Consider the following 113,420-nt stretch of genomic DNA (forward strand, 5'->3'; position numbering starts at 1 on the left):
CCAAGCGCACATGGATGTGCTCGTAGCGTTTCCGGGGAGAGAATCCCCCACCGCCGATGCACCAAATTCCAAGGCCAGGGGACTAGTACTCCAGGCCAACAGTTCAAAGACGGGAGAACACCATATGAGCACTCCGGCAGAAAAACTGAAAAACTTCGATGACTACAAAGTTCGCGATATCTCACTCGCGGGCTGGGGCCGCAAGGAAATCAACATTGCTGAAGGCGAAATGCCCGCACTGATGGCTCTTCGTGAGAAGTACAAAACCGAGCAGCCGCTGAAAGGCGCCAACATCATGGGCTGCATTCACATGACCATCCAGACCGCCGTGCTGATTGAAACGCTGGTTGAGCTGGGCGCCACCGTGCGCTGGTCATCGTGCAACATCTTCTCCACCCAGGATCAGGCAGCCGCCGCCATTGCCGAGAGCGGCGTCCCCGTTTTTGCCTGGAAAGGTGAGACCGACGAAGAATACGACTGGTGCCTCGAGCGTACCGTTGGCGCCGACGTGGACGGCTGGGAACCCAACATGATTCTGGACGACGGCGGCGACCTGACGGCCCTGCTCCACGAAAAGTATCCGGAGATTCTGGCTAACTGCCACGGTGTCACCGAGGAAACCACCACCGGTGTACACCGCTTGCAGGAAATGCTGCGGGACGGCAAGCTGAAAGTGCCGGCCATCAACGTCAACGACGCAGTGACCAAGTCCAAGAACGACAACAAGTACGGCTGCCGCCACAGCTTGAACGATGCCATCAAGCGCGCCACCGACCACCTGCTGTCCGGCAAAAAAGCGCTGGTCATCGGCTACGGCGATGTGGGCAAGGGTTCTGCCGCTTCCCTGCGTCAGGAAGGCATGATCGTGAAGGTCACTGAAGCCGACCCGATCTGCGCCATGCAGGCCTGCATGGACGGTTTCGAAGTGGTGTCGCCGTACCTTGATGGCGTCAACACCGGCACCGAGGCGGGCGTGGACAAGGCTCTGCTGCAAAACACCGACCTGCTGGTGACCACCACCGGCAACATGAACGTGTGTGATGCCAACATGCTCAAAGCCATCAAGAGCGGCGCCGTGGTGTGCAACATCGGCCATTTCGACAACGAAATCGACACCGCCTACATGCGCAAGAACTGGGAGTGGGACGAGGTCAAACCGCAGGTGCACGTGGTGTATCGCGACAAGGTCGCCAACGACCACCTTATCCTGCTGTCCGAAGGCCGCCTGGTGAACCTGGGCAACGCCACCGGCCACCCATCACGGATCATGGACGGTTCCTTCGCCAATCAGGTGCTGGCGCAGATGTACCTGTTCGAGCGCAAGTTCGCCGACCTTCCCGAAGAAGCCCGCGAAAAGGGTATCTATGTTCAGGTTCTGCCGAAACATCTGGACGAGGAAGTGGCCCGCGCCATGGTGGAAGGTTTTGGTGGCGTGATCACCAAGATGACGCCGGAGCAGGCGAAGTATATTGGTGTACCGGTCGAAGGCCCGTACAAGCCGGAAAGTTACAAGTACTGATCAGGTAGCAGCATGGAAACCCAGAAACAGTTCAAACGCCGCTTCAGCTTTGAGTTTTTCCCACCCAAGACCGACAAGGGCTGGGAAAAGCTGCAAGGGGTTCGCAACACCCTGGCCGAGGTTGATCCGGATTTCTTCTCGGTTACCTTCGGTGCCGGCGGCTCCACCCGGGATCGCACCGTGCAGACGGTGCTGGACCTTCACAAACGGGGCGTTTCCACGGCACCGCACCTGTCCTGCGTGGGGGCCACCCGCGACAGCATTGCGGAGCTGCTGGATGTTTATCGCGAGAACGGCATCAACCGGATCGTCGCCCTGCGAGGCGACATGCCATCCGGCATGGGCGCTGCTGGTGAACTGCGCTACGCCAATGAGCTGGTGAGTTTTATCCGCGAGTACAGCGGCGATACCTTCAACATTGAAGTAGCGGCTTACCCGGAGTTCCATCCTCAGGCCCGCACTGCGGAAGACGACCTGAAGAACTTCGCCCGCAAGGTCGACGCTGGCGCCAACAGCGCCATCACTCAGTACTTCTTTAACGCAGACAGCTATTTCTACTTCATCGACCGTCTGGAGAAGATGGGCGTCACCATTCCTGTGGTGCCGGGCATCATGCCCATCGTCAACTTCTCCAACCTGACCCGCTTCTCGGACATGTGCGGCGCGGAAATCCCCCGCTGGATCCGCAAGCAACTGGAAGCCTACGGCGATGACAGCGACAGCATCCGCAAGTTTGGTGAGGAAGTGGTCACCGAAATGTGCGCGAAACTGCTTGCTGCAGGAGCGCCCGGGCTGCACTTCTATACCCTGAACCAAGCGGAACCGAGCCTGAGCATCTGGAAAAACCTGGGGATTGGTGAGCGGGAGAAGATTGCGTTTTAATGTATTTGCCGCTCTCCCGGCCCTCTCCTTCCATGGGAGAGGGCTCTCTCCTCCAACCGTTTGATTTCCTGAAATTCTCCGCCTGATGGTCTAAAGTGTATGGGTTGCAGTTCCACAAACCGCCCCCGGAAAGAACAGGCTTGATCAGCCCGCATTTCTGGAGCGCCCCACCGGGTGCACGGGCAACAAAAGTAAAAACAGGAGATTGTATGAGCACCAAATGGCTTAAGACGGTTGGCGCAACATTGGCACTTACCGTTGCCGCAGGCACTGCCAGCGCAGAGACCCTGCGCGTCGTCACCGACCCCAGCTTCGTGCCGTTCGAGATGATGGACCAGGAGACCGGCGAGATGATCGGTTTCGACATGGAGATCATTCGCGAAGTGGCAGACCGTGCCGGCTTTGAAATCGACCTGAACACCATGGACTTTAACGGCATCATCCCTGCCCTGCAGACCGGCAACGTGGACATCGCCATTGCCGGGATCACCATCACCGAAGAGCGTGAGGAAATCGTTGATTTCTCCGATCCGTATTACGATTCCGGCCTGAGAATTCTGGTACGCCAGGACAACGGCAAAGTTGGCGAGATCTCCGACCTCGAAGGCGTCAAGATCGGCACCAAGATCGGTAGCACCAGTTACGACTACCTGATGAAAACGCTGGACAAAAATGACGGCGTAACGCCCTATCCAGGCAGTTCAGACATGTACATGGCCCTGATGTCAGGCGCCGTTGATGCGGTGTTCTACGATGCACCCAACGTTGGCTACTTCGCCAGCACCCGCGGTGAAGGCAAGGTCAAAACCGTTGGCAAACTTTACGAAGGCCAGCAGTACGGCATCGCCCTGAAAAACGGCAGTGAGTGGGTGGACGACGTCAACGAAGCCCTGGCGTCCATCAAGGAAGACGGCACCTACAAGAAAATCTACGAGAAGTGGTTCGGCCCCATGCCGGAAGACATGTAAAACTGAAAACCACAGTCGGGGTGCACAACACCCCGGCTGGTAACTCCCCATCCAACGGAGACATCCACTGTGGAATTCCAGTTTCAGTTTGACTGGCAGGCAGCCATCAATGCTATTCCTTACCTTCTCAAAGGCGTTCCCTATACCCTGCTTATTTCCTTTGGCGGTCTCGCCATCGGTTTTGTGCTGGGTATTATTTTTGGCCTGTTGAGCATCAATAAAAAATGGTTCTTGCGCTGGCCCGCAACAGCGTATATCGAAATCTTTCGCGGCACCCCCATTCTCGTGCAGGTGCTGTTTATCTTTTACGGCCTTCCGGACCTGGTGGGCGGCCCCATTGACCCACTGACCGCCGGTATCGCCGCTATTGCACTGAACTCCGGCGCCTATATTTCCGAAGTGGTTCGGGGCGGTGTGCAATCCATCGACAAAGGTCAGACCGAGGCCGGCCTGTCGCTGGGCCTGTCCCGTTCCCAGACCTTCTGGTCGGTTGTCTGGCCCCAGGCCTTCCGCCGCATGATCCCGCCCCTGGGCAATCAGGCGATCGTGAGCATCAAGGACACGTCACTGTTCTCGGTCATCGGTGTGGGCGAGCTGGTTCGTCAGGGCCAGGTGTACATCGCCAACACCTTTACCGCCTTCGAGGTCTACTTCGTGGTGGCGATCATGTACCTCGCGATTACCCTCTCCCTCTCACTCGTGCTCCGCCTGATTGAGCGGCGCGGACTGGCTTCTGTCTGAAGGATAGGTACCCATGACACAGATCGTGCAAATGCAGGGCATGAACAAGTACTTCGGTACCCTGCATGTCCTCAAGGAAATTGACCTGACCGTTGAAGCCGGCGAAGTGGTGGTGGTTATCGGCGCCAGTGGCTCCGGCAAATCCACCCTGATCCGTTGCGTCAACGGCCTGGAAGAGTTCGAGTCCGGCAAGCTGGTGGTGGACGGGAACGAGCTTGCCCCGAAGAGTGGCAACCCGAAAGCCCTGGCTGAAATCCGCAAGGAAGTCGGCATGGTGTTCCAGCAGTTCAACCTGTTCCCTCACCTGACGGTGAAGAAAAACATCATGCTCGCGCCCCGAAAGGTCAAGGATGCCCCCGAAACCATCGCCAACGCCACGGCGGAACGCCTCTTGAATCGAGTAGGCATCGGCAGCCAGGCGGACAAGTTCCCCAGCCAGCTCTCCGGGGGTCAGCAGCAGCGCGTGGCCATTGCCCGCGCACTGGCCATGGAACCCCGGCTGATGCTGTTCGACGAACCCACCTCAGCGCTGGACCCGGAAATGATCGGTGAAGTGCTGGACGTGATGCGGGAATTGGCCAAGGAAGGGATGACCATGATGGTGGTGACCCACGAAATGGGCTTCGCCCGGGAAGTGGCCGACCGCGTGATCTACATCCACGAAGGCCAGATTGTCGAGGAAGGCAAACCAGCGGATGTGTTCGACAACCCGCAGAATGAGCGCACCCAGGCGTTCCTAAGCCGGGTGTTGGCGCACTGAGGCCACTCGCCTTTTGCTTCACAACAACTGGCGGGTGATCCTGTACTCCTTCTCAATCTTGGTATGGGAATCATCCGCCAGAAACCGCGCAATCTTCTTGCCCAGCAACGGCACTTCGCACCACACATTCAGCGTGACGTAATTGATGCAGGCCTGGTCCGTACCCTGCAGGCGCATGTTGCCCTTGATCTTGGCAGGCACGCCTTCAATTTTTACCCGGAATTCGCAATGCCATTCGCCATCGTCCTTGCGGAACCAGTGCTCTTCCTGGCGGACGCGATTCCATTCTTTGTGGAAGCTGGCCAGGATACCGGGCACCTCGTTGGACGCCATCACTTCTCGCTCCACCACCACTTTTGCGGACAAGTCGTCGCGGGTCAGCTCGGGTATACGCACATTGCGCGAACCCAGCCGCTGGTTTTTCTCCTGGATATGGGCCTCGTCGAAAAACGCACCCAGCACCCGGTCCAGGCCAGCATCGTATGAATGTCTCAATTCCAGTTCCATAAAGGCCTCCGTAAAAGAATGGCCTGATTGTGCGCGGTGAGATTCATTCACACATTGGCCCGCCGGTCACCGGCGGATGGCATAGTGGTCAGCAGGCGTTGTTAACTGTAATATTCGCACTGGTTAACAACCGACCTTTTGTTGGAACCTAACAGAACCCCACCGTCTGACGGAGATTTATCATGCGCAATGCTGACCTCGTTGCCCGCGGCCTCAAATCCGTATGGCATCCCTGCACCCAGATGAAAGACCACGAAGGCACCTTGCCTCTGGTGCCGATCAAACGGGGCGAAGGGGTCTGGCTGGAGGATTTCGAGAGCAACCGCTACATCGACGCCGTGAGCTCCTGGTGGGTCAACCTGTTCGGCCATGCGAACCCCAGAATCAACGCGGCTATTCAGGAGCAGATTGGTCAGTTGGAGCATGTGATCCTGGCGGGGTTTACCCACGAGCCGGTGGTCAGCCTGTCCGAGCGGCTGATTGAAGTGACTCCTGAAGGCCTCAACAAGTGCTTCTACGCTGACAACGGTTCGTCTGCGATTGAAGCAGCGCTCAAGATGAGTTTCCACTACTGGAAGAACCACGGTAAGCCGGGCAAGAAAAACTTCGTGAACCTGAGCAACAGCTACCATGGCGAAACCCTGGGGGCACTGGCACTGGGCGATGTTGCCCTCTACAAGGACACCTACCAACCGCTGCTGATGGAAGTCATGACGGCGCCCTCCCCGGATGCATTCAACAAGGAGCCCGGCGAAACCGACGAGGAATACGCGCTACGTCAGTTTGAGGCCATGGACGCACTTCTGGCCGAAAAGCACGAGGAAATCTGCGCCGTGGTGGTGGAGCCCCTGATACAGTGCGCCGGCGGCATGCGCATGCACCACCCGATTTACCACACCAAACTGCGCGAAGCCTGCGACAAATATGGCGTGCACCTGATCGCCGACGAAATCGCGGTTGGCTTCGGCCGCACCGGCACCCTGTTCGCTTGCGAGCAGTCCGGCATCACTCCGGACTTCATGTGCCTGTCGAAGGGCCTGACTGCCGGCTACCTGCCACTGTCGGTGGTGTTGACCACGGATACGGTCTACAACGCCTTCTACGACGATTACGAAACCCTGAAAGCCTTCCTGCACAGCCACAGCTATACCGGCAATCCCATCGGCTGCGCCGTTGCCCTGGCCACCCTGGACATCTTCCGCGATGACAACGTCATCGAAAACAACAAACGCCTGAGCACCTGTATGGCAGACTCCGTCGCGCATCTGGCGGACCACCCCAACGTCGGCGACATCCGCCAACACGGCATGACCCTGGCGGTGGAAATGGTGAAAAACAAAGCCACCAAAGAGCCCTTCCCCTGGCAGGAGCGCCGCGGCATTCGCGTATACCAGCATGCACTCACCCGCCAGTCGCTATTGCGGCCACTGGGTAACGTGGTCTACTTTATGCCCCCTTACGTAATCACCGAAGAACAGATCCGCCACCTGGCCCAAGTGGCCACAGAAGGCATCGAAATCGCCGTACGGGACTGACAATAGACCATGCGCATCCCCCGCATATACACCGACTCACCCCTGAGTGAAGGCGCCACGGCCGGCCTGGACGACAACGCAGCTCAACACGTCGGCCGTGTGCTGCGCATGCAGCCCGGCCAGGAGCTGCTGCTGTTCAACGGTGACGGCAACGACTACCCCGCCACCATCACCGAGGCCGGGAAAAAACACGTGTCGGTCGAGGTGGGAACGCCGTCCGCGAATGCCACCGAGTCCCACCTGGAGATCGTACTCGGCCAGACCCTCTCCAAAGGCGACCGCATGGATTATGCCGTCCAAAAAGCCGTGGAGATGGGTGTTACCCGCATCGTGCCGCTGACCACCGAACGCTGCGACGTCAAACTCAAAGGTGACCGCGAAGATAAACGCCTGCGCCACTGGCAATCCGTCGCCATCAGCGCCGCCGAGCAATGCGGCCGAGCCCGGGTGCCCGAGATAGTACCGGTGATGACACTGTCGGAATGGTTTGAAAACTCGGGTGACTGCGACTTGCGCCTGGTCCTCCACCACCGCACCGAGCAGTCCCTGAACACCCTCGCCAAACCCACCCGCGTTGCCTTGATGATCGGCCCCGAAGGTGGCCTCAGCCCGGACGAAATTACCGCTGCCGCAAACGCCGGCTTCCTGCCCGTTGCCCTTGGCCCCCGCGTTCTAAGGACAGAAACCGCGCCCGTCGCCGCCATGGCCTTGTGCCAATGGTTGTGGGGAGACATCGGAGACTGACAAGTTCCGACCGTGCCGCCGTCTCAGGCCGGCAGGTAAGTCATTGACAGACGCAGCGCCTGACAACATGATCCCTGTCGAGCATCAAAGCGAGAAGACTGTTGAAGGCGCCTCCGTGGTTTGGGCTGCCTTACGGGAAGGATTCTCTAATCTGTGCGGATCCATGGATGGCGGAGCCCAAGCGCCACATGGATGTGCCGCAGGAGCGTGTTTTGGAGAATGTTCCTTAACGGTATGGCACCAAATCACCAACAACCAAAGAACGCGAGCACCAGATGACAAGCCTGCTAAGTACCCCAGAATTCTGGCAATACCTCAGTATCCCCGTCATTGCCGCCCTGATCGGCTGGACCACGAACTGGCTGGCCATCAAAATGACCTTCTACCCACTGGAATTCGTCGGCAACCCCCCCCTGCTGGGCTGGCAGGGCATCATCCCCTCAAAGGCCCGCAAAATGGCCGCCATCAGCGTCGACGCCACCATCTCCAAAATTGGCACCGTGCAGGAAATCTTCCAGCAGATCGACCCCGAAGTGCTCGCTGCCCACATAATCTACACCGTCGAACCCCGCACCGAAGAATACGTCGACGAACTCATGCTCAAGGAATATCCCACCTTCTGGGAAAACCTGCCTTCCTCCGCCAGAAACATGGTCTACGACCGGGTACGCAAATCCACCCCGCAGCTGGTGGACAACCTCGTCGGCGACGTCTCCGACAACATCGAAGACCTGCTCGACATCAAAAGCATGGTCATCGAACGCCTGGCCAAGGACAAACGCCTGCTGAACCGGATCTTCATTGAGTGCGGAGAAGTGGAATTCCGCTTCATCATCAACTCCGGCTTCTACTTCGGTTTCCTGTTCGGCCTGGTTCAGATGACCGTCTGGTATTTCTACCAAAGCTGGTGGGTACTGCCTTTCTTTGGCCTGATGGTGGGCTGGGCGACCAACTGGATCGCGCTGAACGTGATCTTCCGGCCCTTGCACGAAAAGAAAGTCGGCCCTGTCCGGTTCCAGGGACTGTTCCTCAAACGCCAGCAGCAAGTCGCCGAATCCTTCTGCCACATCGTCACCCACGAAATCCTCACCGTTGGCAACATCATCAACGCCATACTGGAAGGCCCGAAAGGCGACCGGGCCCGAAACATGGTCAAAAAGCACATTAAACCCCTGGTGGACGAAACCGCCGGCATGGGTAAGGCCCTGACCCAGATGGCGTTTGGACCAACAGGCTTTGCCACGCTTAAGAACCAGGTGGGTCAGAAGGCCATCGAAATCTCACAAACCTCTTTCAACAATCCGGTTTTTGAAACCGACCGGGCGCGGGCCGTGGAAAGCATCATGGTGGAGCGCATGATTGCCCTCTCGTCTGAGGAATTCCAGGATCTTCTACGCCCCTGTTTTCAGGAGGATGAGATCAAATTGATTCTGGTGGGCGCCTTCCTGGGCTTCGCCGCCGGTATCTGCCAATTGGTGTTCGTCTTCGGAGGCTCTGTTTTCTGAGGCTCCAGCGCCATAAAGCCTGCTGTTATACTGTGCATAGCCGCCAGCTCATTCTATACTCGTGGTGTGCGGGTATGTATTTCCCGGCGACTATTCTTTTCCCGGAGGCATCGGATGCCAGGCTTTATTTCCTGGATTTCAGGACTTTTCTCGTCCGACAAACCAACAACCGCAACAGCACCCGAATCCCGCCTGCTCAACCCGGTGGTGTCAACAAGCGACAGCCCGGACATAGATCCGGCCCTGGTCGACCAATTGGAAGAGCGTCTGTTTTGCTGGTTGCTTGACTCCCCCCCTGCCACGCTACGCTCAGAAACCGGGCAATGGGATGAGGTTCTGGAACAACTGCGCTGGCGAATAGCCAACAATGAACTGGACGAGTTACCGCGCCAACCCATGACCCTGCCGATGCTGATGCGGGCTCTCTCCGATGCCAACACAGGCCGCAACCAACTGACGGAGATCATCCTCAATGACCCCGCGTTGACCGACCAGCTACTGCAAATTGCCAACAGCCCTTACTTCCGCAGCGGCGACCAGTCTATCGACTCGGTGGACCAGGCAGTCTTTGTTCTGGGTATGGACGGTATTCGCAATGTTATTTCCGCCGCCATCATGCGGCCGATGATGGCGGCAAGGAACAGTCGGGAAGCACTCTTTGCACAACGGGTATGGCGTTGGGGGCTCACCTGTGCCCGCAGCGCGGAGCTGATTGCGAAGATTCAGGGCCAGGATAGCAGCGTCTATTTCATGGCCGGCTTACTGCCGGCGTTGTCCTACATCACATTACGAAGGGAGTTGCAGCGCGTCTGCAGGACGGAATCAGGACTGACGGAACCACCACCCTCACTGATCCACATCGCCCTTTCCCGCTACCAGTGGGCCACATCGCAATTGCTGGCCAATGAGTGGGGGCTGCCGCCTAAGTACCACGCCCAGCTTCTGGCGGCGGAACGGCCGGCGCCGAGGCAGCAACACACCCCGCTGAACGACGGCATTATTATCGGTACCCGAGAGGTGTTACGTCATGCCCACCAACGCAATATGCCGGAAGAAGACGTATTGCGCATTACTCACATCTCGAGGGAGCAGTTTACACGGGTGCGCAAAGTGATCCTCGATACCCTGGAGGCCGGCGCAAAAACCCGCGCCTAGGTTTTTTCTCCGTAACCGCCTTCCTGCTTCAGCAGTTCTGCAAAGGACACCGATTCATGTTCCGGAGGGCGCTCCATCAGATAACTCGGCACGGCATAAGGTAAACGGTCAGCGACCCGATCCTCATCATGACGTATGGCCTCCAGCACGCTGCCAACGGTAATCCTCTCGAGGGACTGACCCGGGGCCAGACAATCGCCATTGCGCCCGGCCAATGTCAGCAGTCGGGCGCGGATCAGTTTGTCACTGATACCACGGGTCACCTCCCCCGGCACCCTGAGTTGCTGCTCAACCGCTTCCTGCTGCGGTGCCGGCCGACCTTCGCTGAAGGGTTTCGCCACCAGCCACATTAACGCCAGCCCGGTTTTTTCCAGAAGCTCCGGCGACAACCGTACCTGACTGCGTTTGGCCACCGAGCCCGGGTTCTGCAGATAGAAGGCAATGCTGGACCCCAGCAGCAGAATCATCCAATTGAGGTACACCCAGATCAACAGGATGATGCCGATGGCGAAACTGGAATAGATGGCAGCGTACTTGGCGGAACCGGCGACAAACGACGCAAACAACATACCTGCTGCCTGCCAGGATATACCTGCTACCAGTCCACCAATAAACGCATAGCGAAGCTTCACCCGGGTGTTGGGAATAAACACGTATACGAAGGTGAACGCCCCGACCACCAGCATGAATGGGGTAAAGCGGGTGGCGAAGACAATCATGGAGCCGAGCGGCTCAATTTCCATCAGCGCCTGCACGAACGCAGACGAGAAAATGGTGGCACTTATACCGATAGCCGACACCATCAACAACGGCCCCACCATAATAACGCTGAGATAATTGCTGAAGCGCTGGGCCATTGAACGCATGTCCGGCACCCGCCAGATCATATTGAAAGAGCGCTCGATTTTCTGCACCAGCGACACCACGGTATAAACCAGCAGTGCCAGGCCGACCGAGCCGAGCACACCCACCTTCATGTTATCCACAAAACCCAGAATCTGCTCGGCAATCTCGACGCCCTGAGGGCCCATGGGCCGAAAAAACTGAAACAGGAAGGGCTCCATACGCTGGTGTACGCCCAGCGCCTTGAGCACCGAAAAACTCAGCGCCAGCAACGGCACGATACTAAGCAGGGTGGTATACACCAGGCTCATGGCGTGGAGCGTCAGGTTGCCACTGATAACATCCCGCGCCAGCGCATAGGCGGTTCGCCCGGTTTTATAAAGCCAGGTCCATGGCCAGTGTTGCGGTGGATTGGGGTTGGCGAGAATCCAGGTTTCCGCAGACTGAAGCCGATCTTTGAATTGGAATGAAGCCACACAACGTCCTGTTTGCCAGTGTTTTGTACAGATTATCAGTCAGATACCAAATCACAACAAAGTATGGCGTATTGTGTGGCTTTTACTAGCGGTTTCGGCTCAGTATCGGAACTGGCTGATATTTCCTCTCAGCACTTCGCTCAGTGACGCGAGGGAATCGGTCATGCTTCCGGTATCGCGGGCATTGTCTGAAATGTCTTCAATCTGGCGCTTGAGGTTAATCAGGTTTTCGTCGATTTTGCTGACAGCCTCGCTCTGCTCAGCCGCAGCCTGGGCGACCTGTTGGTTGAGCAAACGCATTTCGCCCGCCTTCTCGTCGATCAGCCCCAGGCTCTCGCTGCACTGCCGGATACGCTGGACGGTTGTACGGCTCTCCTCCCGCCCGGCCTCCACCGCTTCGACGGCATCACGGGACTGTGCCTGCAACGATGACACGAGATCGTCTATCTGCCCGGTCGAGTTCGCCGTCTGGCTGGCCAGACCCCGGACTTCGTCGGCCACAATGGCAAACCCCCGGCCCATTTCACCGGCCCTGGCCGCCTCAATGGCAGCGTTCAATGCCAGCAGGTTGGTTTTCTCCGAGATGCCCCGGATTACATCCACGACCTGACCGATAGACTGGCTTTGGCTGGCCAGCCCGGCGATGGTATCGGCCACGGCTTCCACTCGTGTTTCCAGCCGAGCCATAGCAGCAACGGCTTCATCCGCCGATTGACCGCCACTGTGCGTCAATCCGCCAACCTCATCGGCAAGGCATGCCGCGTGGTTGGCACTCTTCCGGACTTCTTCCGCAGTGGCCGTAACTTCGTTTGCGGCTGTCGCCACCAGACCGGTTTCCTGTTGCTGGCGTCCAACCTGGTCGGCAAGACTCTGACTGCTTTCCCGTCCCTGAGCCGCCATATCCCCCAATTCATTGGTGGAGGCGGCGACATGACCGATCAGACCGCCAAATCGCGCCAGCATCTGGTCAAAGGCGCGGGTGATCACGCTTAATTCATCATTCTTGCGGTACTCAAGGCTGCCACGCAGATCATTGTCGGCCTGTATTTCACCAATGCGCTGCCCCAACCTGCGCACCGGGCGAAGCAGTGAACGCAGGAACAGCGTGCCCAGCAACAATGCCGAAATAACAAGCGCGCCAGCCATTATCAGGCTTACCGATCCAGCCCGATCAATTTCGTGTCGAATAGCACCGCCACTTATGGCGACCTGATCACTGGCACGCCTGACAGTCTCTCCGGCTCCCAACACGCCCTCGGTGAGTACGGCCTCCCGTTGCTGGTAGCCGCTTCGGATATCGTTGAGGCTAGCCGTGAGACTAACGGCCTGTTCCCGGGCGGCCTCCGCCATCGAACGCCCCATCAGCATCATGGATTTTTCAAAGAACTCGAACATTTTTTCGCCGAGCGTACGGTACTGCTCCACGGTTTCTGTCATTTCCGCGATCTCCGCCTGCAGGCTGCTATCGGCCGCCATCATGGTAGCCAGTTCGTCCACCAACTGTTCGGAGGCGGCCTGAGCCTTGTCCAGGGACTCCATATCCGCGTTCAGCGCGGCGTGGAAGTACCAATACTGCATCGCACCCATATGTTGCTGGGCGACCGTAACGCGTTCGGACAGCCTGCCCAACGCCCTTTGCTGGTCAATGAGTTCGGACTGCTCATCAATGGCAACCATTTGGCCGGCGATGCCGCGTGCCTGCTGATCGACACTGTCACCAATGCCGGCTATGCGCTGATAAACCAGGGCCGATGACGCAACGGACAGGCCTATCAACAGGGTAAACAACAGGATCACCCGGGAACGGATGGTCAATTCTAATCGGGGGAATGCCATAGCGAGCTCACTCAGTTCGTAACGTAATGCCGGCGTGTCCAGCCCCGCATGTCATCCAGCCTTTCAAGCCGCCCTGCAGCCTCCTTGAGCGTGGACGCTATTGGGTAATCATCGGCCAGCATGCCGCCAAAACGGATGGTCATCAGATCCCAGAAGCGTTTCATCTCAGGAATGTTGGGCATGATTTCCCCACGACTGGCGGAACGGAAGGTATGGTCAATAAAAGGGTCTTCGCTGAGGGTTTTCACCACATCGAGATGGGCCACGGCGCCCAGGGGCTTGTCGTCATTCACGGCGTGCAGGCCGGATTCGGTCAGCAGATAGTCCTCCATGAACTGACGTGCCAGTTCGTGGTTGGTGGATACCGCGCTGATCCCGGCGGCCAGCACGCCCACAAAGGGTTTTCCAGGTTCACCGCTGACAGTGGGCACGTCGGCTATGCCCACGTTGATACCGGCGTCCCGTATCTCACTCCAGGCCCAGGGACCGTTAATGATCATCGCAGTCTGACCGGCCTTGAAGCCGTCCATCATGGTGCCGTAATCCGCATCTGCCGACAGCACACCGGAATCCAGCAAGTCTTTTATGCCTGCCACGGCACCGACAGCGCCATCTGTGTCCACACCAACATCGGAGAGGTCGTAAACCTGGTTTTCCAGGCCGAAACTGTACCCACCGGATCCGGCGAACACTGGCCAGGAAAAATACACATTCTTGTAGTCCCAGGAGATGGCCTCAATACCCTGTGCGCTCAGTCGTTGATGCTCAGCTTTCACGCCTTTCAGAGTGGCGGGCGGTGTTGAGACCAAATCCTTGTTGTAGAGCAGACTGACCACTTCCATGGCGATTGGGTAGCCATACACCCGATCGCCCACGGAAACCGCCTGCCAGGCAAAGGGTGCAATAGCCTCACGCACCTGCTCGGACGGTTCGATGGGGCGCAGGTGGCCCTCATTGATCCAGCTTCCAAAACGATCGTGGGGCCAGATCACGAGATCGGGCGCCTTGGAGGAGTAGCCGTAATGATCGTACTCGGAGGTAAGATCGTCCGGCGTCTCCACGGTCACCGGAATACCCGTTTCCGCCTCGAAGCGCCGGCCAACGTCGGCCAGCCCTTCGTACCCTTTGTCGGAGTTGATCCAGATAAGCAGTTCACCGCGTTCAAAGGAAAACGCCGGTGCGGAAAAGAGAACGCAGGAAAGCACAAGAGCCAGGAGGGGTCTGATCATAGGTATCGCCCTGTTGTTATTGTTTGAGCGTTGGTGAAACGCATGCCACTATCGGGGCATTTCACAGGGAGTTTAGGCGGGGAAGAACCGCAGCCGCGTCATACGGCTGCGAACTTTTCAGGGGGGAGTGAGGGGGCGTACCCGGGAAAACCGTCAGAAAATCAGACCAGCGAAGATAGATTACGCGCCGTAATATCGACGATCCTCTGCCGCGCTTCCCGACTCGCCCAGGCCGAATGAGGCGTCACAATCAGGTTGGGAATATCATCCGCCAGCAGCGGATTGCCATTTCGGGGCGGCTCCTCCGTAAGCACATCAAAACCGGCACCGCCAATGGTCCCGGCCCGCAGGGCATCGGCCAGTGCCTGCTCATCCACCAGGCCGCCACGGCTGGTGTTGATCAACAGCGCCTCCTTTTTCATCATCTTCAGTTCACTGGCGCCTATCATATTCCGGGTGTCGTCCGTCAGCAGGCAGTGAAGCGACAGCACATCCACTTTTGGCAGCAGCTCATCCATGGGAATCCGGGGGTAACCGTCCACCTCGCCAGCCGTCTGGCCCGGTCTTGCACCAAGCAGAATATTCATCCCGAATGCCTTTGCGCGCTCAACAACACCCCGCCCAAGGTCGCCATAGCCAACAACCCCCAGCGTGCGCCCTTCCAGTTCCATGATGGGATAATCCATCAGGCAGAACATCGAACTTTGTCCCCAACGCCCGGCCCGCACGTCCTTGTCGTAATCCACCAAACGCGTGGCCAGCGCGAGAATCAACGCCATGGTGTGCTGCGCCACGGTGGAGCGGCCGTAGTTGGTCACGTTCATCACCGTTACGTTGTGGTCTTTCGCCGCTTCCTTATCAATGTTGTTCAGCCCCGTCGCCACCACCGCAACCGTCTTCAGCTCCGGGCAGGCCTCGAAGTGCTCCCGCGACAGCACAACCTTATTCACCAACACCGTGTCGAATCCCCGTATGCGCGCCTGCACTTGCTCAGGGGATGTCCGCGGATGTTTGACCATCTCCCCGGTCACGGCCTCAATCGGCGAAAGGTCCACATCGTTACCCAGTGTGTCTGCGTCCAGAAATACGGCTTTCATTCGTCGTTCCTTATTCGTGAAGTTTTTTGGCCGACCAACAGAGCCCCAGATTAAGTTAGACTGAGCTAAACCTCCAATTGGCGAAAAGGGGAACGCTCATGGAACATCAGTTCTGGCACGAACGCTGGGCCAAGAAAGAAATCGGCTTCCACGAAGGCACTGTCAATCAATACCTCCATGACCACTGGCCAGAGCTCGCCGGTAATGGCACCAATACCGTACTTGTTCCCTTGTGCGGCAAGGCCCATGACATGTGGTGGCTCCATGACCGCGGCCACGCTGTCATCGGCGTGGAACTGAGTGAGGTTGCCTGCAAGGACTTTTTCGAAGAGGGCCAGGAGAAAGCGAAGGTTCACCCGGGCGAGCCCTTCACCAAATTTGCCCACGACGATCTGCAGCTTTGGTGCGGCGATTTTTTCCAGTTGGTGCCAGAAGACCTGAAGCACGTCCGGCTGGTGTACGACCGTGCCGCCCTGATCGCGCTGCCACCCCACATGCGCCAGGATTATGTCGACCACCTGACCGCCGTGATTCCGGATGGCACCCGCATACTTCTGATCACTCTGGACTACGACGCCGACATCAAGGGCCCGCCGTTCAACGTCAGTGACGAAGAAGTACTAAAACTATACTCCGCTGATTACGAGATCGAACACATACTCACCAATACACTGGCAAAAGATCACCCTTTTACCAAGCGTAAAGGCCTTGCTGGCGCGACGGAGAGCGTGTTCCGTCTCAGAAAGCGCTGATACACAATTTAATGAACCTTAACGCTTTTACTCCTGTCCAAGTCCCGAAGCTTGAACTAAGCTCACAGTAACAAGACCGACATAAACGCGTCAGCGTAAATCGGTCTGTTACTCCCTATACTTCCACCCATAACCATAACGACCGCCTGGAGCGGCGGACCCAACAGCAACGGGGATATTGTGTGAACTAAAAGCTGTCTTTTCATGGCAAGAGAGCAAGCGAGGGGCCATCTATGAGCATAATGCAGCATTTCAAAGACCGGTATGAAGCAACTCAGGAAGAAGAATACACTCTTGAGGAATACCTGGAGATCTGCAAAAAGGACCCGGCGGCATACGCCACTGCCGCAGAAAGGATGTTACTGGCCATTGGCGAGCCGGAGCCTGTCGACACATCCCGTGACTCCCGGCTGTCACGTATCTTTTCCAACAAGGTGATCAAGCGTTACCCGGAATTCTCCGAGTTCTATGGCATGGAAGAGGCTGTGGAAAACATCGTCTCCTTCTTCCGCCATGCTGCCCAGGGCCTGGAAGAGAAGAAACAGATACTCTACCTGCTTGGCCCCGTCGGTGGCGGCAAGTCCTCGCTCGCTGAAAAACTCAAGTCACTGATGCAGAAAGTGCCCTTCTATGCGATCAAAGGCTCACCAGTCAACGAGTCGCCACTGGGCCTGTTCGATCCCGCCGAGGATGCGAGTATTCTTGAAGAGGAATACGGCATCCCGCCCCGCTACCTCAAGTCCATCATGTCGCCCTGGGCGGTAAAACGCCTGCACGAGTACGGCGGCGACATCAGTCAGTTCCGTGTGGTGAAGATGTACCCATCGGTACTGGACCAGGTGGGTGTATCCAAGACCGAGCCGGGCGATGACAATAATCAGGACATCTCCGCCCTCGTAGGCAAGGTGAATATCCGCATGCTGGAAGACTTCTCCCAGGATGACCCGGACGCCTACAGCTTCAGCGGCGGTCTGTGCAAGGCCAACCAGGGCCTGATGGAATTCGTGGAAATGTTCAAGGCGCCTATCAAGGTGCTGCATCCGTTGCTCACCGCCACCCAGGAAGGCAACTACAACACCACTGAAGGCATGGGCTCCGTGCCGTTCGACGGTATTATCCTGGCCCACTCCAACGAGTCCGAGTGGCAGACTTTCCGCAACAACAAGCATAACGAGGCCTTCCTTGATCGGGTATACATCGTCAAGGTGCCTTACTGCCTGCGCGTGACCGAAGAGATTGATATCTATCGCAAACTGCTGCGCGACAGTTCCCTCTCCGGCGCCCCCTGCGCACCGGATACCCTGGATATGCTGGCGCAGTTCTCCATCCTGTCGCGGGTCAAGGAGCCGGAAAACTCCAGTATCTTTTCCAAGATGCGGGTCTACGATGGCCAGAACATCAAGGACACCGACCCCAAAGCCAAATCCATCCAGGAATATCGCGATTCAGCCGGCGTGAATGAGGGCATGGACGGACTATCCACCCGTTTCGCGTTCAAGATTCTGTCCAAGGTGTTCAACTTTGACACCACGGAGGTGGCGGCTAACCCGGTGCATCTGCTCTATGTGCTGGAAAAACAGATCGAGCAGGAGCAATTCCAGGCCGAAACCCACGACCGCTACCTGCGGTTTATCAAGGAGTTCCTGGCGCCTCACTACGTTGAGTTTATTGGCAAGGAAATCCAGACGGCTTACCTCGAAAGCTACAGCGAATACGGCCAGAACCTGTTCGATCGCTACGTCACCTATGCCGACTTCTGGATTCAGGATCAGGAATACCGTGATCCGGAAACCGGGGAAATTCTCGACCGCTCGTCCATTAACGACGAGCTGGAGAAAATCGAGAAGCCTGCCGGCATTAGTAACCCGAAAGACTTCCGCAACGAGGTGGTCAATTTCGTGTTGCGGGCACGGGCGAACAACCAGGGTCGCAACCCGTCCTGGCTCAGCTACGAAAAACTGCGCAGCGTGATCGAGAAGAAAATGTTCTCCAATACCGAGGACCTGCTGCCGGTTATTTCCTTCAATCCGAAGGCCAGCCAGGAGGATCAGAACAAGCACAAGCAGTTCGTCGAACGTATGGTCGATCGAGGCTACACGGAGAAACAGGTCCGTCTCCTTGCGGAATGGTACCTGCGGGTTCGTAAGTCTCAATAAGTCAGCCTTCATACGCTGAACTGGAGTGAAACTATGGGTATGACCCACGTAGTCGACCGGCGACTGAACGGCAAAAACAAGAGCGCGGTAAACCGGGAACGTTTCCTGCGCCGTTACCGCCATCACATCAAAAAGGCAGTGGCGGACGCGGTTCACCGGCGCTCCATTACGGATATTGAGCGTGGCGAGAACGTCAGTATTCCCTCCCGGGATACTGACGAACCGATTTTCCACCATGGCCAGGGCGGCAAACGGGAGATGGTGCATCCGGGCAACAAGGAGTTTGTGACGGGTGACACGGTGCCCAAACCTCCGGGAGGTGGCGGCGGAGGCCAGGGACAAGGCCAGGCCAGCCCGGACGGCGAAGGCATGGATGAGTTTGCCTTCCAGATCACCCAGGAAGAATTCCTCGACTTTCTGTTTGATGATCTGGAGCTGCCCAATCTAGCCCGTAAAAAACTGAAAGACACCGAGGCGTTCAAATACGTTCGCTCCGGTTTTTCAACTCAGGGCATCCCCGCCAAGCTGGACGTGGTTCGTTCGTTACGAGGCGCCCATGCCCGCCGCCTTGGGCTCGGCGGTGCACGCCGCAAGAAAATACGCCGAATGGAGGAAGAGCTGGCCGCACTGAGAAGTGCACCGGAGGATCTGGACCCGGCGTTCAGCCACGAGGACCAGATCAAAGCCCTGGAGGATGAAATTGCCGATCTCAAGGCCAATGTTCGGCGCATTCCGTTCATTGACGAAATTGACTTGCGTTACCGCCAGCACATCAAGAAGCCACAACCAGCCACCAGCGCCGTGATGTTCTGCCTGATGGATGTGTCCGGGTCGATGACCCAGATGCACAAGGACATCGCCAAACGTTTCTTCATCCTGCTGTATTTGTTCCTGAAGAAGAACTACAAGAAGATCGAAGTGGTCTTCATCCGCCACCACACCAGCGCCAAGGAAGTGGACGAGGAAGAGTTCTTCTACTCACGGGAAACCGGCGGCACGATTGTCTCCAGCGCCCTCAAGCTGATGCACAAGATCATCGAGTCCCGGTATTCTCCTGCGGAATGGAACATCTATGCCGCCCAAGCTTCGGACGGCGACAACTGGAACGACGACTCTCCCATCTGCAGCAAGTTGCTGGCCGACAGCATCCTGCCATTGGTGCAGTATTACGCCTATGTGGAGATCACGCCCCAGGATCACCAGATGCTGTGGTACGAATACGAGAAGATCCAGGAGCGGTTCCCGCAGAGCTTCGCGCTGCAACAGATCGCCGATCCTGGTGAAATCTATCCGGTCTTCCGCCAGTTGTTCGAGAGGAAAGCCGCATGACCGACACCATCGACAGACCCAACGAGCCGAAAACCCGGGAACCCATATCCACCAGTTCTGAGTGGACCTTCCCGCTGATCGAGAAGTACGACGAGGAAATCGCCAAATGTGCGGCAGAGTTCGGCCTCGACACCTACCCCAACCAGGTAGAGGTGATCAGCGCCGAACAGATGATGGACGCCTACAGCTCCGTCGGCATGCCCGTGGGGTACCACCACTGGTCCTTCGGCAAGCAGTTCCTGTCTACCTCGAAAGGGTATCAGCGGGGGCAGATGGGCCTTGCCTACGAGATCGTGATCAACTCAGACCCCTGCATTGCCTACCTGATGGAGGAGAACACCCTGCCCATGCAGGCACTGGTCATTGCCCACGCTTCCTATGGCCACAACTCATTCTTCAAGGGCAACTACCTGTTCCGAACCTGGACCGACGCCAGCGCCATCATTGACTACCTGGTGTTTGCCCGCAACTACGTGGCGGAATGCGAGGAGCGCTATGGCCTCGACGCGGTTGAAGAAATCCTGGATTCCTGCCATGCCCTGATGAACTACGGTGTTGACCGCTACAAGCGCCCCGCGCCGATCTCCGCCGCCGAGGAACTGCGACGGCAAAAAGAGCGAGAGGAATACCAGCAGCGCCGGCTCAACGATCTTTGGCGCACCATCCCCAAACTGGGCGAGGACGACGACCCGGTGAGTCGCAAGAAGCGCTACCCGGAGGAACCCCAGGAAAACATCCTCTACTTCATCGAGAAGAACGCGCCACTGCTGGAGACCTGGCAACGGGAAATCATTCGTATCGTTCGCAAGCTGGGCCAGTACTTCTACCCTCAGCGCCAGACCCAGGTGATGAACGAGGGCTGGGCCACTTTCTGGCATTACACTCTGCTGCACCGGATGTACGACAAGGGTCTGGTGAACGACGGCTTTATGATGGAGTTCCTGCAAAGCCATACGGCTGTGGTTTACCAGCCACCGTTTGACAGCCCCTGGTATTCAGGCATCAACCCCTACACCCTGGGTTTTTCGATGTTCACCGATCTGCGTCGGATCTGTGAAAACCCCACCGACGAGGACCGGGAATGGTTTCCGGACTTTGCCGGTTCTGATTGGCTGGAAACCCTGCATTTTGCCATGAAGAATTTCAAGGATGAGAGCTTCATCCAGCAATTCCTGTCCCCAAAAGTAATGAGGGACCTGAAGCTTTTTGCCATTCAGAACGATGACGAGGAAGACGTCTACCGGATCACAGCCATCCACGATGACCCTGGCTACCGCAGCCTTCGGGAAAAGCTCGCACGGCAATACAACCTGAGCTATCGCGAACCCAACATCCAGGTCTGGAACGTGGATGTCAGGGGCGATCGCTCACTGACCCTGCGGCACATTCCCGTCGACCGGGTCCCACTTGGCGACGACACTAACGAGGTGCTTCGTCACGTGCATCGTTTGTGGGGCTTTGATGTCCATCTGGAAAGCGTCGAAAACGGCGTGGTCATGGAAGAATGCCACTGCCCGGAACGGGAGCCGGACGACGCGGATTGAATGTGGCCATTGATTGTCAGAATGCCCACTCCAGCCCGGCATAGAAGGTTCTGCCGGGCGCGGGTTCATAGTATCCGCGATCTTCGATGGGCCTGTCTGCGTTGGCGTTGATGCGGATGTTGCTGAAGTAATCCTCATCCAGCAGATTGCGGATACCGCCGTAGACGCTGAAGCTCTGGCTGCCCAGGCGAACGCTGTCACCGGCCCGAATCCCCAACAGCCAGTAGTCGTTGACCTTGGTCTGGTTGCTGTTCTCGGCGTACAGATCACCGACATACTGCCATTCCAGGGCAGCAAATTGTTGCCCGTCACCGCGCCACTCTACTTCCGTGACCCATTGTTCCTGCGGTAACCCCGGCAGGCGATTGCCATCGGCGTCATTGCCCTGCTCGTCGGTAAAGTCCTTGAGTGTGTAGTCCGCCAGGGTCACGGCGCTGGTTACGCGCCAGGCGTAAGAAATGTCCCACTTCAGGCCGAGTTCTAGCCCATTCCGTTCTGTGCGCCCGGCGTTTTCGTAGAAAGTTCGATTATTGATCTCGTAAGGCAGGATTTCGTCATCCACCCGGATGGAAAACAGCGCCAGGTCATAACGGATCCCCTGCCCCAAGGCGCCGCGGATACCCATTTCCCGGTTAAGCGCCTGCTGGGGCTCAATGTCTGGATTGAAGCCACCGCTGCCGTCGGGATTGGCAAACTCCGTGAAGGTGGGTGCTTCAAAGGCCGTGCCCACCGTGGCGTAGAACTGCTGGCGTGGCGCCAACCGATAGCTGACTCCCGCAAAGCCGCTGAATTCCCGATAGGTGCGGCTGCCGGAATCGTCGCCGTCGCTGGTCCTGTGATCGTCCACCGATAGCCGCAAGCGATCAAACCGGGTGCCCAGAGACACGTTCAGGCGCTCCGTCAATGCCAGATCACCCTGGGCAAACACCGCGGCGGTAGTGCCGTTCTGGGTTTCGTCCTGGGTTTGTCCGGTGACATCACCGTCAAACGACACCGAATAGCGCCGGCGTTCATCAACCTGGCGATGAAGATCCGCGCCCACCACCCAGGTCAGCGGAAGGCCCGCTACCTCGCTGCCCTGCTGGTAGTCCGTACTGACGCCATAAAACTGCCGGTCGTAGGCAATCCGGCTGGGGCCGGGAAACGGCAGTTGCTGGGCAAAGTCACGGTGCGTGAAAAAGGTACTAACGGTCAGATCCCCAGTACCCATCTCGGCGGTTTCATAAAGCAACCCCAGCGTCTGCTGGTCAACGTCCTGGCCGGCATCAAGCCGTTCGGCATTGGCCGTCGCCTGGCGGCGATTTTGTTCCACCTGGCTCGCTGTCAGACCGGCGGGATCTTCTGCTTTCGGCGTGTGCAAGGCATTGAAGGTGGCCGTTAAACGCTGGCCTGCTCCCCAACCATGAGACACCCGCCCATTGAAAAGACCTTTCTCGACTTGGCTCTGATCGCGGTAACCGTTGTAGTTGAGCCAGGACGCAGTTGCGATGCCACTCGTCGCTCCCTCATTTCCGTTGGCCTGAAACGTGGTTTTGTAATAGTCGTTGCTTCCCACATCCTGACGCAGGCGTGCGCCCGGCGGCCGTTCGTCTCCCCGGGCCGTGGTAATGTCGATCACTCCGCCCGAGGCGTTACCGTACTGAACCGACGACGGCCCGCGAATCACTTCAATGCGCTGTGCCGAGTCCAGGTCCACCGCATCAATCTGAGACTGCCCATCGGGCAAGGTGTAGGGGATGCCATCCACCTGGATACGAATGCCGCGAATACCGAATGGCGCTCTGGCGCCAAAACCGCGGGTGGACAGCCGCAGATTCTGGGCGAAGTTGTAGCGGTTCTGGAAGAACAGGCCAGGGACGGTATCCAGGGATTCGTCCAGTTGCAGCCTCTGCTGGCCCTCCTGGATATCCGGCGCATTGGTCACGGAAACCGCAGCGGGGGTTTCGTAGAGGTCTCTCTCAAGGCGGGGGGACGTCACCTTGATGACATTGTCTTGCGACTCCACGCTCTGCTGCGCGTTGGCGTTAGCCCATGTTCCAGCGGATATCAACGCTGGAAAGACCACGACTAACCTCCTGGGAACGACCACCTTACCTCCTGCTGCCGGGTTAAATTCCGAGTAAATCCACTAACCAGGGCACAATCAACGCCGTCGCAAACGCCGACAGCGCCATCGCCAGCCCCGAAAAAGCCCCCATCTGGGAGCTGACCTGAAACGCCCTTGCTGTGCCAATACCATGGGCCGCGACGCCCATGGCGATGCCTTTCACACTGTCGTCGGTGATACGCATCCATTCAAACAGTTTGGTACCGAGCACAGCGCCGACAATACCTGTGGCCACCACCAGAACGGCGGTCAAAGACGGAATGCCACCGATGGTTTCGGAAATCCCCATGGCAACCGGCGCCGTGGCGGATTTGGGCGCCAGGGACACCTGGATTTCCGTGGAGCCGCCAAGCATCCAGGCAAGCCCGATGGAACTGCCCGCTGCAATCACAACACCACACACCAGGGAAATGGATACCGGCAGCCAGAGCTGGCGCAGCCGGGAAAACTGCTGGTAAAGGGGAACCGCCAGAGCCACCGTGGCAGGCCCCAACAGGAAGTGAACGAACTGACCGCCTTCAAAGTATTCCTCGTAGGAGGTACCAGTGAGCATCAACAGGGCAATCAGCATTGCCACTGAGGTAACCACCGGATTGACCAGGGGGCTGGAGTTGGACTTGAGATAGAGCCGATAGGCAAGGCCATAGGCCACCAGCGTTATGGTCAGGCCAAGCAATGGCGATGTCGAAAGATAAACCCAGATATCACGAATGACCGGCTCATTCATCCCTCTGCCCTCCCGCATCTTCGGGGCTGCTAAACCATCGCGAGGTTACCTGCATAATGCCTGCGGTAGCGACCATGGTGATAATAGTGGAGAGAAACAGAGCCAGCGTGATCGGCAGCCACTCATCCGCAATCCGGCCAAAATGACTCATCATGCCAACACCCGCCGGCACGAACAGTAGCGACAGATGGCTAAGCAATGCGCTGGAAGCGTTCTCAAGTGGCTCTGGCGTGGCGCCCCGAATCATCAGCGTCAGGAACAACATCACCATACCCAGCACGGGCCCTGGAATCGGCAGTGACAGAAGACGAACAGTAACTTCCCCTACCAACTGATACACCAGCAGCAGGGTTATTCCGTTGAGAAAATTCATGATGGCAGCCCCCGACAGAAAAAACGGCCCAAGTCAGGAGCATAGCCACTAAGCAGCGCCCTGCCTACCCGGCCTTGGTCTCTGGGCCCGGTTGGGGGGTGGTAGTGATGGTAGTGGCGGGAATCACCTTCCGGCCGTAGGCCGCCAGCAGGAACCCGATCGGGAACATCAGCACGCCGTATACCGCCGCAGGAATCGACATGGTGCTGGACTCCAGTAACGTCAGCGTCACCAGCAGGGCGATGGTGCTGTTTTTGATGCCCAACTCCACGGCAACTGCAATGGATTCGCGCTGGGTCAGGCCCACGGCGCGGCCCGCCAGGAGCCCCAGGAATATACCGGCAATGTTCAGCAGAAGGGTGGCCGGGCCGGCCTGTCGCAGCAGGTCCCAAATCTGGTCTCGTACGCCCCAGATCAGCCCGACAACCAGCAACGCCAGTACCACACCCCCGAACACGCTGACCGCGCTTTCCGCGCGGCGTGAGAGTTCTGGCGCCCGGGTACGGAAAACCATCCCAATCGCCACAGGGAACAGGACAATACCCACCAGCATGCCTACCGTTCTTCCCACCGGTAGCGCGATGGACTCCTCCGTGCCGGCATAGAGTTGAAGCGCATAGTTGGTGAACAACGGCAGTGTCACGATGGTGATAAGACTGGCCGTGACCGTCAGCACGATCGACAGGGCGATGTTCCCCCGGGACAGCAGTACGAACAGATTTGAGGTGGTGCCACCCGGGCAGGCCGCAATGATCACCAGTCCCACGGCAATTGCCGATGACAGGTCGAGCATGGAGGCAATGGCAAAGGCCACCATGGGCATGAGCAGTATCTGGGCAACAGTACCCACCACCATCCCTTTTGGATACACCGCCACTTGGCGGAAGTCCCTGACCGTCAGGGTCATACCTATACCGATCATGATGATAAACAGGGCAATCGGCAGCCCCGCAGAGATCAGTGGACTCGATTCCACAAAGCCTCCAAGGATTGTTGTTGTGATTAGATTAGCCAGCTAGTGAAAATAGCATAAGCTGCCGAAAAAGAGTGAATATGGATTCGCAACAACATGTAATTGCGCAAAGGGTAGGAATGGGATTGCGCGCAAAAACCTGAACCTTTCAACCTGCTTGTTCGTGTGATTGTCCCGGTTGTTGCGTATACTTTCGAACAACAACTATACGAATCCAAACGCATCAGATTCAGTGCAGTTTGGCAGCTTCATAAAGCAAGAGGACGATCAATGAAACGCCTGGGCACACTGGACGCTTCCTGGTTGGCGGTGGAATCGGAAGACACCCCGATGCACGTCGGCAACCTGCAGATTTTTTCACTACCGGAAGATGCTCCGGAGACGTTTCTAAGAGACATGCTCGCCCGCATGAAAGCCGATGCCGATGTAGCGCCGCCCTGGTGCTACAAGCTCGCCTTTTCGGGGTTCCTGGGCCGCCTGGTCGCCCCGTCCTGGAAGGTCGACAAGAAGCTGGATCTCGACTACCACGTTCGACACTCGGCGTTGCCGCGCCCCGGCAGTGAACGGGAACTTGGCATCCTGGTATCCAGGCTGCATTCCAACCCGCTGGATTTTTCCCGCCCGCTTTGGGAATGCCACATTATCGAGGGCCTGGAGAACAACCGTTTTGCCCTCTACACCAAGATGCATCATTCCATGATTGATGGCATAAGCGGTGTTCGGCTGATGCAGCGGGTGCTCAGCGAGGACCCCGGTGAGATTAATATGCTGCCGCCATGGTCGGTACGCCCGGAGCGGACACGGGGCAGCAAGACAGATTCCGAAGCCAGCATTTCAGCCGCCCTGTCCCAGGCCATGGAAGCCCTGAGGATTCAGGCCGACATGGCGCCGAGGCTCTGGAATGCGATGAACCGCCTGATCCAGTCCGCACGGCACCCGGAAGAGGGGCTGACCGCGCCCTTTGCCGGCCCGGTTTCCGCCCTCAATCACCGGGTCACCGGTCAGCGGCGGTTTGCCACCCAGCACTACCAGCTCGAACGGATCAAACAGGTCGCCCAGGCGTCCAACGGCTCCCTGAACGACATTGTGCTCTACCTCTGTGGCACTGCCCTGCGCCGCTTTCTTGTTGAACAGGATGGTTTGCCGGATACGCCACTCACCGCCGGAATTCCGGTGAATATCCGCCCCTCCGATGACCAGGGCACGGGCACCCAGATCAGCTTCATGATTGCCTCACTGGCGACCGACGAAGCCGATCCCCTCAAGCGGCTGAAGAGCATCAAACACTCTACCCGCAGGGCCAAACAACACCTTCAGAAACTGCCGCGTAAAGCCCTGACCCAATACACCATGCTGCTGATGTCGCCCTACATCCTGCAGTTGATGTCAGGCCTGGGCGGGCGAATGCGCCCGGTGTTCAACGTGACCATCTCCAACGTGCCAGGGCCAGGGGAAACCCTTTACTATGAAGGAGCACGACTGGAGGCGATGTACCCGGTTTCGCTTATTGCCCACGGCGGTGCGCTCAACATTACTTGCCTGAGCTACGCCGGCTCGCTCAACTTCGGTTTCACGGGCTGCCGCGATACGTTGCCCAGTATGCAGAAGCTGGCGGTCTACACCGGTGAGGCTTTGGATGAACTGGAAAGCCTGGTTTCGCCACCACCAAATCAGACCAAAACCAACGCTCGAAAGGCGCCTCGCAAAAAGACTGCGGAAAAGAGCTAACAGGGCTCCGGTGCCCGTGGGGCTGAGTTACTCAATGGTCTCCAGGTGTCGCTGCAATGCGGTCGGATCCGGTAATACGATCCGGCCGTAAGCCAGCTCCAGCAGCCCTGAACGCTCAAAGTCTTTAATCCACTTATGCACGCCCTGGCGGGTCATGCCCATCATATTGGCAATGTGCTCGCGGGTGATCCAGATCGTGACCGGGTCAGTGCCGACGTCGCCATTGCCCTGGATTTCCGCCAGAAACAACAGTCGTCGCCCTATCCTGGCGGCAACACCTCGTAGTGCATCATCCTCAATAATGGACATAGCGGCCCATAGCCGTCGGCTGACCATATCAAGAATAACCGGGTAGCCTTCCGGGTATGTCGCCATGAGTTCGCGAAATGCCTCGCCCGGTATTTCTATCAGCGTTACGGCCTCGTGGGCAGTAGCGCCGTATACCCGTCGCATCCCGGGAGAAAACACTGAATCTCCGAACCAGGTACCCGCGCTGAACATGATCAGGGTGGCTTCCCGACCTGCAGGGTTCACAGAACTGATGCGAACCACCCCGCTGGCAATGATGTTGAGGGTCGATATTGCCGAACCTTTACTGTAGATGAGTTCGTTAGCCTCAAAACGGCGAATCCGTGCGATACCTTCCAGGTCATCAATCGCCGACTCTGAAAAGCCAGAGAATAAAGGGCAGCGGGCAAGGACAGTCTTGATATTCTTCATGGGAAGAAATTGTAAACGATTTGACAGTCTTCGCCGATCACTCGCACCTACACTCAATGAATGGCTAAACACTCACCACAACAAGAACACCCGATTTGAGAGGCCGCACCATGTCCGAACAACTTTCAATTCCGTCAAAAAGAGATCAGGTCAGCAAGGAAGAATGGCAGCTCCGAGTCGACCTCGCCGCGGCCTATCGTCTGGTCGCCCTATACGGCTGGGACGATCTGGTATTCACCCATATCTCCGCACGGATACCCGGTGACGAGCACCACTTTCTTATTAATCCATACGGTATGATGTTCGAGGAAATTACAGCCTCCAGCCTGGTGCGAGTGGATCAGGACGCCAACAAGATCAACCCCGACGACTTCGATATCAATCCCGCGGGTTTTACCATCCATAGCGCCATCCACCAGGTCAGGGACGATGCCGCCTGCGTCATGCATTTGCACACCACCGACGGTATTGCTGTATCCGCCCAACAGGAGGGCCTGCTGCCGCTATCCCAGCAGAGCCTGTTTGCACTGGCAAGCCTGTCGTATCACGACTATGAAGGTGTGGCGCTAAGGGAAGACGAGAAGGCCCGCCTGCAAAAGGATCTCGGTAATACCAATTTCATGATTCTTCGCAACCACGGCCTGCTGACCACCGGCTCCAGTATTCCCGATGCCTTCCTGGCCATGTACATACTGCAAACGTCCTGTCAGATTCAGATCAGGGCACTGTCGGGCGATCGCCCACTGACGCCAATTCCTGCCGGCATTGTGGATACCATCCGGCAACAGGCGGATCAGGTGACCAAAGGCCTGGGCGGCAAGCTGGCCTGGCCGGGCCTGCTACGCAAGCTCGACCGCATTGATGCCAGTTTCCGGGAATAAGGGGGAGAACAGTATGAACCAACCGACAAAGAACCAGGCCACGTTTACTCATATGAAAGACGGCAAGGCCGAAGACTGGCAGGTCATCGCATCGTCTTTCGGGGAATTCGCCAAAGGCCTGCCAGATCGAATTCTATCGCACCTCAAAATGCTGGAGGGCGACTTTGGTGGTTTTCCGGTTGACCGGCTGACGCACTGCCTGCAAACGGCTACCCTGGCACACCGGGACGGGAAGGACGACGAGTATGTGGTTTGCGCCCTGCTACACGACATCGGTGACACCCTGGGCACCTACAACCATGCGGATGTCGCCGCAGTGCTACTGGAACCGTTCGTCAGCGACGCTAATCACTGGATGGTAAAACACCACGCCATCTTTCAGGGCTACTTTTTCTTTCACTATCTCGGTATGAACCGGGATATGAGAGACCAGTACCGGGACCATCCACACTTCGAACGCACCATCGAGTTTGTTCACAAGTATGACTCACCCGCGTTCGACCCTGATGCGGAAACGTTACCGCTTTCCTACTTCGAGCCCATGGTGCAACGGGTGTTCGCTCAGCCTGTGCGATCCCTCTACAAGGATGCCGAAAGCGTCATGTGACCCGAAACACAACGTGGGCTCAGGACTGACTCTTCCAGTTGGCTGCGCCCACAAATATCAGCTGTAGAAAGCGTGCGGTTCGCTGCCGCACCTGTTCTTCCTGATAGTCGTCGTCGGGAGAGATCCCCAGGATGTCCGTCAGGCTGAAGGCCACACTGCGCACCACCAGGTCGCAGGTCATATCCAGGTCGGCATCGCTCAGGTGATCCGCCACTTTCAGACGCCGAAGATCATTGGCCAGTTCGCTGGCAAAATAACGCATTTCGCTGCGGATGCCTTCCTGTACCGCCCGGCTCTCCCCCGCCAGCCCCTGGGCCATAAACATGAAAAAACTGCGTTTATTGCGGGCATGGGAGATAAAAATACCAACTGATTCGTCGATCAGTTTGTCCGCCTGCAATACGTTCGCCCGCGCCTCGCGCATCATCCGTCGAAGCACCAGCCCCAATTCGTCCACCAACTGCAGCCCAAGGTCATCCATGTTGCGGAAGTGCCGGTAAAAAGACGTCGGCACCACGCCTGCCTGTCGGGTGACTTCGCGGATGCCCAGGCTGGCAAAGTGCCGCCCCTTTCCCACCAGGGCCAATGCGGCGTTCATCAGTTTCTCGCGGGTTTCACCCGGCTTACGTCGTTGTTTTTCTGCCATCGCCTGGAACTAGCTCATCGGTTGATCACAAGCCAACAAGTGTACACAGGCCCACACTAAAAATAACCCAAACTTGTCATTATAGGACAATGTTAGTGGCTTGATTGCCGCCTAACACTTCGCTGTGTACAGTCGTACACATTAGTGAACACTTGTACACATCAGTACAAAGGAGAGCAATCATGATATCTGTACTGGAAAAGTCACCGACCCTGCACTGGCTGGGCAGGCAGCTTTTTAACCGGGACGACCCGGCTGCCTTTTTTGATCCCCTGCTGGAGCGCATCAACCCCATGTGGGTACGGCAATACACGCCGGCCAGGGTGAAGGCCATCTACAACGAAACCGCCGACACCAAAACCTTTGTCCTGGCGCCGGCCGGGCGCTGGAAAGGCTTTGCCGCCGGCCAGCACGTCAATATTGGCATCGATGTTGACGGCGTGCGTCGCAACCGAACCTTCAGCCTGTCCAGTTCGCCCATTCAATGGCGCGCAGACGGCACCGTCACCCTGACCATCAAACGGCTTCCCGGTGGCCTGGTGACCAACTGGATGCACGACCACCTGGAGCCAGGCGCGGTCATCGGGCTGGGCGAGGCGTTCGGCGACTTCCGGATTCCCGATCCGCAGGAGCCAGCCCTATACATCGCCGGTGGCAGCGGCATCACCCCGGTGCTGAGCCAACTGGAAACCATGGCGGCATCAGACTATCGGGCGCCGGTGACCCTGCTGTATTTCGTGCGCACCCAGGCCGATGTGATTGCTGCGGAAAAGCTGCACGCGCTGGCCAGTCGCTGGCCGGCCTTCACCCTGAAGGTGTTTGCCACCAGCGACACCCACCCGCCCCAGTTCCTCAGCGAGCAACATCTGGATGAGGTTCCCGGCATTGCGGCCCGGCGGTGCTACCTCTGCGGGCCGAAAGGGCTCATGGATCTGGCCAACGATCTCCTGTATCGGCGGGGGATTGGCGAAGACCGCATTCACAGCACCTTCTTCTCCGCGCCGACCGCAAATCTCGACACCGAGTCCCTCGGAGGAGCGGTGCATTTCCAACGCAGCAACCTGGATGTCTCGTCCGAAGGCGATGCGGTGCTGCTGGACATTGCCGAGGCCGCGAAACTGTCGCCACGCTACGGCTGCCGCATGGGCATCTGTCACCAGTGCAGTTGCCGCAAGACCAGCGGCACTGTGATCAACCGCCTGACCGGGAAAGCATCCGGCCCGGGCGAGGAAACCATTCAGCTTTGTGTGTCTGTTCCGAGCGGGCCGGTGTCTGTTGAACTCTGACCGGCCCCACCACAACGCCTGAACCCATTATTCGCAGACCTGGTTCGACCATTCTGCAAGGAGTCACAGTCACCATGAAGACGATGAACGAAACACAACTGAAAGAGCTTGAAAAAGACCTGGACACCATTCGTGACCAGGTGATCTCCGATCTCGGCGAACGAGACGCCCGTTACATCCGCAAGATCGTTCGGCTTCACAGATCCCTCGAAATCGGTGGCCGGGTGCTGATGCCCTTTGGGTTTATCCCGCCAGTATTCCTGGCGGCCACCACGGCATTGGGCATCTCCAAGATTATCGAGAACATGGAAATCGGTCACAACGTCATGCACGGCCAGTATGACTGGATGAACGACCCGTCACTCCACTCCCAGACCTATGAGTGGGATACCGTGTGCACTGGCGATTCCTGGCGCCGCACCCATAACTACGAGCACCACACCTACACCAATATCATTGGCAAGGACCGGGATTACGGCTACGCCCTGCTCCGCCTGAGCGACGACGACAAATGGAAGCCGGCCCATACCCTGCAGTTCATCAACTACATTCTGCTGAGCGTGTTCTTCCAGTGGGGGGTGGGGCTGCATGAACTGGAGTCTGAACGAATCCACCGCCGGGAAATTTCGGTACGGGAAAAGATTCCGTTCCTGAAGGACTTCTTCCGCAAGGGCGGCCGTCAGGCCTTCAAGGACTATGTGTTCTTCCCGCTGATCACCTTTCCGGTGGCCCCCGTGGTGCTGGCGGGCAACATTGGCGCCAACCTGATTCGTAACCTGTGGTCGTCCACCGTCATTTTCTGTGGCCACTTTACCCAGGATGCGGAGACGTTCACCGAAGAAGAGTGCGAAGGAGAAAGCAAGGGCCACTGGTACCTGCGCCAGCTGACGGGCTCCAGCAACTTTACCGGCGGTAAGTGGGTGCACCTGTTGAGCGGTCACCTTAGCTACCAGGTCGAACATCACGTGTTCCCGGACTTGCCGGCCCACCGCTACCCCGAAATCTCTGAGAAGGTTCAGGCGGTGTGCAAGAAGCACGGTATTCCGTACAACACCGGCACCTTTGCCAAACAGTATTCGACCGTGCTGAAACGCATTTTCGGCTACTCACTACCAGACCGGATGCGCAACCGGCTGCTACCGGAATTCAGAAACCGGGCAGTGGGTTAAGCGATCTGCAAAAGTCGTAGCAACTGAGGGCGATGCTGGTCGTGAATAATATCGGCCAGCGTATATCGGTCCAGCACCTCCAGGAATGCCGCCAAGGCCTCGCCGAACATCGATTTCAATCCGCAGACCGGCGTGATGCGGCAGGCATCCCCGGAGGAAAAACATTCCACAACACTGAGGTCCTGTTCGGTTTCCCTGACCAGGATACCAACGTTAATGTCCTCCGGCGCCATGTGCAGGCGCATCCCACCTTTCTTGCCGCGGACGGTTTCGATGTAGCCTTTCTTGTTGAGTTGGTGAACGACTTTCATCAGGTGATTCCTGGAGATCTCATAGCTGTCGGCGATCTGCTGAATGGTCGCCAGCTCATCACCCTGCACCGCCAGGTAAACCAGAACACGCAGGGAGTAATCGGTGTAACGGGTGATATGCATTCATCAACTCCAATAAGTCATCGATCAGGTTCACACCGAAAGTGGCCAAACCGATACCTCTATACGCAACATTCATGAAACCGGTTCTTACGCCCGAATGGTTCTTTTGTCGATATTGGGTTGGGTTATTCGCCACACATTGGTTATGCTTGTTGTATACAAAGCCAGACGGGGAATTTACCCATGCCCAACGCCACGCTGACAGACCGCTTTGGTCGCACCGTCAACTATGTGCGTCTGTCCGTCACAGACCGCTGCGATTTCCGGTGCGTGTACTGCATGGCCGAGGAGATGACCTTTCTGCCACGGCAGCAGGTGCTGACGCTCGAAGAGATTGCCCAGGTGGCAAAGACCTTCGTATCCCTGGGTACCGAAAAGATTCGGTTGACCGGGGGAGAGCCGCTTGTAAGACGGGGCATTCTGGAACTGGTCAAGGAAATCGGCACACTTGGCCTGCGGGACTTTGCCATGACCACCAATGGCAGCCAGTTGCCCACCATGGCTGAGCCGCTGCGCAAGGCCGGGCTCAAACGGTTGAATATCAGCCTGGATTCCCTGGATGCCGAGAAGTTCAGCCGCATCACCCGCACTGGCCGACTTGCCCAGGTTCTCGATGGTATAGACGCCGCAAAAGAGGCAGGGTTCGAGGGCATCAAACTCAATACCGTTGTCATGAAAGGCGGCAACGATCAGGAAGTACCAGAACTGGTGGAGTTTGCCCGCAAAAAGAAAGTGGACATTACCTTCATCGAGGAAATGCCACTGGGTGAAATTTCCGATCATGATCGCGGTCAGGTGCTGTGCACCAGCGACGAAGTGCGCGATATCATCAGCCAGCGCCATGAGCTGGTGCCCACACCGGAGGATTCCGGCGGCCCCGCTCGCTACTACCGCATGCCGGACAGCGACGTTCGGGTCGGCTTCATCTCGCCCCATTCCCACAATTTCTGCTCCACCTGCAACCGCGTTCGGGTCACAGTAGAAGGCCGTCTGCTGCTTTGTCTGGGCAACGAGCATTCCGTTGATCTGCGTCGCGTGCTCCGCGGCCATCCGGAAACCGATGACAAACTCCGCGAGACCATCATCAACGCCATGGACCTGAAACCGGAACGCCATCACTTTTCCAGCGAGGGTGATGTTCAGATTCTCCGGTTTATGAATATGACCGGGGGCTAAGCTCCCATCTGAACCACTCTTGCACCATTGGCGTATTCTTCGTACCACATCATGGCGATCATTGGTTATTGCCACCCCAGGTACGGAGCACGCTTCCCGCTATGTCCAATCTGATTCTGATACTCGGCGACCAGCTGACCACCGCCATCAGCGCGCTCGAAAACGCTGACAAGGAACGAGACAGAATCGTGATGGCAGAGGTCCACGACGAGGCGAGCTACACCAATCACCACAAGAAAAAACTGGTTCTGCTGTTCAGCGCCATGCGCCATTTCGCCCGGCGGCTGGAGGCTGACGGCTGGCGGGTCCACTACCAGACCTACCACCCCGATAACGAATCCCAAAGCCTCGAGGCTGTCATCGCCAATCAACTCAAAGAGACAGGCGCTGACAGAGTGACCACCACAGAGTGCGGCGAGTGGCGATTGCACGAGCAGGTCAGCCAGTGGCATGGGCGCCTGGGTGCGCAGGTGGAGATCCGGCCGGATACGCGTTTTATCGCCAGCAAACAGGGGTTTTCGGACTGGGCAGAGGGGCGTAAACAGCTGCGAATGGAGTTTTTCTACCGGGAGATGCGTCGAAAAACAGGTTTACTGATGACGCCGGATGGTAAACCGGAAGGTGGAGAGTGGAATTTTGATGCGGACAACCGGCGCAAGTGGACGGGCAAACCGCCGGCGCCAGCGCCTTTCCGGGTCGAGCCCGATGAGGTGACGCGAGAAGTGATTGATCTGGTGGAGGCGCATTTTACGGATCACTTCGGGACCACGGAGGACTTTCACTTTGCCGTTACCCACGAGGACGCGGAGCAGGCGCTGGAGTACTTCATCGACTTCGCCCTGCCCTGTTTCGGCGATTTTCAGGACGCCATGTCCGACGATGAGGACTGGTTGTTCCACTCTATCCTTTCGCCCTACATAAACTGCGGCTTACTGGATCCACTGGCCGTCTGCGAGGCCGCCGCACAGGCCTGGTATTCGGGGCGTGCGCCGATTAATGCTGTGGAGGGTTTTATCCGCCAGATTCTGGGCTGGCGCGAGTTTGTGCGGGGTATCTACTGGCTGCACATGCCGGAATACGCGCAGGAAAACCGGCTTGGCAATACCCGTTCCCTGCCCTGGTTCTACTGGACGGGGGATACCAAGATGCGCTGCATGCATAAGGCCATCGATGCTACCCGCCGCAACGCCTATGCACACCATATCCAGCGGCTGATGGTGACTGGTAATTTTGCGTTGCTGGCCGGCGTCAAACCGGAGGAAATCTGCGACTGGTACCTGGCGGTGTACGCGGACGCCTACGACTGGGTGGAGCTGCCCAACGTGCTGGGCATGGTGATGCACGCAGACGGTGGCTACCTGGGCTCGAAACCCTATGCAGCCAGCGGCAAGTATATCCAGCGCATGTCGGACCATTGCAGTAACTGCCACTACAAGGTCAACAAGGCCACGGAAGAAGACGCCTGCCCGTTCAACGCACTCTATTGGCATTTCATCAACCGCCACCGGGACGACTTCGCCAATAATCCGCGTATGGGCATGATGTACCGCAACTGGGACAAGCAGAAACCAGAAAGGCGGGAGGCGCTGCTCCGGCGTGCCGACGACTTACTGGCACACCTGGAGCAGCTCTGAACAAAGAGAGGTGCTGGGGCGACTATGGGCGAATGCGCTTCTCGCTATCGGGATCGAAAAACACGACCTTTCTCATGTCGAACATCAGCTCTGCCTCTTCCCCCCAGTTCACCGGGTGTTCCGCGTCCAGTCGGCACTGCACATCCACATTGTTGAGGCGAATAACGGCGAGGATGTCCGGCCCGGTGGGTTCGGTCACCTCCACCGTAAACCGGCTCTCGGCCACCATCTGGCTATCCCTTTTCTGTTCGTCTGGCTGGCTTATGTGCTCCGGGCGGATGCCGAGCACCACCTGTTTGCCAGCCCACCCCTGCAGGTAATCCGGCACTGGCAGGGCAAGTTTCCGGCCATCGCTACCCTCAATGTTGACCACCAGGCCCGGTCCAGCCTGCTCTACCGTCACATTGATAAAACTCATGGACGGCGAGCCCATAAAGCCGGCGACAAACAGGTTTTCCGGGGTGTCGTAGACTTCCTTCGGTGTACCCAGTTGCTGCAGTTCGCCGTCTTTAAGCACCGCTATCCGGTCCGCCAGGGTCATGGCTTCGATCTGGTCGTGGGTGACGTACACGATGGTGGTTTTCAGGCGCTGATGCAGCTTTTTGATTTCGGTGCGCATTTCCACCCGCAGCTTGGCGTCCAGGTTGGACAGCGGCTCGTCGAACAGATAGATCTTCGGCCTGCGAGCCAGGGCGCGCCCCATGGCGACCCGCTGTTGCTGCCCGCCTGAAAGCCGGGCCGGTTTCTTGTCCAGCAACGCGGAAATCTGCAGCAGATCGGCGACCCGCTCCACTTCCTGCTGGATCTCGTCTTTCGGCATACCACGGATTTTCAGGCCGAAGGCAATGTTCTCGCGCACCGACATGGTGGGGTACAGCGCGTAGGACTGGAACACCATGGCGATATCACGGTCCTTCGGCTCCATGGTGGATATATCCTTGCCTTCCACCACAATCGACCCGCCGGTAATGGATTCCAGGCCGGCGATGCTGTTCATCAGTGTTGACTTGCCGCACCCCGAGGGCCCGACCAGGGTCAGGAACTCACCGGAGGCGATGTCAATGTTGATACCTTTGAGGGTCTCATCGAGAGCCCCGGGATAGGTCTTGCGGATGTCCCGCAGTTCAAGTTGTGACATGTTGTTTTACCCTTTAACCGAGCCGGCCGTCAGGCCGCGTATAAAGTACTTGCCGGCCACGATATAGACCACCAGCGTTGGCAGGGCGGCAATCATGGCGGCGGCCATATCCACGTTGTATTCCTTCACCCCGGTACTGGTGTTCACCAGGTTATTCAGGGCGACCGTTATCGGCTGACTGTCGCCACTGGCGAACACCACGCCAAACAGGAAATCGTTCCAGATCTGGGTGAACTGCCAGATCAGCGACACCATGAAGATGGGAGTGGACATGGGCAGAAGGATGCGGAAGAAGATGGTGAAAAAGCCGGCGCCGTCGAGCCGGGCTGCCTTTACCAAAGCGTCGGGAATGGCCACGTAATAGTTGCGGAAAAACAGCGTGGTGAAGGCCACCCCGTAGATCACGTGGACCAGTACCAGGCCAGCGGTGGTATTGGCCATACCCAGTTTGCCCAGGGTGGCTGCCATGGGCAGCAGCACCACCTGGAACGGCACAAAACAACCGAAGAGCAACATGCCGAACAACAGGTCTGAGCCCTTGAATTTCCACTTCGACAGCACGTAGCCGTTAAAGGCGCCCAGCAACGTGGAAATCATCACCGCCGGAACCGTCATCTTGAACGAGTTCCAGAAATAGCCTTTTACGCCTTCACACTGCACACCGGTACAGGCCTCGGACCAGGCCTTGGTCCAACCGATGGTTGTCCAGTCGGTGGGCATTGCCAGCAGGTTGCCGGAGCGGATATCCATGGGCGTCTTGAAACTGGTGATCAACATCACGATCAGCGGAATCAGATACACCAGGCAAGCCAGAAGCAGCACGCCGTAGATAGCAATGCGGCTGGGGCGAAAGCCGGTACGAACCATATCAGTCATGGCGTTTCTCCCTCAGTTCGGAATACAGGTAAGGCACCAGCAATGCCAGAATCGCACCCAGCATCAGCATGGCGCTGGCAGAGCCCAGCCCCATCTGTCCACGGGTAAAGGTATGGGCGTACATGAACACCGCCGGCAGGTCGGTGGAATAGCCCGGGCCACCCGCTGTCATGGCCATTACCAGGTCAAAACTCTTGATGGCGATGTGGGCCAGGACCATCACAGAGCTGAAGAACACCGGCCGCAACGAGGGCAGGATGATCTTCCAGTAGATCACCGGCAGGCTGGCGCCATCCACCCGAGCCGCACGTATAATCGACGAGTCGACGCCCCGCAGCCCGGCCAGAAACAGCGCCATAACAAAGCCGGAAGCCTGCCAGACTGCCGCCATCACGATGGTGTAAATGGCAAAGTCGGAGTTCACCAGCCAGTCGAAGCTGAAGGACGTCCAGCCCCAGTCGTGCATCAGTTTTTCCAGGCCCAGGCGCGGGTTAAGAATCCAGCGCCATACGGTGCCGGTGACAATCATGGACAGCGCCATGGGGTAGAGATAAATAGTCCGGATCGCGCCTTCCTGGCGGATACGCTGATCCAGAAATATCGCCAGCACCACACCGATCAACAGGCAGATGCCGATAAAGAGCCCACCAAAGATCGCCAGATTCCATGAAGCGACGATCCAGCGCTCGCTTTCCATCAGCTTGGCGTATTGCTCCAGGCCAACGAAATTGTAACTGGGCAGGAAGCTGGAATTGGTAAAAGACAGCACGCCCGTCCATAGCATGTAGCCATAGATCCCGATGCCAACCAGCAGGAAGGTCGGGGCCACCACCAATTTGGGCAACCAGCGCTGCAGGCCATCCATCAAGCCAGACGATGCCCTGGCCACCCCGGCGGGGCGACGTTGAGTGTGTTCCATGAGGAATCCCCTGAAGAAACCCGAGGGCCGCCCACCGGGCGGCCTGATACGGCATTACATGGCGGACTGGATGGCGGCTGCCAGCTGGTCCGTGGTTTTTGCCGGGTCCGGGTTGTTGGAGTTTACGAAGTTGGTGACCACATCAAAGATCTGGCCCTGGATGTAGCTGGTCGTCGCCAGCCCGTGGGAGAAGCTTGGCACCAGGCCACCATCGTCGGCACTGGACTTGAAGGTATTCATCGACGCCTGGGCACAGGTATCGAAATCACTCATGTCCATGTCGGTCCGAACCGGAATTGAGCCCTTGTTCTGGTTGAACAGGGTCTGGAACTCCGGTTCCAGGATGGTTCGGGCGAGGTCCTTCTGAGCCTTGATGTCCTCTTCCTCGGAGAGCGTGAACATCGCAAACGAGTCCACGTTGAAGGTAAATTGGCCGGTTGTGCCCGGAGCGGGCGCACACACGTAATCCTCGCCCGGTGTCAGGCCCGCGGCGGTGAATTCGCCCTTGGCCCAGTCGCCCATGATCTGCATGGCCGCCTCACCACGAATCACCATGCCAGTGGCGGTATTCCAGTCACGGCCCGCCGCATCATCATCGACATAACTCATAACTTTGGCGAATTGTGCGAAGACGTCTTCCATTTTGGCGCTGTTGATCACATCCATGTCGTGGTCGACAAACGCCTTGCGGTAATCATCGGGGCCAAGCTCGGCAAGTGCCACAGCATCAAAAACGGTCGCGTCCTGCCACGGCTGGCCACCATGCGCCAGGGGAATGTAACCCTCGGCCTTGAGCTTGTCGGCCACGTCGAAGAACTCGTCCAATGTGGTGGGCACCTCGACACCGACATCCTTCATGACCTCCGGGTTGACCCACAGCCAGTTTACCCGGTGTACGTTGACCGGCACGGCCACGTACTCGCCTTCATACTTCATAACGTCGGAAATCATCGGAGGTATAAGCTGATCCCAGTTCTCAGCGTCGGCGACGCTGTCCAGGCTGGTCAGAAACCCCAGTTCCGCCCATTCACGAATATCCAGACCCTTGATCTGAGCCGCGGCGGGCGGGTTGCCAGAGACGGCACGGGTTTTGAGGACGGTCATGGCGGCTTCACCACCCCCACCGGCCACCGCAAAGTCTTTCCAGGTGTGGCCCTGCTCTTCCATCATTTTCTTGAGGGCGGCCGCAGCGCGCGCTTCACCGCCAGCGGTCCACCAGTGCAGAACCTCGACTTCACCGGCCTGAACGGCCGCTGTTGGCATCAGGGCGGCAGAGACCGCCAGAGCTGTAAGATGACGCTTGAACGATTTCATATCATGACTCCTTATTCTTGTCGTGGAGACGTTTGTCAGGCTCAGAACCAGACTTCCATCTGGGTACCAAAGGTCCATTGGCTGCCGCCAAAGTCTTCCTGCCCCAGGGCATCGCCACCGTCGTAGCGGTTGAGCTCGTCATCCCAGGTGGAGTAGGTAGCAAAAACCCGAATTTCCGGGCGGTTCCAGAAGCCGCCTACCTGGGGCTTGAAGGTTGGCGCGATGGTGAATCGGGCGTAGTCGCCATCCACGTCACCACGGCCTTCGTAGCCTTCGGTTTGCAGGTCCATCACCTGCCAGGAGGCTTCGTACTGCATTTCGAAGTTGGCGCCCAATTCGTTGGCCAAACGGGTGTTGAAGGTCAACCATTGGTACTCGTCCCCTTCCACATAACGGTCTTTACTGGTTTCCGCCATGATTGCCGGGGCAATGCGCCAGCTATCACCCAGTCGAGTGGTGCCGTAGGCCGCGATTCGTGTGCTGGCGGCATCTTCATGCAGGTCGCCATCGGCACCGATGTTCTTGACCTCCGCGCCCAGGCCCTGGCCGTGTAGCAGGGCTACCTTGAAGCTGCCATCGGAGATTCCGAAGAAACTGTCTCCGTGGTAGGCCAGCATGGTATGCACACCGGAGTCGGCCGCTTCCAAAACACCATTGACGATACGTTCGTCGTTGTCCGCAGCGGACATGCCGCTGATCAACCACTCCACGTTACCGAAATAGTTATTGGCGGTGAGGATCAGGTTATCGGTGTCGGACGTGCCGTCGGTGGTGGTGGGGTCGGAGGGGAAATCCAGAAAGCTGCGGCCATAGAAGGAGAAGTTGGATTTCACCGACTCGCTAAACGTCACGTCGTAGAGTCCGGCGCCGGTGCCGCCCAGGAAGACGATATCGCTGTCGAGCCAATGGATGTCGAAATCCAGGTCTCGGTCAAAGCGCTTACCGGCCCAGATCGAGGCGTCCTCAAAGATACCGGTAAAGCTGGCCAGATTGCTGAACTGGACATAGGCCTGACGCACGTTCAGGGCGCCATCATCGGCGGTCCAGTCGTTACTGGAGGTTGTCGCATCGGCGATCATCAGGCGGTAATGAGCCTTGGTGCCGTTGTCCGCCACGGTTCTATAGTTGAGGATGGCCTCAAGGTAGGTATCCGGCTCGTTACCCAGCCGACCCACGGCACCGCCAACGGAACCGGCGGGGGTCAGGTAAGGGCCGCCGGGGGCACTTTTACCATCGCTGTTGAGCAGCAGTCCAGAACGGGCGTAGGTGTTGAAGGAGAAGCCCTGCTCACCCTTGGCATGGGGTTCGACCTCAGCCAATTGTTGCTCCAGGGCGGACAAGCGTTCTTCCACGCTCTCCTGGGCATGCGCCTGGCCGGCAAACAATCCCAACGACGCCACGCCTACGGCGGCTGTCAGTCGGTGAAGAGGCTTGGCGCCCGGGATCAGGGCAGAACGATACATTTTATGGGTATTCATAATGACTCCTTGTTTTTGTTGTATTAGCAATATCGGAGTCTATGGCAATACCTCGGGGAGGAACGTATCAAACTGAAAGGCCGATGTAACACGGTTGTTACATGCCACCTCAATGTCGGGGCAGCGTGAGGGTGACGTTCAGGCCACCGCCTGGCCAATTCGCGATTTCAAGGTCGCCACCATGGCTTTGGGCAATGTTACGGGCTATGCCGAGACCAAGCCCATGGCCCCGCCGGTGTTCCTGACCCAGGCGATAATAGGGCTCGAAAATCCGTCCAAGTTCGGCATCTGGAATACCCGGCCCGTAATCCCTGACGTGGATCGTTAACTGCTCAGGAGAATCCTCAACACTGATCGTCGCGGACTCTCCGTACTTGATCGCATTATCCACCAGATTGCCCAGGCAACGCTTCAGTGCCAGCGGCTTGCCGCGGTAGGCCGCGCAGGCGCCTTCCACGACCACCCGGGGATTCTCTCCTTCATAGGCTTCCGCCATTCGGCGTAACATGCCGTCAATATCAACCAGCTCCACGTTCTCGTGGATGTCGGTATCCTTCATGCCCTGCAAGGCACCTTTTACCAACAGCTCCAGTTCCTGTAGGTCACTCTCGAAGCGCTCGCGAATGTCGGCGTCGTCAATCAGGTCGGCGCGCAGGCGAAGCCGGGTTATCGGGGTTTTCAGGTCATGGGAGATTGCGCGAAATAGCTGATCCCTGTCGCTGATGTAACTTTGTAGCCGCCGATGCATGGTATTGAAGCCACGGGTTACCGCCACAATTTCCGCACTACCCTGCTCCCTCAATGGTGATCGGTGTTCATCCAGCGGCAAGTCCCGCGCTGCCCTGGCCAGCTTGTGCAATGGCCGGGTCTGGCGGCGCACCAACCAGGCCAGCACCGGGAACAAAACCCCTATCATCACCAGGATAAACACAATCTGTTGGCCGGGGATGCTTTCATCATCCAGCGAAACATAGGGCGCCGGCAGCAACGAAGCCAGGTACAACCACTCTCCTGTGGCGATCTCCACCTGGGTCACCAGAACAGGCGGTTTGATGGGTTCCAGCGTCAAAGCATAGTGAGCCCAGGATTTCGGCAACGCATCCAATGGCAACTGGGTATTCAGTATTCGCAGGTCATCGGGGTGAACAAATTCCACGTGCAGATTTATCGACTTGCCTAACCGGCTTTTCAACACCGCCACGACTTCGTCTGTCACCAGCCGCTTGCGTTCACTATCAGGCAACGCCCGCATATCGATGTGTTTGTCGTTGAGGGAGACAAAAAAGCGGGAGCCTCCCATATCCCGCAGCTGGTCCAGCACAATATGCCGGTATTCCAGTGGCAGAGACTTGAAGAACTGCGTCGTTGCCGCCGCTGATGACGCCAGGTTGCGGGTGGTGCTGACCAGGCCCTCCACCTGTTGTGCGCGGAATGTGCCTACCCAGATCACGCTGGAGGCGACCTGGGCAACGCCCATTGCCAGTAGAGTCAGCAGCAGAATGCGCCCGAGAAGCGACGACGGCACCAGGCGCCAGACCTTGCGGCTGGTTTCCAGGGCCCCCTCGTTATTCCGAGCCATGGGTCACCGTTGCCGCCAGCAGATACCCTGCCCCTCGCACCGTCTTGATCAGCCTGGGGCTGCGCCCCTGGTCTCCCAAGCGCTGGCGCAGGCGGCTGACCGCCACATCCACTACCCGGTCCAGCGGCATGGATTCCCGCCCCCGGGTGACGCCGGAAATGGTGTCACGGTCGAGGACTTCGTTTGGGTGCGTCAGAAACAGTTGCAACAACGAAAAATCCGCGCCGGACAACGGCGTGGTTTCTCCCTGGTCCGAGATAAGCTCATGGGCCTGGGTGTCCAGCCGCCAGCGATCAAAGCACACGAACCGGGGATTGTCCGCACGATTGAACCCGGAGCGTCGCAACAGCGCCTTGACCCTGGCCTGCAATTCCCGGGCGCTGAAGGGCTTGGCCAGGTAATCATCGGCACCGATTTCCAGGCCGACCACACGGTCGGTTTCATCCGAGCTCGCGGTCAGCATGATGATCGGCACCTGCGAGTGCTCGCGAATTTCCCGGCACAGCGTAAAACCATCATCGCCCGGCAACATGACGTCAAGAACAATGAGATCGACCCGCGCCTCTGACAGCGTGCGACGCATGCTGTCGCCTTCGGCTGCGGTCATGACATCGTAGCCAACTCGGGACAGGTGTTCATGCAACAATTCACGGATCGCCAGGTCGTCGTCGACAACCAGAATCGATGTTTTTACATCAGACATTCATAAGCCTTTATTGTTATTCGTACGAGCTAAAAAGCAGGGCAGCATGGTATCAAATACTTAACACTGCGCCTCTATCCTCCCGCCTCAGTAAACAGATCACGGCGGGCCGATTTCGCAGGCCAGCACCAGCGCCCAGAATTCCGAAAAGTCATTGACCACCACATCCGGCTTGTCCGGATGCTTGTGAGTGCCCGGAAAAATCCGGTTCAACCAGGGCAAATCCCACTGCGCGCCGTTGAAAAACACTGCCGTCATGCCGGCACGCTTGGCAGCAATGACGTCCGTGGTGCTATCACCGACGTACCAGACGCTCGGGTCTGGCGGGTAATCCAGCTTCTGCACGGCGAGATAAAGTTGATCGGGATGAGGCTTCCTCAGCGGCGTATCGTCTCCGCATACATCCACATCGAACAAATGCGTCCAGCCGGTATCTTCCACGGCAGCCAATTCATGCTCGAAGAACTCCCGGTCACGATTGGTAATAACACCCACCTGAATATTGATCCGCCGAAGTCCCTCGAGAACGGCCCGCACCTTCGGCTCAAAGGCTTTCACCGTGCCGTAGTGCTTGCGATAGTGACGATTAAAGGCCTTGTGGGCAATCTGCTTGGCCTCCTGATCGTCCCCGAACAATACCTCGAAAATATCGGTGCGTGAGATCTTGCGGTCGGCCCGAACCTTGGGGTGAAGCCTGGCAAACTCCCGTACATACGCCACCAGCCGTGCGTCTTCCGGTGTCTTACTATCTTCCGGTGCCAGCATACGGCTGACCAGGCCCAGTTCCTCGAATTGCGGGAACATATCGTCCACCGCGTGGTACATGGCGTCCAGGGTATCCACCAGCGTGGCGTGCCAGTCGAACAACACCACCGACGGCCGAATCAGGCTGACAACGGCAGGATGCCAGTCCGGCTCAATGCGGGGCTGTGGCGGTTCCGGCCGTGGATAAGGCCGTGGCCGAACTTCCGCCGGAGTGGCCCGGAAGGCCTCTGGCTGCTGGCGCTCCAGCAACGCCAGCAGGTCAATGAGGTCTTCGAAGCTGTCCAGTATGGCGGCGGGAGCGTCGCGATAACTGAACCAACTGTCAATGCGATCCGGTTCCCAGCAGGCGCCGTTGTAGAAAACACCCGATACCCCGGCACGATTGGCCGTGAGCATATCCACGTAGCTGTCGCCCACATACCAGGCCTGTTCGTCGAGCGGCAGGCCCAGTTTCTCCAGCACGCGGGTAATCACTTCCGGGTCGGGCTTGTACTCGGTGACATCATCGGCGCAGACCGTAGCGTCAAACAGGTTGCGCCAGCGACCCTCGTCCACCATGTTCAGTTCCTTGTCGAGGAACTCCCGGTTGCGGTTGGTGGACACCGCCAGCCGGATACCCATGTCTTTCATGGCGGCCAGGTACTCGTAAGCGCCCTGCTGGAACGGCCGCACCTTACCAAAGTATTTGCGGTAACAATCGTTGTAGGCTTTATGGGCGATCAGCTTGGCGTCTTTATCGTCGCCAAAGATGGCGTTGAAGATGTCGGTGCGTGATACCCGCCGTTCCGCCAGAATGCGCGGGTGCAGCCGCCTGAAGATCCGTATGTAACGGACCAGGCGAGCATCATCAGAGGTGCGACATTTGTCCTCGGGCAGCAGCCGGTCCACCAGCCCCAGGTCTTCCAACTGCGGCAGCATCTCCTCCATGGCACTGAACATGGCGTCGTGCGTATCCACCAGCGTGCCATGCCAGTCAAACATCAGCACCGATGGCGCGGGCAGTCCATCGCGGAATCGGGCCATAATCAGTTTCCCGTTGGTTTCTTGGCGGTCTCCACGTGAACCACCCGACCGTTGCGCAATTTCACAATACGGCGAAACTGGGTCTTTCCAGTTTCGTACAGCCATTCTTCCACAGGTATCAGTTGATCGGAACGGTAATGACCGGCGACCGTTGACCCGCGGCCAACGGGTTCCCAGGTGACCCGCCGGGAAAGCGGCTCGCCACAGTAGGCCACCATCTCAAATTCGCTGAGCCCGCTTTGCAGCCGCGCCGGAGAACAGTCACCGGCACTGTCGCCGGCAAAGCCATAGCCCAGACTGTGCTCATGCCGGAGTTTGCCATTCCTGAACTCAAGGCGGCGAATAAATCCCTGCGGGCCCGGGTTGTAATACCAATGCTCAACTTCGCCAACAACACCTATTCCGGGAACGGTGGCCGTGGGATAGGTCGCTACATAGTCTGGCGCACCGCAGCGCTCTTCAACCTCCACAGGCCAGTCGCCGACATCCACCAGTGACGAGCCACAGCGAAAGGCACCATTGGCGGCACCTGGCAAGGCAGCCAGCCCCGGAAGAACCATGAGCATCAGCACCCTTATTGATAACGAAAAACGCATACCCTTCCTCCCCTGAACACTCCTAACCTTCCATAGTAGAAGCATGAAAAGGTGATGGGCACCCGTAAATCGTAAAAAACACGTAAACACCCGTCGGTTAGTCCGCAATCGAGGTTTCAACGTAATTCTCGTGAAAGTCATCTCCATATCGATTGATCGACATGCACAAGAAGCTCAATCTTCCCGAGAAAGCCTGCCAAGCTTGTGAACGCCCTTTTACGTGGCGCAAGAAATGGGCCCGGGACTGGGACAATGTTCGTTACTGCAGTGAGCGTTGCCGTCGCTCTGGAAGGCGCACCCAATGACAACCGTCGTCTGGTTCAAACGGGACCTCAGAACGAGGGACCACGAGCCACTGATCGCAGCGGTAAACCTCGGCGAGCCGGTTATTCCGATCTACGTGGTTGAAGACGATTACTGGCAGTTGCCCGACACCAGCGAGCGGCAGTGGGCCTTCATCCGGGACTGCCTGCTGGATCTTGATCAACAGCTAAAATACGCGGGCAATCGGCTGGTCGTTTGCAACGGCGCCGTCACTGACGTGCTTAATCAACTCAAAGCAAACCATGACGTTCAGCGGGTCTTCTGCCATCAGGAAACCGGAGGTCAGTGGACATATGATCGTGACCGTTCGGTGATCCACTGGTGTACAGAGAACAACCTGGAATATCGGGAGTGGAACCAGTTTGGCGTAGTACGCCGCCTGAAGAACCGCGATGTCTGGGATAAGGCGTGGGCCGATCTGATGCGCAGGCCGGTCCTCGACAGCCCTGAAAACATCCCGTCCGCACACTCACAGGCAACGCCGCTTGAGGGCATATCACCCACATTCACCACCCGCGATTCCTGCGGCGACCGGCAGGCCGGCGGCAGCACCAAGGGCCACAAGCTCCTCGACTCGTTTCTAGAGCGGCGTTGTATTGGCTACCAATACAATATGTCCAGTCCGCTCAGCGCTGTGAAGGCCTGCTCACGCCTGAGCCCTCACATCGCCTATGGCTCAGTCAGCCTCCGGGAAATTTACCAACAGGCAAAAATCACGGGCAATCACCGCAACACCCTGCCACGCAAGCAGAAAAGTTTGACCAGTTTTCGCTCACGTTTGCACTGGCATTGCCACTTCATCCAGAAGCTGGAAGACGAACCTGAGTTGGAGTTCCGCGCCATGCATCGGGAACTGGAGCACCTGAAATCCGGCCCCAATGATTCCGAGCGGTTGCAGCGCTGGCAGGAAGGCCAGACGGGCTGGCCTCTGGTGGACGCCTGCATGCGCGCCCTGCAGCACACCGGCTGGATCAACTTCCGCATGCGGGCCATGTTGATGGCCGTGGCAAGCTATCAACTATGGCTCCACTGGCGCGATCCAGCCTTGCACCTGGCACGCCAATTCACCGATTTTGAGCCGGGCATACACTATCCACAGGCGCAGATGCAGTCCGGCCTAACCGGCATCAACGCCCTGCGAATCTACAACCCGGTGCTGCAGAGCCAGAAGCTGGATCCTCAGGGAGAATTCATTCGCCGCTGGATTCCCGAGTTGGCGGGCGTTCCTGCGGAAATGATTCACACACCCTGGTTGCTGACACCCGCCCAACAGCAACGTTTCGGTGGTAATACCTACATTGCCCCGGTTTGCGATCACGAGCAGGCAGCCCGCTCTGCCCGCAAGGCCGTAGGTGATTTCCGCAATACCCATGTCAGCCGTGCGGAAACTGACAGGGTGCTCAAACAGCATGGCAGTCGCAAAGGCCCGCCCCAGAAGCGCCCCTCAATGCCTACCAGGCGGGAAACAAAGGACAAAAACCAGTTGTCCCTCTTCGACTGACCAGACATCCAAGCTCGCAAGTGTCGACTGAACAGTATCAGGGTTGAAAACCTTCATTTCATCTATAGGTCTTGCGTTGCCTAGGCAATAGAGGAGGACACTTATGGCACGTCCACAAGACCTGTTTCCAACACGCCTTGAACGCAAACTGGGCATGTTTGAGCGACTGGATCCTGTGGTACACACCCCTTCGGAGCGCCTGTCGGACGGCCCACTATCCGCCAAACAGGTGCGAGAGTTCGATGAGAGGGGGTTTCTGTTTTTTGATTCCTTTTTCTCCAAGGACGAGATGGACGGATTTATCAAGGAGCTTAAAGACTATGAGGACGATGACGACCTCAAGCTCTCCGAGGGCACCATTCTTGAGCCCGGAAAGGAAGAAATCCGCTCCATCTTCGGCATTCATGACATATCGGAACGCTTTGACCGGCTGACACGAGACGCGCATTTGCTCAACATCGTACGCCAGCTGCTGGACAGCGACGTTTATATCCACCAATCACGGATCAACTATAAACCTGGCTTCAAAGGCAAGGGGTTCAACTGGCACTCCGACTTTGAAACCTGGCACAGCGAGGATGGCATGCCACGTATGCGCAGCCTCAGTTGCTCCATCGTGATGACCGACAACAACGAGTTCAATGGCCCGTTGATGCTGATCCCGGGTTCCCAGAAGTACTTCATTCCCTGTGTCGGTCGCACACCGGAGGACAACTACAAGGAGTCCCTCAAGAGCCAGGATCTCGGTGTTCCAGACGCCGCCAGTCTCACACGACTGATGGACGAGAACGCCATTGAGGCGCCCAAGGGACCACCCGGTTCACTGATCATCTTTGAGTGCAACACGCTGCATGGTTCCAACGTGAATATGTCGTGCTGGCCGCGAAGCAACCTGTTTTTCGTTTACAACAGCGTTCACAATACCTTGGAAGAACCTTATTGTGGCAATAAACCAAGGCCTGAATTCCTGGCCAACCGGAAAAATATGGAACCGTTGAAGCCGGTCAGGAACCCATAAAAGTCTTGGCGGACAAACGGCAGGCGAACAACCATGAAAATTGGCGAAATCTCGAAAACCACAGGCATTCCGGTAGAAACCATTCGCTACTACGAAAAAATCGGGCTGGTGCCGGCGCCTGAGCGCCTGGCCAGTGGCTATCGCCAATACCGGCGAAGCCACCTTGATCGCCTGCTGTTCATCAAACGTTGCAGAAATCTGGATATGGCACAGGACGAAATTCGGGAACTCATACGCCTGGCAGACCAACCGGATTCTGATTGCAGTGAGGTGGATGCCCTTCTGGCTCGGCACCTAAGCCATGTACGCGAGCGTTTGCAAGAGCTTGAAAGCCTGGAAGATACTCTCGAACAACTGCAGCATGCCTGTTCCGAAGGCCGCACCGTCAGCGAGTGCGGCATCCTCGGCGGACTGACGTCTGAGCCGGCCCACGAAGCATCCTCTGGCAACCACAACCATATTCCCGGTACTCACGGCACTCGCTGAATACCATTTGCGCCACACAGTTTGACTCTGTAGTAGCTATAGGGTTTTTAATGAATACAGTCTCACAAAAGGAGGTATTCATGGCCTGCAGTAGCTGCTCCGCCCCCAACCCCAATACTCCCGCGCCAGGCTTTAGAAAAGCGTTGTGGATTGCACTTTGGGTCAACCTTGCAATGTTTTTAGTGGAAGGCATTGCCAGCCTTCAGTCCGGGTCCGTGTCGTTGATGGCCGATGCCATCGATTTCTTTGGCGATAGCGCCAACTACGTCCTGTCCCTGACCGTTCTTTCCATGGGTATGCTTTGGCGCGGTCGGGCCGCCCTGGTGAAAGGCATTACGATGGCCGTATTCGGTATCGTCGTACTGGCCCGGGCCATCTGGGTTCTTCAGAGTGGTATCACACCGGAGCCGCTGACCATGGGGGTCGTGGGTCTTATGGCACTGGTAGCGAACGTCATCGTGGCACTGATACTGTTCCGTTACCGGGAGGGCGATTCTGACATGCGCTCGGTGTGGCTGTGCAGTCGCAACGACGCCATTGGCAACGTCGCCGTGATGGGCGCAGCACTAGGGGTGTTCGGCACTGGAACCGCCTGGCCCGACCTGGCTGTGGCGACGATCATGGGTGGCCTGGCCATCACCGCGGGTATCAGTGTGGTGCGTCATGCCCGGAAGGACATTGAAGGCGCGAAACAGGGGTCAGTCAGTTCCGCCAGCCCGGAAGTCCGATAACTCGTACCGAAACTCGTCGTCGGCAATCATCTTGTGGCCGTCATAAAGGATATGACGGGGGAAGCCGTAGCGAGGGTCATATGCCACTTCCAGCCTGTGGGGATTCCTTGCTGAGGACTGCTCGATAAACTGCAAAAGCCCCTCAACGGTCAGCCTCTGGTCGTCCAACAGGTTCCGGTTCTGCAGGGGCTGCTCGAGGCCTTCAAGCTTCACGATCTCACCGGCCGATACCGAAACACGTATCGGCTGACGCAAGTCCGCAGGGCAAAAGCAGGTTTGCTGCACGGTCACCTGGTAGCCGTCCATCGCATGGCCGGCCCACAGTGTCTCAGCCTGCTCAAGAGTTTCCGGTGCCGGCAAGGGGGTATTCTCCGCACCAGCCTGGGACACGGAGGTTCCGCAGCCAGCCAGGGCGAAGCCGATCAGTAAAAGCGAAAGCCGCTGCGGGATCATACAGTCCGGCCCTGGCCACGCAGGCCCGCCGCGAATATTGCGACTACAAGCCACCACCAGGAAAAGGAGCCACCACCGCCACCTCCTCCGGAATCCGAGCCGGTGGCCTCCGGTGTGCCTGAGGGCGGTTCAGCGTCGTCCGGTGTTCCGGTCGCCCCAGAATCGTTGGCGGTAACCGCAATTTCCGTCAGCACCGAGTCGTTTACCGGCCGGATATCCTTAACGTCGCCGCTGTTGCTGACCAGGCTCACATTCTGCAGCAAACTGAACGTCGGGCGATCACCGGCAAGCGCCTGGACACTGAGTTGCAGCCCCGCTCGCGGCTGTATGTCTCCACAATCATAGGCATCGGCATCGGGACCGAGCAATGTACAGGCGATACGACCGACGCTGACACCCAGCAAGCGCCCCTCCTGATCACCGATGGACCCGGCAATGGCAAGGCTGTCGGCCGGCTCGGCGGCCTGACGATACGCGATGTCGAAATGCGCCTGAAACGACGACTGCGACTGGACCTCCACGGGGTTGCCGGATGCAGCGGCAAGCCCCGCATCCGCCGGGAAGTTGAAACACTGTTCAACGGCGGGAAGCTGGGAAATCCTGCTTGTGATGGCATCGTCCGAGCACTGGGAAAACCGAGTGGCCGAGTCAACAACATAAGGGCTCATGATGTTCACGCCTGCATCGCAACCATTATCCGACGAGTCATGGCTTGCCCCCAGGTTGTGACCGATTTCATGGGCGATCACAACGGCGGTGGTTGCATTGGAGTTATAGGCATTGGTAATACCAGACGCATAACCTTGCGAGTAACACACTGTACCAACCCAGGCCAGGCCCGCCGTGGAGCCATCGAAATCACGACCGCTGATCAGGTGGAATATCGACCGTTCGCTTTCCAGGAACGGTAAGCTGCGGTTATCCCGCCGAGCAGTCACGTCGTCCAGCAGGGTTCCTGCATCCGTGGTGCCGTTGAACGTACCCGGCCCCGTGAACGTCAGTGACAACGTATCGAACACAATGCCGAACTGGTCGGCGTAGAAGCCCTCCACCATATTCAGAATCGCTCCCGCCCGGCCCTCATAGTCGTTCGGGAAGCGGTCCTGGAACTGCTGATCAAACGCCAGCTCAAGTTCCAGCATCAGGCAGGCACCGTCCACCTTGGTAGTGCAAAGTGTGTCGTAACTGGCGGAGATCGCCTGCGCCATGGCACGACCGGTCAGGCTTTGCGGGGTGATGAGTGTCTGGCCATGGATATGGTCCAGGCCACACTGCGGCGCCTCCAGCTGGCTGGCGCTAAAGCTGGTTACGCGGCTGGCACGAGGGGCACCACCAATGGCATGCATACGCCCGAAAACGTACACCAAACCTTCCCAACCGCTGTCCAGGCGCGAGACTCTCACCCAACTGTCCGGGTCTTCCGGGAAGTGTCCTTTATAATGGGTGCCAGCAAGCTCGGAATCCCGGGCGTTGTCCACCCGCCGGTTCTCCTCAAGCACCGCTTCGTAGCCATGGCCGTCGATCCAGATATCACGAACCATGCTGGTTTCCGCCGCCACAGGGGTTACAGCAAGGAGCATGAGGGTGATTATGGCCGCAACAATCTGTATAAACTTGAAATGCATTGAACATCCCTGTTTTGTCGTTAAAGGGGGGTGCACAAAATCTAATCAATTTGCAAACAGGGCACCAGGCGTTTTGTGCAACGCCGTGTATATATGGTCAACACACGATCACCACAAATGTTCCCTTACTGGCCGAGATTCACGGCACTGGCAGCGCTGCTGGTCGCTGCTTTCCTGTGGCCGGCAAGCATTCTGGAATGGTCTCGTGAGGGCATTCCTGGCGGCGAGTACTGGCGACTGTTCACCGGTCACTGGGTTCACCTCGGCCTGAACCACCTGCTACTCAACCTGGCAGGGCTACTGGTAACCGGCCTGCTGTTCACAAGGCACCCACCCCTACCGGCCTGGATAAGCTACCTGATTCTCTCCCCTCTCGCCATCTCTTCAGGTCTGTTTCTGGCGGCGCCCGAGGTCGACTGGTATCGGGGTTTTTCAGGCTGTCTTCATGGGCTTCTGGTGTTTACAGCCGTGTTTAATATCAAAACGGATACCCGCTGGAGCATCACCATACTGGCATTCATTCTGCTAAAGATGGCAACGGAGGTGTTTCTATATCCGGCGGCCGGCGAAAACCCATTGATTGGTGGCCATGTCATCGTCCAATCCCACTGGCTTGGCGCGCTCACCGGCCTGATAACGGGCTTGTTCACCTTACGCGCAGCACCCCGGGTTACGGCATAACCAGGGCCACCATCACCGGTATAAACAGCAGGGCAAACAAAGTGCTTAGCAGAGCAGTGCCGGCGGCCTGTTTTGGCGCGGTGTCCAGCATCGTGGCAATCACCACGGTATTGGCGGCAATGGGCGTTATGGAGATCAGGAAAATCGCTTGGTAGACGGCCAGGTTGTAGATACCAAAGAAACGGGCATCCAGCCACCAGAGCACGATGGCCGCCAACGGCCAGGACACGAACTTGCCGAAGAACGCCAGGCCGGTAAAGCGCAGGTTACCCGCCAGCCCGCGAAAACTGAGAATTCCCATACCAATAATCATCATGCCAAGGACGCTATAGGCACCGCGAAGGTTGTCGAAAAGTGGCGTAAAAACGTCCGGGATGGAGAATCCGTTCAGATTCAGCACAACCGCCAACATGAATGCGTAGACCGAAGGCAGCCGCGCCACCCTGACCAGGGAGTCCCTGAGGCTGTATCGACCCCGGGCAGCCAGATAAAAGCCCACAGAGTTTTCGAACAGCGTCGTACCCAGCATGCACACGATATAAAGCGCCAGGCCTTCCTGGCCAAACAGCAGCAATGCCACCGGTATGCCAAAATAACCGGTATTGCCCGTGCCCACCGACAACGGAATAAGACTGGCGCTGCCGTCCGATATAATCCCGCGGGCAATCCTCATGTGGGCAAAACCAAGTACCGAGCACAGCGTAAAAACCAGCAGTGGCAACAGGATCACTTCCATCGACAGCGGTGCCGCCATAACGCCGGAAAACACCACAGAGGGCGTTACGATGTAGAGCATGATACCGGCGATGTGTTTACCGCTGGCCTGGAGATAACGCCCGGCAACCCAACCCAGGGCAACCGTGATATACAGGGGGAGCAGTTTATAAAACAGTGCGAGGGCCGCGGCCATGCCGACTCCGGTAGAGATCAAGAAAGGCACCGAGTTTAACACCGGCAGGAATATTGATTCAGCCGCTAAGACAAACTGGTTTAATTTATTTTAAATGTATCTATCCAGATGCCACACTCCAACAACCAACCCAGCCAAGGTGCTCCATGAAACAGGAACCGATTGCCAGCTCATCGCCCCCTTGCATGCTGGCAGAGCGACACCGGGATATTATCTGGCATGAGCCCGCGCCGGAGTCCCACGCCTTACTCAGCGGGCTTAGCCACTGCTTTGGCATTCATCTCAGCAACGACAGCAACAGTCCCCAACAGCGCTTCGTCAGTGAGTTGGGCGGCCTGTTCCAGAAGTGCCGGGTGGACGCTGAAACCGATCTGGAGCGGCACAACCGCCCCTGGGGTAATGTATACCTGATCCAGCACGGCGTGCTTCGGCTGTTCCGGGAATCACTGGCGGGAAAAGTGGCCATCCACCATTTTTTCACCGAAGGCGACCTGATCTGGCCTGTTTTCGGCAGAAGCCGAACTTCCCGCAACACTCTATGCCTCACAGCCGTTACCCCTGCAACCCTCTGGGTAGCCGACTTTTCCTCGTTCCGGGCGGCGGTTCAGGCGCAGGGGGATGGCGCCTGGGAAAAGTTCGCCATTGTGCTGACGGAGGAAGTCGCCGAGTTGACCAGCATGAGGGAATTCCGCAAGCAAACCATGCCAGCTCAGGAGCGTTACCGGCTACTGCTGGACGAATATCCTGAACTGATCAAGCGGGTGCCGGACAACCAGTTGGCGTCCTGGCTGGGCGTGGTTCCGGCAACCTTCTCAAGGCTGAAGAAGGCCACCGGCAACGGCCGCGGCTCGGGATAATTCATCGAATAGCGTTATTTCAGGTTCAGGCTGAACAACACGTCACACTTCGTCTATTGCGTACACCTGTACGCTGAAGTACCGTATCGGCATGACAGAACCGAACCAGGCCCCCATGAAAGCTCGCGACAACCCCGAAGAATCCGTCCATCACCGTATCGAGGAATGGTTGAACAGCGCCACCCATGGTCTGGGCGCCCTTCTTAGCGTGATCGGTACAATTGCATTGATCGTCGCGGCCAGCCAACTGGGGGATGTCTGGAAGATCGTCAGCTTCAGCATCTTTGGCGCTTCCCTGATCATGCTTTACCTGGCATCAGCGCTTTACCATGGCGCCCGCCACCCCAGGCTACGGGCGCTGTTCAAGACTCTGGATCACTGCGCCATTTTCCTGTTGATTGCCGGCACCTACACCCCTTTCCTCCTCGTCAATATGCGCGGCACCAGCGGCTGGACGCTGTTTGCCATCATCTGGTCCCTGGCTGCGACCGGCGTGGTTCTGAAAGTCATCTTCCAGAACCGCTTCAAACTGGCACGTGTAGGTATCTACATTGCCATGGGCTGGCTGATCACCTTCGCCTCATCAGACCTGGTGGCGAGTATCAGCGATACAGCTCTCTACCTGACCATCGCGGGTGGCGTGGTCTACACCGTCGGTGTCGGCTTCTACCTCGCGGACCGCATTCCCTACATGCATGCGGTATGGCACCTGTTCGTCATCGGCGGCAGCGCCCTGCACTTCAGCGCGATCTACTACGGTGTCCTGCCCCATACACTGTGACAATGCGGCCGTGCCATAGCGACCTGACGAGCCCGATTTTGGTTATACTGTAGAACCTCACCACGTCGGGAGCCGAGCAATGGCAAAGTGGCTGGTTAAGACCGAACCGTCCGAATGCAGCATCGATGACTTTGAGAACGCACAGGTTCAGACCATCCCCTGGGACGGAGTGCGCAACTATCAGGCGCGAAATTTCCTGCAGGAAATGGCCGAGGGGGACGACGTGTTTGTTTATCACTCCAGCTGCAAACACATTGGCGTGGCAGGGATTGTCCGCGTCGTCACGTCCGCCTATCCGGACCCGACCCAGTTCCGGGCAGATTCGCCTTACTACGACCCCAAAAGCACACCGGAAAAGCCCCGCTGGCAGGCCGTGGATATGGCCTTTGAGAAAAAGCTCCCGCGACTGATCCCACTGGATGAAATCAAGTCTCTCCCGGGCCTTGAGGGCCTGGCGCTGATCAGGCGTGGCAACCGCTTGTCGGTGATGCCCGTTACCGAACAACAGTGGCAGATCATACTCGCCAACGCCTGAGCGCAGTTCCCGCTACCCAATCCAGCCCACTCCCTTTAGAATTCAGGCTCCGCGATCGTTATGGAGTGCCTGTTTTCCCATGTCCGCCCAACCAAGCCCCTCAACCGGATTCGAACAACTGCGCCGCATAGAGTCCAGCCGGATATTCCAGAGCGTGGTTATCGGCATTATCATCCTGTCGGCGCTCACCATTGGCGCAAAGACCTATGAACTACCGCCGTTGGTGGAGGGTTCCCTTAGCGTGATGGACAACGCCATCACCTTGTTTTTCCTGATAGAAATCCTGTTCCGCTTTGCCGCCTGCCCCAACAAGAAACGCTTTCTGATGGATGGCTGGAACCTGTTCGATACGCTGGTCGTCGTTGGCAGCCTCATCCCACTGGACAACTCCGACGCCGTGCTGCTTGGCCGGTTGTTGCGTGTGTTCCGGGTGTTGCGCCTGGTCTCTGTGGTGCCAGAGCTGCGATTCCTGATCAACTCTCTGCTGAAAGCCATCCCGCGCATGGGCTACATCGCCCTGTTGATGTTTATCATTTTCTACATTTATGCGGCCATGGGCTCAATGTTCTTTGCGGACGTGGACGAGACTCTTTGGGGCGATGTCGCCATTGCCATGCTCACGCTGTTCCGGGTGGCAACCTTCGAGGACTGGACAGACGTGATGTATGCCACGATGGAACCATACCCGCTAAGTTGGCTCTACTATCTAACGTTTATCTTTCTGACCGCGTTCGTATTCCTCAACATGATGATCGGGGCGATCCTGGAAGTCATGAGTGAGGAACAGAACGCGGAGCAGGCCCAGAAAGCCCACGATGAACGGGACGAGATCGCACGTCAGTTAAAGGCGGTCCAGGAACAGTTGCAGGAACTGACGAAGCAGGTATCCGAAAAATCCGGGGGGCGCTGACCGCCAGAGAAAATTCGTACCTGACTGCAAACTGCAACCAATGGTCAATAGCCTTAGCGGCAATACCAGCTAAAGTATAAGAAACCATTTTGTAACAGGAACACTGGCATTATGACCCCTGATCACTTTACCAAGGCCGACCTGGAAGCCTGCGGACAAGGCACTCTCTTTCCCGGCAAGATGCGGCTGCCCATCAACGAAATGCTGATGATGGACCGCGTTACCCATTTCAGCGAAACCGACGGGCTCTATGGCAAAGGCAGCATCGTTGCGGAGCTGGACATCAACCCGGACCTCTGGTTCTTCAAGGTTCACTTTGTGGATGATCCGGTCATGCCCGGATGCCTGGGCCTGGACGCCATGTGGCAGTTGGTGGGTTTTTTCCTGGCAGCCACCGGAGGTGAAGGCAAGGGTCGCGCGCTGGGAAGCGGTGAGGTGAAGTTTTCTGGCCAGGTGCTACCCACGAACAAACTCGTTCGGTATCACCTCGACATCAAACGGGTCATCCGCCGCAAGCTTACCATGGCCATTGCCGATGCCCGCATGGAAGTGGATGGCCGGGAGATATACACCGCCAAAGACCTGAAGGTCGGCATGTTCAATTCTACGGATGACTTCTAGGAGCCATTAAATGCGTCGTGTTGTTATTACAGGCATGGGAATCGTCTCCAGCCTCGGAACCAATCAAGACGAAGTAACCCGGTCCCTGCGGGAATCAATTCCTGGCATTGGTTTTAGCCAGGAAGCTAAGGACAACGGTCTGCGCAGCCATGTGTGCGGGCAGATTGACCTGAACCTGCCGGAACTGATTGACCGCAAACTGATGCGCTTCATGTGCCCGGCCTCAGGTTACACCTATCTGGCAATGAAAGAAGCCATTGAGCAGGCCGGGCTAACAGAAGAGCAGATCCGCGCCAACTCAACCGGCGTTATTACCGGCGCTGGCGGTGCATCAACGGTGGAGCTGATGGATGCAATCGATACCCACCGCGAGAAAGGCATCCGTCGTGTAGGGCCTTATCGAGTACCCCGCACCATGGGCAGTGCTATCAACGCCTCTCTTTCCACGGCATTCGGCATTACCGGCATCAACTACGGCATCACCTCAGCCTGTGCCACCAGCGCCCACTCCATCGGCCACGCCGCCGATATGATTGCGCTGGGTCGCCAGGACGTGATGTTTGCCGGAGGCGGTGAAGACATCCACTGGACGCTGAGCCTGATGTTCGACGCCATGGGTGCGCTCTCCACCAAATACAACGACACCCCCGGAAAAGCCTCCCGCACCTACGATCGGGATCGGGACGGTTTCGTCATCTCCGGTGGCGGCGGCATTCTGGTACTGGAAGCCCTGGAGCATGCAGAAGCACGTGGGGCCAACATTCTGGCCGAACTGGTCGGCTTCGGTGCAACCTCTGATGGCGCCGATATGGTCGCACCCAGTGGCGAAGGCGCCATTCGCTGCATGCAACAGGCGATGAAGAATGTCGATGGCGAAATCAGCTACATCAACACCCACGGCACCAGCACGCCGGCGGGAGATGTCACCGAACTCAAAGCGCTGAAGGAAACCTTTGGCGACAAGATACCGCCACTGAGTTCAACCAAGCCACTTTGCGGCCACGCTCTGGGCGCAGCCGGTGTGCACGAAGCCATCTACAGCCTGATCATGCAGCGGGGGAACTTTATTGCGCCATCTGCCAATATTGAGAACCTGGATGAAGGCGCCGAAGGCTACCCCATCGTGAGAGAGCGACAGGACAACGTGGACCTGCCTCTGGTGATGAGCAACAGCTTTGGATTCGGCGGCACCAACGGCACGCTGATCTTCAAGAAAGCCTGACCACCAGGCAGAAAAACGCCGGGGCAGACACGAATTCGCTGCCCCGGCTTTTTCGATATCCTTTAAGCCACCCTCTAACTAAGCAACCCTCGAGCGGTAGGCTCCTGGCGATTTACCCATCCAGCGTTTGAACGCACGGCTGAAGGCACTGAGCTCGGAGAACCCAAGTTGTTCAGCGATTTCCACCAGGGGCTTGCTGCGGTCCTTCAGGTAGGCCAGCGCCCGTTCACGCCTGATATCCTCCAGCAACGCTGCAAAGGTCAGGTTTTCTTCTTTCAATCTTTTGTGAAGCGTATGCCGGCTCATGTGCAGTTGAGAGGCAACAGCCTCCACCCCTACCCGACCACGTTCCAGATGCCCGGCAATCAACGAAGTCACTCGCGCACTGAACGGTGCCACAGCCGCGCGGGGCTTCATCGGTTCTGAGTGCATGTCACGGTCTCCTGATCATTCCCTGCAGGCATGCTTTACCTGCGCTGGTCAGCGTACACATGTTAGCCGAAAATAACCATATTGGGCTTTAGTCGCAGACAGGAAGGCACACATCGCCTAATGGCACAAAGATCCGGGCTATCGACCCGATTACCGCACCCTTAGTGCCACAAGGGTCGATTAAGGTATAATCACGACACACGCAATTTAATACCTGACTATTTTACTCTGGTATTGTATACTCACTCACCAGAAGAAACGGATATTGCCCTTGATTTTCAACAGGGCCGCACCCAATCCGTCATCCAAAAAACCGATTGCAGGGCGCACCCAGTTTTGGGGAGATCACTGCAACGCATGAATTAATGACATCCGCCCGGCGGCATTGAACACAACACCGTCGGCGACACCAGGGGCCAACAAGGCCCGAGATGAGAGAATACGGAGCGACGATCATGGCGACCACCGATAAAGAGGTGAACGAGCTGATCAAACGGGAATACGAACACGGTTTTGTAACAGACATCGAAGCCGACACGTTCGAGCCCGGCCTGAATGAAGACGTCATTGCCCGCCTTTCCGCCATCAAGAAAGAGCCGGAATGGATGCTGGAATGGCGCCTGAAAGCCTACCGTCGCTGGCTGGAAATGGACGAGCCGGACTGGGCACACGTGGGTTACCCGAAAATCGACTACAACTCGATTTCCTATTACTCCGCGCCCAAGCGCAAAGAAGATATGCCCCAGAGCCTCGACGAAGTCGACCCGGAGCTGCTCAAGACCTACGAGAAACTGGGCATCCCCCTGCACGAGCGTGAAAAGCTTGCTGGCGTGGCCGTTGATGCCGTCTTCGACTCCGTTTCCGTAGCGACCACCTTCAAGGAGCCGCTGGCCAAAGCTGGCGTCATCTTCTGCTCCATTTCGGAGGCCATCCAGGATTACCCGGAACTGGTAAAAAAATATCTCGGCTCTGTGGTTCCTGCAGGCGACAACTTCTTCGCCGGCCTGAACTCCGCCGTGTTTTCAGATGGCACGTTCGTGTACGTACCCAAGGGCGTGCGCTGCCCTATGGAGCTGTCCACCTACTTCCGCATTAACGCGGCCAATACCGGGCAGTTCGAGCGCACCCTGATCATCGCCGAGGACAGCAGCTACGTCAGTTATCTGGAAGGCTGCACTGCGCCGATGCGCGACGAAAACCAGCTTCACGCAGCGGTGGTTGAGCTGGTGGCCCTGGACGATGCCCAGATCAAGTACTCCACGGTGCAGAACTGGTACCCGGGCGACGAGAACGGCAAAGGCGGTATCTTCAACTTCGTCACCAAACGTGGCGCCGCTATTGGCAAAAACTCAAAAATTTCCTGGACCCAGGTTGAGACCGGCTCTGCCGTCACCTGGAAGTACCCGAGTTGCGTGCTCCGCGGCGACAACAGCGTGGGCGAGTTCTACTCGGTGGCGCTGACCAACAACTTCCAGCAGGCGGACACCGGCACCAAGATGATCCATCTGGGCAAGAACACGTCCAGCACCATCATCTCCAAGGGCATTTCCGCCGGCAAAAGCTCCAACGCCTATCGCGGGCTGGTGAAGTTCGGCCCCGGAGCGGAAGGCGCGCGCAACTACACCCAGTGTGATTCGCTGCTGATCGGCGACCGCTGCGGGGCTCACACCTTCCCGTACATCGAGAGCAAGAACAAGTCAGCCATCGTTGAGCACGAGGCAACCACCTCCAAGGTCAGCGACGAGCAGATGTTCCTCTGCCGTCAGCGTGGTATCGACCCGGAGCAGGCGGTTTCCATGATCGTGAACGGCTTCTGTAAAGAGGTGTTCAAGGAGCTGCCGATGGAGTTCGCTGTGGAAGCTGGCAAGTTGCTTGAGGTTAGTCTTGAGGGATCTGTTGGTTAACAACCAACAGACAGCCCCGCACCGGAATTCAGAAAACAGAGAGAGAAATCGTCAAATGCTGAGCATCAAGAACCTGCACGCATCTGTTGAGGGTGAAGAGATCCTCAAGGGCATCAACCTGGAGATCAAGGCCGGGGAAGTTCACGCCATCATGGGCCCGAACGGCTCTGGCAAGAGTACCTTGTCCCAGGTATTGGCAGGTAACGAGACGTTTGAGGTAACTCAGGGCGAAATCAGCCTGAACGGCGAGAACCTGCTGGACCTTGAAACCGAAGAGCGGGCTCGTGAAGGTATTTTCCTGGCGTTCCAGTATCCGGTGGAGATTCCCGGCGTCAGCAACCTGCAGTTCCTGCGCACCGCCGTCAACGCCATGCGCACACACCGTGGCGAGCCGGAAATGAACGCCGCAGAGTTCATGAAGCTGGCCAAAGAAGTGTCCAAACAGGTGGATCTGGACCCCGCGTTTCTCAAACGTGGCGTCAACGAAGGCTTCTCCGGTGGCGAGAAGAAACGCAATGAGATTCTTCAGGCGCTGTTACTGCAGCCCAAATTGGCGATTCTGGATGAGACAGACTCCGGGCTCGACATTGACGCCCTGCAGGTGGTTTCCAAGGGCGTTAACGCCCTGCGCGCCGAAGACCGTGCGATTCTGATGGTGACTCACTACCAGCGCCTGCTGAACCACATCGTGCCGGACCATGTTCACGTGCTGGCCGGTGGCAGGATCGTCAAATCCGGGGGGCGCGAACTGGCCCTTGAGCTCGAAGAGCGTGGTTACGGCTGGCTCGGCGTGAAAGACGAAGAAGCCACCCCCAGTGCAGCCAGCTAAGGAGGCCGTGGAATGAAACCAGCACCAACCATTTCCAGCGCCTTCCTCGAGCCGGGCGGGCATTCGCTGCCCGAGCCGTTGCTTGAGCTGCGCAAACAACGGGGTACGGCACTGGTGGACATGCCACTGCCGACCCGCAAAACCGAGAACTGGAAATACTCCAGCCGGCACCTGAAGCTGACCGACGAACTGGCCACTACCCTGCCGGCAACCGGCAAGGATGGCTACAGCTTGTCGATTCCCGGGTATCGCGTGGTGTTCCACAACGGCGTGATGATTCCGGAAGCCTCGGACTTTCCGGACCTGGACGGCATCCGCATTCAACGCTTCGCAGATCTGGATGATGACGAAGCCGCGGCCCTGGCCGAACGCCTGGACAACACGCTGGACACCCGTGCCGTACAGATGGCGCGACTGAATTCCGCCCGCTTTGAAGACGGCCTCTATATCCAGCTGGACAAGGAAGCGGTTCTCGATCAGCCGTTGTTCATCGTGCATGAAGTGACCGGCACGGCTTCCGGCTCGGCGTACCCGCGGATTTATGTAGATGCGGCACGTCACAGCCAGATTACGGTGGTAGAGGAATACCTCTCCAGCGGCGAGGAGCCGGTCATGGTGGATACCGTCACCGAGTTTGTTTTGGCAGACGGAGCCCAGGTCACGAATGTACGGCTGGTCATGGAAGGCGAAAATGTACAGCACATCGGGGCGACCGGTGTCCGCCAGGCCGCCAACTCCCGCTTCGAGAGCCACTGCGTGGGCTTCGGTGGACCACTGCGTCGCCATGACCTGCAGGTTCGGCTGGAAGGCGAAGGCGGCGAGTGCAAGCTGAACGGCGTGGTTGTCACCCAGGGCAAACAGCACTACGACAACCACACCTCCATTGAACACGTTGCCGCCCACTGCGACAGCGAGGAAACCTATCGCAATATCGCTGCGGACGAATCCCATGCCGTGTTCAATGGCCGCATCCATATCCATGAGGATGCCCAGAAGTCCAACGCGAACATGAACAACAAGAACCTGTTGCTCTCCACCGGCGCCGAGATCGATACCAAGCCCGAGCTGGAGATCTACGCGGACGATGTCAAATGCGCCCATGGCGCAACAATCGGCCAGCTTGACAGAATTTCCCTGTTCTATCTGGTATCTCGTGGCATTGGGCGTCGTGAGGCCAATACCCTTTTGACGATGGCCTTTATTAATGAACTTGTTGAACAGATTCCGGTTCAGGCCGTCAAAGACGCTGCCCAGCTCCGGCTGAATGAATTTTTCGATCAGACGTTTCAGGAGGCCTGACCGGTTATGACAGACCTTTCCATGGCCAAAAAGTCGGGCACTGCGGCGTTCGACGTCGAGGCCATCCGCCGGGACTTTCCGATTCTTGATCAGCAGATCAACGGCAAGCCCCTCGTGTATCTGGACAACGGCGCTTCGTCACAAAAGCCCATCGCCGTGCTGGACGCCATGGATCGCTATTACCGGGAAATGCATTCCAACGTCCATCGGGGAGCCCATACGCTTGGCGACCGCGCCACCAGCGCCTTCGAGGGCGCCCGGGAGAAGGTTCGCGCGTTCCTGAACGCTGACAGCACCCGCGAGATTATCTGGACCCGTGGCACCACCGAGGCCATCAACGTGGTGGCCAATGGCCTGGCCGGCCGCCTCAAGCCTGGTGACGAAATTCTCGTCAGCCATATGGAACATCACGCCAACATCGTGCCCTGGCAGATGGTGGCCGAGCGCACGGGCGCGAAGGTGGTTCCCATCCAGATCACTCCACAGGGTGAATTGGATCCGGACTCGTTCAATAGTTTGCTGGGCGACCGCACCCGGGTACTGGCACTGACGCACGTGTCCAACGTCCTGGGCACGGTGAACCCGATTGCACCGCTGATTGAGCAGGCCAAGGCTCACGGCGTGATCACCGTTATCGATGGCGCACAGGCGGTGCCGCACTTCCAGCCGGACGTACAGGCTCTGGGCTGTGATTTCTACGTGTTCTCGTCCCACAAGCTGTTCGGCCCGACGGGCGTTGGCGTGCTGTACGGCAAGGCCCAGTTGCTGGAAGAAATGCCCCCGTTCCAGGGTGGCGGTGAAATGATTGAGCGGGTGTCGTTCGAGCGCACCACCTGGAACGTGCTGCCTTACAAGTTCGAGGCCGGCACACCGCCGGTTGCCGAGGCCATCGGCCTGGGCGCGGCCATTGATTATCTGGGCAACCTGGATCGCAATGGCATGGAAGCGTCGGAAAACGCGCTTCTCACCCGCGCCAACGAACTGGTCGAGTCGGTCCCGGGCATGGAAATCATCGGTACGGCCAGCCAAAAGGTGCCGGTCATGTCCTTTAAAATCGCCGGCCTGCACCCCAGTGATATAGGAACGCTGCTGGATCAGCAGGGCATCGCGATTCGCACTGGCCACCACTGCGCCATGCCGCTGATGGACTTTTACGGGGTTCCCGGTACAGCCCGGGCGTCCTTTGCGTTTTACAATACGCTGGAGGAAGTGGAACAATTATTCACTGCCCTGCAGAAAATCCAGCGTCTGTTTGCCTGATGGAGGTGGAAATATGACAGCCGAAGTCTTCACACCAACCGTGGCGGTCACCATGACCCCGACAGCGGTGAAACACGTACGCAAACAACTGGACAAGAAGCCTGAGGCGAAAGGTATCCGCCTGGCGATCAAGAAAAGCGGCTGTTCCGGCTTCAAGTATGAAACCCAGTGGGTGGAAGAAGCCGCAGCGGACGACAAGGTGTTTCACATCGACGGTGTGGACGTCTTTGTAAAGGAAGAGCACCTGCCTCTGGTGAACGGCATTGAAATTGATTTCGTGACCGAAGGGGTGAACTCCCTGTTCCAGTTCCGGAATCCGAATGCGACGGCAGAGTGCGGTTGTGGCGAGAGCTTTACAGTCGCCTGAACCCGACAAACCAGATAGCGAATACGAGGCCCATTAAGGCATGCAAGAACGGGAAGTGGTCCTGACCAAACGCGAAGTAGAGGCGCGCCTGGTGCCCGCCGGAACCGAAATCATGATTCCGTCGGACACCTTCGTCACCATCACACAGTCACTGGGTGGTAGCTTCACCGTGGCCGTGAACGGCAACCTCGCTCGTATTGAAGGCCACAATGCCGATGCCCTGGGCAAGAAACCCCTTGAAAGCAGCTTCGACACCCCTGAAGACGGTACGGTGAACGAAAACCAGGTGTGGGAAGCGATGCGCAACTGCTACGACCCGGAAATTCCGGTCAACGTGGTGGAGCTGGGCCTGATCTACGAGTGTGAAATACAGAATGGCACGGAAGACGGCAACCATGTGTACGTCAAGATGACACTCACGGCCGCCGGCTGCGGCATGGGCCCGGTGATCACTGAAGACGTCAAGACCAAGCTTGAGCATGTACCCAATGTGGACAAGGTGACCGTCGAACTGACCTTCGATCCACCCTGGAACAATGACATGCTCACCGACGAAGCCAAGCTTGAATTGGGGATGCTGTAATGACTGCCGCTGAACAGGAGTTTTTGAACAATCCGCTCGGGAAAGACACCACCCTCGAAGACGTCCTCGATGGCTTTGAATTCCTGGACGACTGGGAAGAGCGTTACGCGTTCATTATCGACCTTGGCAAGCAGCTACCGGCATTTCCGGACGACGAGCGCAGGGAAGAGAATTACGTTCACGGCTGTCAGAGCCAGGTGTGGCTGATCCATCATTACGATGAGCAAAGTGGCAAGCTGTACCTGCTGATTGACTCTGACGCCATCATCGTTCGCGGCCTTGCCGCCATTATCCTGGTGGCCCTGAATGGCAAGTCTCCCAGGGACCTGCTGGCCACGGACATCGACGAGCTGTTCGAACAACTGGATCTGTTCCGCCACATCTCGCCCACACGGGGCAACGGCCTGAGAGCCATGGTTGGCAAAATCCGGGATGTGGCTGCGGAAACCGCCGCAGCGTGATTGAGCAGCCCTACCAGACGATAGCCACGTCATCCCGCTGTATATTAATCAGCCCGCCAAAGACAGGAATGCTGCCGTTACTGAAATCCGGGTGAACGTTGTTCACTGTCATGGTGGCGCGGCTGTCCACCAGTTCCGGGGTCGCCCCGGGTGAATCGAAGAAACTGGCACTGCGATAGAGTTTCAGCTCATCCCCCGGGCGCAAGCCTGCCGTGGCTCCGGAATCGAGCGTGACCTTGTTACCGTCGACTCTCGTCACCCGCGTGATGAATGGCTGACAAGCAAGCGCATCATTGACCGCGGACACCATGTTGTTCATCAATCCCGCAACAGCCTGTCCGTACTCGGTTTCCCGGAAACCCGCCGACCCGAACCCATCAGAAGACCCCGGCCCAGCATTCCAACGTGCCTCCGCCGAAAACCGCTCCTGATAGACAGGTGCGCCGCTGAAGCCGTCATAAACCATCATGTCCACCACAAACCGCCGGTTCTGGTTCGCCGCACCAATGCCCCGTTGCAGGCGGTCGATAACAGAACTTCCCCAGGCGTCCGGGTCAGACACGCCAACATCACGGATGACACCGGTAACCACAAACTGCACCCCAAGCTCGCGAGCCACCTGGATCACGTTGCTCAATCGATTGTTGAATTTCTGGTGCGTTGGGGCATTAAGCAGGTCATCAAACAGGCGCTGGGTGGTCGCACCAAAAACCTGGAGTTGGCCACCACTCTGTAGATCTGCCTGCAACAATTGCGGCAAGACTTCGCCGGCATCCCCTATGCGCCCTATCCGGGCCTGATCCGGATACACCATGGGGAAACCGGTCACGGCCACGCGCTTTCTCAACTCTGCGGCATCGCCGGCCTGGCACTGGCCGCCGGCCGACATGTCGGCGCGAACCGTGACACGTAACAGATTGCCCCGCCGGTACTCGTCCACCACTTCAACGGACTTTGCCCGCGCTGACGAGGCAACCTGTAGGCGGGATTCCGTCACCACACCGTTTTCCATGGTGTCGCGGCTACTGATCCTGGCTTCGTACTGCAGGGAAACATCCCTTAACGCCGCCTTCTTAGCCTCCTGCCGTGCGCTGTCGACGTCATCGTTGTAAATGGTGGCGTGGCCGACGCCCTCCAGCACCACTGCCTGGGCACCGCCACACGCAAACACCAACAGCGCTGTGACCACGGAAATAGCCAGTTTCATGGGAAATCGTTCTCTTATTCGAGGTAGTAGAGGGAATCAACGCCCCGACTCTGGAAATCTCCGGCGCTGTCGTTGCCTCTGGGCATCGGAATTGGGCACAGGTCCTGCACTTCCCGATCGGTTACGCGGGAAACACAGGCACGGAACCTGGGCTCCAGCTTGAGTTCCATAACGGTTTCCACCACGCCGTCACTGTGTTCATTCACGGCAACCATTTTGGCGCCACGGATGTAGCTATCAACGTAGGTGCGGAACATATCGTTCTGCAATACGAAATCGTTAACCGTTGAGCTGCCGTAGATCACGGTGCCATAAACCCGTTCCGCCAGGTTGCGATAGGCATCCAACTGGGACGCACGCCGGGCAAGCAGGCGCTTACGCGTGTTCAGGCGATCTTTCGACACTTGCTCATAGGTTCCGAAGCCGCTAACCCTCACCGTAATCGGGTCCAGTTCGGTCTGCTGCCGGTCAGCACTGGCGTTCCGGTGCTGGCCCACGGGGGCGCAGCCGATCATTGTTACCACCAGCGCAGGTATCAGTATCCGCCGCAGGGTCATGTTGGTTCTCCGCAAAAAACATCTGTTCACTGCCCTTATGAAAAATTCACGCCAACCTTTGTAACCGACTGAATTCCATAATTTCATCTCCCACCGGGCCCGCCACACAGAAACCAGGCGGCAAAAAACTACCGCTATTTACAGTAAAAAAACAAACCGTTACCGCATCACCGGTGAGTCACGGTGGCAACTGAATTAACCTGAACTGAATGTCATTTTTAAATTAGCAGTATCATCGCTTCATCAGGACACACCATGACCCCATATCGTCTGACCAAGCTATCGCTAGCCATCGGCCTTTCCATCGCCACCACCTCCGCCATCGCGAGCCCGCAGGCGTTCATGTCGTCACGCTCCTTCGCCATGGGCGGCACCGGTGTTGCCGTCGCCCATCCGGCTGCGGCGGGCGCCACCAATCCGGCGATGATGGCTGCAGACCACCATGAATGGTCCAACGATTTTGGTCTGATGCTGCCCTCCGTCAACGCCCGCTTTGCGGACGAAGAGGAAACCGTTGATCAGATCGACGATATTCAGGACACGATTGATCGCTTCCAGGAACTGGATAAGACGTCCAACCCGCAAGATGCCCGCCAAGCCGCCGGTGACCTGAGACGCCAGCTCAATGACTTTGACCGCGACACCGTCCGGATTGACGGCGGCCTGGGACTCGCCCTGGCCGTGCCCACCGAGTCTTTTGCCGTCGGCTTTTTCACCAACGGCAACGTCCGCGCCACCGTCCGCGGGGAGTTCGACGAGGACGACGAGCAGTTTCTGGCCGACCTGGAAACGGCAAGCATCGTCGACCTGATTGCCGCCGATCTCGACCGTGACCTGGAGTCCCGCGGCCGCATCCTGGCCTCTGCCGTCGCCGAAGTAGGCCTTTCCATTGCCACTTCCATAGAGCTTCAGGACAGCTCACGGCTGCAACTCGGCGTATCGCCAAAATACGTTCAACTGCGCACCTTCCAATACACCGAAACCGTCTCCGGGTTTGAGGACGACGAGTTCGACAGCGACGAATACCAGACCGACAAGAGCGGGTTCAACCTGGACGTGGGCGCCGCCTACGCTTTCGGATCCCGCAACCAGTGGAATGCCGGCATTGCGGTCAAGAACCTGATCCCGATGGAGCTGGACTCTGCAGCCAGCCGCCCCGACGAGGAAAAGCGCACTCTGGAACTTGACCCGATGGTAACTGCGGGCATCGCCCATAAAGGCGACTTCCACGTGCTGACCGCAGAAGTGGACCTGACGGAAAAGAAAGCCTTCGGCTATGAGGATGACACCCAGTGGGTTGCCCTCGGCGCGGAATTCGACGCTTTCCGCTACGCGCAACTTCGCTTCGGCGTGCGCCAGAACCTGGCCAGCAATGACGACAACGATGGCATCGAGGAAGACACCCAGTTTACGGCCGGTATCGGCCTGTCGCCCTTCGGTGCCCGCCTCGATATCGGCGGCCTGATCAGCGATGCCGATCTGGGCGCGGCGATTGAGTTCGGCGCTGCGTTCTAAGCCTGTTGTATAGAAGCAGTCCACCAAGCCCGGTTTGATACCGGGCTTTTTTTGTGGCCAACCGGTTTGCCTGTGGCCAGCCTTGCCGGGATAATCCCCAGAGCAACATCCCTCAAGGAGCAGAACCCAATCCATGAAAACCTATCTGGTGGGCGGAGCCGTCCGTGATGAACTTCTTGGTCTGCCGGTCAAAGACCGGGACTGGGTGGTCACCGGTGCAACGCCGGAAGACATGTTGCGAAAGGGCTTCAAGCAGGTAGGCGCGGATTTTCCGGTATTCCTTCACCCAGACACCCGGGAGGAGTACGCATTAGCACGAACGGAACGAAAGCAGGGGCGAGGCTACCACGGATTTACCGTGTACAGCGCCCCGGACGTGCCCCTTGAGGACGATCTGAAGCGCCGTGACCTGACCATCAACGCCATGGCAAAGTCCACCGCAGGTGAAATTGTCGACCCCTTCCACGGCCGCCAGGACCTGCAGGATCACAAACTACGCCACGTTTCCGAGGCCTTCGCCGAGGACCCGCTGCGCATACTGCGCACCGCACGCTTTGCTGCCCGCCTGCAGCCCCAGGGATTCACCATTGCCGAACCCACCATGGCGCTGATGCGGCAGATGGTGGACCAGGGCGAGGTCGGCGACCTGGTGCCGGAGCGGGTATGGCAGGAAATCCAGCGAGCGTTGCATGAGCAGGAACCCGGCACCTTTTTCGAAGTTCTGCGTGAATGCGGCGCACTGGCCGTCCTTATACCGGAGCTTGAGCCACTCGAGGCGTTTTCAGGCGCCATCGGCGCCTTGCGCCGTGCCCACGAAAGCAGCGATGATACGAGTGTCCGCTTCGCCGCGCTGCTTTCCCCCCTGGCGCCAGCCGAAGCCCGGAATCGAGCCAGGGCACTGAAAGCCCCCAACGACTGCCAGGATCTCACCCGCCTCATCACCGACGTGATACCAAAGATTCACACTATAACGTCTCACGACGCCGACCTGTTGCTGGACATGCTGGATGGAGCAGACGTGTGGCGTCGGGCAGACCGATTTTCCGGCCTATTGGTTGCTCTGAAATGCGCGCTGCCGGAGCCAGAGCGGCACAGGGTGGATTTGCTGAAATCCGCGCAACACGCCGCCACCGGGGTACAGGCGAAAACCCTGATGGAACAAGGGTTTCGTGGAAAAGAACTGGGTGAAGCAATCCGCAAAGAGCGGTTACGGCGTATCCTCGCATTCCTCAACAAAGAGTAGACACGCGATGGCATCCTCAACACCTGTAGTGCTCATTACCGGCGCAGCGCATCGGCTTGGCGCCCATACCGCCAGACATCTCCACCAACGCGGCTGGAACCTGGTCATTCATTACCGTTCGCGGGAGGCGGACGCAAACGCCCTTCGTGACGAGCTCAACAGCATCCGACCGAAATCGGCGGTTGCCATCCAGGCCGATCTTGCCGCCCCGGATCAGACAGAACTGCTGGCCCGCAAGGCAGTTTCCACCTGGGGTCGACTTGATGGCCTGGTGAACAACGCCTCGGTGTTCTACCCGAACCCTACACAGGACGCCAGCCCAGGTGACTGGGACGCGATCATGAACACCAACCTGCGGGCGCCTTTTTTTCTCGGCCAGGCCTGCCTGCCAGCGTTGAAACTGTCACAGGGCGCCATCGTGAATCTTATCGACATCTACAGCCAACGGCCGCTGGCCGACCATCCACTATACTGCGCCAGCAAGTCCGGGCTCGCTTCACTGACCCTGTCCTGGGCGAAGGACCTGGCACCGGAGGTACGTGTAAATGGGGTTTCACCAGGCGCGATCCTTTGGCCAGAGGGTGACGCGGCGATCGACGAAGGTTACCAGCAAAGTATACTGGCCAAGACGCCCCTGGCCCGCACCGGCAAGCCGGAGGACATTGCTGGCGCCATCGCCTTCCTGCTGTGCGACGCCCCGTTTGTCACCGGCCAGATCCTCGCGGTGGATGGCGGACGCAGCCTCAATATGTAAAACCATCGCAGTTGCCTGCTTTGGCCCACTCTCGCTTTCCGATACAATGAAGCCAGCTTTTAAAATCTGCGTGCAAACCGGAGAGACTCCATGCGTGATGTAGTTATCGTAGCCGCCAAACGTACCGCCGTCGGCAGCTTCGGCGGCGGGCTGTCCAGCCTGAGTGCCGATAAGCTGGGCAGCGCCGTTATCAAAGCCCTGCTTGAAGAAACCGGTGTTGCTGCCGATCAGGTCAACGAAGTGGTCCTTGGCCAGGTTCTGACGGCCGGTTGCGGACAGAATCCGGCACGCCAGGCGTCCATCAACGCCGGCATCCCCGCCTCTGTACCGGCAATGACGATCAACAAGGTATGTGGCTCGGGACTGAAGGCGGTGCACATGGCGGTCCAGGCCATTCGCTGCGGCGATGCCGAGCTGATGATTGCCGGTGGTCAGGAGAGCATGAGCCAGGCTCCCCACGTGCTGCCCAACAGCCGCAACGGCCAGCGCATGGGTAACTGGAACATGGTGGACACCATGATTTCCGATGGCCTTTGGGATGCCTTTAACGACTACCACATGGGCGTCACCGCAGAAAACATCGTGGAGAAGTACGGCATCACCCGTGAAGAACAGGATGAGTTTGCTGCCGCGTCCCAACAGAAGGCGGCCGCCGCGATCGACGCTGGCTACTTCGAAAGCCAGATTGTTCCCATCACTATTCCTCAGCGCAAGGGCGATCCACTGATCGTCAACACGGACGAGAACCCGCGCGCTGGCGTAACCGCGGACAGCCTGGGCAAGCTTCGTGGCGCGTTCAAAAAGGATGGAACCGTCACCGCCGGCAATGCGTCTTCCCTTAACGACGGCGCGGCGGCCGTCATCGTGTGCAGCGCCGACAAGGCCAAGGAACTTGGGCTTGAGCCTCTGGCCACTATCAGGGCTCATGCCAATGCCGGTGTCGACCCGGCCATTATGGGCACCGGCCCGATCCCTGCTAGCCAGCGCTGCCTGAAACTGGCCGGTTGGTCGGTGGACGATCTGGATCTGGTGGAAGCGAACGAAGCCTTCGCCGCCCAGGCCATTTCCGTTAATCGGGATCTGGGATGGGATACCGCGAAGGTCAATGTGAACGGTGGTGCCATCGCACTGGGCCATCCAATCGGGGCTTCCGGTTGCCGGATCCTGGTCAGCCTGCTGCACGAGATGGCTCGCCGGGATGCAAAGAAGGGGCTTGCCACCCTGTGCATTGGCGGCGGCATGGGTGTTGCCCTCGCCGTGGAGCGTTGATCACAGGATGTTGAACGTGGTGCTGTTCGAGCCGGAGATACCGCCGAATACCGGCAATATCATCCGGCTCTGCGCCAACACCGGCTGCCAGCTGCATCTGATTGAACCCCTGGGTTTTACCCTGGAAGACAAACAGATGCGCAGGGCAGGCCTGGATTACAGTGAATACGCAACGGTAACGGTACACTCCGACTACCAGGCCTTTTTGGAGAGTGAGCAACCTTCAAGGCTTTTCGGGCTGACCACCAAAGGTAGCCGCGGCTATCATGATGTCGAATACCAGAATGGTGACTATCTGATGTTCGGCCCCGAAACCCGCGGGCTGCCACAGGACATCCGAGAGGCGATGCCGGAGCACCATCGCCTGAGAGTGCCCATGCGACCGGAAAGTCGCAGCCTTAACCTATCCAACACGGTAGCACTGGTGGTTTATGAAGCGTGGAGGCAATTTGGATTTGAAGGGTCGCAGTAACCCTCGCCACAGCGGATGGCCCATTATTGCCGTTTTGCTCATGCTGACTACCTGCAACGCCTGGCCCAATAATAATACGCAGGCTACCCGTGTTATCACCACGCCCTCGACAACGTCAGAAGTGTCTGTGGTCCTTGGCAAACAGATCATCAGGAAGCTCTATGACAGCTGCGGGCTGGACATAAGATATCTGGATGTCCCGGCCGCACGGGCCGTGCTTATGGCAGAGAAAGGCCAGTCAGACGGCGAGCTTGCCCGAATCCCGATGGCCGTCAATGACAATGCTCCGTTGCTACCGCTGGCGACGCCCATCCAGGAGGCGCGCCTGGTTTCGGTGGCTCTCAACGGCAAGGCCGGCGATTCAAAGGCCTCTTTGAAGGGAAAACGGATTGGTTTCCTCAATGGCTATCGAATGATCGCGCGGGTGCTGCCCGAGGATGCGACACAGGTAGCCACCAGCGACACCTTTCAATTGATCGATCTGCTCGAACGAGGCCGTATCGACGTGGCACTGACCCTGGAGTGGGACGCCCTGGCCGCCAAACGCAAGAACCCAAACCTGTCCATTGGCGAGCCACTGCTGCAAGCCCCCCTCTATCACTGGGTTCATGAATCCCGAAAAGACGATATCCCTTGCCTGTCCCGGGCGCTGGAGTCCATGAAGGCATCCGGCGAGATCGACCAGATAATCAGTGACGGTATCGGGCAGGAAACCGCCCAATAAAAAACCCCGCGAACCTGAACCGTTGGCGGGGTTTTTCTGGCGCTTGTGACGAGAACGTATCAGTGAGTCTGTTCTTCCTTCGCTTCCCCTGACGCCTCTTCCTGCTTGCGCTTCAATGCCTGTGCATAGATGGCATCAAAGTTAACCGGTGCCAGCATCAGCGCCGGGAAGCTGCCCCGGCCAACGACGCCGTCAATGGCTTCCCGTGCATAGGGGAACAGGATGTTGGGGCAATAGGCACCCAGCATCTGGCCAAGCTGCGGGCCTTCAATACCTTTTACCAGGAACACGCCAGCCTGTTGAATCTCGACGATGTAGGCCACTTTCTCATCGACTTTCGCGGTCACAGTCAGAGACAGAACCACTTCGTACTGGTTATCGCTGATCTTGTTGTGGGAGGTGTTCAGATCCAGATTGACCTGGGGTTTCCACTGGTCCTGAAAAACCGTCGGGGAATTCGGCGACTCGAACGACAGATCCTTCACATAGATACGTTGGAGCGCAAACTGGGGTTGATTCTGGTTTTCGTTGCCTGCTGCGGCCTGCTCATTTTCAGCCATGTTCAATCCTTTCATTTTCGATAAGGGGCAACCAGGGCCCGTTTTTATGTCAGTGCTGCCGGAACAGTGTAATGCCTGGCTCCGCCGGCTGATGTGAAACAGTGCGACAGTTTACGGTTCAGTTCAAGGCCTGGCAGGGCTGTTACTTCTTCACCAACGGCAGATTGCTGCCTTTCCAGTCCGCAACGCCACCATTGAGGCGAACCACATTGGCGTAGCCTTCTGCATTCAACTGCTTGACCGCCATGGCGGAATGCTGCCCCATCTTGTCGGCTACAATAATCTGCTTGTCTTTGAACTTCTTCAGTTCCGACGCACGACTTTTGATACTATTAAGGGGAATATTGATTGAACCGGTTATCCGGCCCTCGTTAAAATCCTTGCGATCACGGATATCGACGACGACAGCTTCGTCGCGGTTAATCAGATTCACGGCTCCCTGCGCAGAAATTTTCTTGCCGCCACGGCGAGACTCGAGCACCAATATGGCCAGCAGGAAAGCGACAAACAGAGATACCAGAATGTAATGGTTAACCGCGAACTCGAACACCCTTTCCATGAAAACACCTTGCTGAATAGTTTGTGGCGGGATTATACACACCCTTCCCCGAGTACAGAAGGTGACCCGACCGAAGGTGACTGCACTGGCCGGAGGGTGCGAAAATGTTTAGACTCAATGTTCGTTTTAGTAAATTTACCAAACTACCATCGGATTAAGTGATGACTGCCACGCGTAAGCCTACCGCACTGATCATTCTTGATGGCTGGGGCCACCGTGACCCGGCTGAAGACAACGCCATCAGCAACGCCAACACCCCGTGTTGGGATAAGTTATGGAAAAATCAGCCGAAAACGCTCATTAACACATCGGGTATGTTTGTCGGCCTGCCCCAGGGACAGATGGGCAACTCCGAGGTTGGACACATGAACCTGGGCGCCGGCCGGGTGGTTTATCAAAGTCTGACACGCATCGACAAAGATGTAGAAGAAGGTAGTTTTACGGAAAATGCCGTACTTTGCACCGCCATTGATAAAGCCGTCAGCAGCAATCGCGCTGTTCACCTGATGGGCCTGCTTTCCCCCGGCGGCGTTCACAGCCATGAAGACCACGTACTCGCGGCTGCTGAAATGGCAGCCAAGCGCGGCGCCAAGGAAGTCTATATCCACGCCTTCCTCGATGGCCGCGACATGCCCCCCCGCAGTGCAAAAGCGTCACTGGAGAAAGCTGCCGCCAAACTCAAGCACCTGGGCGTTGGCCGGGTAGCCTCCATTGTTGGCCGCTATTACGCCATGGACCGCGACAATCGCTGGGATCGCGTGGAAGAGGCCTACAACGTTATGACTCTGGGCGAAGCGGAGTTCACCTCGACTGATCCCGTGTCAGCGCTGGAGCAAGCCTACGAGCGCGGCGAAAACGACGAGTTTGTAAAGGCCACCCGCATCATCGCCGGCGGCGAAAACGAAGGCACCATCAACGACGGCGACACCGTTATATTCATGAACTTCCGTGCCGACCGCGCCCGCGAGATGACACGCTGCTTCGTCGAAAGAGACTTCGACGGTTTTGAGCGTCGCAAGCATCCGGAACTGGCTGACTTCGTCATGTTGACCGAGTACGCAGCCGACATTGACACCTCGTGCGCTTACCCTCCGGAGCAGCTGACCAATGGTCTGGGCGAATATGTGTCCAACCTCGGCAAAACCCAGCTGCGAATCTCCGAAACCGAGAAATACGCTCACGTTACTTTCTTTTTTAACGGCGGCCTCGAAACACCGTTTGAAGGTGAGGACCGAATACTGGTCCCTTCCCCCAAAGTAGCGACTTACGACCTGCAACCGGAAATGAGCGCGCCCGAGGTCACTGACAAGCTGGTCGAGGCGATCAAGAGCGGGAAATACGACCTGGTGATCTGCAACTACGCCAATGGCGACATGGTGGGCCACACCGGCAAGCTGGACGCCGCCATCAAGGCGGCAGAATGCATCGATCAGTGCGTAGCCCGCATTACCGACGCCCTGCAGGAAGTGGGCGGTGAAGCATTGATCACCGCAGACCACGGCAACTGCGAACAGATGACCGATCCCAATTCCGGCCAGGTACACACGGCTCACACCATCGGCCCCGTCCCGCTTGTCTACGTAGGCCCACGCAAGGTCAACCTCAAGGACGACGGCAGCCTCAGCGATGTGGCGCCCACCCTGCTGAGCCTGATGAGCCTGGAACAACCGGCTGAAATGACCGGGCACAGCCTGGTGGAGATCGGTTGACTATGCGTCTTTGGCTGGCGTTGGCGATGCTTGCAGTCGCCACGCCAGCGCTGGCGGAGCAACAGGTCACACCTGGCCAGATAGAAGATCTCAAGGAAGAGATTGCCGATATTGATGAGTGGCTTGCCGACGCCGAGGAAGACCGCTCCTCGCTGGAGCAACAACTCTCCGGGCTCGAACAGGATATAGGGCGGCTCACCCGCGAACGCCGCGAACTCCGCCAGAAGGCAAGGGAACAGCAACAGCGCCTGACCGAACTTGGCGAGGAAGAGGCCGAACTCACCCGCGTGCTGGAAAGCCAGCGCGATAGCCTGAAAAAACAGATTCGCGCCGCCTGGATGGAAGGCGACGCGCCTGCGGTCAAAGTCCTGCTCAACGAGATTGACCCGGACAAAATCGCCCGCACCATGACCTACTACGAATACCTCAGCCGGGACACGATTGACCGTCTGGAGGCGTTCGCCGCAAACCTCCACCAACTGAAAGAAACCCAGAAGCAGGTCAAGGCCGGGCGGCTACGGTTGGCAGAGCTGGAGGAGAATGTCGCCGACCGCCAACAAAAGCTGAGCAGCCGTAAAAAGGAACGGGAACAAACCCTCGCTTCCCTCAAGGCCGACATCAGCAACCGACTGACCGAACGCGAAGAGCTCGAAGAGGATCGTCAGCGCCTGGAAAAACTGCTGCGAGAGGTCGAAGAGGCCATTGCCAACATTCCCACACCGAATGAGTCAGACCCGTTCGGATCCCTCAAGAACAAGCTGCCCTGGCCCGCGGAAGGCAAGGTTGTCAGTAGCTTCGGTGACAGTTACGCCAGCGGCAAGCTCAAGCACAACGGGCTGTTGATCAACACGGCCGAGGAAGGCGACGTAAGAGCCGTTCACTATGGCCGCGTGGTGTTCGCCAACTGGTTGCGCGGATTTGGCCTGATCACCATCCTCGACCACGGCGACGGCTATATGACGCTCTACGGCCACAGCAGCAGCCTGTTCACCAGCCCTGGCGACTGGGTTGAAGCGGGTGAGGCAATTGCCCAGGCCGGCCGAACCGGCGGGACCAATGACCCCGCAGTGTATTTCGAGGTTCGCCACAACGGAAAACCGGACAATCCCCGGCGCTGGCTTGGCAATCGCTGAACCGGTCCAGGCGCCCCCAAAGGCTGACAAATCAGCCCGGTAACGCCATACTGTCCGGCAACACTTGGGAACAACCAGTCATCGGATTAACACAGGACATGTGAATGAGACGGGTAAGAAGCCTACACCACGCCAGCACACGCGCACTCGCCCTTGCCACCTGCTTAACCGCTCTACCCGGCCTTATTCATGCCCAGGAAGCCGATGAAGACACCCGACGCCTGCTGGAAGGCATCCAGCACGGTGAGCAGGTGGAAATACAGCTACCCGATCCGGAAGAACAACTGCCACTGGACGACCTTCGCAAATTCGCCGAAGTGTTCGGTCGCATCAAAGACGCTTATGTGGAAGAAGTGGACGACCGCCAGCTCCTTGAAAGCGCGATAAAAGGCATGCTTTCGGATCTTGACCCTCATTCCACTTACCTGGCCCCAAAAGACTACGAACAGCTTGAAGAAAGTACCTCTGGCGAGTTTGGCGGTCTCGGCATCGAAGTGGGCATGGAAGATGGCTTCGTGAAAGTCATCTCGCCCATCGACGATACGCCCGCCCAGAAAGCTGGTGTGCAGGCCGGTGATCTGATCATCAAACTGGGCGATCAGCCGGTGAAAGGCATGTCGCTTGAAGAAGCCGTCAAACTGATGCGCGGCAAGCCCGGAACCATCCTTACACTGACGATCATACGCGAGGGAGAATCAACACCGATCGAAATCGATGTGGAACGTGACATCATCAAGGTCACCAGCATCAAATCCCGCATCATTGAGAACGGCTATGGCTACGTTCGCATAACCCAGTTCCAGGCGGATACCGGCACCCAGTTCACCAAGGCACTGGAAGCCCTGGAAAAAGAACACGGCAGTGACCTGGACGGCCTGGTGATCGATCTTCGCAACAACCCCGGCGGCATTCTTCAGGCGGCGGTCGAAGCAGCCGATGCCCTGCTGGATAGCGGCTTGATCGTCTACACGGAAGGCCGCATCCAGAGCTCGCGCCTGCGCTTCAACGCCAAACCCGGTGATGTGATGCCGGATACGCCCATTGTCGTTCTGATTAACGGCGGCTCAGCCTCTGCATCCGAAATTCTTGCGGGTGCGCTGCAGGACCACCAGCGTGCCGTGGTCATGGGCACTCAGTCGTTCGGCAAAGGCAGCGTGCAAACCGTCATCCCCCTGGATGAAACCCACGCCATCAAGATGACCACCGCCCGCTATTACACCCCGGATGGGCGCTCCATCCAGGCCAAAGGCATCAAACCGGATATTGAAGTGAAGCCGGCGCAACTGACAGAACTCGACAGCCAGCCGTTCTTCACCGAAGCGGATCTCAGTGGCCACCTCGAAGGGCAGGACGAGGGACAACAGGAGGAAACGCAAAAGCAAGAAGACGCACAAAGCACGTCTCCGGCGAACAAAGATTTCCAGCTACGCTCTGCACTGAACCTGCTAAAAGGCCTGGGCATTCTCAACAAGCGTAACAAGCCGGCACAGGAAAGCGCGGATTGAAAGTTCTAGCAACACTGATTGCCGCCCTTTTGGCCTCCTTCCCGGTTGTTGCCGGGGAGCACGAGGGGCAGCTTCCCCCCACCATCGCCATCATTATTGATGACATGGGGCACAATCTGGTGGAAGGCGAACGGCTGATCGCCCTGGAACAGCCCATCACCCTGGCGTTCCTGCCTTATCGCAGGTACACCACCAGGTTGGCGGAACTCGCACACCGGAAGCATAAAGAAATCATGCTCCACGCACCGATGGCCAATACCCGCAACATCGGGCTCGGGCCCGGCGGTCTGAACCCGGACATGGATCAGAACAGCATAGCCACTACCCTACGGCGAGCGCTTCAGTCCATTCCCCATGTGCAGGGTGTAAACAACCATATGGGTAGCCTGCTTACCCAACAACTTCAGCCGATGGACTGGGTGATGTCTGAACTCGACCACTACCCGGTCTATTTCGTGGACAGCCGTACCATCGCTTCCTCCATTGCAGGCGAAGTCGCAGCCGCTTACCGCATACCCACCCTCACCCGTGACGTCTTCCTGGATCACGAGCAAACCGAGGAATTCGTGGATCAGCAGTTCGAGCTTCTTATCAAGCGGGCAAAGGAAAACGGCAGCGCCATCGGCATTGGCCACCCTCACAAGGTAACGGTGGATTATCTTGAGAAACGCCTGCCGGAGCTCGACGAGCAAGGAATTGCCATAGCGACCGTCAGCGGAGTCTGGGCCATGAGAAATGGTAACCGGCCGATGTTTGCGGAGGGGGAAAAGCGGGCGATTCGGCCAGCGCTGGCGAAGCAGGAGTGAGGCCCGGCCTCAATCCCGAACAACAATCCCCTGAGCCTTCATAAACGCCTTGGCCTCTGGAATTGTATGCTGCCCGAAGTGAAAGATGGACGCCGCCAGCACAGCATCCGCGCGACCCTCGGTCACACCATCTGCCAAATGCTGAAGTTCGCCAACGCCGCCTGAGGCGATCACGGGCACCGATACAGCGTCGCTGATTGCACGGGTCAGTCCCAGGTCAAATCCGATCTTGGTGCCGTCCCGGTCCATGCTGGTCAGCAGCAATTCACCGGCACCCATGGCGGTCATCTTGCACGCCCATTCAACGGCATCCAGCCCTGTCGGCTTGCGCCCACCGTGGGTGAAGATCTCCCATCGGGGCTCTTCTCCTTCACCACTGACACGCTTGGCATCAATGGCGACAACGATACACTGACTGCCAAAACGTTCCGCAGCCTCACGCACGAATTCCGGATTGAATACTGCCGCAGTATTGATAGACACCTTGTCCGCCCCGGCATTCAGCAGCTTTCGGATGTCTTCAACAGTGCGCACACCACCACCCACCGTCAGCGGAATAAACACTTCAGCCGCCATGCGCTCCACAGTTTCATAGGTGGTATCGCGGCTTTCGTGACTGGCGGTGATGTCCAGGAAGGTGATTTCGTCGGCGCCCTGCTCATTGTATTTTCGGGCCACTTCCACAGGGTCACCGGCATCGCGGATATCGACGAAGTTCACGCCTTTCACAACGCGCCCCTTATCGACATCCAGGCAGGGAATGATGCGTTTTGCCAGAGCCATAATTCGTATTACCCCTTCAGGCTGTCGCAGAAGGCCTGCGCTTCGGCCATGTCAAGAGTGCCCTCATAGATGGCACGGCCGGTAATGGCGCCCAGGATGCCCTTGTCAGCCACAGTAGCAAGGCGTTTGAGATCATCCATATTGGTAACGCCGCCAGAAGCGATCACAGGGATACCGCCTTCTTCCGCCAGTGCAGCGGTGGCTTCCACGTTCACGCCCTGCATCATGCCGTCGCGGCTGATGTCGGTGTAGACAATGGCCTCGACGCCGTCATTGGCAAACCGCTTCGCCAGATCGGTCGCCATAACTTCAGACACTTCCGCCCAGCCGTCAGTGGCGACACGACCGTCTTTGGCGTCCAGGCCAACAATAATGTGACCGGGAAAGCGCTTGCACATATCAGTAACGAATTCCGGCTCTTTCACGGCCTTGGTACCAATAATGACCCACTGTACGCCGGCTTTCAGATAGGCCTCAATGGTTGAGGCCGAACGAATACCGCCGCCAATCTGGATGGGCAAATCCGGGTACTTGCGAGCGATGGCCTGGACGATTTCACCGTTGACGGGCTCGCCGGCGAAGGCGCCATTCAGGTCCACCAGATGCAGGCGGCGGGCGCCAGCATCCACCCAGCGCGTTGCCATATCAACAGGATCGTCACCGAAAACGGTGGAGTCGTCCATACGGCCCTGGCGCAGTCTTACGCATTTGCCGTCTTTAAGGTCTATGGCCGGGATGATCAGCATGTTCCAGTCCAGTTGGTAAAGTTTTTCAGTAACTGCAGTCCCGCCCGAGCACTTTTTTCGGGGTGGAACTGCACCGCAAAGATGTTGTCTCTCGCCACTGCTGCCGCGAGGTCGACGCCGTAATGGGTACGGCCGGCGATGTCCGGGTTGCGCTCGGCTTCAGCGTAGTAGCTGTGCACGAAATAGAAGCGGTCGCCGTCGGGGATATCATGCCAAAGCGGGTGATCCATGGCCTGGTGCACTTCGTTCCAGCCCATATGAGGCACCTTCAGGCGCTCACCATGTTCGGTAAGGTTGTCACCAAAAAAACGAACTTCCGATGGGAACAGATCAATGCAGTCCACCCAGCCGTTTTCCTCGCTTCGGGACATCAGCGCCTGCATGCCTACGCAGATACCAAGCAAAGGTCTGTCAGCAGAGACTTCCCGCACCAGACTATCAATGCCAAGGCGACGAATTTCCGCCATACAGTCACGGATGGCGCCCACGCCCGGGAGTATTACCCGGTCCGCGCTGCGGATCTGCTCGGCGTTATCGGTGACCAGAACACGGGCGTCCGGTGCGACGTGCTCGACCGCTTTGCTGACGGAATGAAGGTTACCCATGCCGTAATCAATAATGGCAACGGTTTTCATGCGAAGAGAGACTTCCTGAATCGTGGTTCTGTCTTGGTTAAGGACCGGGCCGCTTACAGCGACCCTTTGGTGGACGGGGTAATACCCGCCATTCGCTCGTCCATTTCAATGGCCATGCGCAGGGCGCGACCGAAGGCCTTGAACACGGTTTCAATCTGGTGGTGGGTGTTCTTGCCCTTCAGGTTATCGATGTGCAAGGTGACCATGGAGTGGTTCACAAAGCCGTGGAAGAACTCTTCAAACAGATCCACATCAAACCCGCCCACGGCACCACGGGTATAGGGCACATCCATCATCAGGCCAGGGCGGCCGGAAAGATCAATCACCACACGGGACAGTGCTTCGTCCAGAGGCACGTAGGCATGGCCGTAACGACGGATACCCTTCTTGTCGCCAACCGCCTGCTTGAAGGCCTGGCCCAGGGTAATACCAATGTCTTCCACCGTGTGGTGGTCATCAATGTGCAGATCGCCCTTGGAGACAATGTTCAGGTCCACCAGCCCGTGGCGGGCAATCTGATCCATCATGTGCTCAAGGAACGGCACGCCCGTGTCGAAGCTGGACTTGCCGGTGCCATCGAGATCAATCTCGACAGTGATCTGTGTTTCCAGGGTATTTCTTTCTACCCGAGCCTTGCGTTCGGCCATGGGGACTCCAAAGTCATCAGTCGGCACATGCCGGAAAAGTGTCTGCGCGCATTATACCTTTTATGATTCCCCGCGTCCCGCAATGGCCTTTATAGCCTTGATAGCAACGACCATCAGAACGCTTTCTTGAGGTTACTCATGTAGGTATCGACCAGGCTGTTGAACTCGTGCTTGATCACGGGGCTGATTGCCAGTTTCAACAGGCTCGGCAGCGGCACGGTCAGCTCGGCGCTGGTCTGAAATTTCACCGAAGTAGTGCTATCGTCTTTCTTTTTGAGGGCCCAGGAGCCTTTTACCACGCCATTACCCTCGCCTTTCACCGGCTCCCAGGTAATCCTGCCGTTGTCTTTGTCCGCGAAGTACTTGCACGCGTAAACAGACTGGATGGCATGCTTGTCCACGCCCACCTTTTCCATTTCCCAGCGATAAGCGTTATCCCCCAGGTCCACCAGGTTATGCACCTTGGGGAAATGGCTTGCCGATGCGGGTACGTCCGCCAGCAGCTCGAACACTTCGTCATATCCGGCGGGCAGGTCCAGTTCCCGGTTAAGCTCAATAGAAACAGTAATAGCCACTGCTTGCTCCTTTTTATCGTTGTAAGACGCGCTTTATATCGTTGTGTAGAAATAAGGTGCCTATTTTGGCTGATCACTAACGTATTGTCATACACTCAGGCTTTTATTTTGTTACCCCTGGGTTATCCTTGGGCTAATCACAAGCCCAGTTACCGGACACGAATTAACGGAAGGACGCCAAAATCATGAAAGCTGTTCGCTATGTGGCTCTAGCCATCGTTGGCCTGCTCATTCTTGCCGTTGCCGCCGTCGCTATCGCGGTTGCCGTTATCGACCCGAACACCTATAAGCCACAGATTGAGAAAGTGGTCGAGAACAAAACCAACCTTGACCTGATCCTGGCCGGGGATATTGGCTGGTCTTTCATCCCTTTGGGCCTGGAACTGAACGACGTTGAGGCCACCCTGGAAGACGAACGCCTGGTCAAGCTTGAACAACTGGTGGCGCAGGTCAGCTTCTGGTCCCTGGTAACCATGTCGCCTCGGGTAGACACTTTCCTGTTGAGCGGGCTGGACGCCAATCTGTCTGTCGATAAAAACGGCAACGGTAACTGGACGCGGATCATGCCGGAAGGGGAAGAACAGCCTCAGCAGGAAGATCCCGCCGCGCCAGCCGAAACCGCTGAAGAACAGCCGAAGGAAAGCGGCACCAGCAAGCCTTTGAACTTCAACGTAGAGAACGTGGAAATCAGCAACGCTCGCGTTCATTACGAAGATAAGGGCACGGGCCAGGCATTTACTCTGGAAGATTTCACCGTAAACGCCAGCGAGATCACCCTGGGGTCAAGCTTCCCGTTGGGGGTGTCGTTCCGCTTCGCCACCAACCAGCCACAGTTTGAAGTTCAGGGCGACATCAGTGCCCGCCTGGCCGCCAATGAAGCCCTAAACGAATTCGGCGTGTCCGACCTGGAAGCCATCTTCGACATGAACGGCGAGCCCTTTGGTGGTGAATCCGTTCGCGCCGAGATCGCCGGCTCTCTGGAGGCCAACCTGGAAAACGAAACCGCCACGCTTAATGGCTTTACAGCCAGCCTGGCCGACCTGAAGCTGAACACCGACCTGACGGTGAACGGATTTGGTGACAAGCCGCAACTCGAAGGCAGCCTCAGCATTGACGAATTTTCTCTCAAAGCACTTCTGGCGGCCCTTGGCCAACCCGCTATCGAAACAGAGGATCCTGACGTCATGAAGGCCGTCGCCTTCTCCACCAACATCGGCGGCCCCGCTGGCACTGTGGAACTCAGCGACCTGACCATCAGCCTGGACGATACTACTTTCCAGGGCAGCGCCAGCTATGCATTGGCCAACAGCGCCATTGGCCTGAATCTCCAGGGCGACGCGATCAATGCTGACCGCTATCTGCCGCCTGCCAGTGAAGAACAATCCGAGGCAACCGCCGAGGAAGCGCCCCAAGGTGGTGGCGCCCCTGCGGAAGAAGGCGACTTGCTGCCATTGGAAACCCTCCGATCACTGGCTCTGGACATCAAACTCGGCCTGGGCGAACTGATTGTCAGCAACCTCACCATCAAGGAAATCAAGTCGGTCATCACCGCACGCAATGGTGTGCTGGAGGTGCAGGATTTCAGCGGCAAACTGTACGAAGGCTCCTTCGGCGCCAAAGTGACCCTGGATGCCCGCACCGACAATCCGAAGTGGACCATCGGCTCCAAGGTCAACAACGTGCAGACCCTGCCATTACTAACCGACCTTGCCGAAGTCGACATGCTTGCCGGTGGCGCCAACCTTTCCGTGGATGTGAATACCACAGGCAATCGCATTTCCGCCCTGCGCAGTAACGCCAAGGGCGATATCAACTTCAATCTGGCCGAAGGTGAGTTCACCCGCATGAACCTCACTCGCATGGCGTGCCAGGGCATAGCACTGGCCAACCAGGAAAGCCTCTCCACTTCGGACTGGGGCACCAGTACGCCGTTCAACGACATGAAAGGCACCCTCAAGATTGACGGCAATACCCTGAATAACACGGACCTTGTGGCTGCCCTCGCCGGCATGAGACTGGAAGGCGACGGCACGGTGGACCTGGCTGCTTCCGACCTGGATTACGAAGTTGGCCTGCGGATCGTGGGCGAGATCCACCGGGACGAAGCTTGCCGAGTGACCGAATACGTTGAAAACGTGGTGATCCCGGTTGAGTGCCGCGGCGACTTCGCGGAAGACCCGGCCGGCCTCTGCTCCTTCGACGGTTCACGCTTCCGCGACACCCTGAAGACCATTGCCGCCAACGCTGCCAAAGCCAAGGCGCGCGAAAAAGTGGACGAAGCCAAATCCAAAGCGGAAGACAAAGTCTCCGAAAAACTGAAAGAGAAGCTGGGTGAAGAGAGCGGCGAAAAGGTGAAAGACGCCCTCAAGGGCCTGTTCGGTCAATGAACGACGGTTTTGCCCAAAAGCTTCTCGCCTGGTACGACGAAAACGGCAGGCACGACCTGCCCTGGCATCATGACCGGAACCCATACCGCGTGTGGGTTTCGGAAATCATGCTGCAGCAAACCCAGGTGACCACTGTTATTCCCTACTTCGAAGCCTTTATGCAGCGCTTTCCAGACGTGAAAGCGCTCGCTTCTGCACCGGTGGATGACGTTCTCAGCCATTGGTCCGGCCTTGGCTACTACGCCCGCGCCCGCAACCTCCAGAAAGCGGCGCAACAGGTGGCCAACGAGCACGGAGGCGAGTTTCCCGGCAACCTGGAACAGCTCCAGGCCCTGCCCGGCATTGGCCGCTCCACCGCGGCGGCCATCCTTGCCCAGGCCTTCCAGCAACGGGCAGCCATATTGGACGGCAACGTGAAACGGGTACTGGCCCGCTACCACGCCATCCCCGGCTGGCCGGGTAAAACCGACGTGCTCAACCAACTTTGGGAGCGCGCTGAAGAACACACGCCCGATGCACGCATCCGCGACTACACCCAGGCCATCATGGATCTGGGCGCCATGGTCTGCACCCGCAGCCGTCCAGCGTGCGACAACTGCCCACTACAGAACGGGTGCGACGCCTATGCCAACAACGAAACCAGCCTCTACCCCGGCTCAAAGCCGAAGAAAGCCAAGCCCGAAAAAACCACCTGGATGGTGATACTGGAAGATCACCAAGGTCGTATCCTGCTGGAACGCAGGCCTCCCAGCGGCATCTGGGGCGGCCTCTGGAGCCTTCCGGAACTGGACCCGGCCTACGGCCCGGAAGAACTGCCAGACGCCTGCGAACAGGCCTTCGGCTTCCACTGTGGCGAACCGGAACTTACCAGCGGCTTTCGGCACACCTTCAGCCATTACCACCTTCATATCCAGCCGGCACGGCTCACCGTACAAAGCCCCGCTCACATCAATGATCGGGACAGCTACAAATGGGTCCACCGGGACCAGGCCCTTACCCTCGGCCTGCCGGCCCCCATTCGCACACTGCTGACCGCGCCGGAACAAACCCTCTTGCTTTGATCTGTTATCATCCCAGCAGATTCAGCAACACCACCTCCAAACAGGAGCAGACATGAGCCGCACCGTATTCTGTCGCAAATACCAGGAAGAACTCGAAGGGCTGGACTTCCCCCCCATGCCCGGCAAGAAAGGCGAAGACATCTACGAAAACGTCAGCAAGAAAGCCTGGGAAGAGTGGCAGGCCCAGCAAACCATGCTCATCAACGAAAAACACCTGAGCCTGATGGACCCCAACACCCGCAAGTACCTGCAGGCGCAGATGGAGCGCTTCTTCAACAACGAGCCGTTCGACAAGGCCGAGGGGTACGTGCCGCCGGACAAGTAAGCTGCCAACCTGTGGAAGCGCCTATGAAAATTTTCCCGGAACGGCCTTGACTCAGGCAACCTAAACCGGTTTAATAGCGCCCCGTTGCAGCAGCACCGCAACACGCCCGGATAGCTCAGTCGGTAGAGCAGGGGATTGAAAATCCCCGTGTCGGTGGTTCGATTCCGCCTCCGGGCACCATTAAGAATTTTGACGAAGCCCGCCATTGTGCGGGCTTTGTTGTTTCTGATTTCAACAAAGTGTCAACGGCTTTTCAGCACAGCTTAACAACCTACAAACTTGCAGACGGTGTACGTATCGTTAGGTAACTTTTGACACCTGAAGCGGAAGGGGCTTCCCGATATTAAGGCCCGCCTTCATCTAAACAGTTAACCGTCCGACGATTCCTCGCACCCACGGCGCAACAATTGCTACCGTTGGAAACGCTATTGGCCATGTGGTTGCACAGCTCTTAGCCCACTCCGCAACGAATCCTTCATGAACTCCTTGTGACGTTAGGAGCACGAAGGCGGATACGATGCAGACCATAATGGCAGAGAGCAGTGCACTGAATAAAACCGGGGCGAAGCGAGCGGGAATTCTCATATAAATTTCCTCTGTTTAGTTCATTGAGGTGAGTTCTAAATCGCGTAGGAATACTGCACTACCCAACCTGATATATATAATCCGAGTCCAAAAACTGCATGTGTTATAAGGCTCTGTAGACGGGCAGAGGCAGGGTGTGGTGTTCTGGAGGCGGCGACGCCAGCTCCCATACCTGGCTGCATTATCAAAAAGGGGGCTGCAACGGTACCTGTGCCAACTGCGAGAGCGGGACCAATCGTAGGATTGTAAATCCATGATTGCCCCCAGATAACAACCAATAAGGCGGCAAAGGCAACGCCTATTAGGTAGTGTGCTGTCCACCCTATTACGCGTTCTCCGAATATGGGAGAAGATTTCTCAATAGAGTTATGACGAAATTGTCCGTGAGCCATGTGACCAATCCAGCGCCCCACCATCCCAAAATTTGGAGGAGGGATGTCGAACATAGTTCTTCGTGCCACACCCCACAGATCAGTCACTGCAGTAGCTCCAATACCGATAAATACCACGGATAGTGGAACGTTCATAAGTCTCTCCTTGGTTTGTCTTGATTACGACCTAGTGATAGCGTACAAGTTAAAGTCGACTTGAGGTCAAGAGATCTTTATGGATATTGCCGAAGTAGCAAAACGCTCTGGAGTACCAGCTTCCAAGCTGCGTTTCTATGAAGAAAAAGGCTTAATCAGCTCCGTGGGTAGGCAAGGATTACGGCGGGTTTTTAATGCCGACATATTGGAGCGACTGGCTTTGATTGCACTGGGGCGTGCCGCGGGGTTTTCACTCGATGAAATTGCCCAAATGATTGGGCCCAAAGGAAAGCCAAATATTGACAGAGAGTTGCTGGAGAGTAAGGCAGATGAATTGGATCGAACTATTCAAAAGCAGATAACTATGCGCGACGGTCTTCGGCATGCCGCCGTTTGCTCTGCACCGAGTCACATGGAATGTCCAACGTTTCGTCGTTTGCTAGGCTTGGCAGCAATTGGAGAGCTTGGTAGCAATAGCACTGAGAAGCTGTCACAAAAGCGGCGCTCTAACAACGCATTGCAGCGGAAGAACCGCTGAATGCTGCTTTAGCCTCGCAATCTAAATGATCACCTGACCCTACTTTTGCGCCACCGGCCTATACGCCCGATACCCTTGCCCATTAGCCCCCTTCTTCACCGTAAAATACTCAGACCTATCTACCAACAGATCAGAGAATTTCTTTGCCCCATAGGTTCTCGGATCAAAATCCGGGCGTGTGCGTTTGAGAAATGAACCTGCGGCGGAGAAGGTTGCCCAGCCCTGATCGTCCTGGGTTTGTTCCCAGGCCCGTTTTAACAGTGCCACTTCCTCGGGGAGCTTTTCCTGTTTCTTCCTCGGGGTTTCGGATTTGGCGGGCTCATCGGGCGCAACTTCTTCCGGGTATTCCAGGTTCTCGGTAAACAGGAAATCGTCACAGGCGCTTCTGAATGAGACCGGTGTCTTTTTCTCACCGAATCCGAATACGTATATCTCGGATTCCCTGAGCCGGGAAGCCAGTTTGGTGAAGTCGCTGTCACTGGAGACCAGAGCGAACGCATCAAACTTGGAGGAGTAAAGCAGGTCCATCGCATCAATAATCATCGATGCATCAGTGGCGTTCTTGCCTTTGGTATAGGCGAATTGCTGGATGGGTTGGATCGCCAATTCGTTCAGAACGGTTTTCCAGTTTTTGAGGCTGTCTATAGACCAGTCACCATACGCCCGCTTTACAACCACGTGGCCATGGGAAGACAGCTCTTCAATAATAAGCGGCAACTTTGACAGCTGGGCGTTATCGGCGTCTATCAGAACGGCGATTTTCTTGTGCTGCTCAAGGTCCTTCAATGCGGTTCTTCCTTTGTTGTTGGCACACACAAGAAGAGTATCAGTTAGCAGGTTCTAAAGGCATTTATCTCCTAATCCAACAGACCTTTGAGCCGAATATGCCCCTCTAATCGGCTCATGCAAACCAAAGACTTCCGCAAACCAACCCTTCAGGCCGACTTGCGGAAATCCTCGATTCGTACTGCCTTATCCCGCTTGCGCTTGTACTTGCTCTTATCTTCCACCACTCGCATCTGGTACTTCGGGGTTTTCAGGTCACGCTGAACCGCGCTGTGTTGTGTGGGCTTTGCCCGCTTCTTAGCCATATCGGATGACTCCCTGGTTGGCTGGTTTTCAGTTGGAGGATAATATCATCCTCCCAAGCATTGTTTCCGCCATATCCGCACAACTGCTGAGATGACTACTTCCAACCTCGCTATAACGACAAAACCCGCTTTTTGCGGGCTTTGTCGTCCTATGCGACTAACTCCAGTCAGCTTTTATACCACTCTATCCTCTTTTCTCGCTCTGGGCCGGAATACCCACCCGAGCAAGCCAAGCCCCAGCAGTGCCAGTGATCCCGGTTCGGGCACTGACGCGGGCGGCTCATAGATATCCGTGTCTTCACCCAGATTATCGGACAGCGCGGCCCAATCGAAGCCGTAGAAGTCCGAAGAGTTATTGCGATCGATGACAACTTCGAGTTGACCCAGCAGGTTAATGCTGTCAATTACGTCCTGCGCCAAATCAAAGAAGCGAACGACGGTGTTGGGAAAACCATCGTTGAAGGCCCAGTTCTGGACAATGCCATTGTAGGTGACGGAAACAGCGCCAAAGGTGGTCGCCTGAAAATCCGCCATATCAAACCACATACTTCCTTCAGTCCAGCCACTGCCTAATCCGTCAAACAGGAATGTGGCGACATCCCCCGGCTGGGGGCCGTAACCACTGTGCGTAGTGCTATAAGTATCGGTGTATTGCAAACCATTGGTTCCAGCAACCTCGTCGGCACTTCGTCCATCGTAGTTTGCTGATGATCCATTGAACGGATGGGCTCCGTTGTCCGGTATACCGGCACCGTAGCCATCGTTATCTCCAATCATCCAAACTGTGGCCCAGGCAGGACTGACTATTAAAGTCAGTGTTGCGGTGGCAAGCAGTCGTTTCATGACCAAACCCTCCAGATAAATGTATTCCATTTAACGGCCACTGCATAACGACACGTCACAGGTACAAAAAGCAAGGTTCAGGCCAGTCACTCTTCATTCAAGCATTTCCCTTACTAACTCATAGCGTTAACACCTGGCACAAACTCCGCGCATTTTATGTGCAAACCTGAAGTGTATAAAAGTCTGACGCTGCTCATACCTGGTGTCTCCAGGTTGTCGGTTCGCTTGCCATCCGCATAACTGCTGAGATAACAGCGCTCTTATTTGCGTCTAACATTCTCTGGAACCAGAATGACTTACATCATCAACACCACTGCCAACAGCGCCATTTTTCAGGGAACCATCCATGCTTCTTTCGTTTCTGGCTATCGCTATCGGCCTCTCCATTCTGGTTTGGAGTGCCAGTAAGTTTGTTGAAGGTTCTGCGGCCACGGCTGGGCACTTTGGCATGCCGCCGCTGTTGATCGGCATGGTGGTGGTTGGTTTTGGTACATCGGCACCGGAGATGGTGGTGTCTGCCCTTTCCGCCACCCAGGGTAATCCGGGACTGGCACTGGGTAACGCTTACGGCTCGAACATCACCAACATCGCCCTGATTCTGGGTATTACGGCGTTGATCAGCCCGATTGCGGTTCACTCGCAGGTGATGCGCAAGGAGCTGCCTATTCTCACTGCCGTAACGGCGCTGGCCGCCTGGCAGGTGTGGGATGGGGAGTTGACGTTTGTGGATGCCCTGGTGCTGCTGGGCGTGTTTTTCCTATTGCTGGCATGGTCCATCCGCCAGGGTATGACTCAAAAAGCCGATGCCTTGGGCGTGGAAATCGCGGAGGAAATGAGCCACCGAGCTATGCCGCTTCGCAACGCGGTTTTGTGGCTGATTGTTGGCCTGTTGCTGCTGATCGTGAGTTCACGGATTCTGGTCTGGGGCGCGGTTGAGTTGGCGCTTGGTTTTGGCGTGAGCGACCTGATCATCGGGCTGACGATTGTAGCGGTGGGGACTTCCCTTCCTGAATTGGCGTCGTCGGTTATCGCGGCCCGCAAGGGTGAACATGACATTGCCCTGGGCAACATTCTCGGCTCTAACCTGTTCAATACCCTGGCGGTTGTGGGCATTGCCGGCACCATCAGCCCGATGACGGTCGCACCAGAGATGTTTTACCGGGATATCGCGGTGATGGCGGCACTGACTCTGTCGCTGTTTATACTGGGTTATGGCTTTCGCGGGCCGGGACGGATTAACCGGTTGGAGGGCGGGCTTTTGCTCGCCTGTTTCGTAGGCTACACCGTCTACCTGATTTCAACCACGTTCTCGTCCTAACCGGAGTCTAGCCAAGCAGACACTCCCGTGAGAGCTTCTGACTGACTTCCCGACGCTGTCGCCGCAGACGGTTGCCCTGATCGTTGGAGTAACCTGCACGCAGTTGCTTCTGTATTCGGTCCAGCTTGTCCCGATACCCCTCGCAGCGGGCGTTCTTACGCTCACGCTCGCGGGCTTCCTGTTTGTCGGATAACGTTCGCCCGCCACCACTGCCCGCTTCCAGGCTACGACTCACCTGCTGGTTTATGGTGCTTACGCGCTTGCCTCGGGTGATGTTCTCCCGCATGGGAATAAGCGAGGGCGTCCTCAGCTCAACGCGTTTGTATTCGCGTATACCGGGCTTTATGTCGGTAAAGTGAGCAACACCCTGATCATCAACCCAGGTGTACATTCTTTCGGCGGTTGTAACGGCGGGAATAACGAGAAGCGCGATCAGCGCGGCCAGCCTCCTTGGCATTGGTTTCCACTCCCTGTGGTTTGTGTGTCGGCGCGAGCATTATAAACAAAACCGTCGGCAAGTGAGAGGGCCAGGGCGCTTCCTGGCCCACAAATTAAGCATCCAGCAGCTCAATCCAGTGCTGAACCGGCACCTGCGCCTTGGTTTCAAGATGCATCTGACAGCCGATGTTGGCGGTAACAATGCGGTCAGGATTGTCCACGGTCAGGGCCCTGAGCTTGTTGTTCAGCAAGCGTTGGCTGAGCTTGGGCTGGAGAATGGAGTAGGTGCCGGCGGAACCGCAGCACAGGTGTTTCTCCTTGGTTTCCGCGAGATCAATACCGACCCTGCGCAACACCTGGTCCACCACGCCGTTTTGCTGCATGGCGTGTTGCAAGGTGCAGGGGCAATGAAATGCGACCTTACCGGCACCCTGGGGCACCTTCAGTTTTTCCAGGTCCTGTTTAAGCAGGAAAGCGCCCAGGTCAATGGTCATGTCGCTGACTTTCTGCGCCTTGGCGGCGTACATCGGATCATCCTTTAACAGGTGGCCGTACTCCTGAACCATTGCCCCGCAACCGGAAGCGGTCATGATGATGGCCTCGGCCCCGGCTTCAATGGCGGGCCACCAGGCGTCGATGTTGCGGCGCATGGCGTTGAGCGCTTGTTCATGTTCCGAGAGGTGATGGTTCACCGCACCACAGCATCCGGCTTCCGGAGCCTCCACCATGGTGACGCCCAGTTTGTAGAGCACCCGGGCGGCAGCGGCGTTGGTGTTCGGCGTGGCAGAAGGCTGAACACAACCGGCAAGGGCCAGCACGATGCGGTCGTGGCTGGCGGCCGGCCAGGGGCTGGCCTTTTTCCTGGGCGGTACTTTGGTGCTCAATACGGAGGGCAGAACCGGGCGGAACAGTTGCCCCATGCGCAGCAGAATTCCGAACAGTCGACGGTTGGGAAGCACCCGCGCCAGCGACCAGCGGATCCAGCGCTCTTTGGGTGGCCGTGGCATTTCCTGTTCCATCAGGCCTCGGCTGATATCGACCAGGCGGCCGTATTTCACACCGGAAGGACAGGTGGTTTCACAGCTGCGGCAGGTGAGGCAGCGATCGAGGTGTTCACGGGATTTTTCGGTGACTTCTTCGCCTTCGAGGAACATTTTCATCAGGTAGATGCGGCCGCGGGGGCCGTCACGTTCGTCGTTCAGTTCCTGGTACGTTGGGCAGGTGGCGGTGCAGAAGCCGCAATGCACGCAGGCGCGCAGGATGGATTCGGCTTCCTGGCCTTCTGGGGTGTTGGCGAATTGTTGGACTAAATTGGTTTGCATTGTTTACCTGCTATTCGAACTTGTGCATGAGCGGGTGAGATAGGGGTATCTGAAATACGCTCAAGCCCTCCATGGGCGCTTGGGCTCCGCCATCCCTGGCTCCGCACAATTTCAGATACCCCTACCCCACCCGCTTTCAGATTTTTTGCTGGCCGCCTTACCGGAGTTCCGATGCAGAGCCGCTGGGACACCCCTTCCGAAACTGTACGGAGCCATGGATGGCGGAGTCCAAGCGTCACATGGATGTGCCGAAGGAGCGTGTTTCGGAAGGGGGGTCCCAGTTGCTCTGCCAACTCCGAAACCATTGTCATAGCCAGCTATAAAGCCGCCCCGGGTTAAAAATACCGTCGGGGTCGAATGACTTTTTCAGTCGTTGCTGGATTTCCTTCAACGCCCTCGGCTGATGGTGCATTACCTCATCCGTGCGATCCCCGCCGCGGAACAGGCTTACCTGGCCGCCGGCGCGTTGCGCCATGGTTTCCAGTTGGGCAATGTCGGCTTCGCCCCGATACCAGCGTTGAGAGCCGGCCCAGTCGATCAGCCAGGGGCCATCTAGGTCCGGGGTTTCGGCGGTGGAGCCGACGGAGAATCGCCAAAGTGGTTCATCACCGGCAAAGAAATCATGCTGCATGTGTTGAAGTTGCTGCCAGAACTCGTCGCCCTGCTCCATCACCTCACCGGACCACTTTTCGGCAGTGGCCTCGACGGCAGATTTGGCGCCAGCGAGGCGCAGGTACACTTTGCCGTCGACCCAGGCAGCGCCAGTGATGGGCTTGGGCTCTTTGGCGCGGCTGTTCATGTAGTGGATGACTTTGTCCATCGCCATGTCCTGCACCAGGGTGAGGGACATGGCCGGTTTGGGCATGACTTTGAGGCTGATTTCGGTGATCGCCCCCAATGTGCCCATGGCGCCGGCCTGTAGCCGCGAGGTGTCGTAGCCGGCCACGTTTTTCATCACCTGGCCGCCGAATCGCAGGTGTTCACCTTTGCCGTTGAGCAGGCGGATGCCCAGTACCTGGTCCCGCACCGAGCCGGACCAGGGCCGGGCGGGGCCTGACAGGTTGCACGCGAGCGTGCCACCGAGAGTGGAACCATCACCAAATCTGGGCGGTTCAAAGTGCAGGCATTGGCCTTCTTCAGCCAGGGTGGCTTCGATTTCAGCAAGCGTGGTACCGGCGCGCGCGGTCAATATCAGCTCCACAGGATGATATTCAACGATGCCTGTGTGCTCACCCATTTTGAGAGAGCCAGCATCGGTATCGGCGGCCCGCCCCATGAAGGCCTTGGTGCCACCGCCTTCGATATTCAGTTTCTGGCCCGTCTTACGGGCCTGGAGAACCTGCTCCTTAAGCTTTTGAGACAGATCAGCCATGCGCCGCGTCCACCGTGTCGTGCTTGTGTTGTTTGTGCTCGAGTGAGCGGTATTCCTGGCAGAAACGCAGGGCGGGGACACCCTTTCCAGGGTTGAGAATGCCAGCCGGGTCAAAGGCGGCTTTAACGTCGTGGAACTGTTGCAGTTCCTCGTCGTTGAACTGCACAGCCATCTGGCGGATTTTCTCGACGCCAACACCGTGTTCACCGGTGATACAGCCGCCCACTTCCACGCATAGATTGAGAATGCTGCTGCCAAAGGCTTCAGTGCGTTCAAACTCACCGGGCACGTTGGCATCAAACAGGATCAGCGGATGCAGGTTGCCGTCGCCGGCGTGGAATACGTTGGCTACCCGCAGGCCGAATTCTTCGGACATCTTTTCCATTTCCAGCAGCACGTGCGCAAGATGCCGGCGCGGAATGGTGCCATCCATGCAGTAGTAATCCGGCGAGATACGGCCTACTGCCGGGAAGGCCGATTTACGGCCCTTCCAGAGTAGCGCCCTCTCCTCTTCGCTCTGGGAGGTTTTGACCGATGTGGCGCCCAGTTTTCGGAACACATTCTCGGCCTGCTCGATGTGTTCGTGGACTTCTTCTTCGGTGCCGTCCACCTCGCACAGTAGCAATGCTTTCGCCTCGCGCGGGTAGCCTGCCTGGGCAAAATCATCGGCCGCGATAATCGCATGGCCATCCATCATTTCCAGGCCACCGGGGATGATGCCATGAGAGATAATTCCACCCACGGCATCGCCGGCTTTCTGCACACTGTCGAAGCCGGCCATCACCACCTGGGCAATTTCCGGCTTCGGCAACAGTTTGACTTTCACCTGGGTGACGATGCCCAGCAACCCCTCGGACCCGGTCATCAACGCCAGCAGGTCCATTCCGCAGGCATCCAGAGCATCATTGCCGATGGTCACCCGGTCGCCCTCGGCGGTGATCATTTCCACGCTGAGAATGTTGTGAACGGTCAAACCGTATTTCAGGCAATGCACGCCGCCGGAGTTTTCTGCCACGTTGCCGCCAATGGTGCAGGCAATCTGGGAGGAAGGATCCGGCCCGTAATAGAGACCATACTGGGCAACTTCCTCGCTGATCGCCAGGTTACGCACACCCGGTTGCAACAAGGCCGTTCGCGCCAGCGGATCGATGTCCAGGATGCGGTTGAACTTGGCCAGTGACAACACCACGCCTTCCTTGTGCGGCATGGCACCGGCACTCAGGCCCGTTCCGGCACCACGGGCCACCACGGGTACCTCGTACTCGTTGCAAAGTCGCATCACCCGTTGCACCTGTTCGGCGGTCTCCGGTAGCACCACGAGCATCGGCATCTCGCAGTACATCGACATACCGTCGCATTCATAGGGCTTCATGGTCTCGTCATCGGTGATGACGAAGTCCGGGTCTATGAACGTGCGGAACTGTTCTGCCAGCTCCGCTGCGCTGATTTTCGGTTTGCTGTTCATATCATTCTCTGGGAGTTATGGCTTTCAGTGAGACAGCCATCACCCGCGCTTGGTTTCAAAGTGATCAATCCCTGCCTGGGCACAGTCCATATCCTGCTGAGGGGTGCCGGAGCTGATACCGATTCCGCCAACAACCTCGCCATCGACCATCACCGGCAGGCCACCACCGACAGAACTGATACGCCCACCCACTTCGGTATGGATGCCGAAAGCCAGCTTGCCCGGAACGTTGACCGCGTTGTAGTCGTGGGTCGCCTTCTTCGCGGCCGAGGCGGTGAACGACTTGTCCTGGGCAATGGTCACACTGGTGATCTTGCCGCCGTCCATGCGTTCGAACGCGATCAAATTGCCGGACTCGTCGGTAATAGCGATACACATGGGTACGCCAATTTCGCGCGCTTTCTCCGCCGCGCCTTCGATGAGTATTCTGGCGTCCGCCAGATCAAGTCGTTTAACCGTCAACATGAGCAATTACTCCTCTTTATTAGCCATAAACCAGATTGGGCAGCCAGGTAACGACGCCCGGAATGAGCACACAGATAAACAAACCGAATGCCTGAATGGCAAGAAATACCAGGGACGACTTGAAGATCGTGCCCATGGTGATGTCCGGCGGACACACGCCCCGAATATAGAAAAGTGCGTAGCCGAATGGCGGGCTAAGGAACGACATCTGCATGTTCACCAGATAGAGCACGCCAAACCACAACACCACATCCTCACCGGGCACGGCCGGGAAACCCAGCAGGCCGGGGAACTCCAGCGCTTCGACAATCGGGATGAAAATGGGCACTGCCAGTAGCAGAATACCAACCCAGTCAAGGAACATGCCCAAAACCACCAGCAGCACCATCAACAACAACAGCACGGCATAAGGTGACAGACCAATGCCCAGAATGGTTTCGGTGATGAAGTCCTGACCACCCTGCAGGATATAGAACCCGACAAACACCGACGCACCGAACATGATCCATAGCACCATGGCGGATGCCTTGGCAGTGGTTACCGACGCATCGCGCAGTGTGGCGACAGAGAACACCTTGTGTTTCATGGCCACCAGGATTGCCCCGAAGGAGCCAATGCCTGCAGCCTCGACCGGAGTGGCGACACCGCCGAACAGTAAGCCAAGTACCAGGAAGACCAGCACCAGTGGAGCGATCAGGTCTTTCAGCAGCAGGAGTTTTTCCTTGAGGCCAATCCGCTCTTCCTCCGGCACTGGCGGCCCGAGCTCCGGATTGATCCACGCGCGGGTACCTACATAAATCACGTACAGGCCAGCCAGAATCAGCCCCGGAATCACCGACCCCAGATACAGCTCACCCACCGACTGCTGCGCTACAACCGCATAAAGGATCGCCAGGATGGACGGCGGAATCAGGATGCCCAATGTGCCCCCTGCCATGATCGAGCCCAACGCAATCTTCTGGTCGTATCCGCGTTTAAGCATCGCCGGTAGCGCAATAATGCCCATGGTCACCACGGCCGCACCAATAACCCCCACCATGGCGGCCAGAATCGTGGAAGCGAGTATGGTGGCAATGGCCAGGCCGCCCCCCAGGCCACCCATCCACTTGTAGACCACGTTGAACATCTCTTCGATCAGCCCGGCCCGTTCCAGCATAGAGGCCATGAAGATGAATAGCGGTATCGCTGCCAGGTCCGAGTTGGTCATCATCGGGAAGATCCGGCTGGGGATGATGTTCAGCATCATCGAATCACCCACCAGATAGATAAATGCCACGCCCAGGCCACCGGTCACAAAGGCCAGGGGTAACCCCATCATCAACAGCACGGCCAGGGAGCCGAACATGATGTAGGTCAGTGGTCCAATCTTCACATCCGACAGCATGCCGGACAGCTTGAACAGGAATTTTTCGTCGCTCCAGGGGTCGTAGAACAGGATATTGATCACTTCCACCACTACGACAAAAGCGAGAGCAATCGTGGCGATGATCATCAGCCAGGTGCCGAGCTTGCCGATCAGGGAACCCGTGCCCTGGTTGGTCATGGTCTCTGTACTCATGCGTGTTGCTCCCGGCCAAGTTTAATGAAGATCGTGATGTCCTTGAGCAGTTTGGACAGGCCCGCCAGGAACAGCAGCGTAGACCCAAGGAGCATGACGCCCTTCACCGGCCAGTACTGAATGCCCCATGTCTCAACGGTTCGTTCGTCCATGGAATAAGAGTTCTCAAGGAAGGTCCAGGAGGTAATCATCAACGCAATCGCGAACATGAAGAAGAACATGGAGGTGAAAATATCCATGCCCACGCGGCCCCGGAGTGGCAGGAAGTTGTAAACCACGTCAACCCGCACATGAGCGCCGTGAAGCAATGCAAACGCACCCGCCATCAGGTACTGCATGCCGAACAACAGAAAACTGGCTTCGTGTACCCAGATGGTGGGCTGATTGAACAAATAGCGCATCACCACTTCGAAGAAATAGAACACCACCGCGTTCACGGTCCAGAAGGAAATAAAGACACCGGATTTCTCGCTGATCCAGTCCACCGCCTTGGTAAACCCGTTACTCGCATCGCTGTAATCAACGCTTTTTTTCAGTTCCGCTTCAATCTGTTGAAGCTTCTGGTTGGCCTCGGCATTTTTGTCGATGGCTTCGACCCCGCGTTGGGACAACCAACGATCCAGCGCCATCATGATCAGCGGCATGACCGCCAGCCAGCCCCAGTAAAACCAGTGAGGCATTACAAAGCCGAACGCACTCAGGTCAGACATGTTTTATCACCTTTAATCACAGAGCGGGGAAGGCCAGCGAGCGTGCCATCGGCGCACTCCCTGCCTTCCCCGTGATCGGTTTGTTATGGTTATGCAGGCTTACATGCCTTTGATGTCTTCCTCGTTGAGGTAGCCAACAGTCTCGTTCATCATGTATTCAAGCTGGATATCCAGAATCGCCCTGGCATCCTCGTTCTTGCCGGCCCAGTTGAACCAGATCGGGATGGCAGCCTTCCGGAATTCCCCCAGGTCTTCCTGGCTCAGACGAGTCACCTTCGAACCATCTGCCTTGAACTTCTTCATCGCTTCAATATTGCGCTTTTGAATAGTCAGGTAGTGCTTCTGGGAGTAGATGCGAACCTCGTCCTCAACCAACTGCTGAAGCTCCGGATCCAACGCATTCCAGGCACGCAGGTTGACGGTCAGGTCCATCAGATCCACCGGCTGGTAGATGGACATAACGCCAGGAGGCCCGAACATGATGTAGTCGGTCACCTGGGAGAAACCCAGCTCGTAGTTCACGGCAGGGCCGACGTAATCAGCGGCATCAATAGTGCCCTTCTCCAGAGCGGGGAAAATATCCGAACCGGGCAGGCTCACTGTAGACACACCAAACTGCTGGAATACCTCGGCGACCATGCCGCCAGGCACACGCATTTTCATGCCTTCCATGTCCGCCAGGCTGTTAACCGGCTTTTTCGAGTGAATGATGTTGGCGTCGTGTTGAATCGGCCCCACGTAAAACAGACCGAACTTCTCGTAGATCTCGCGGGTCTTTTCCAGCATGCCCATGGAATAGAACATGATGTCCCACTGGTGAGGCTGATCAGGACCGGCTGGGTAGGACGACAGGAAAACGGAGGCCGGAATCTTTCCGGACCAATATAGGGTGAAGGGATTCATGCCCTGCAGAACGCCATTGCGCACCGCCTCGAAAAGGGCGTTGTTATCCGCGGCAACCGACTTGGCCGGGTAGGGCTTGATGATCAGCTCGCCGCCGGATTTCTCCTCCATGCTATTAGCCCATTCCTCGAACAGGTCATAGCCTACGGTGCCGGCATCCCATACTGACTGAATTTTCCAGGTGGTGGCCGCCTGGGCCTGGCCGGCACCCGCAAGCGCGACACCGCAGAAGGCAGCGGCAAGGGCGACTGACTTCAGGAAACCTCGCCGTGGGGCAACGTTTCCAGCCTGCGTATCCGGAGCGCTTAACTGCTCGCTGTTCTTGTTGGTATTCATCGACACATCTCCGTTGACATTGTTTTTATCGGGGTCAGGTCAACACCAGCAACCGCTGGTATTAAATCGATATTCGTAGTCCTGCCGGTTTTAGTCCAGAAGATTGCCAACTGGTCAGACCAGTTTTGTAAATGTCCGATAGACGAAAACGCTGTAATGAGCCATATTTACTGGTCCCGAAAGGGATTCTTTAATTCAAGGCACGATAAAAACAACTGGTCCGACCAGTGGCTCCTGGCAGGAAACATCATGGCAATCGCACAGGAAATTTCCTATCGACTCGAACGGCTCATTCTCGACGGCGGACTGGCGCCGGAACAGAAAATGCCGTCGGAACGGCAACTGGCTACCCGGCTGGGCGTGTCACGCGCCATCATCCGCGAAGCCCTGCACGAGTTGCAGGGGCGGGGCGTGATCGAGACCCGGCATGGCAAGGGATCGTTTGTGGCCCGAATCGTGCCCGGCAGCGAGGAGGACGGTGAGGACAGCCCGTTGTTGCAGATGTTTACCGGCCACCCGCGAACCCTGTATGACCTGCTCGAAGTACGGGAACAGCTGGAAGGCCAGGCCGCCTACCTGGCGGCACAACGAGCCACCGCACTGGATCTCCATCGCATCACCAAAGCCTATTCCGCACTCGAACAGACCGACCCACTCAGCAACGCCCGGCCAGACCACAGTTTCCATCAGGCCATCGTGGAAGCGTCCCACAACCCGGTACTGGTGCATGTTCTGAATGGGTTAAAAAACCTCATGTTGTTGACGGTGGAAGCCTCCGTGGCCAACCTGAACCCGCGTGAGGAAATGCGCAACAAGATCTCCCGACAGCACAAGCGAATCTATCAGGCGGTGATGGCGGGAAAGCCCGAGGCAGCAAAGCGTATCGCCATGACCCATGTGCGCTTTGTCAGTGATGCCATGCGTACGATCGAGCAACAGGGAACGGCCATTATCCGCGTCTCCCTGCACGCATCGGCAACATCGGAAAAACCACCGCAACGGGTATAAACGGCAAAAAGCTTGCATCAAACGTTCAATAATCCACAATTAATACGCGGCATGCATGGTGAAAAACGGCAAAACCCCGCTTTAGGGGGATTGATTTCCGCATCCACAGCCCGTAAAACTTGCGCCTTTGTTATATAGCCTCGGGAGCCACCTATGGCGGATTCAGCGCCTCTGATCTGCAAGGACATCCATAAAACCTTTGATCAACTGGAAGTCCTCAAGGGCATTTCACTGGAAACAAAGAAGGGGGATGTCGTTTCCCTGATCGGCAGCTCCGGCTCCGGTAAAAGCACATTTCTGCGCTGCATCAACATGCTCGAAACGCCCACCTCCGGCGACATTATCGTGCACGGCGACCCGATTCGGTTCACCACCAACCGTAAAGGCGAGCGCATTCCGGCGGACAACAAGCAGGTAGAACTGATTCGCGCCCGGCTTTCCATGGTCTTTCAAAGCTTCAATCTCTGGTCTCACATGACCGTTCTGGAAAACATCATTGAAGCTCCCATTCACGTGCTCAAGGTGCCCAGGAAAGAAGCCATTGAAAGGGCCGAAGCCTACCTTGAGAAAGTCGGCATCTACGAGCGCAAGGACTACTACCCGGCCCAGATGTCGGGCGGGCAGCAGCAGCGGGCAGCCATTGCCCGTGCCCTGGCCATGGAGCCGGAAGTGATGCTGTTCGACGAACCCACCTCCGCTCTTGATCCCGAGCTCGTCGGTGAAGTGTTGAAGGTTATGCAGAACCTCGCGGAAGAAGGCAGAACCATGATCGTGGTGACCCACGAGATGTCGTTTGCGCGGGATGTGTCATCCCAGGTCCTGTTTTTGCATCAGGGCGTGATCGAGGAGCAAGGCACACCGGACAAGGTCTTCGACAATCCGGACTCAGAACGAATGAAGCAGTTTCTGGCTCCCAAGTTCTGACGTGCAGTGCTATCTTGAAACCATGTTTCCTTATCGGGGCATATATCCGCCCCGGAAGAAAACGCCAAAACCAGCAAAATAAGGCAAATCATTGCCGATAATAATGCCCACAAGGCTGACTACTGGAGAAGTGACTCATGAGAAAACTGATTGTTGCAGCAAGCGTCGCCCTGACCATGATGGCCGGCGTTGCCCACGCCCAGGAACGAAACCTTCGCATCGCCTTCGACGTGCCCTACGAGCCGTTCGAATACAAGGATGAAAACGGCGAGCTGACCGGTTTCGAAGTTGAACTGGCCGAAGCCATGTGTGAAGAGATGAACGCCAACTGCGAATTCGTCATCCAGGCATGGGACGGCATGATTCCGGGCCTGCTGGCGCGCAAGTTCGACCTGATCATGTCCTCCATGTCCATTACGCCCGAGCGTGCTGAGCGTGTACTGTTCTCCGAGCCGTACTACAACACTCCGGGTGGCTGGTTCGGCCCCGAGAGCTTCAACACCGACGTCACTGACATGGCAGCCATGGAAGGAATGACCGTTGGCGTACAGCGTGGCACCACCATGGACACCTTTGTGACCGAAGAAATGGGGGGTGTTGTGACCATCAAGCGCTACACCACCGCTGACGATATGGTCCTTGATCTGGAAGGCCAGCGCCTGGACGTGGTCTTTGTAGACTACCCGGTTGGCGAGCAGACCGTGCTAAGCAAGGACGGCTTCAAGGAAGTGGGCGAACCGGTCAAGCTCGGCCAGGGCGTGGGCGTTGCCATGCGCAAGCGTGACGAGGAGCTGGCGCAGGAAGTGAACGAGGCGCTTGCCACCCTGAAGGAAGATGGTACCTACAACACCATCATGGATAAGTACTTCGCTTACGACATCAAGATGTAAAACTGGCCCGGGGGCAGCGTTTGTTGCTGCCCCCGCTTACCGGATGTACCCATGATTGACTTGAAAGGCTACGGCCCGGCCCTGCTGGATGGGGCTGTGGTCACTATCGAACTGGCCTTCTTTTCCCTTGCTCTCGCGCTGGTTCTGGGGCTGATTGGCGCCTCCGCCAAGCTGTCCAAAAGCCGGGTAGCTATTGGGATTGCGACCACCTATACCACCCTGATCCGTGGCGTACCGGATCTGGTCATGATGCTGCTATTTTATTACGGCGGCCAGGTCGCGGTTAATAACCTGTCGGATTACCTCTACGACGCCTACGACATAGACTTCTTCTTTCAGTTTGACCCCTTTATCTCGGGCGTCATCACCATTGGTCTGATCTTCGGCGCCTATATGGCGGAGACTTTCCGTGGTGCCTTTCTTGCCGTGGAAAGCGGCCAGATTGAAGCCGCCCGCGCCTATGGCTTCAGCCGCTGGCGCACCTTTCACCGGATCATTTTGCCGCAGATGCTGCGCCATGCCCTGCCCGGCATTGGCAATAACTGGCAAGTACTGCTCAAGACCACCGCACTGGTTTCCATCATCGGCTTGACCGATATGGTGCGCGTCGCTGAAGAAGCCGCCAAGGCCGAACGCATGCCGTTCCATTTCTTTATTCCGGTGGCGTTTGTCTACCTCAGCCTGACAGCCGGTTCCGAGCTGTTTATCAAGTGGCTCAACAAGCGCGCCAATATTGGCGTGGTACAGGGGAGCTGAACCATGCCTGAATTTCTTGCTGAACTACTGAATCAGAACGATATCTTCACTGGCCCCACGATCATGGAATACTGGGGCGGGCTGGTCACCACCGTTCAACTGGTGTTTCTGTCACTGATCCTGGGCCTGCTGGTTGCCGTTCCCCTGGCGATCATGCGCACGTCCAAGAACCCACTGATCAACGGCCCTGTCTGGTTCTATACCTATATTTTCCGGGGCACACCCTTGTTGATCCAGCTGTACATCATTTACTACGGCCTGGCCCAGATAGAGGGCATCCAGCAAACCTTCTGGTGGGACATCTTCCGCGAGGCCTTCTACCCGGCCCTGCTAGCCTTCACCCTGAACACCGCGGCCTACACCACGGAGATCATCCGGGGGGCCATTGTGGCCACACCCAGTGGGGAGATTGAGGCGGCAAAGGCCTATGGCATGAGCTGGGCACTGCGGATGCGCCGGATTATCCTGCCGAGCGCGGCGAGGCGGGGCGTGCAGGCGTATTCCAATGAAGTTATATTCATGCTTCACGCCAGTGCCATTGCCAGCGTGGTGACCCTGGTGGACCTGACCGGCGCGGCGCGGAACATTTATTCCCGATTCTATGCTCCCTTTGATGCGTTTATCTTTGTGGCGCTGCTCTACATGGCTTTGACATTCATGTTGGTGTTTGCCTTCCGCAAGCTGGAAAACTATCTGCTGCAGCATCAACGGCCCGTGAATAGCTGATAAATCCCATGGTGCAAGGAAGTCCGGAGTGCAGGTGAAATGATTTTCGGCCCTGGCCTTGATTGGCTTTCTCATACGCTCGCACGAACTGAGCACGCAACGTCCGAAAAGATAGTTGTTCTGGACGACGGCACCGGGTTGCAGCTGCAGGACTCAGGGCTACTCTACCTGGAACCCCCTGCTGGTCGTACCAACCCCAATAACGAATCGCTGATTGTTTCCGCGGGCATCCATGGCAATGAAACCGCACCCATCGAGGTGCTGAATCATCTGCTCAATGAGCTGATCGACGGCCAATGGCAACTGGCCTGCCCGGCACTGTTGATTCTCGGCAATCCAAAGGCGATGGATGCTGGCCGGCGCTTTATTGACGTGAACCTCAACCGCCTGTTCGGTGGCGCCCATCGTAAACCGGAATACCAGAATTTTCCCGAAGCGGAACGAGCCCGGCTGCTGGAGGACGCCTGCAGGGCTTTCGCCACCAAGCACTCAGCCAATGTGTGCCACTACGATCTGCACACCGCCATTCGCCCGTCATTGCGGGAGAAGTTCGCACTCTATCCGTTTGTGGAGGGACGGGACGTTCCGGATGGACAGGTTGATTTCCTGCTGGAAGCAGAGGTGGAAACCCTGCTATTGCAGCACCGCGAAGGCACCACCTTTGCCTCGTTTTCCTCGTCCGAACTGGGCGCCGAGAGCTTCACTGTGGAACTTGGCAAGGTTCGGCCTTTCGGGCAGAACGACCTCAGCCGCTTCACGGGCATTGCCAATGCCCTGCGGCGACGACTGAAAGGCGAGGAGCCGCCAAAAAGGGACAAGGGAGCAGCACTGATAACGGTGTTTGAAGTCGTGCACGAAATCCTGAACACCGGCGACGGCTTCCAATTCCACGTGCCAGACGACGTCGCCAACTTCACCATGTACGACCCGGGCACAGTCATCTGGGAAGACAGCAACACCCGCTACACCGTAGGCGACACACCCGAAGGCATTGTGTTCCCGAACCGCGACGTACCCGTTGGCCAGCGGGTAGGCCTGATGATCAGGCCCACCCGCTAGCGTCAGGCCGGAGCGTTCTCTGGCTCTGCCACCTTGCAGCTGATCACGTGAGTACAGACTGACGGTACCACCAGCAACGTCAGTACTGTAGACGCCAGCAGGCCGGAAATAATGGCCCAGGCCATTGGCGGCCACAGGGTGGAGCTGGAGAACGCCAACGGCAACAACCCGGCGACCGTGGTCGCGGTGGTCAGAAGGATGGGCCTGGTGCGCTGCTCCACCGCCTTGCGAACGGCGTCGCGGATGTTATCGCCTTTCTCCAGCTGACGGTCCATCACATCCAGCAACACGATCGCATTGTTCACCACAATCCCCACCAGGGCGATGACGCCCAGAAGCGACTGAAAGCCGAACGGTGAGCCGGAGAACACCAACCCCGGGAAGATACCCACGGTGGCCAGCGGCACTGTCAGCAGGATGATTCCGACACGCCGGAAGGAATTGAACTGAATCAACAGAAAGAACAACAACAGCAACACACCAATGGGCGCTGTGGTCAGCAAGGCGTTGTTGGCATCGCCGGAGCCCTCGGCGTCACCGCCCATGTCCAGCCGGGTACCCGGGGGCAAGGGGTTTTCTGCAAGCCTTGCTTCCAGCCCCTCCAGGGCCTGACTGAAGCTGTAACCTGCCATCAGGTTGGACCAGACCGTGTTCATCCGGGTGCCATTGCGCTGGAACAGGGCCGCCGATTGCCAGGACGTTTCCACCGAGGCAATAGCGGAAAGAGGCACGGCGTCGCCCCGATCGTTGTAGATATTCACCGACAACAACCGTGGCAATGACAGGCTGGTGCCTTCCCGGGAGCGCAACACCAGGGGAATCGGGTCTTCCTCCTGGCGATACTGTTCAGCCACCACCCCAAAACTTTGACCATAGAGACTCTGGGCAACATCGGAGCGGTTCAGGCCATAGCGGGCCGCGCTGGCATCATCCACATTGATGGCGATGCTCGGTACGCCGATATCCAGGTTGTGGCGTACATCCACCGTACCCTCAACGCCGCGTAGCGCCGAGAACACCTGTTCCACGGCACGGGCGCGGGTGTCGTCGTTGGCGTGATAGACCCGCACTTCCACCGGCGCTGCCCGTGGCGGCCCCTGCCCCAAGATTCCTGCCGTTAGCTGCAACTCCGGCATTTCGCGCCCGGCGTAGTCGCGTATCCACTGCACCAGTCCGGTGGTGTCTTCCAGGGTGGGTGTCGATACCACGATCCGCCCGCGGTTTGGCGCCTGGGGCTCGCGCTGCAGGTTGTAATAGAAACTGGGGCCGGTAAAGCCAACAAACCGGTGCACTTCCAGAGCCTCCGGTCGGCCGCGGATGGCGCGCTCAAGATCGGCCGCCACACTGGACGTGCGCTCCTGGTCCGTACCTTCGGGCATGTACAGCTCAACCACCACCTGGGGACGATCCGCGTTAGGGAAAAACTGCTGCTTCATGAATGGCGTCAACGACAGGCTGAACACCACCAGGGCTGTACCTGCGAGGATCAAGGTTCTCGGGCGCCTGGCCACCAGATCGCCGAGAAAACGGGACAGCCCAACCAGCTTATCTTCCCGCGCGTCTGTCTTGCGAGGTCTCAGGAAACGGGCCGCCAGTAACGGCACGGCAGACACCGCCAGCAGGTAACTGACAGAGAGGGTGAGCATGATCATGACTGGCACACCACGGGTGAAATCCGCCGTCCCACCCTTGGACAACAACAACGGCATGAACGCCGCAATGGTCGTACCCGTGGAGGCTCCCAGCGGCCCCGCCAGTTCCTTTACGGAATGCTTAAGGGCATCCAGCCTTCGCATGCCGTCATCCAGGTATCCCTGAATGCTCTCGACAATCACAATGGCATTGTCGATCAGGATACCGAGGGAAATCACCATGCCGATGACCGCAATCTGGTGGAGTACGCCTCCCCCCAGGTCATAAAGGCCGATACTGATTAGCGCCACCATCGGCAGGATCGACGCCACCAAAAGCCCCATGCGGATGCCCATACCGGTGAACACCACGGCGACAATAATGATGACGGACATCACCAGGCTCCAGGCGAGGTTGTCCAGCCGCTCTTCCACCTTATCGGGTTGAAAGAACATCTCGCGGATTTCATAGGGAGCGAACTCCTCACGGATCGTCGATAACCGCTCCCGCACACGCTCACCAAACCGAATGGCGTCAGTACTACCCTCCTCCATGATCATGGAAACCAGTACCACCCGTTCGCCGTCGTACCAGGCTTCCGGCTGCCGCGGTTCCGCCGGGCCACGCCAGACTTCGGCGGCAGCAGCCAGCGGCACCTGAGAGCCGTCCGGCAGTTCAATAGGCGTCGCGCGAATGGCATCTACACTGGTGAATTCGCTGTTAGGCAACACTGACAGGCGGCGGCCGTCGGCGATCACAAAACCGCCCGGTGTGGTTTGGTTGCGGCGCGCCAACGTGTCCAGAACCCGTGCGGGAGAAATCCCCAGCCGGTACATGGCGGCATCGTCAAGCGCCAGGGTGATCTGCTCGTCTGCGTCACCGTCCAGCTCAATACGCGACACACCGGAAATATCCGCCAGATTCTGTTTCAGGCGCTCTGCCACATCGCTCAGTTCGGTAACCGAACCAGAGCCGCTGACAGCCAGAATAATGGCAGGGATATCAATCAGGCGATCGTCGAGCACCATCTGGCCGACGTCATCGGGAAAATCCAGGCGCGCCCGGTCCATGGCCTGGCGGACGCGATCCCAGGCGGAGTCGGTATCGTAGATGGTGTCGTTCAGGCGCACGTTGAAAATCGCCACGCCGGTACGGGCAGTGGCCTGGGTGAAATCCACTTCCTCCACCTGGCGCAACTCATCCGACAATGGTTGCAGCACCAGCCGCTCAACGGCGTCGGCGCTGGCGCCGGGGTAATTGACGGTAATCAGACCGGCGCGATAGGGAAATGAAGGGTCTTCCTGGCGCGGCATGGTGCTGTAGGCCGCAACCCCCAGGAGGCACAGCATGGTTACCACCATGCCCAGCAAACGTTGGAAGTTCAGCAGGCGCAGTGACATCAGCGCACCTCCACGGCATCACCGTCGGAAATACGGGTCATGCCGGCAAAGACCACCTGATCACCAGCGCTAAGATCGGTGGCATCCACCACCACACGCTCACCGATAATCCGCTGCACTGTCACCGGCACCCGGCGGGCAACGCCATCGGAAATGCGGAACACGCTGGCGCCACCATTGGATTTCATCACCGACAACAGAGGCACCGTCGTAGCTACGGTTTCACGGGGTGTAATACCCACCTCAACCGGCTCTCCCGGCTCCAGAGTATCTGCCGGCAGGCTGACCAGCACCGGATGGAGCTCACCGCGGACACCACCGGGCTGGGCAATTTCCACAATGGAGCCGGTAACCGACGCACGATTACGATCCTGCACTGACCAAACCGGCAGCAGTTGCGACAGCGACACATGGTTGAGCATGTACGCCGGTACCCGCACTTCCACCTCTCGCCCCTCCGGGGACGACAGGCGCATTACCGGCTGGCCGGATGCCACAAACTCGTCGCGCTCCACCAGAAGCGCCTCGACGCGGCCATCGAATGGCGCCCTCAATTCGCTTTCCCGCAACAGGCGCGTGGCCTCGGCAAGCGATGCCTCGGCCGTTGCCATACTGGCTTTCAGGCTATCCCGCCGGGAGGCCAGTTGCTCCAGCCCCTGCTCAGACACCACGCCGCGCTCGTGCAACTGGCGGGAACGTTCCCATTCCCGCTTGGCCTGGTCGTATTGGGTTCTAAGCTCGTCCAGCCGGGCGGCGGCAGAATCTCGCGCCGGTTCCAGTGCAGGGTTGTACACCCGCGCCAGCAGATCACCGGTCTTGACGGTCTGCCCCAGTTCAACCGCGCGCTCTCGAAGGGTACCACTCACCTGGAAGGTCAGCGTTGCCCGCTGGGCCGCCCGAACGATACCGGAAAAGCGCAGCGACACACCTTCCGTCTGACCGCCTGTCACCTCGGCAGCACGCACCGTCACCGGGGTAGCGCCCTGTTCCGGGGCAGGTTCACTGGATTTACAGCCGACAACAAGCAGGCTTGCAGCGGCCAGAAGGGAAACAATGGCGGAGCGCCGGGCGATGTTCATTGAGAAGTCCTCTCTTCCATGGTCATGGTGTTTTTTCATCATCCATCCGGTGGACAAAAATTCATTATCAGACATAATGTCATTCTTTGACAATTTGTCAATAATCGGTTTTCATCGCTAACCATGTATTATGAGATTGCAGTCTCCATTACCCGGAATCCCCTATGAGTGAGCCGTTAAAAACCCGTAGAGAGAAAGAGAAGCAGGCCAGGTACGACAGCATTCTGGATGCAGCGGAACTGGTGTTTTCGGAGAAGGGCTACGAGCGCACATCCATGGACGACATCGCCCGCACGGCCGCGCTCAGCCGTGCATTGTTGTATGTGTACTTCAAGGATAAGGCGGCGATCCAGCGCGGCATCATGCTTCGTGCCGGCCACAGCCTGTGCCGCCGCTTCGAGGAGGCTCGCCATACGGCCGATACCGGGCTGGCTCAGATATCTGCCATGGGAGTGGCCTATTACAACTTCTACCGCGAACAGCCGGATTACTTCTCCGCACTGACAACAGCCTCCACGGCGATGTCAGAAGCAGATGATGAGCTGGCAGGTGAGATGTTTGGCTGCAAGGCGGAAACCATGGAGCTGATGGTTGGTGCCATACACTTGGGACTGGAAGACGGCACCATGAACCGCGAGCGCATCCACAATCCGGTCGAAACCGCGCTCTACCTCCGTGGCGCCCTCCACGGCGTAATCATGCTATGCCAGAGCGAAATGGCTGAGAGCGGCCTGGAGGACAACGTCTCTGCGGAATCACTGATCCGTCACACCATGGAGATGCTGACGTCCTCGATTTCGTCCTGAGAAAAAGGACAAGAACCGGATTAAAGCTGAAAATCGTAGATAGACCCGAGCCCAAGAATACCGGTCAGCTCATCCAATGCCTTACGGACTTCGTCAAGCAGCATCGGGTCGCCCAGATCCTCCTGCGACAGCTCCTCCCGGTAATGCGCCTCGACCCAGGTCGTCAGGCGCTCATACAAGGCATCAGTCAGCAATACGCCGTGGTGCATGGCCTTGAGCTCGTCATCGTTCAGCACCACCCGCAAACGCAAACACGCCGGGCCGCCGCCGTTGCGCATGGACTGTTTGACGTCGAAAACCTCCACCGACGTAATCGGCCCCGAGTCACTCACCAGTTCGTCCAGGTAGCGGCTGACCGACTCGATTTCACGACACTCACCCGGCACCGCCAGCATCATGCCATCGGGCGTATTCAGCAACTGGCTGTTGAACAGGTAGGAGGCCACAGCGTCCTCCAGCGGAACCTGTTCACTGGTGACACGCACGGCTTCCAGTTTTGCACCCGTCAGGCGTGAGCGGATATCAGCCAGCACGGTTTCTTCATCCAGAAACGCCAGCTCGTGGTAGAACAAAGCATTGCCATTGCCCACCGCGATAACGTCGTTGTGGAACACCCCGGCATCAATTGCAGCCGGGTTCTGCTGGGCGAACACCACATGGCTATCCTTCAGGCCATGCAGGCGGGCGATGGCCTGGGAGGCCTCCAGAGTCTGGCGCGCGGGATACAGTTTCGGGGCCGGAGCCTGCTCGTTGAAGGCGATCTGGCCATAGACAAACAGCTCCACACCCGGCTCGCCATACCCACCGCACAAACGGGTGTGGTTGGCCGCGCCTTCGTCACCAAACTGGCCAACCGACGGCAGCGCCGGGTGGTGGGCAAACCAGGCTTCGTCCGCGAAGATGGATTTCAGGGCCCGGCCGGTGACCACGTGCTCAATAGAGCGATGGAATTTGGCACTCAGGTTTGCCGGCGTAAAATGCACGCGGTGATCGGAGGTATCCGCGCTCGGCGAGACCGTGGCGGCGTTAGCCGTCCACATGGTCGACGCCGACGATGCCGCCGCCAGGATAGACGGGCTCTGTTTGGCGGCAGCGCTGAGAACGTCGCGGTCCGAACCGGTAAAACCCAATGCCCGCAGGGTCGGAATATGCGGGCGTTCGTGGGGTGGCAAAACGCCCTGGACAAAACCGCGATCCGCCAGGCGCTTCATTTTCGCCAGCCCCTGCAGAGCGGCTTCCTTCGGATTGGACACCGAGCGAATGTTGGACTTGGACGCCACATTGCCCCACGACAGCCCGGCGTAGTTATGGGTAGGCCCTACCAGGCCATCGAAATTGGCTTCTACTGCGTGCTTGGCCATGACTCGTCTTCCGTCAGTCGAAATTTAACCCGGGTGCCAGGCTGTCCGGCACTTCGCTCTTCTTCGCCTCCAGCGAGGCCATGGGCCAGGCGCAGTAATCGGCGGCGTAATAGGCACTGGGACGATGGTTACCGCTGGCACCAACACCACCGAACGGGGCGGCACTGCTGGCGCCCGTCAACGGCCGGTTCCAGTTCACGATGCCGGCGCGCACTTCATCCGTCAGTCGCTCGTAGAGCTTGTGGTCATCGGTCAGGATGCCGGCAGAGAGTCCATAGCGGGTGTTGTTCGCCAGCTCCAGGGCCTCGTCAAAACTCTTGTAGCGGTAAACCGTCAACAAGGGGCCGAAGAATTCCTCATCTACCAGGTCCAGGCCGGTTGCATCCACAATGCCCGGTGACAACAGGCCCGTGCCTTCTCGCAGACGTTGCATCTCCAGTAGCAGTTGCCCACCCTGCGTCACCAGGCTGTTTTGGGCCGCCAACAGCTTGTCGGCCGCCTGCGCCGAAATCACCGACCCCATGAAGGGTTGCGGTTCGGCGTCAAAATCACCCACAGTGATTCGGCTGACCACCTCTGCAAAGCGCTCCAGGAACTGGTCACCTTTTGTGCCCTTGGGCACCAGCAAGCGCCGGGCACAGGTGCAGCGCTGGCCGGCTGACAGGAAGGCTGACTGCAGCGCATGGTGCACGGCGCCATCCACATCCTGGACGTTCTGCACAATCAGCGGATTGTTGCCGCCCATCTCCAGCGCCAGAATTTTCTCAGGTTGGCCACCAAACTGCTTGTGCAGCAGGTGCCCTACCGTGGAACTGCCGGTGAAGAACAGCCCATCAACACCCGGATGTGACGACAGCGATTTACCGGTCGGCATCGCCCCCTGCACAAGATTGATCACTCCAGGAGGAAGGCCGGC

112 protein-coding genes and 1 tRNA gene (1 of these 113 running past the window's edge) are annotated in these 113,420 nt (G+C 57.6%); 62 read left to right on the plus strand and 51 right to left on the minus strand.

Going from position 1 to position 113,420, the window contains the following annotated elements; translation table 11 throughout:
- Positions 1-124: 124 nt before the first annotated feature.
- From ahcY to MDG893_RS08380, 5 genes are all read left to right on the plus strand, one after another.
- Entirely contained in the window at positions 125-1,519 is a 1,395-nt protein-coding gene (ahcY, locus tag MDG893_RS08360; protein ID WP_007153318.1) for an adenosylhomocysteinase, read from the plus strand.
- A gap of 12 nt (positions 1,520-1,531) precedes the next feature.
- Positions 1,532-2,401, plus strand: coding sequence for a methylenetetrahydrofolate reductase [NAD(P)H] (gene metF / locus MDG893_RS08365; RefSeq protein ID WP_007153319.1), 870 nt, complete (start codon positions 1,532-1,534; stop codon positions 2,399-2,401).
- 209 nt (positions 2,402-2,610) lie between these two features.
- Positions 2,611-3,369 carry a transporter substrate-binding domain-containing protein gene (locus MDG893_RS08370; RefSeq protein WP_007153320.1) on the plus strand — a complete coding sequence of 253 codons (759 nt, stop codon included), beginning with the start codon at positions 2,611-2,613 and terminating at the stop codon, positions 3,367-3,369.
- A gap of 69 nt (positions 3,370-3,438) precedes the next feature.
- A complete protein-coding gene (locus MDG893_RS08375; RefSeq protein ID WP_007153321.1) occupies positions 3,439-4,110 on the plus strand; it encodes an amino acid ABC transporter permease in 672 nt (223 codons plus the stop codon).
- 13 nt (positions 4,111-4,123) lie between these two features.
- Positions 4,124-4,870: an amino acid ABC transporter ATP-binding protein gene (locus tag MDG893_RS08380; protein WP_007153322.1), complete on the plus strand. Its 747-nt coding sequence runs from the start codon at positions 4,124-4,126 to the stop codon at positions 4,868-4,870.
- A gap of 18 nt (positions 4,871-4,888) precedes the next feature.
- On the opposite strand, the gene MDG893_RS08385 is transcribed toward MDG893_RS08380, so the two are convergent.
- Positions 4,889-5,377: a DUF2505 domain-containing protein gene (locus tag MDG893_RS08385; protein ID WP_007153323.1), complete on the minus strand. Its 489-nt coding sequence runs from the start codon at positions 5,375-5,377 to the stop codon at positions 4,889-4,891.
- A gap of 182 nt (positions 5,378-5,559) precedes the next feature.
- Here MDG893_RS08385 and MDG893_RS08390 point away from each other — a divergent pair, with 182 nt between their 5' ends.
- The 4 genes from MDG893_RS08390 to MDG893_RS08405 all read left to right on the plus strand — a co-directional run bounded on the left by MDG893_RS08390 (position 5,560) and on the right by MDG893_RS08405 (position 10,316).
- Positions 5,560-6,912 carry an adenosylmethionine--8-amino-7-oxononanoate transaminase gene (locus tag MDG893_RS08390; RefSeq protein WP_007153324.1) on the plus strand — a complete coding sequence of 451 codons (1,353 nt, stop codon included), beginning with the start codon at positions 5,560-5,562 and terminating at the stop codon, positions 6,910-6,912.
- Between the two features lie 9 nt (positions 6,913-6,921).
- A complete protein-coding gene (locus MDG893_RS08395; protein ID WP_007153325.1) occupies positions 6,922-7,656 on the plus strand; it encodes a 16S rRNA (uracil(1498)-N(3))-methyltransferase in 735 nt (244 codons plus the stop codon).
- A 275-nt stretch (positions 7,657-7,931) separates the two neighbouring features.
- Positions 7,932-9,161: a DUF445 domain-containing protein gene (locus MDG893_RS08400; RefSeq protein ID WP_007153326.1), complete on the plus strand. Its 1,230-nt coding sequence runs from the start codon at positions 7,932-7,934 to the stop codon at positions 9,159-9,161.
- Between the two features lie 114 nt (positions 9,162-9,275).
- A complete protein-coding gene (locus MDG893_RS08405) occupies positions 9,276-10,316 on the plus strand; it encodes an HDOD domain-containing protein (RefSeq protein ID WP_007153327.1) in 1,041 nt (346 codons plus the stop codon).
- Here the strand turns inward: MDG893_RS08405 and MDG893_RS08410 are convergent.
- The 4 genes from MDG893_RS08410 to MDG893_RS08425 all read right to left on the minus strand — a co-directional run bounded on the left by MDG893_RS08410 (position 10,313) and on the right by MDG893_RS08425 (position 15,797).
- Entirely contained in the window at positions 10,313-11,635 is a 1,323-nt protein-coding gene (locus MDG893_RS08410) for a YihY/virulence factor BrkB family protein (protein ID WP_007153328.1), read from the minus strand. The two genes, MDG893_RS08405 and MDG893_RS08410, sit on opposite strands and share 4 nt — an antisense overlap.
- A 99-nt stretch (positions 11,636-11,734) precedes the next feature.
- The gene (locus MDG893_RS08415) at positions 11,735-13,471 is read right to left on the minus strand and encodes a methyl-accepting chemotaxis protein (RefSeq protein ID WP_007153329.1); all 1,737 of its coding nucleotides are present in this window, start codon (positions 13,469-13,471) and stop codon (positions 11,735-11,737) included.
- Between the two features lie 11 nt (positions 13,472-13,482).
- Positions 13,483-14,700, minus strand: coding sequence for a maltose/maltodextrin ABC transporter substrate-binding protein MalE (gene malE / locus MDG893_RS08420; RefSeq protein ID WP_007153330.1), 1,218 nt, complete (start codon positions 14,698-14,700; stop codon positions 13,483-13,485).
- A 161-nt stretch (positions 14,701-14,861) separates the two neighbouring features.
- Positions 14,862-15,797: a D-2-hydroxyacid dehydrogenase gene (locus tag MDG893_RS08425; RefSeq protein ID WP_007153331.1), complete on the minus strand. Its 936-nt coding sequence runs from the start codon at positions 15,795-15,797 to the stop codon at positions 14,862-14,864.
- 98 nt (positions 15,798-15,895) lie between these two features.
- On the opposite strand from MDG893_RS08425, the gene tmpT reads away from it, so the two are divergent.
- From tmpT to MDG893_RS08445, 4 genes are all read left to right on the plus strand, one after another.
- Positions 15,896-16,549: a thiopurine S-methyltransferase gene (gene tmpT / locus MDG893_RS08430; RefSeq protein WP_007153332.1), complete on the plus strand. Its 654-nt coding sequence runs from the start codon at positions 15,896-15,898 to the stop codon at positions 16,547-16,549.
- Positions 16,550-16,782: 233 nt separating this feature from the next.
- Positions 16,783-18,705, plus strand: a complete 1,923-nt coding sequence (locus MDG893_RS08435; protein ID WP_040474441.1) for a PrkA family serine protein kinase — start codon at positions 16,783-16,785, stop codon at positions 18,703-18,705.
- 39 nt (positions 18,706-18,744) lie between these two features.
- Positions 18,745-20,034 (plus strand): YeaH/YhbH family protein, encoded by a 1,290-nt coding sequence (locus tag MDG893_RS08440; protein ID WP_208855183.1) that lies wholly within the window; start codon positions 18,745-18,747, stop codon positions 20,032-20,034.
- Complete coding sequence (locus tag MDG893_RS08445) at positions 20,031-21,578, plus strand: SpoVR family protein (protein ID WP_007153335.1); 1,548 nt, start codon at positions 20,031-20,033, stop codon at positions 21,576-21,578. The genes MDG893_RS08440 and MDG893_RS08445 overlap by 4 nt, the downstream gene beginning before the upstream one ends.
- Before the next feature lie 16 nt (positions 21,579-21,594).
- Here the strand turns inward: MDG893_RS08445 and MDG893_RS08450 are convergent, their stop codons facing one another.
- The 4 genes from MDG893_RS08450 to MDG893_RS08465 form a co-directional block, all read right to left on the minus strand.
- On the minus strand, positions 21,595-23,643 hold the full coding sequence (locus tag MDG893_RS08450) for a TonB-dependent receptor family protein (protein ID WP_007153336.1): 2,049 nt from the start codon (positions 23,641-23,643) through the stop codon (positions 21,595-21,597).
- Positions 23,644-23,686: 43 nt separating this feature from the next.
- A complete protein-coding gene (locus tag MDG893_RS08455) occupies positions 23,687-24,412 on the minus strand; it encodes an LrgB family protein (protein ID WP_007153337.1) in 726 nt (241 codons plus the stop codon).
- Positions 24,405-24,785, minus strand: a complete 381-nt coding sequence (locus MDG893_RS08460) for a CidA/LrgA family protein (protein WP_007153338.1) — start codon at positions 24,783-24,785, stop codon at positions 24,405-24,407. The genes MDG893_RS08455 and MDG893_RS08460 overlap by 8 nt, the downstream gene beginning before the upstream one ends.
- Before the next feature lie 64 nt (positions 24,786-24,849).
- Positions 24,850-25,761 (minus strand): bile acid:sodium symporter family protein, encoded by a 912-nt coding sequence (locus MDG893_RS08465; protein WP_007153339.1) that lies wholly within the window; start codon positions 25,759-25,761, stop codon positions 24,850-24,852.
- 267 nt (positions 25,762-26,028) lie between these two features.
- Here MDG893_RS08465 and MDG893_RS08470 point away from each other — a divergent pair, with 267 nt between their 5' ends.
- Positions 26,029-27,486, plus strand: coding sequence for a WS/DGAT/MGAT family O-acyltransferase (locus tag MDG893_RS08470; protein ID WP_007153340.1), 1,458 nt, complete (start codon positions 26,029-26,031; stop codon positions 27,484-27,486).
- A gap of 27 nt (positions 27,487-27,513) precedes the next feature.
- Here MDG893_RS08470 and MDG893_RS08475 read toward each other — a convergent pair whose 3' ends face one another.
- Entirely contained in the window at positions 27,514-28,206 is a 693-nt protein-coding gene (locus MDG893_RS08475; protein WP_007153341.1) for a Crp/Fnr family transcriptional regulator, read from the minus strand.
- A gap of 110 nt (positions 28,207-28,316) precedes the next feature.
- On the opposite strand from MDG893_RS08475, the gene MDG893_RS08480 reads away from it, so the two are divergent.
- Positions 28,317-29,087 carry a class II aldolase/adducin family protein gene (locus MDG893_RS08480; RefSeq protein WP_007153342.1) on the plus strand — a complete coding sequence of 257 codons (771 nt, stop codon included), beginning with the start codon at positions 28,317-28,319 and terminating at the stop codon, positions 29,085-29,087.
- A gap of 13 nt (positions 29,088-29,100) precedes the next feature.
- The gene (locus tag MDG893_RS08485; protein ID WP_007153343.1) at positions 29,101-29,694 is read left to right on the plus strand and encodes an HD domain-containing protein; all 594 of its coding nucleotides are present in this window, start codon (positions 29,101-29,103) and stop codon (positions 29,692-29,694) included.
- A 19-nt stretch (positions 29,695-29,713) separates the two neighbouring features.
- On the opposite strand, the gene MDG893_RS08490 is transcribed toward MDG893_RS08485, so the two are convergent.
- Entirely contained in the window at positions 29,714-30,340 is a 627-nt protein-coding gene (locus MDG893_RS08490) for a TetR family transcriptional regulator (RefSeq protein ID WP_007153344.1), read from the minus strand.
- A gap of 182 nt (positions 30,341-30,522) precedes the next feature.
- Here MDG893_RS08490 and MDG893_RS08495 point away from each other — a divergent pair, with 182 nt between their 5' ends.
- Positions 30,523-31,626, plus strand: coding sequence for a ferredoxin reductase (locus tag MDG893_RS08495; protein ID WP_007153345.1), 1,104 nt, complete (start codon positions 30,523-30,525; stop codon positions 31,624-31,626).
- A gap of 74 nt (positions 31,627-31,700) precedes the next feature.
- On the plus strand, positions 31,701-32,795 hold the full coding sequence (locus tag MDG893_RS08500; RefSeq protein ID WP_007153346.1) for a fatty acid desaturase family protein: 1,095 nt from the start codon (positions 31,701-31,703) through the stop codon (positions 32,793-32,795).
- Here the strand turns inward: MDG893_RS08500 and MDG893_RS08505 are convergent.
- Complete coding sequence (locus tag MDG893_RS08505; protein ID WP_007153347.1) at positions 32,792-33,229, minus strand: RrF2 family transcriptional regulator; 438 nt, start codon at positions 33,227-33,229, stop codon at positions 32,792-32,794. The two genes, MDG893_RS08500 and MDG893_RS08505, sit on opposite strands and share 4 nt — an antisense overlap.
- Positions 33,230-33,412: 183 nt before the next feature.
- Here MDG893_RS08505 and moaA point away from each other — a divergent pair, with 183 nt between their 5' ends.
- Positions 33,413-34,405 (plus strand): GTP 3',8-cyclase MoaA, encoded by a 993-nt coding sequence (moaA, locus tag MDG893_RS08510; RefSeq protein ID WP_007153348.1) that lies wholly within the window; start codon positions 33,413-33,415, stop codon positions 34,403-34,405.
- 101 nt (positions 34,406-34,506) lie between these two features.
- A complete protein-coding gene (locus tag MDG893_RS08515) occupies positions 34,507-36,039 on the plus strand; it encodes a cryptochrome/photolyase family protein (RefSeq protein ID WP_007153349.1) in 1,533 nt (510 codons plus the stop codon).
- Between the two features lie 22 nt (positions 36,040-36,061).
- Here the strand turns inward: MDG893_RS08515 and MDG893_RS08520 are convergent, their stop codons facing one another.
- The 9 genes from MDG893_RS08520 to MDG893_RS08560 form a co-directional block, all read right to left on the minus strand.
- Positions 36,062-37,177, minus strand: coding sequence for an ABC transporter ATP-binding protein (locus MDG893_RS08520; protein WP_007153350.1), 1,116 nt, complete (start codon positions 37,175-37,177; stop codon positions 36,062-36,064).
- Between the two features lie 6 nt (positions 37,178-37,183).
- Entirely contained in the window at positions 37,184-38,053 is an 870-nt protein-coding gene (locus tag MDG893_RS08525) for a carbohydrate ABC transporter permease (RefSeq protein ID WP_007153351.1), read from the minus strand.
- Positions 38,046-38,972: a carbohydrate ABC transporter permease gene (locus tag MDG893_RS08530; protein WP_007153352.1), complete on the minus strand. Its 927-nt coding sequence runs from the start codon at positions 38,970-38,972 to the stop codon at positions 38,046-38,048. The genes MDG893_RS08525 and MDG893_RS08530 overlap by 8 nt, the downstream gene beginning before the upstream one ends.
- Positions 38,973-39,026: 54 nt before the next feature.
- Positions 39,027-40,286 (minus strand): ABC transporter substrate-binding protein, encoded by a 1,260-nt coding sequence (locus tag MDG893_RS08535; protein ID WP_007153353.1) that lies wholly within the window; start codon positions 40,284-40,286, stop codon positions 39,027-39,029.
- A gap of 41 nt (positions 40,287-40,327) precedes the next feature.
- Positions 40,328-41,764, minus strand: a complete 1,437-nt coding sequence (locus tag MDG893_RS08540; protein ID WP_007153354.1) for a carbohydrate porin — start codon at positions 41,762-41,764, stop codon at positions 40,328-40,330.
- Positions 41,765-41,873: 109 nt separating this feature from the next.
- Complete coding sequence (locus tag MDG893_RS08545; protein WP_007153355.1) at positions 41,874-43,343, minus strand: ATP-binding protein; 1,470 nt, start codon at positions 43,341-43,343, stop codon at positions 41,874-41,876.
- Positions 43,330-44,046 carry a response regulator gene (locus MDG893_RS08550; protein WP_007153356.1) on the minus strand — a complete coding sequence of 239 codons (717 nt, stop codon included), beginning with the start codon at positions 44,044-44,046 and terminating at the stop codon, positions 43,330-43,332. Before MDG893_RS08550 ends, MDG893_RS08545 begins: the two co-directional genes overlap by 14 nt.
- A gap of 99 nt (positions 44,047-44,145) precedes the next feature.
- Entirely contained in the window at positions 44,146-45,834 is a 1,689-nt protein-coding gene (locus tag MDG893_RS08555) for an HAD family hydrolase (RefSeq protein ID WP_007153357.1), read from the minus strand.
- Positions 45,835-45,836: 2 nt separating this feature from the next.
- Positions 45,837-46,430 (minus strand): DUF2845 domain-containing protein, encoded by a 594-nt coding sequence (locus MDG893_RS08560; protein WP_244264404.1) that lies wholly within the window; start codon positions 46,428-46,430, stop codon positions 45,837-45,839.
- A 161-nt stretch (positions 46,431-46,591) separates the two neighbouring features.
- Here MDG893_RS08560 and MDG893_RS20670 point away from each other — a divergent pair, with 161 nt between their 5' ends.
- The 5 genes from MDG893_RS20670 to MDG893_RS08580 all read left to right on the plus strand — a co-directional run bounded on the left by MDG893_RS20670 (position 46,592) and on the right by MDG893_RS08580 (position 50,490).
- Positions 46,592-46,735 (plus strand): DUF2256 domain-containing protein, encoded by a 144-nt coding sequence (locus tag MDG893_RS20670; protein ID WP_007153359.1) that lies wholly within the window; start codon positions 46,592-46,594, stop codon positions 46,733-46,735.
- Positions 46,732-48,255: an FAD-binding domain-containing protein gene (locus tag MDG893_RS08565; protein WP_007153360.1), complete on the plus strand. Its 1,524-nt coding sequence runs from the start codon at positions 46,732-46,734 to the stop codon at positions 48,253-48,255. Before MDG893_RS20670 ends, MDG893_RS08565 begins: the two co-directional genes overlap by 4 nt.
- A gap of 103 nt (positions 48,256-48,358) precedes the next feature.
- A complete protein-coding gene (gene thpD, locus MDG893_RS08570) occupies positions 48,359-49,273 on the plus strand; it encodes an ectoine hydroxylase (RefSeq protein WP_007153361.1) in 915 nt (304 codons plus the stop codon).
- A gap of 33 nt (positions 49,274-49,306) precedes the next feature.
- The gene (gene cadR, locus MDG893_RS08575; protein ID WP_007153362.1) at positions 49,307-49,759 is read left to right on the plus strand and encodes a Cd(II)/Pb(II)-responsive transcriptional regulator; all 453 of its coding nucleotides are present in this window, start codon (positions 49,307-49,309) and stop codon (positions 49,757-49,759) included.
- An 80-nt stretch (positions 49,760-49,839) separates the two neighbouring features.
- A complete protein-coding gene (locus tag MDG893_RS08580; RefSeq protein WP_007153363.1) occupies positions 49,840-50,490 on the plus strand; it encodes a cation efflux transmembrane domain-containing protein in 651 nt (216 codons plus the stop codon).
- On the opposite strand, the gene MDG893_RS08585 is transcribed toward MDG893_RS08580, so the two are convergent.
- Together MDG893_RS08585 and MDG893_RS08590 are read right to left on the minus strand one after the other, a co-directional pair.
- Positions 50,458-50,943, minus strand: a complete 486-nt coding sequence (locus tag MDG893_RS08585) for a DUF6174 domain-containing protein (RefSeq protein WP_007153364.1) — start codon at positions 50,941-50,943, stop codon at positions 50,458-50,460. The genes MDG893_RS08580 and MDG893_RS08585 overlap by 33 nt on opposite strands.
- Positions 50,940-52,568: a M12 family metallo-peptidase gene (locus MDG893_RS08590; protein WP_007153365.1), complete on the minus strand. Its 1,629-nt coding sequence runs from the start codon at positions 52,566-52,568 to the stop codon at positions 50,940-50,942. Before MDG893_RS08590 ends, MDG893_RS08585 begins: the two co-directional genes overlap by 4 nt.
- A 117-nt stretch (positions 52,569-52,685) precedes the next feature.
- On the opposite strand from MDG893_RS08590, the gene rrtA reads away from it, so the two are divergent.
- Entirely contained in the window at positions 52,686-53,249 is a 564-nt protein-coding gene (gene rrtA, locus MDG893_RS08595; RefSeq protein WP_007153366.1) for a rhombosortase, read from the plus strand.
- Here the strand turns inward: rrtA and MDG893_RS08600 are convergent.
- Positions 53,239-54,159, minus strand: coding sequence for an AEC family transporter (locus MDG893_RS08600; protein WP_007153367.1), 921 nt, complete (start codon positions 54,157-54,159; stop codon positions 53,239-53,241). The genes rrtA and MDG893_RS08600 overlap by 11 nt on opposite strands.
- A 146-nt stretch (positions 54,160-54,305) precedes the next feature.
- Between MDG893_RS08600 and MDG893_RS08605 the strand changes: the two genes are divergently transcribed.
- From MDG893_RS08605 to fabB, 6 genes are all read left to right on the plus strand, one after another.
- Complete coding sequence (locus MDG893_RS08605) at positions 54,306-55,016, plus strand: Crp/Fnr family transcriptional regulator (RefSeq protein WP_040474443.1); 711 nt, start codon at positions 54,306-54,308, stop codon at positions 55,014-55,016.
- Positions 55,017-55,107: 91 nt separating this feature from the next.
- Positions 55,108-55,797, plus strand: a complete 690-nt coding sequence (gene trhA, locus MDG893_RS08610; RefSeq protein WP_007153369.1) for a PAQR family membrane homeostasis protein TrhA — start codon at positions 55,108-55,110, stop codon at positions 55,795-55,797.
- A 79-nt stretch (positions 55,798-55,876) separates the two neighbouring features.
- Complete coding sequence (locus MDG893_RS08615) at positions 55,877-56,332, plus strand: EVE domain-containing protein (protein ID WP_007153370.1); 456 nt, start codon at positions 55,877-55,879, stop codon at positions 56,330-56,332.
- A gap of 79 nt (positions 56,333-56,411) precedes the next feature.
- On the plus strand, positions 56,412-57,242 hold the full coding sequence (locus MDG893_RS08620) for an ion transporter (protein ID WP_007153371.1): 831 nt from the start codon (positions 56,412-56,414) through the stop codon (positions 57,240-57,242).
- 111 nt (positions 57,243-57,353) lie between these two features.
- Positions 57,354-57,863 carry a bifunctional 3-hydroxydecanoyl-ACP dehydratase/trans-2-decenoyl-ACP isomerase gene (gene fabA / locus MDG893_RS08625; protein WP_007153372.1) on the plus strand — a complete coding sequence of 170 codons (510 nt, stop codon included), beginning with the start codon at positions 57,354-57,356 and terminating at the stop codon, positions 57,861-57,863.
- 10 nt (positions 57,864-57,873) lie between these two features.
- On the plus strand, positions 57,874-59,085 hold the full coding sequence (fabB, locus tag MDG893_RS08630; protein ID WP_007153373.1) for a beta-ketoacyl-ACP synthase I: 1,212 nt from the start codon (positions 57,874-57,876) through the stop codon (positions 59,083-59,085).
- Between the two features lie 78 nt (positions 59,086-59,163).
- Here fabB and MDG893_RS08635 read toward each other — a convergent pair whose 3' ends face one another.
- Positions 59,164-59,517, minus strand: coding sequence for a helix-turn-helix transcriptional regulator (locus tag MDG893_RS08635; protein ID WP_007153374.1), 354 nt, complete (start codon positions 59,515-59,517; stop codon positions 59,164-59,166).
- A 455-nt stretch (positions 59,518-59,972) separates the two neighbouring features.
- Here MDG893_RS08635 and sufB point away from each other — a divergent pair, with 455 nt between their 5' ends.
- The 7 genes from sufB to MDG893_RS08670 are packed head-to-tail and all read left to right on the plus strand — an operon-like array spanning position 59,973 to position 66,220.
- Positions 59,973-61,421, plus strand: a complete 1,449-nt coding sequence (sufB, locus tag MDG893_RS08640; RefSeq protein WP_007153375.1) for a Fe-S cluster assembly protein SufB — start codon at positions 59,973-59,975, stop codon at positions 61,419-61,421.
- Positions 61,422-61,476: 55 nt separating this feature from the next.
- A complete protein-coding gene (gene sufC / locus MDG893_RS08645) occupies positions 61,477-62,250 on the plus strand; it encodes a Fe-S cluster assembly ATPase SufC (RefSeq protein ID WP_007153376.1) in 774 nt (257 codons plus the stop codon).
- 12 nt (positions 62,251-62,262) lie between these two features.
- Entirely contained in the window at positions 62,263-63,549 is a 1,287-nt protein-coding gene (gene sufD, locus MDG893_RS08650) for a Fe-S cluster assembly protein SufD (RefSeq protein WP_007153377.1), read from the plus strand.
- Positions 63,550-63,555: 6 nt separating this feature from the next.
- Positions 63,556-64,809 carry an aminotransferase class V-fold PLP-dependent enzyme gene (locus MDG893_RS08655; RefSeq protein WP_007153378.1) on the plus strand — a complete coding sequence of 418 codons (1,254 nt, stop codon included), beginning with the start codon at positions 63,556-63,558 and terminating at the stop codon, positions 64,807-64,809.
- A gap of 13 nt (positions 64,810-64,822) precedes the next feature.
- Entirely contained in the window at positions 64,823-65,176 is a 354-nt protein-coding gene (locus tag MDG893_RS08660) for a HesB/IscA family protein (protein ID WP_007153379.1), read from the plus strand.
- 40 nt (positions 65,177-65,216) lie between these two features.
- Entirely contained in the window at positions 65,217-65,759 is a 543-nt protein-coding gene (gene sufT, locus MDG893_RS08665; RefSeq protein ID WP_007153380.1) for a putative Fe-S cluster assembly protein SufT, read from the plus strand.
- On the plus strand, positions 65,759-66,220 hold the full coding sequence (locus MDG893_RS08670) for a SufE family protein (RefSeq protein WP_007153381.1): 462 nt from the start codon (positions 65,759-65,761) through the stop codon (positions 66,218-66,220). Before sufT ends, MDG893_RS08670 begins: the two co-directional genes overlap by 1 nt.
- 10 nt (positions 66,221-66,230) lie before the next feature.
- Here MDG893_RS08670 and MDG893_RS08675 read toward each other — a convergent pair whose 3' ends face one another.
- A complete protein-coding gene (locus MDG893_RS08675; protein WP_007153382.1) occupies positions 66,231-67,427 on the minus strand; it encodes a flagella assembly protein FlgT in 1,197 nt (398 codons plus the stop codon).
- A gap of 14 nt (positions 67,428-67,441) precedes the next feature.
- Positions 67,442-67,984: an LPP20 family lipoprotein gene (locus tag MDG893_RS08680; RefSeq protein WP_007153383.1), complete on the minus strand. Its 543-nt coding sequence runs from the start codon at positions 67,982-67,984 to the stop codon at positions 67,442-67,444.
- Between the two features lie 255 nt (positions 67,985-68,239).
- Between MDG893_RS08680 and MDG893_RS08685 the strand changes: the two genes are divergently transcribed.
- The 6 genes from MDG893_RS08685 to MDG893_RS08710 all read left to right on the plus strand — a co-directional run bounded on the left by MDG893_RS08685 (position 68,240) and on the right by MDG893_RS08710 (position 73,961).
- Positions 68,240-69,499, plus strand: a complete 1,260-nt coding sequence (locus MDG893_RS08685) for a conjugal transfer protein TraF (RefSeq protein ID WP_040474444.1) — start codon at positions 68,240-68,242, stop codon at positions 69,497-69,499.
- A gap of 133 nt (positions 69,500-69,632) precedes the next feature.
- Positions 69,633-70,742, plus strand: a complete 1,110-nt coding sequence (locus MDG893_RS08690; protein WP_007153386.1) for a tRNA nucleotidyltransferase/poly(A) polymerase-related protein — start codon at positions 69,633-69,635, stop codon at positions 70,740-70,742.
- A 7-nt stretch (positions 70,743-70,749) separates the two neighbouring features.
- Positions 70,750-71,496: a pteridine reductase gene (locus MDG893_RS08695; protein WP_007153387.1), complete on the plus strand. Its 747-nt coding sequence runs from the start codon at positions 70,750-70,752 to the stop codon at positions 71,494-71,496.
- Positions 71,497-71,586: 90 nt separating this feature from the next.
- Complete coding sequence (locus MDG893_RS08700; RefSeq protein WP_007153388.1) at positions 71,587-72,765, plus strand: acetyl-CoA C-acetyltransferase; 1,179 nt, start codon at positions 71,587-71,589, stop codon at positions 72,763-72,765.
- 7 nt (positions 72,766-72,772) lie between these two features.
- On the plus strand, positions 72,773-73,237 hold the full coding sequence (trmL, locus tag MDG893_RS08705; protein ID WP_007153389.1) for a tRNA (uridine(34)/cytosine(34)/5-carboxymethylaminomethyluridine(34)-2'-O)-methyltransferase TrmL: 465 nt from the start codon (positions 72,773-72,775) through the stop codon (positions 73,235-73,237).
- The gene (locus MDG893_RS08710; RefSeq protein WP_157132796.1) at positions 73,215-73,961 is read left to right on the plus strand and encodes a substrate-binding periplasmic protein; all 747 of its coding nucleotides are present in this window, start codon (positions 73,215-73,217) and stop codon (positions 73,959-73,961) included. The genes trmL and MDG893_RS08710 overlap by 23 nt, the downstream gene beginning before the upstream one ends.
- A 59-nt stretch (positions 73,962-74,020) precedes the next feature.
- Here the strand turns inward: MDG893_RS08710 and secB are convergent, their stop codons facing one another.
- Both secB and MDG893_RS08720 read right to left on the minus strand, forming a co-directional pair.
- Entirely contained in the window at positions 74,021-74,521 is a 501-nt protein-coding gene (gene secB / locus MDG893_RS08715; protein WP_007153391.1) for a protein-export chaperone SecB, read from the minus strand.
- Positions 74,522-74,663: 142 nt separating this feature from the next.
- Positions 74,664-75,080 carry a rhodanese-like domain-containing protein gene (locus tag MDG893_RS08720; RefSeq protein WP_007153393.1) on the minus strand — a complete coding sequence of 139 codons (417 nt, stop codon included), beginning with the start codon at positions 75,078-75,080 and terminating at the stop codon, positions 74,664-74,666.
- Positions 75,081-75,241: 161 nt separating this feature from the next.
- Between MDG893_RS08720 and gpmM the strand changes: the two genes are divergently transcribed.
- From gpmM to MDG893_RS08740, 4 genes are all read left to right on the plus strand, one after another.
- Positions 75,242-76,789 (plus strand): 2,3-bisphosphoglycerate-independent phosphoglycerate mutase, encoded by a 1,548-nt coding sequence (gpmM, locus tag MDG893_RS08725; RefSeq protein WP_007153394.1) that lies wholly within the window; start codon positions 75,242-75,244, stop codon positions 76,787-76,789.
- 2 nt (positions 76,790-76,791) lie between these two features.
- Positions 76,792-77,922, plus strand: a complete 1,131-nt coding sequence (locus MDG893_RS08730; protein WP_007153395.1) for a murein hydrolase activator EnvC family protein — start codon at positions 76,792-76,794, stop codon at positions 77,920-77,922.
- A 104-nt stretch (positions 77,923-78,026) separates the two neighbouring features.
- A complete protein-coding gene (locus tag MDG893_RS08735) occupies positions 78,027-79,427 on the plus strand; it encodes a S41 family peptidase (RefSeq protein ID WP_007153396.1) in 1,401 nt (466 codons plus the stop codon).
- A complete protein-coding gene (locus MDG893_RS08740) occupies positions 79,424-80,233 on the plus strand; it encodes a divergent polysaccharide deacetylase family protein (RefSeq protein WP_007153397.1) in 810 nt (269 codons plus the stop codon). Before MDG893_RS08735 ends, MDG893_RS08740 begins: the two co-directional genes overlap by 4 nt.
- A 9-nt stretch (positions 80,234-80,242) precedes the next feature.
- On the opposite strand, the gene hisF is transcribed toward MDG893_RS08740, so the two are convergent.
- The 5 genes from hisF to MDG893_RS08765 all read right to left on the minus strand — a co-directional run bounded on the left by hisF (position 80,243) and on the right by MDG893_RS08765 (position 83,619).
- Complete coding sequence (gene hisF, locus MDG893_RS08745; RefSeq protein ID WP_007153398.1) at positions 80,243-81,016, minus strand: imidazole glycerol phosphate synthase subunit HisF; 774 nt, start codon at positions 81,014-81,016, stop codon at positions 80,243-80,245.
- 8 nt (positions 81,017-81,024) lie between these two features.
- Complete coding sequence (gene hisA / locus MDG893_RS08750; protein ID WP_007153399.1) at positions 81,025-81,762, minus strand: 1-(5-phosphoribosyl)-5-[(5-phosphoribosylamino)methylideneamino]imidazole-4-carboxamide isomerase; 738 nt, start codon at positions 81,760-81,762, stop codon at positions 81,025-81,027.
- Positions 81,756-82,397: an imidazole glycerol phosphate synthase subunit HisH gene (gene hisH, locus MDG893_RS08755; RefSeq protein ID WP_007153400.1), complete on the minus strand. Its 642-nt coding sequence runs from the start codon at positions 82,395-82,397 to the stop codon at positions 81,756-81,758. Before hisH ends, hisA begins: the two co-directional genes overlap by 7 nt.
- 53 nt (positions 82,398-82,450) lie before the next feature.
- A complete protein-coding gene (hisB, locus tag MDG893_RS08760; RefSeq protein ID WP_007153401.1) occupies positions 82,451-83,044 on the minus strand; it encodes an imidazoleglycerol-phosphate dehydratase HisB in 594 nt (197 codons plus the stop codon).
- A 113-nt stretch (positions 83,045-83,157) separates the two neighbouring features.
- On the minus strand, positions 83,158-83,619 hold the full coding sequence (locus MDG893_RS08765; protein ID WP_007153402.1) for an SRPBCC family protein: 462 nt from the start codon (positions 83,617-83,619) through the stop codon (positions 83,158-83,160).
- A 185-nt stretch (positions 83,620-83,804) separates the two neighbouring features.
- On the opposite strand from MDG893_RS08765, the gene MDG893_RS08770 reads away from it, so the two are divergent.
- The 4 genes from MDG893_RS08770 (at position 83,805) to MDG893_RS08785 (ending at position 87,572) form a co-directional block, all read left to right on the plus strand.
- Positions 83,805-86,006 carry an AsmA family protein gene (locus tag MDG893_RS08770; RefSeq protein WP_007153403.1) on the plus strand — a complete coding sequence of 734 codons (2,202 nt, stop codon included), beginning with the start codon at positions 83,805-83,807 and terminating at the stop codon, positions 86,004-86,006.
- The gene (mutY, locus tag MDG893_RS08775; protein ID WP_007153404.1) at positions 86,003-87,067 is read left to right on the plus strand and encodes an A/G-specific adenine glycosylase; all 1,065 of its coding nucleotides are present in this window, start codon (positions 86,003-86,005) and stop codon (positions 87,065-87,067) included. The genes MDG893_RS08770 and mutY overlap by 4 nt, the downstream gene beginning before the upstream one ends.
- Positions 87,068-87,119: 52 nt before the next feature.
- Entirely contained in the window at positions 87,120-87,392 is a 273-nt protein-coding gene (locus MDG893_RS08780) for an oxidative damage protection protein (RefSeq protein WP_007153405.1), read from the plus strand.
- 104 nt (positions 87,393-87,496) lie between these two features.
- Positions 87,497-87,572: transfer RNA gene (locus tag MDG893_RS08785), tRNA-Phe, on the plus strand.
- A 180-nt stretch (positions 87,573-87,752) separates the two neighbouring features.
- On the opposite strand, the gene MDG893_RS21400 is transcribed toward MDG893_RS08785, so the two are convergent.
- Positions 87,753-87,977 carry a DUF2798 domain-containing protein gene (locus MDG893_RS21400; protein ID WP_083797683.1) on the minus strand — a complete coding sequence of 75 codons (225 nt, stop codon included), beginning with the start codon at positions 87,975-87,977 and terminating at the stop codon, positions 87,753-87,755.
- A 35-nt stretch (positions 87,978-88,012) separates the two neighbouring features.
- On the minus strand, positions 88,013-88,504 hold the full coding sequence (locus MDG893_RS20680; protein ID WP_007153407.1) for a DUF2938 domain-containing protein: 492 nt from the start codon (positions 88,502-88,504) through the stop codon (positions 88,013-88,015).
- Positions 88,505-88,583: 79 nt separating this feature from the next.
- Between MDG893_RS20680 and MDG893_RS08790 the strand changes: the two genes are divergently transcribed.
- Positions 88,584-89,042: a helix-turn-helix domain-containing protein gene (locus tag MDG893_RS08790; protein WP_007153408.1), complete on the plus strand. Its 459-nt coding sequence runs from the start codon at positions 88,584-88,586 to the stop codon at positions 89,040-89,042.
- Positions 89,043-89,081: 39 nt separating this feature from the next.
- On the opposite strand, the gene MDG893_RS08795 is transcribed toward MDG893_RS08790, so the two are convergent.
- From MDG893_RS08795 to MDG893_RS08800, 3 genes are all read right to left on the minus strand, one after another.
- Entirely contained in the window at positions 89,082-89,828 is a 747-nt protein-coding gene (locus MDG893_RS08795) for an NYN domain-containing protein (RefSeq protein WP_007153409.1), read from the minus strand.
- Between the two features lie 149 nt (positions 89,829-89,977).
- Positions 89,978-90,133, minus strand: coding sequence for a hypothetical protein (locus tag MDG893_RS21060; RefSeq protein WP_007153410.1), 156 nt, complete (start codon positions 90,131-90,133; stop codon positions 89,978-89,980).
- A gap of 174 nt (positions 90,134-90,307) precedes the next feature.
- Entirely contained in the window at positions 90,308-90,976 is a 669-nt protein-coding gene (locus MDG893_RS08800; protein WP_244264405.1) for a PEP-CTERM sorting domain-containing protein, read from the minus strand.
- 346 nt (positions 90,977-91,322) lie between these two features.
- On the opposite strand from MDG893_RS08800, the gene MDG893_RS08805 reads away from it, so the two are divergent.
- Positions 91,323-92,294, plus strand: a complete 972-nt coding sequence (locus tag MDG893_RS08805; RefSeq protein ID WP_007153412.1) for a calcium/sodium antiporter — start codon at positions 91,323-91,325, stop codon at positions 92,292-92,294.
- A gap of 7 nt (positions 92,295-92,301) precedes the next feature.
- Here the strand turns inward: MDG893_RS08805 and MDG893_RS08810 are convergent, their stop codons facing one another.
- The 8 genes from MDG893_RS08810 to dctP form a co-directional block, all read right to left on the minus strand.
- A complete protein-coding gene (locus tag MDG893_RS08810; RefSeq protein WP_007153413.1) occupies positions 92,302-92,751 on the minus strand; it encodes a DUF4124 domain-containing protein in 450 nt (149 codons plus the stop codon).
- A 94-nt stretch (positions 92,752-92,845) separates the two neighbouring features.
- Positions 92,846-94,054 (minus strand): glycolate oxidase subunit GlcF, encoded by a 1,209-nt coding sequence (gene glcF, locus MDG893_RS08815; protein ID WP_007153414.1) that lies wholly within the window; start codon positions 94,052-94,054, stop codon positions 92,846-92,848.
- A gap of 307 nt (positions 94,055-94,361) precedes the next feature.
- Positions 94,362-95,426, minus strand: a complete 1,065-nt coding sequence (gene glcE / locus MDG893_RS08820) for a glycolate oxidase subunit GlcE (protein ID WP_007153415.1) — start codon at positions 95,424-95,426, stop codon at positions 94,362-94,364.
- Positions 95,419-96,891, minus strand: coding sequence for an FAD-linked oxidase C-terminal domain-containing protein (locus tag MDG893_RS08825; protein WP_007153416.1), 1,473 nt, complete (start codon positions 96,889-96,891; stop codon positions 95,419-95,421). The genes glcE and MDG893_RS08825 overlap by 8 nt, the downstream gene beginning before the upstream one ends.
- 39 nt (positions 96,892-96,930) lie before the next feature.
- Entirely contained in the window at positions 96,931-97,356 is a 426-nt protein-coding gene (locus tag MDG893_RS08830) for a GlcG/HbpS family heme-binding protein (protein ID WP_007153417.1), read from the minus strand.
- A 19-nt stretch (positions 97,357-97,375) separates the two neighbouring features.
- Positions 97,376-98,914 carry a TRAP transporter large permease gene (locus MDG893_RS08835; protein ID WP_007153418.1) on the minus strand — a complete coding sequence of 513 codons (1,539 nt, stop codon included), beginning with the start codon at positions 98,912-98,914 and terminating at the stop codon, positions 97,376-97,378.
- Positions 98,911-99,624, minus strand: a complete 714-nt coding sequence (locus tag MDG893_RS08840; RefSeq protein ID WP_007153419.1) for a TRAP transporter small permease subunit — start codon at positions 99,622-99,624, stop codon at positions 98,911-98,913. The genes MDG893_RS08835 and MDG893_RS08840 overlap by 4 nt, the downstream gene beginning before the upstream one ends.
- A gap of 99 nt (positions 99,625-99,723) precedes the next feature.
- Complete coding sequence (dctP, locus tag MDG893_RS08845; RefSeq protein ID WP_007153420.1) at positions 99,724-100,863, minus strand: TRAP transporter substrate-binding protein DctP; 1,140 nt, start codon at positions 100,861-100,863, stop codon at positions 99,724-99,726.
- Between the two features lie 249 nt (positions 100,864-101,112).
- Here dctP and MDG893_RS08850 point away from each other — a divergent pair, with 249 nt between their 5' ends.
- The 6 genes from MDG893_RS08850 (at position 101,113) to astE (ending at position 106,226) form a co-directional block, all read left to right on the plus strand.
- The gene (locus tag MDG893_RS08850; protein WP_040474445.1) at positions 101,113-101,871 is read left to right on the plus strand and encodes an FCD domain-containing protein; all 759 of its coding nucleotides are present in this window, start codon (positions 101,113-101,115) and stop codon (positions 101,869-101,871) included.
- Positions 101,872-102,024: 153 nt separating this feature from the next.
- The gene (locus tag MDG893_RS08855) at positions 102,025-102,795 is read left to right on the plus strand and encodes an ABC transporter ATP-binding protein (RefSeq protein ID WP_007153422.1); all 771 of its coding nucleotides are present in this window, start codon (positions 102,025-102,027) and stop codon (positions 102,793-102,795) included.
- 137 nt (positions 102,796-102,932) lie between these two features.
- Positions 102,933-103,685, plus strand: coding sequence for a transporter substrate-binding domain-containing protein (locus MDG893_RS08860; protein ID WP_007153423.1), 753 nt, complete (start codon positions 102,933-102,935; stop codon positions 103,683-103,685).
- Between the two features lie 51 nt (positions 103,686-103,736).
- Complete coding sequence (locus MDG893_RS08865) at positions 103,737-104,441, plus strand: ABC transporter permease (protein ID WP_007153424.1); 705 nt, start codon at positions 103,737-103,739, stop codon at positions 104,439-104,441.
- A 3-nt stretch (positions 104,442-104,444) separates the two neighbouring features.
- The gene (locus MDG893_RS08870; RefSeq protein ID WP_007153425.1) at positions 104,445-105,167 is read left to right on the plus strand and encodes an ABC transporter permease; all 723 of its coding nucleotides are present in this window, start codon (positions 104,445-104,447) and stop codon (positions 105,165-105,167) included.
- Between the two features lie 39 nt (positions 105,168-105,206).
- On the plus strand, positions 105,207-106,226 hold the full coding sequence (gene astE, locus MDG893_RS08875; protein ID WP_007153426.1) for a succinylglutamate desuccinylase: 1,020 nt from the start codon (positions 105,207-105,209) through the stop codon (positions 106,224-106,226).
- Between the two features lie 2 nt (positions 106,227-106,228).
- On the opposite strand, the gene MDG893_RS08880 is transcribed toward astE, so the two are convergent.
- Complete coding sequence (locus MDG893_RS08880; protein ID WP_007153427.1) at positions 106,229-109,258, minus strand: efflux RND transporter permease subunit; 3,030 nt, start codon at positions 109,256-109,258, stop codon at positions 106,229-106,231.
- Positions 109,258-110,412: an efflux RND transporter periplasmic adaptor subunit gene (locus MDG893_RS08885; protein ID WP_007153428.1), complete on the minus strand. Its 1,155-nt coding sequence runs from the start codon at positions 110,410-110,412 to the stop codon at positions 109,258-109,260. The genes MDG893_RS08880 and MDG893_RS08885 overlap by 1 nt, the downstream gene beginning before the upstream one ends.
- A gap of 89 nt (positions 110,413-110,501) precedes the next feature.
- Between MDG893_RS08885 and MDG893_RS08890 the strand changes: the two genes are divergently transcribed.
- Positions 110,502-111,143, plus strand: a complete 642-nt coding sequence (locus MDG893_RS08890) for a TetR/AcrR family transcriptional regulator (RefSeq protein WP_007153429.1) — start codon at positions 110,502-110,504, stop codon at positions 111,141-111,143.
- Between the two features lie 20 nt (positions 111,144-111,163).
- Here MDG893_RS08890 and astB read toward each other — a convergent pair whose 3' ends face one another.
- Positions 111,164-112,504, minus strand: coding sequence for an N-succinylarginine dihydrolase (gene astB, locus MDG893_RS08895; RefSeq protein WP_007153430.1), 1,341 nt, complete (start codon positions 112,502-112,504; stop codon positions 111,164-111,166).
- Between the two features lie 13 nt (positions 112,505-112,517).
- Positions 112,518-113,420, minus strand: the 3' portion of a protein-coding gene (gene astD / locus MDG893_RS08900) for a succinylglutamate-semialdehyde dehydrogenase (RefSeq protein WP_040474458.1). The gene runs 573 nt beyond the window's last position; 903 of the gene's 1,476 nt are visible here — the last part of the coding sequence; its start codon lies beyond the right edge, outside the window; the stop codon is at positions 112,518-112,520.

Source organism: Marinobacter algicola DG893, assembly GCF_000170835.1.
GTDB classification, from domain to species: domain Bacteria; phylum Pseudomonadota; class Gammaproteobacteria; order Pseudomonadales; family Oleiphilaceae; genus Marinobacter; species Marinobacter algicola.

Coding starts and splice junctions, on each gene's coding strand:
- MDG893_RS08635 (WP_007153374.1), bottom strand. CDS start 59,517: ATGCACTCAGAACCGATGAAGCCCCGCGCGGCTGTGGCACCGTTCAGT.
- MDG893_RS08385 (WP_007153323.1), bottom strand. CDS start 5,377: ATGGAACTGGAATTGAGACATTCATACGATGCTGGCCTGGACCGGGTG.
- MDG893_RS08700 (WP_007153388.1), top strand. CDS start 71,587: ATGCGTGATGTAGTTATCGTAGCCGCCAAACGTACCGCCGTCGGCAGC.
- MDG893_RS08830 (WP_007153417.1), bottom strand. CDS start 97,356: ATGTTGACGGTTAAACGACTTGATCTGGCGGACGCCAGAATACTCATC.
- MDG893_RS08620 (WP_007153371.1), top strand. CDS start 56,412: ATGTCCGCCCAACCAAGCCCCTCAACCGGATTCGAACAACTGCGCCGC.
- MDG893_RS08885 (WP_007153428.1), bottom strand. CDS start 110,412: ATGTCTGATAATGAATTTTTGTCCACCGGATGGATGATGAAAAAACAC.
- MDG893_RS08680 (WP_007153383.1), bottom strand. CDS start 67,984: ATGACCCTGCGGCGGATACTGATACCTGCGCTGGTGGTAACAATGATC.
- MDG893_RS21060 (WP_007153410.1), bottom strand. CDS start 90,133: ATGGCTAAGAAGCGGGCAAAGCCCACACAACACAGCGCGGTTCAGCGT.
- MDG893_RS08580 (WP_007153363.1), top strand. CDS start 49,840: ATGGCCTGCAGTAGCTGCTCCGCCCCCAACCCCAATACTCCCGCGCCA.
- MDG893_RS08460 (WP_007153338.1), bottom strand. CDS start 24,785: ATGAATTTTCTCAACGGAATAACCCTGCTGCTGGTGTATCAGTTGGTA.
- MDG893_RS08500 (WP_007153346.1), top strand. CDS start 31,701: ATGAAGACGATGAACGAAACACAACTGAAAGAGCTTGAAAAAGACCTG.
- MDG893_RS08440 (WP_208855183.1), top strand. CDS start 18,745: ATGACCCACGTAGTCGACCGGCGACTGAACGGCAAAAACAAGAGCGCG.
- MDG893_RS08370 (WP_007153320.1), top strand. CDS start 2,611: ATGAGCACCAAATGGCTTAAGACGGTTGGCGCAACATTGGCACTTACC.
- sufT (WP_007153380.1), top strand. CDS start 65,217: ATGCAAGAACGGGAAGTGGTCCTGACCAAACGCGAAGTAGAGGCGCGC.
- MDG893_RS08780 (WP_007153405.1), top strand. CDS start 87,120: ATGAGCCGCACCGTATTCTGTCGCAAATACCAGGAAGAACTCGAAGGG.
- MDG893_RS08695 (WP_007153387.1), top strand. CDS start 70,750: ATGGCATCCTCAACACCTGTAGTGCTCATTACCGGCGCAGCGCATCGG.
- MDG893_RS08390 (WP_007153324.1), top strand. CDS start 5,560: ATGCGCAATGCTGACCTCGTTGCCCGCGGCCTCAAATCCGTATGGCAT.
- trhA (WP_007153369.1), top strand. CDS start 55,108: ATGACAGAACCGAACCAGGCCCCCATGAAAGCTCGCGACAACCCCGAA.
- astB (WP_007153430.1), bottom strand. CDS start 112,504: ATGGCCAAGCACGCAGTAGAAGCCAATTTCGATGGCCTGGTAGGGCCT.
- mutY (WP_007153404.1), top strand. CDS start 86,003: ATGAACGACGGTTTTGCCCAAAAGCTTCTCGCCTGGTACGACGAAAAC.
- MDG893_RS08590 (WP_007153365.1), bottom strand. CDS start 52,568: ATGCATTTCAAGTTTATACAGATTGTTGCGGCCATAATCACCCTCATG.
- MDG893_RS08690 (WP_007153386.1), top strand. CDS start 69,633: ATGAAAACCTATCTGGTGGGCGGAGCCGTCCGTGATGAACTTCTTGGT.
- metF (WP_007153319.1), top strand. CDS start 1,532: ATGGAAACCCAGAAACAGTTCAAACGCCGCTTCAGCTTTGAGTTTTTC.
- MDG893_RS08445 (WP_007153335.1), top strand. CDS start 20,031: ATGACCGACACCATCGACAGACCCAACGAGCCGAAAACCCGGGAACCC.
- secB (WP_007153391.1), bottom strand. CDS start 74,521: ATGGCTGAAAATGAGCAGGCCGCAGCAGGCAACGAAAACCAGAATCAA.
- MDG893_RS08415 (WP_007153329.1), bottom strand. CDS start 13,471: ATGGCATTCCCCCGATTAGAATTGACCATCCGTTCCCGGGTGATCCTG.
- MDG893_RS08545 (WP_007153355.1), bottom strand. CDS start 43,343: ATGGCTCGGAATAACGAGGGGGCCCTGGAAACCAGCCGCAAGGTCTGG.
- astE (WP_007153426.1), top strand. CDS start 105,207: ATGATTTTCGGCCCTGGCCTTGATTGGCTTTCTCATACGCTCGCACGA.
- MDG893_RS20680 (WP_007153407.1), bottom strand. CDS start 88,504: ATGAACGTTCCACTATCCGTGGTATTTATCGGTATTGGAGCTACTGCA.
- MDG893_RS08870 (WP_007153425.1), top strand. CDS start 104,445: ATGCCTGAATTTCTTGCTGAACTACTGAATCAGAACGATATCTTCACT.
- MDG893_RS08800 (WP_244264405.1), bottom strand. CDS start 90,976: ATGAAACGACTGCTTGCCACCGCAACACTGACTTTAATAGTCAGTCCT.
- MDG893_RS21400 (WP_083797683.1), bottom strand. CDS start 87,977: ATGAGAATTCCCGCTCGCTTCGCCCCGGTTTTATTCAGTGCACTGCTC.
- MDG893_RS08435 (WP_040474441.1), top strand. CDS start 16,783: ATGAGCATAATGCAGCATTTCAAAGACCGGTATGAAGCAACTCAGGAA.
- MDG893_RS08685 (WP_040474444.1), top strand. CDS start 68,240: ATGACCCCATATCGTCTGACCAAGCTATCGCTAGCCATCGGCCTTTCC.
- MDG893_RS08540 (WP_007153354.1), bottom strand. CDS start 41,764: ATGAATACCCATAAAATGTATCGTTCTGCCCTGATCCCGGGCGCCAAG.
- MDG893_RS08555 (WP_007153357.1), bottom strand. CDS start 45,834: ATGGCCCGATTCCGCGATGGACTGCCCGCGCCATCGGTGCTGATGTTT.
- MDG893_RS08515 (WP_007153349.1), top strand. CDS start 34,507: ATGTCCAATCTGATTCTGATACTCGGCGACCAGCTGACCACCGCCATC.
- MDG893_RS08455 (WP_007153337.1), bottom strand. CDS start 24,412: ATGAATGAGCCGGTCATTCGTGATATCTGGGTTTATCTTTCGACATCG.
- ahcY (WP_007153318.1), top strand. CDS start 125: ATGAGCACTCCGGCAGAAAAACTGAAAAACTTCGATGACTACAAAGTT.
- MDG893_RS08865 (WP_007153424.1), top strand. CDS start 103,737: ATGATTGACTTGAAAGGCTACGGCCCGGCCCTGCTGGATGGGGCTGTG.
- MDG893_RS08655 (WP_007153378.1), top strand. CDS start 63,556: ATGACAGACCTTTCCATGGCCAAAAAGTCGGGCACTGCGGCGTTCGAC.
- MDG893_RS08380 (WP_007153322.1), top strand. CDS start 4,124: ATGACACAGATCGTGCAAATGCAGGGCATGAACAAGTACTTCGGTACC.
- hisB (WP_007153401.1), bottom strand. CDS start 83,044: ATGGCCGAACGCAAGGCTCGGGTAGAAAGAAATACCCTGGAAACACAG.
- cadR (WP_007153362.1), top strand. CDS start 49,307: ATGAAAATTGGCGAAATCTCGAAAACCACAGGCATTCCGGTAGAAACC.
- MDG893_RS08560 (WP_244264404.1), bottom strand. CDS start 46,430: ATGCGTTTTTCGTTATCAATAAGGGTGCTGATGCTCATGGTTCTTCCG.
- MDG893_RS08525 (WP_007153351.1), bottom strand. CDS start 38,053: ATGACTGATATGGTTCGTACCGGCTTTCGCCCCAGCCGCATTGCTATC.
- MDG893_RS08425 (WP_007153331.1), bottom strand. CDS start 15,797: ATGAAAGCCGTATTTCTGGACGCAGACACACTGGGTAACGATGTGGAC.
- MDG893_RS08670 (WP_007153381.1), top strand. CDS start 65,759: ATGACTGCCGCTGAACAGGAGTTTTTGAACAATCCGCTCGGGAAAGAC.
- glcF (WP_007153414.1), bottom strand. CDS start 94,054: ATGCAAACCAATTTAGTCCAACAATTCGCCAACACCCCAGAAGGCCAG.
- MDG893_RS08805 (WP_007153412.1), top strand. CDS start 91,323: ATGCTTCTTTCGTTTCTGGCTATCGCTATCGGCCTCTCCATTCTGGTT.
- MDG893_RS20670 (WP_007153359.1), top strand. CDS start 46,592: ATGCACAAGAAGCTCAATCTTCCCGAGAAAGCCTGCCAAGCTTGTGAA.
- moaA (WP_007153348.1), top strand. CDS start 33,413: ATGCCCAACGCCACGCTGACAGACCGCTTTGGTCGCACCGTCAACTAT.
- MDG893_RS08790 (WP_007153408.1), top strand. CDS start 88,584: ATGGATATTGCCGAAGTAGCAAAACGCTCTGGAGTACCAGCTTCCAAG.
- hisA (WP_007153399.1), bottom strand. CDS start 81,762: ATGCTGATCATCCCGGCCATAGACCTTAAAGACGGCAAATGCGTAAGA.
- MDG893_RS08840 (WP_007153419.1), bottom strand. CDS start 99,624: ATGTCTGACCTGAGTGCGTTCGGCTTTGTAATGCCTCACTGGTTTTAC.
- MDG893_RS08860 (WP_007153423.1), top strand. CDS start 102,933: ATGAGAAAACTGATTGTTGCAGCAAGCGTCGCCCTGACCATGATGGCC.
- MDG893_RS08660 (WP_007153379.1), top strand. CDS start 64,823: ATGACAGCCGAAGTCTTCACACCAACCGTGGCGGTCACCATGACCCCG.
- MDG893_RS08405 (WP_007153327.1), top strand. CDS start 9,276: ATGCCAGGCTTTATTTCCTGGATTTCAGGACTTTTCTCGTCCGACAAA.
- hisH (WP_007153400.1), bottom strand. CDS start 82,397: ATGAAAACCGTTGCCATTATTGATTACGGCATGGGTAACCTTCATTCC.
- tmpT (WP_007153332.1), top strand. CDS start 15,896: ATGGAACATCAGTTCTGGCACGAACGCTGGGCCAAGAAAGAAATCGGC.
- MDG893_RS08675 (WP_007153382.1), bottom strand. CDS start 67,427: ATGAAACTGGCTATTTCCGTGGTCACAGCGCTGTTGGTGTTTGCGTGT.
- rrtA (WP_007153366.1), top strand. CDS start 52,686: ATGTTCCCTTACTGGCCGAGATTCACGGCACTGGCAGCGCTGCTGGTC.
- sufD (WP_007153377.1), top strand. CDS start 62,263: ATGAAACCAGCACCAACCATTTCCAGCGCCTTCCTCGAGCCGGGCGGG.
- MDG893_RS08855 (WP_007153422.1), top strand. CDS start 102,025: ATGGCGGATTCAGCGCCTCTGATCTGCAAGGACATCCATAAAACCTTT.
- MDG893_RS08485 (WP_007153343.1), top strand. CDS start 29,101: ATGAACCAACCGACAAAGAACCAGGCCACGTTTACTCATATGAAAGAC.
- MDG893_RS08770 (WP_007153403.1), top strand. CDS start 83,805: ATGAAAGCTGTTCGCTATGTGGCTCTAGCCATCGTTGGCCTGCTCATT.
- MDG893_RS08880 (WP_007153427.1), bottom strand. CDS start 109,258: ATGTCACTGCGCCTGCTGAACTTCCAACGTTTGCTGGGCATGGTGGTA.
- MDG893_RS08600 (WP_007153367.1), bottom strand. CDS start 54,159: ATGGCCGCGGCCCTCGCACTGTTTTATAAACTGCTCCCCCTGTATATC.
- MDG893_RS08480 (WP_007153342.1), top strand. CDS start 28,317: ATGTCCGAACAACTTTCAATTCCGTCAAAAAGAGATCAGGTCAGCAAG.
- dctP (WP_007153420.1), bottom strand. CDS start 100,863: ATGAATACCAACAAGAACAGCGAGCAGTTAAGCGCTCCGGATACGCAG.
- MDG893_RS08490 (WP_007153344.1), bottom strand. CDS start 30,340: ATGGCAGAAAAACAACGACGTAAGCCGGGTGAAACCCGCGAGAAACTG.
- MDG893_RS08850 (WP_040474445.1), top strand. CDS start 101,113: ATGGCAATCGCACAGGAAATTTCCTATCGACTCGAACGGCTCATTCTC.
- MDG893_RS08585 (WP_007153364.1), bottom strand. CDS start 50,943: ATGATCCCGCAGCGGCTTTCGCTTTTACTGATCGGCTTCGCCCTGGCT.
- MDG893_RS08550 (WP_007153356.1), bottom strand. CDS start 44,046: ATGTCTGATGTAAAAACATCGATTCTGGTTGTCGACGACGACCTGGCG.
- MDG893_RS08475 (WP_007153341.1), bottom strand. CDS start 28,206: ATGAAGAATATCAAGACTGTCCTTGCCCGCTGCCCTTTATTCTCTGGC.
- thpD (WP_007153361.1), top strand. CDS start 48,359: ATGGCACGTCCACAAGACCTGTTTCCAACACGCCTTGAACGCAAACTG.
- MDG893_RS08535 (WP_007153353.1), bottom strand. CDS start 40,286: ATGAAATCGTTCAAGCGTCATCTTACAGCTCTGGCGGTCTCTGCCGCC.
- MDG893_RS08735 (WP_007153396.1), top strand. CDS start 78,027: ATGAGACGGGTAAGAAGCCTACACCACGCCAGCACACGCGCACTCGCC.
- MDG893_RS08565 (WP_007153360.1), top strand. CDS start 46,732: ATGACAACCGTCGTCTGGTTCAAACGGGACCTCAGAACGAGGGACCAC.
- MDG893_RS08890 (WP_007153429.1), top strand. CDS start 110,502: ATGAGTGAGCCGTTAAAAACCCGTAGAGAGAAAGAGAAGCAGGCCAGG.
- MDG893_RS08400 (WP_007153326.1), top strand. CDS start 7,932: ATGACAAGCCTGCTAAGTACCCCAGAATTCTGGCAATACCTCAGTATC.
- fabA (WP_007153372.1), top strand. CDS start 57,354: ATGACCCCTGATCACTTTACCAAGGCCGACCTGGAAGCCTGCGGACAA.
- MDG893_RS08495 (WP_007153345.1), top strand. CDS start 30,523: ATGATATCTGTACTGGAAAAGTCACCGACCCTGCACTGGCTGGGCAGG.
- MDG893_RS08835 (WP_007153418.1), bottom strand. CDS start 98,914: ATGAGTACAGAGACCATGACCAACCAGGGCACGGGTTCCCTGATCGGC.
- MDG893_RS08810 (WP_007153413.1), bottom strand. CDS start 92,751: ATGCCAAGGAGGCTGGCCGCGCTGATCGCGCTTCTCGTTATTCCCGCC.
- MDG893_RS08615 (WP_007153370.1), top strand. CDS start 55,877: ATGGCAAAGTGGCTGGTTAAGACCGAACCGTCCGAATGCAGCATCGAT.
- sufC (WP_007153376.1), top strand. CDS start 61,477: ATGCTGAGCATCAAGAACCTGCACGCATCTGTTGAGGGTGAAGAGATC.
- malE (WP_007153330.1), bottom strand. CDS start 14,700: ATGATCAGACCCCTCCTGGCTCTTGTGCTTTCCTGCGTTCTCTTTTCC.
- glcE (WP_007153415.1), bottom strand. CDS start 95,426: ATGGCTGATCTGTCTCAAAAGCTTAAGGAGCAGGTTCTCCAGGCCCGT.
- trmL (WP_007153389.1), top strand. CDS start 72,773: ATGTTGAACGTGGTGCTGTTCGAGCCGGAGATACCGCCGAATACCGGC.
- MDG893_RS08520 (WP_007153350.1), bottom strand. CDS start 37,177: ATGTCACAACTTGAACTGCGGGACATCCGCAAGACCTATCCCGGGGCT.
- MDG893_RS08605 (WP_040474443.1), top strand. CDS start 54,306: ATGAAACAGGAACCGATTGCCAGCTCATCGCCCCCTTGCATGCTGGCA.
- gpmM (WP_007153394.1), top strand. CDS start 75,242: ATGACTGCCACGCGTAAGCCTACCGCACTGATCATTCTTGATGGCTGG.
- fabB (WP_007153373.1), top strand. CDS start 57,874: ATGCGTCGTGTTGTTATTACAGGCATGGGAATCGTCTCCAGCCTCGGA.
- MDG893_RS08505 (WP_007153347.1), bottom strand. CDS start 33,229: ATGCATATCACCCGTTACACCGATTACTCCCTGCGTGTTCTGGTTTAC.
- sufB (WP_007153375.1), top strand. CDS start 59,973: ATGGCGACCACCGATAAAGAGGTGAACGAGCTGATCAAACGGGAATAC.
- MDG893_RS08395 (WP_007153325.1), top strand. CDS start 6,922: ATGCGCATCCCCCGCATATACACCGACTCACCCCTGAGTGAAGGCGCC.
- MDG893_RS08530 (WP_007153352.1), bottom strand. CDS start 38,972: ATGGAACACACTCAACGTCGCCCCGCCGGGGTGGCCAGGGCATCGTCT.
- hisF (WP_007153398.1), bottom strand. CDS start 81,016: ATGGCTCTGGCAAAACGCATCATTCCCTGCCTGGATGTCGATAAGGGG.
- MDG893_RS08720 (WP_007153393.1), bottom strand. CDS start 75,080: ATGGAAAGGGTGTTCGAGTTCGCGGTTAACCATTACATTCTGGTATCT.
- MDG893_RS08825 (WP_007153416.1), bottom strand. CDS start 96,891: ATGAACAGCAAACCGAAAATCAGCGCAGCGGAGCTGGCAGAACAGTTC.
- MDG893_RS08470 (WP_007153340.1), top strand. CDS start 26,029: ATGAAACGCCTGGGCACACTGGACGCTTCCTGGTTGGCGGTGGAATCG.
- MDG893_RS08730 (WP_007153395.1), top strand. CDS start 76,792: ATGCGTCTTTGGCTGGCGTTGGCGATGCTTGCAGTCGCCACGCCAGCG.